Consider the following 112566-nt stretch of genomic DNA (forward strand, 5'->3'; position numbering starts at 1 on the left):
CCGAGGTGCATATGCGCATCGCCAGCCCGCCGACCACCAATGCCTGCTTCTATGGTGTCGATACGCCGCAGAAGGAAAAGCTGCTGGCGCATAATTACGACCTCGAGGGCATGGCCAAGGTGATCGGCGTTGACAGCCTCGCCTTCATCACCATCGACGGGCTGTACCGGGCGATGGGCCTGCCGGCGCGCAACGACGCCATGCCGCAATATTGCGATGCCTGCTTCACCGGCGATTATCCGATCTCGCTGACCGATTTCGACAATGGCGGCGAGTCGACGCAACTCTCCCTGCTGACCGAACAGCCGGCGGCGTAACTTTCCGTTTCTATCTGACAGGACATCATGACCCAGACCGGACGGCTTTCCGGCCGCATCGCCCTGATTACCGGCGCCAGCCGCGGCATTGGCGCCGCCATCGCCCAGCGCTACGCCGCCGAAGGGGCGCATCTGGTGCTGACCGCCCGCACCGAGGGCGCGCTGGAGGAGATTGACGATGTGGTGCGCGCCGCCGGCGGTACGGCGACGCTGGTGCCGCTGGATCTGCGGCAGCTCGACCAGATCGACCAGCTGGGCGCAGCAATTGCCGAACGCTTTGGCCGGCTGGATGTGCTGGTCGGCAATGCCGGCCTGCTGGGTGACCTGACGCCGGTGCCGCATATCGCGCAGCGCCAGTGGGACCAGGTGATGACGGTGAATGTGACGGCGAATTACCGGCTGATCCGCTCGATGGACCCGTTGCTGCGCCGCTCGGAGTCTGGGCGGGCGATCTTCGTCAGCTCCGGCGCTTCCAAGGGTAAGGCCTTCTGGGGTTTGTACGGCGCCACCAAGGCGGCGCTGAACACGCTGGTGCTGTCCTATGCCGATGAGATGGAGAACACGCCGCTGCGCGTCAATCTGGTCAATCCGGGGCCGATCCGCACCGCGATGCGTGCCCAGGCGATGCCGGGCGAGGATCCGATGACCCTGCGCACGCCGGAACAGATCACCGATTGCTTCGTCGATCTGGCCGCCGCCGATTGCACCCGCAATGGCGAGCTTGTGCAGGCCTACTGAAGCCGGAACTTACTGAAGCAGGTCCATCAGCGCCTTCGCGACGCCGATCAACCCGGTTACCAGCAGTACGCCCAGCACGATCCGGCGGAATAGGTTTGGATTCACGCGGCTGAAGGCGGTCTGTCCGAGGACCGAGCCGATCAGCATGGCCGGCGTGAGCCATAGTGCCCAGAGCATTGTGTCCCAGGTAAACAGCCCGTTCCAGGCGGCGACGCCGATGCCCATGATGTCGGTCACGGTGAAATAGGCGATCAGCGTGGCGCGGCTGACCGAATCGGCGGCGGGCGTCGCCAGGTAGAACAGCACCACCGGCGGGCCGGGGATGCCGGCTGCACCGTTCAGCGTTCCCGAAACAAGGCCGGTACCGAAGCTGGCGGCTGGCCCCGGCCGGTTGCGGAAGCGCAGGCCGCGCGCCATCAGCAGTGCGGCTGTGACCACCACCAGGCCGATGGCGAGGCGCAGCGCCTCTGGCGAGGCGATCTGCAGCACATAACCGCCGATGGGGGTGGCCAGCAGCGCGCCGGGCAGTAGCCAGCGCAACCCGCTGAAATCGACCTCGTGCCAGAGGCGCGGCAGCAGCGTGACGCTGATCACCAGCTCCAGCAGGAAGATGAAGGGGATCACCTGCGCCGGCGGCAGGATCAGCACCAGCACCGGTATTGCCAGCAGGGCGAAACCGAAGCCGGTAAAGGCGCGGATCACGGCGGCCACGACCACCACTGCGAAGATCGCGGCGAAGGCAAGCGGGCCCAGGGCGTCGGGCAGCAGGGCGGCAGGCAGGAACGCGGACATGGCGGAAACTCAGAAGGAGGAGGCGATGCCGGCGGCACCGGTGACGAACAGCAGGCCGACCGCGACGGTGCGAAACAGCGCCGGGTCGGCGCGACGGAAGCCGGCGCTGCCCAGCCAGGAACCCAGCAGCATGGCGGGGCCAAGGGCGGCCGCCCAGGCGATGGCATGCAGGTCGAACGCGCCCTTCAGCGCCAGCGTGCCGACCGCCAGGATGTTCAGGATCAGGAAGAAGCCGTTCAGCGAGGCGCGGGTCGAGGCGTGGTTGCCGGGGGCGGACAGGTAGAACAGGATCACCGGCGGACCGGGGATCGCTGCCAGCCCGCCCAGGAATCCGGCGCTGGCCCCGGCGAGGAAGCTGCCGACAGGGCCCGGCGCGCGCTTCAGGCGGAAGCCGCGCCACAGTGCCAGCGCGATCAGCATTACGATGATGCAGATCGCCAGCTTCAGCAGCGTCGGATCGACGACCGCCAGCAGCAGGGCGCCGACCGGCGTCAGCAGCACCCCGCCGGGCAGCAGCAGGCGCAGGGATCGCCAGTCCATCTCCTTCCGGGTCGAGGGCACCATCGCGGCGGCGGCGCCAAGCTGCAGCAGCATGGCGATCGGCACGGCGGCAACCGGTGGCATCAGCAGCATCAGGCCGGGTACGGCCAGCAGCGCGAAGCCGAACCCGGTGAAGGCGCGCAGGAAAGACGCTGCCAGGATCAGGACGAAGGCGAAGCCATAGGCTGCGACGGTCAGATCGTCGGGGATAGGCACGGCGGGGATCCCGATGCGGAAAGCTTATGTTTCCGCACTCTAGGCAGTGCCTTTAAGCGGCGTCGATGCTTTTCGAGGGCAGCCGGCGCATGAGGGGGTCGATCAAACCGGGGGGCAGCGCCTGCAGCAGCCACACCGCCGCCAGTATCGGCAGCGGGAAGGCGATGCGGGCCTTGTTGCGGGTCAGCCCGTCGCGGATGATCCGCGCCGCCTTGCCGGCTTCCATCAGGAACGGCATGGGGAAACCGTTGCGGTCGGTCATCGGCGTGCGGACATAGCCGGGGCAGACCACCGACACCTCGACGCCGCTGCCGGCCAGCATGCCGCGCAGCCCCTCACCATAGATTTTCACGGCGGCTTTGCTGCCACAATAGGCGGGCGCGCCGGGGAAGCCCCGGAACCCGGCCATCGACGCCATCAACGCGATCTGACCGTGCCGCCGCGCCTGCATGCGCGGGATCAGCGGCAGCACCGTGTTCATCACCCCATCGACATTCACCGCGAAGATGCGGCGCACCTGCTCCACCGGCTCGGTATCGCCGCCGGTGCCGGCCGAGATGCCGGCATTGGCGATAGCCAGGTCGAGGGGCAGCACGTCGTCGCGCGCCAGCATCCAGGCTGCCAGCGCCGCCGCGTCGGTCACGTCCAGCACCGCCGCCTCGACGGCAGCGCCGCTGGCACGGCATTGCTCCGTCACCGCCTCCAGCCGCGCCGCATCGCGCCCGGTCAGCGCCAGCGTCACGCCGGGGTCGGCATAGGTGCGGGCGAGTTCCGCGCCGAGGCCGCTGCTGGCCCCGGTGATGAGAATATGCTTCGGGTCGCGCATGTGCCTGTCCGGTTGCTGGTGCGGTATTGCGGGGATATAGTGCCGCCTCCCGCTGCTACCCTACAAGATACAGAGGCAAAACGCTGTGAAACCTGGTTCCGCGCCCCTATCCAGCATGACCGGGTTCGCCCGCGCCGAGGGCCAGCATGACGGGCTCGGCTGGGCCTGGGAGCTGAAATCCGTGAATGGGCGCGGCCTCGATATCCGCACCCGCGCGCCGCAGGGCTTCGAGAGCCTGGAGCCGCTGGCCCGGCAGAAGCTGGGCGAGGCGCTGAAGCGCGGCAATGTGAATGTCTCGCTCATCGTGGAGCGGCGCGCCGGCGAGGCCGGCATCCGCATCAACCGCGCGGTGCTGGATCAGGTGCTGGCCTTGCAGGCGGAACTGGCCGGCAGGGTCGATGCCGCGCCGCCGCGGCTGGACTCGCTGCTCGCCGTGCGCGGTGTGGTCGAGGCCGGCGAGGAGGATGCCGACGAGGAAGCCCGCGCCGTCCGCGATGCCGATGTCCTGGCCGGGCTGGAACAGGCGGTGAAGGCGCTGGTCACCTCGCGGCTGGAGGAGGGGGCAAGGTTGGCCGCCATGCTGACCGGCCATCTCGACCGTATCGAGGAACTGACCACGCAGGCCAAGGCGCTGGGGTCGGTGCAGCCGGAGGCGCTGAAGGCGCGGCTGCGCCAGCAGGTGCTGGAACTGCTGGAGGCTTCTCCGGCGCTGAACGAGGACCGGCTGGCGCAGGAGGCGGCGCTGCTTGCCACCAAGGCCGACATCCGCGAGGAGCTGGACCGGCTGGCCGCCCATATCGCCGCCGCGCGCGAGCTGATGCAGGCCGGCAGCCAGATCGGCCGGCGCTTCGACTTCTTGTGCCAGGAATTCAACCGCGAGGCCAACACGCTTTGTTCCAAGTCCGGCGATACCGAGCTGACGCGCATCGGGCTGGAGCTGAAGGCGGTGATCGATCAGCTGAAGGAACAGGTGCAGAATGTCGAGTGAGGCATCTCTCGGCGCCGGCAGCCAGGGATCGGATATCCACCGGCGCGGCCTGATGCTGGTTCTGTCCTCGCCTTCCGGTGCCGGCAAGACCAGCATTTCCCGCCGGCTGCTGCAGGAGGAAAGCCGGCTCGCCATGTCGGTTTCGGTCACGACCCGGCCGCCGCGTCCGGGCGAGGTGGACGGCAAGGATTATCACTTCATCGACCTGCCGCGCTTCGACGCGATGGTGGCGGCGGACGAGTTGCTGGAGCATGCAAGGGTGTTCGGCAATTGCTACGGCACGCCGCGCGCGGCGGTGGAAACCGCGCTGTCCGCCGGCAACGACATCCTGTTCGACGTCGATTGGCAGGGCACGCAGCAACTGAACGAGAAGGTGCCGCAGGATGTGGTCAGCGTCTTCATCCTGCCGCCCTCGCAGGAGGAGCTTGAGCGCCGGCTGCGCAGCCGCGCGCAGGATTCCGAGGAAGTGGTGACCGGCCGCATGCGCAAGGCAGCGGATGAGATCAGCCACTGGTCAGAATATGATTATGTCATCGTGAACGAGGATCTGGAGCGCAGCGTCGCCGATGTGCGCGCCATCCTGCGCGGCGAGCGGCTGAAGCGCGAGCGCCAGACTGGAATCGGCGATTTCGTGCGCCGGATCATTGCCTCCGCGCCGAACTGAGGGTCTTTCCATGCCTGTGCTTCTGCCGGTTTCCCGCCGCACCCTGCTGATCGGCTCGGCGGCCGGCGCCGCCCTGCTGGCGCGCCCGGCGATCCTGCGTGCCGCCGAGGTGCGGTTCGAGGATGATCCCTTTACGCTGGGCGTGGCCTCGGGCTGCCCGCGTCCCGACAGCGTGGTGCTGTGGACCCGCCTCGTGCCCAAGGCGGAGGAGGCGGGCGGTAGCCTGTTCGCCGCCGCGCCGCCGGCGCTGGAAGGGCCGGTCGAGGTGGACTGGGAACTGGCGCATGACGAGGGCTTTCAACGCATCGCCGCCAAAGGCACCGCGCTGGCGACCGACGACTGGGGCCATTCCGTCCATGTCGAGGTGACCGGTCTGGAGCCGGGGCGCTGGTATTTCTACCGCTTCATTGCCGGCGGGCAGCAGAGCCCGGCGGGCCGCACCCGCACCGCGCCGGCCCTGGGGGCGGCGACGGACAGGCTGCGCCTCGCCTTCGCCTCCTGCCAGCAATATGAGCATGGCTATTTCACCGCCTTCCGCCATATGGCCGCGCAGGATTTCGACCTGATCGTGCATCTTGGCGACTACATCTACGAGATGTCCTGGGGCAAGAAATATGTCCGCCAGCATGGCACCGGTATTCCCACGCAGCTCTGGGAGTTCCGTGACCGCTACGCCCTTTACAAGTCCGACCCGGACCTGATGGCAGCCCATGCGGCGGCCCCCTGGCTGGCGATCTGGGACGATCACGAGGTTGCCAATAATTACGCCGACGATCACTCGCCGAAGACGAAGCAGCCGGGCCAGTTTCTCGATATCCGCGCCGCCGCCTATCAGGCCTGGTACGAGCATATGCCGGTGCCGCCTTCGATGGCGCCCCAAGGGCCGTCCCTGCGGATTTATGACCGCTACCGCTTCGGCGATCTCCTGGATATGACGCTGCTGGACGACCGGCAGTACCGCTCGCCGCATCCCTGCGGCATCAACAAATCCGGCGGGGCCAGTTGCGATGAGCGCTTCGATCCGGCGCGCAGCCTGCTGGGGCGGGAGCAGGAAGCCTGGCTGGATGGCGCGCTGCAGGATGCGCAGGGGCGCTGGACGCTGGTCGCGCAGCAGACGCTGGTGTCGGAGCTGGACCGCGAGCCGGGGCCGGGCAGGGCCTATGCGCTGGATGGCTGGGACGGCTATGTCGCCAGCCGTGACCGGCTGCTGTCCGCCATCGAGACGCACAAGCCGGCCAATCCGCTGGTGATCGGCGGCGATGTACACGCCTTCTGGGTGTCCGACCTGAAGAAGGATTTCCAGAATCCTTCCTCGCCGACGCTGGCGACCGAGGTGGTCTGTACCTCGGTCAGCTCGCAGGGGCCGAGTGCCAAGACCATGCAGGCCGGCCGCGAGGACAATCCGCATATCCGCTACGGGCGCGGCGACAAGCGCGGCTATGCCAGCCTCGATCTCACGCCGAAACAGGCGCTGTTCGGGCTGGAGGCGGTGGATAGCGTGGAGCGACCGGACGGCACCGTCTCGCGGCTCGCCAGCTTCGCGGTCGAGGCCGGCAAGGCCGGCGCGCAGCCGGCCTAGACCATCTCCCGCACGAAGGCGGTTATCGCATCCAGCACGGCATCGCGCTGCTGGCGGTGCGGCTGGTGTGCGCAATCGGGGATCAGCAGCGGCGTCGCCGGACCGCCGGCACCGCGGCAGATGGCCTGCACCTGCGCCGGGGTGGCGTATTCGTCCTCCGCACCCTGAATGACCAGCAGCGGGCAGCTTATGCGCGGCAGACAGTCCTCGATGTTCCAGGGGCGGAATTCATCCGAGGTCCAGGTCTCCGCCCAGGCGCGATAGAGTGCTTCCGTGTTCGACCCGTGATATTTCGCCAGCTTGTCGGGCAAATCGGTGGTGCGCCACGCTGCCATCGCCTCATGCACGCCGGCCACGGTGACTTCCTCGACGAAGACATGCGCGGCCAGGGTCACGGCGGCCATTATCCGTTCCGGGAAGGCGGCGGCATGCAGCAGCGCGATGGAGCCGCCATCGCTGTGTCCGATCAGGATGGCGCGCCCGATGCCGGCCTGCTCCAGCACGGCAGGCAGCACCTGCTCGGCCTCGACATGCAGATAATCCAGCCCGCGCGGCAGGGTCAGCGGACCGGCGCCGCCATGACCCAGCCGTTCATAGACCAGCGCCGGCAGGCCGGTCATGGCAACGACGGCATCCGGGAAATCGCGCCACAGCCGGATCGAGCCCAGCGCCTCATGCAGGAAGACGAGGCAGGGGGCGTCCGCCGGCGGCACTGCGGGCGGGTCGAGCCTAAGGCCGGGCAGGCTTTTGCCCTGCCAGCGGAACCGCGTCTCGGTACGGCAGATTGTCATGGGATCGGTGTCGCTCATGCCAGGAGGACAGAGGAAAATGCGACGCGCCGCAAGCGCGGAGTACAAAGCCGCACTGCCTAATATGACGATAATATGCACGCCATGCGCTTGCCGCGTGGGTGCCATGCGCACTGCTTGACCCTGAACGGCGCATGGATTACTGCTAGTAGCACAAGAACAAAGCGCGCTGGCTAATCAGTCTGGCACAAGACCGGCAAAAAAAGCGCGCAAGACAGGGAGAAGATCAGTGCTCGGTATGCCCTTTGCCGATTACGGGATTAGTCCGCCCGCCCCGCTGAAAAACGGGAGGGCACGGTGACGGCGACGTATCCGGATGCCGCCCGTTTCGATACCTGCCCGAAATTGCTGGTCCACAACGCCCAGACCCACCCCGATGCGGTGGCGATGCGCGAGAAGGATTTCGGCATCTGGCGGGAAATGACCTGGCGCGATTACGCCGAGACCGTGAAGCTGATGGCGCTCGGCCTCGAAACGCTGGGCATCGGGCGCGGCGACGTGGTGGCGCTGATCGGCGACAACGACACCAACTGGGTGTGCGGCGAGCTGGCAACCCATTGCCTCAGGGCGATGAGCCTCGGCATCTATCGCGACGCGCTGGATGAGGAGGTCTTCTACCTTGCCGATTATGCCGGCGTGAAGGCGGTGCTCGCCGAGGATCAGGAGCAGGTGGACAAGTTCCTGAATCTGGGTGAGCGGCTGCCGGATTTGCAGCACATCGTCTATTGCGATACCCGCGGCATGAGCACGGTCACCGACCCGCGCGTGCTGTCGCTGGATGCGCTGAAGGAGCTGGGCCGCAAGGCCGAGGCGCGCGAGCCGGCACGCTTCAAGGCGCTGGTCGATGCGACGGAGGGTGACGACGTCGCCATCCTGTGCACGACCTCCGGCACCACCTCGAACCCGAAGCTGGCGATGCTGCAGTCGGGCGCCATGATCCGCCATGTGCACCGCTACCTGACGGTCGATCCGAAGGACAGCACGGACGAATATGTCTCCGTCCTGCCGCTGCCCTGGATCATGGAGCAGGTTTACTGCATCGGCTTTTCCCTGGTTGCGGGCATGAAGGTGAACTACCCGGAAAGCCAGGACACCATGATGCACGATCTGCGCGAGATCGGGCCGACCTTCTTCCTGATGGCGCCGCGCCTGTGGGAGCAGCTGGCCGCCGACATGCGCGCCCGCGTCATGGACGCCTCGGCGCTGAACCGCTGGATCTTCGACAAGGGCGTGAAGCTGGGGATCGAGGCGCTGGACCGCGGCGGCCGCTCCACGCTGGCGGATACCATGCTGTTCTCGGCGCTGCGCGACCGGCTGGGTTTCAGCCGCGTGCGCTCTGCCGCCACCGGCGGCTCGGCGCTGGGGCCGGAGACCTTCAAGCTGTTCCTCGCCATGGGCGTGCCGCTGCGCCAGCTGTACGGCCAGACCGAACTGATGGGCGCCTATACGCTGCAGGACGGCAAGGAGGTCGATTGCGACACGGTCGGGCCGCCCTTCCCGGGGACCGATGTGCGCATCGCCGATCCGGATGCCAGCGGCGTCGGCGAGATCGTCACCCGGCACGACAACATGTTCCTCGGTTACTACAAGAACGAGGAGGCGACCCGCGCCGACATGCGCGATGGCTGGATGTACACCGGCGATGCCGGCTATTTCGACGACAAGGGGCGGCTGATCGTCATCGACCGGCTGAAGGATATCGCAACGACAGCGCAGGGTCTGCGCTTCTCCCCGCAATATATTGAAAACAAACTAAAATTCTCTCCCTATATCGCCGAGGCGGTGATCCTGGGGGCGGGCCATGATTATCTGACGGCGATCATCTGCGTGCGCTATTCCATCGTCTCGAAATGGGCCGAGAAGAAGCGTATCGCCTTTTCCTCCTACACCGATCTGTCGAACCAGCAGCAGATCTACGATCTGATCGCCGGCGAGGTGGAGCAGGTGAATGCCAGCCTGCCCGAGGCCCAGCGCATCCGCAAATTCCTGCTGCTCTACAAGGAGCTGGATGCCGATGATGGCGAGCTGACCCGCACGCGCAAGGTGCGGCGCGGTGTCATCGGCGAGCGCTATGGCGGCCTGATCGACGCGCTCTACACCGATGCCACCACCGCGCATCTCGACGCCGAAGTCACCTACGAGGACGGGCGCAAGAGCAAGGTGAAGGCCGATATGCGCATCATGACGGTGGGCACGCCGCATGAGTCCGCAACGATGAAGAAGGCGAGCTGAGCGATGGCGGAAGCGGATTCGGCGATGGCAGCACCCCCGGCAGCATCCCCGGCAGCACTCAAACCGATGCCCGAGGTGGCACAGGTCGGCGAGCCGGTGCTGCGGCTGAACGATATCGAGCTTGGCTTCGGCGGCGTGAAGGCGATCAACAAGGTCAGCCTGGAAGTCCGCAAAGGCGAGATTCTGGCGATCATCGGCCCGAACGGCGCCGGCAAGTCCTCGATGCTGAATGTCATTAACGGCTTCTACAAGCCGCAGTCCGGGACCATCGAGTTCATGGGGCGCAGCCTGCGGGCGATGGACCCCAATACCGCCGCCAAGAACGGCATCGCCCGGACCTTCCAGAACATCGCCCTGTTCAAGGGCATGAGCACGCTGGACAATCTGATGACCGGGCGGATGCTGAAGATGAAGCGCGGCATGTTCTGGCAGGCGCTGTATTGGGGGCCGGCGCAGAAGGAAGAGCTGGAGCACCGCGCGGCGGTCGAGAAAATCATCGATTTCCTGGAAATCCAGGCGGTCCGCCGCACGCCGGTCGGCCGGCTGCCCTATGGCCTGCAAAAGCGCGTGGAGCTGGGCCGGGCGCTGGCGATGGAGCCGGACATCCTGCTGCTCGACGAGCCGATGGCCGGCATGAATGTCGAGGAGAAGGAGGATATGTGCCGCTTCATCCTGGAGGTGAATCAGGAGTTCGGCACCACCATCGTGCTGATCGAGCACGATATGGGCGTCGTCATGGATATTTCCGACCGTGTCGTGGTGCTGGATTACGGCGTGAAGATCGCCGACGGCACGCCGGACGAAGTCCGCGCCAACCAGCGCGTCATCGATGCCTATCTCGGCGTCAGCCACTGATCTCCAAGGGGTAACGAGGCATGTTCTTTTCCTGGCCGTTCTTCTTCGAGGTCCTGATCGGCGGCTTGCTGTCCGGCGTCATGTATTCGCTGGTGGCGCTCGGTTTCGTGCTGATCTTCAAGGCATCGGGCGTGTTCAACTTCGCGCAGGGCGCGATGGTGCTGTTCGCCGCGCTGACGCTGGTTGGCTTCATCAATATGGGCGTGCCGATCCCGCTGGCGATCATGATCGCCATCGCCGTCATGATATTGCTGGCCTATGCGGTGGAGCGCGCGGTGTTGCGGCCGCTGGTGAACCAGCCGCCGATCATTCTGTTCATGGCGACCATCGGCATCACCTTCTTCATCGACGGGTTCGGTCAGACGTTGTGGGGGTCGGACGTTCACACGCTGGATATCGGCATTCCGACCCAGCCTCTGTTCTTCGGCGATATCCTGGTGAACAGCTTCGATCTGGTCGCCGCGGTGGTGGCGGGCGCGCTGGTCGGGGTGCTGGCGGTGTTCTTCCAGAAGACCCGCATTGGCCGCGCCCTGCGCGCCGTCGCCGACGATCATCAGGCGGCGATGTCGGTCGGCATTCCGCTACGCGTCATCTGGGTCATCGTCTGGTCGGTGGCCGGGCTGGTGGCGCTGGTCGCCGGCATCATGTGGGGCTCCAAGCTGGGGGTGCAGTTCTCGCTGGCGCTGATCGCGCTGAAGGCGCTGCCGGTGCTGATCCTGGGCGGCTTCACCTCAATCCCCGGCGCCATCATCGGCGGGCTGATCATCGGCGCGGGCGAGAAGCTGGCCGAAGTGTTCGTCGGGCCGTTCCTGGCCGGCGCCATCGAGGACTGGTTCGCCTACATGCTGGCCATGCTGGTGCTGCTGTTCCGGCCGCAGGGCCTGTTCGGCGAAAAGATCATCGAAAGGGTATGACGCCGTGATTTATCGCGAGGCTGGACAATTCAAGACGTCGTACGCAGCGGATCAGGGCATCTTTCCGATCCGCCTGGACCGCATGGGGATGGTGGCCCTTCTGCTGATCGCCTATCTGGCGATTCCGTCGGTGGCCAATGATTACTGGCTGGTATCCATCCTGGTGCCGTTCCTGGTGTTCTCGATGGCGGCGATCGGGCTGAACATCCTGACCGGCTATGCCGGGCAGCTCAGCCTCGGCACCGGCGGCTTCATGGCCTGCGGCGCCTTTGCCGCCTACAAGCTGGCGACGGCCTTCCCCGATCTGCACATCGTCATCGTGCTGCTGCTCTCGGGCACCATCACGGCGGCGGTCGGTGTGCTGTTCGGCCTTCCGTCCCTGCGCATCAAGGGCTTTTATCTGGCAGTGGCGACGCTGGCCGCGCAGTTCTTCCTGATCTGGATGTTCAACAAGTTCGGCTGGTTCAACAATTACAGCCCGTCCGGCGTGATCTCGGCCCCGCCGATGCATCTGTTCGGCGACGTCTATATCACCGGGCCGCAATCCAGCCCGCTGGTGAAATACCTGTTCCTGCTGACCTTCGTGGCGGTCATGGCGCTGGCAGCGAAGAATCTGACGCGCTGCAAGATCGGCCGGTCCTGGATGGCGATCCGAGATATGGATATCGCCGCTGAGATCATCGGCATCCGGCCGCTGATGGCCAAGCTGTCGGCCTTCGCCATCTCTTCCTTCTATATCGGCATCGCCGGGGCGGCCTGGGCCTTCATCTATACCGGCTCGGTCGAGGCGCTGGCCTTTGACATCAACCGCTCCTTCCAGGTGCTGTTCATGATCATCATTGGCGGGCTGGGCAGCATCCTGGGGTCGTTCCTGGGGGCGGCCTTCATCGTGCTGCTGCCGATCCTGCTGAACAATGTGCCGGGACTGATCGGCTGGCATATCCCGGTCGATGTGATCGCGCATCTCGAATTCATGATCTTCGGGGCGCTCATCATCTTCTTCCTGATCGTCGAGCCGCACGGGCTTGCCCGGCTGTGGACACTGGCGAAGGAGAAGATGCGGCTGTGGCCGTTCCCCTACTGACCGGGTGAACCGGACGGGCGAGAGGTGAAGGGGGCTTTGGACAAGGGACCGCAGAGTCCCGGAAAACAGGGAAAACTGAACAAACAGGGAGTGAAAAGCAATGAATATGAAGAAGATGCTTTTGTCGGCGGCCGCAGCGGCGGTCGTTGCAACCCCGCTGCTGGCGATGCCGGCGGCGGCGCAGAACGAGCAGTTCATGCCGCTGCTGGTCTATCGCACCGGCCCGTATGCGCCGAGTGGGATTCCGCTGGCCAATGGGTTCGTCGATTATTTCGAACTCATCAATGCCCGCGACGGCGGCATCAACGGCGTGAAGATCACCTGGGAAGAGTGCGAGACCAACTACAATAACGACCGCGGCGTGGAGTGCTACGAGCGCTTGAAGAAGCAGGGGCCGACCGGCGCGACGGTCTTCAACCCCTACGCCACGGGCATCACCTACGCGCTGATCGAGCGCGCGACGGCGGATAAGATTCCGGTCTTCTCGATGGGCTATGGCCGCGCCGACGCCACTGTCGGCTCCGTCTTCCCTTATGTGTTCACCGCGCCGGCGACCTATTGGGCGGGGGCGGACGCCATCATCCAGTACATCCAGGCGCAGGAGAAGGGCAGCCTCAAGGGCAAGAAGATCGCCCTGGTCTACCATGACAGCGCCTATGGCAAGGAACCGATCGCCACCCTGCAGGCGTTGGCCAAGCAGGAAGGCTATACCCTGAACCTGTTCCCGGTCGCCCATCCGGGGCTGGAGCAGAAGGCGACCTGGCTGCAGATTGGCCGCCAGCTGCGGCCGGACTGGGTGATCATGTGGGGCTGGGGCGTGATGAACTCCACGGCGATCAAGGAGGCCGCGGCCGTCGGCTACCCGATGAACAAGTTCGTCGGCGTCTGGTGGTCTGGCTCCGAGGCCGATGTGCGGCCTGCCGGTGCTGCCGCGAAGGGCTATATGTCGGCCTCCTTCACCGGGGTCGGCACGGGCGCCAAGGTGCATTCGGAAATCCGCGACATCGTGTTCGCCAAGGGCAAGGGCATCGGCAAGGATACGTTCGGCGAGGCGCTGTATAATCGCGGCGTCGTCAATGCGGCGATCATGATCGAGGCGGTGCGCACCGCGCAGGGCAAGTTCGGCAACAAGCCGCTGACCGGCGAACAGGTGCAGTGGGGCTTCGAGAATCTGAACATCACCCAGGAGGTCATCGACAAGCTGGGCCTGACCGGCCTGATGTCGCCGATCAAGCTGTCCTGCAACGATCATGAGGGCGGCGGCTCCGTCGTCATCCAGCAATGGGACGGCAAGCAGTGGAACTTCGTCTCGGACTTCATCAAGCCGCGCCGCGAGATGCTGACCAAGATGTATGAGGCTTCCGCCATGCAGTACGCGAAGGAGAAGGGCATCACCCCGCGCGACTGCAAGATGTAACGATCTATGGGGCCTGCCTTTCGTGGGCGGGCCCCGTTTTTCTTTCACGGGATCACGGAAGACGCCATGACCAGCGCCGCCGCACAGAAACTGGAAGCCGAGTCGCCCGGTACCGCCTCCGGCGCCGCCGAAGCCTTGCTGAAGGTGAACAATATCGAGGTCATCTACGACCATGTGATCCTGGTGCTGAAAGGCGTGTCTCTCGATGTGCCGGATGGCGGCATCGTGGCCTTGCTGGGCGCCAACGGGGCCGGCAAGAGCACGACGCTGAAATCGATTTCCAACCTGCTGCGCGCCGAGCGCGGCGAGGTGACCAAGGGCTCGGTGCATTTCGCCGGCCAGCGCATCGACGGTATGACGCCGGACGCGCTGGTGCGCATGGGCGTCATCCAGGTGATGGAAGGGCGGCATTGCTTCGAGCATCTGACGGTCGAGGAAAACCTGCTGACCGGCGCCTATACCCGCAAGGATGGACGGCAGGCCATCGCCGACGATCTGGAGCTGGTTTATCATTATTTCCCGCGCCTGAAGGAGCGGCGGACCAGCCTTGCCGGCTATACCTCCGGCGGCGAGCAGCAGATGTGCGCCATTGGGCGCGCGCTGATGAGCCGGCCGAAGATCATCCTGCTGGACGAACCCTCGATGGGGCTGGCGCCGCAGCTGGTCGAACAGATTTTCGAGATCGTGAAGCAGCTGAACGAGAAGGAGGGCGTGTCCTTCCTGCTGGCCGAGCAGAATACCAATGTGGCGCTGCGCTACGCGCATTTCGGCTACATTCTCGAAAATGGCCGCATCGTGCTGGATGGCGCCGCCGATGCGTTGCGTAACAATGAGGATGTGAAGGAATTCTATCTCGGCCTGTCCGGCACCGGCCGCAAGAGCTTCCGCGATGTGAAGCAGTACCGCCGCCGCAAGCGCTGGCTCGGCTGAAGCCGGGCCAAGAAAGGCGAGGAAAGTGCCCTATTTCGATATTCTTGAGACCCGCGACCCGGCGGTGCGCGAGGCGCAGTTGCTGTCCCGCCTGCCGGCGCTGGTCGCGCATGCGAGGGGCCAGACCGACTATTTCGGCAAGCTGCTGGCTAAAATCGATCCGGCCGGGGTGACCAGCCGGGAGGCGCTGGCGACGCTGCCGGTTACCCGCAAGGGTGATCTGATCGAGTTACAGAAGGAAAACCCGCCCTTCGGCGGGCTGAACGCCAAGCGGCCCAGCGCGCTGGCGCGCATCTTCATGTCGCCGGGTCCGATCTACGATCCCGAAGGGCAGGGACGCGACTATTGGCGCTTCGCCCGCGCGCTCTATGCCGCCGGATTCCGACCCTGCGACATCCTGCACAACAGCTTCTCCTATCATCTGACACCGGCCGGATCGATGCTGGAAACGGCGGCGCATGCGCTGGGCTGCGCCGTGGTGCCGGCAGGGACCGGCCAGACCGAACTGCAGCTGCGCGCGATATCCGATATCCGCCCGTCCGGCTATGCCGGCACGCCCTCCTTCCTGAAGATCCTGTTCGAGAAGGCCGCGGAAACCGGCGCCGATATGTCGTGCCTGACGAAGGCGCTGGTCTCGGGCGAGGCGCTGCCACCCTCGCTGCGTACCGAACTTGCGGGCTATGGCTGCCAGGTGCTGCAATGCTATGCGACTGCCGATCTGGGGCTGATCGCCTACGAATCCTCGGCGCAGGAGGGCATGATCGTGGATGAGGGGGTGATCGTCGAGATCGTGCGCCCCGGCACCGGCGATCCGGTGCCCGACGGTGAGGTGGGGGAGGTTGTCGTCACCACCCTGACGCCGGATTACCCGCTGATCCGCTTCGGCACCGGCGACATGTCCGCCATCCTGCCGGGGCAGAGTCCCTGCGGACGCACCAACTGGCGCATCAAGGGCTGGATGGGCCGGGCCGATCAGACCACCAAGGTGAAGGGCATGTTCGTCCATCCGGGGCAGGTGGCCGATGCCGCAAAGCGCCATCCCGAAATCGCCCGCTTCCGGCTGGTGGTTGGCGGTACCGCCGGCCGCGACGAGATGGTACTACGCTGCGAGGTACAAAAGCAGGATACGGCGCTGGCCGCCCGCATCGCCGAGAGCCTGCAGGCCACGACCAAGCTGAAGGGAACGGTCGAGCTGGTGGCGCCCGGCAGCCTGCCGAATGACGGCAAGGTGATCGAGGACACCCGCAGCTACACGTAGGTGCTATGCTGCTGGTATGACAGCGCGCGCGAACAGCCGGCAGCAAGAGCAGAAGAGGCGGCAGCGCCGTGCCTATCGGCTGCTGGGGCTGTTCAGTGCCGTCTGGATCGTCGGCGTTGCCACCGTCTGGCTTTTTACCTGGCCGCCGACAACACAGGTTTATGACGCAACCTATTATGCCGGGCAGCGCGATTGCCGGGCGCGCTATGCCGGGAATTACGAGCGGGTGGAGCGCTGCATCAACCTGTTCAACCTGCAATATCTGCGCAGCCGCAACGGCCACGCCATCAGCGGGTTTCTGGTGGCGCTGTTCCCGCCCCTGCTGGGATTCTTCACGCTGCACATTCGCGACCGTATGCGGCGTTGATCGCGCCCGCGCCGGTTGCGACCCCCTGTCCGCTGGACCGCGACCGCATCAAAGACTAAGAAGAGGCATGGACGATTTCAGCGGCAACGGCCTTTCCTGCCGGCGTGGCGACAGGCTTGTCTTTACCGGCGTCGATTTTTCGCTGCCGGCTGGCGGCGCGTTGCTGCTGCGCGGACCGAATGGCAGCGGCAAGTCGAGCCTGCTGCGCATCATGGCGGGACTGTTGCCGGCGGTGGCGGGCACGCTGACGCGCGGCGGAGAACCCGTCGCGGCGGAACCGGACGCGCACCGCGCCGACCTTTGCTATGTCGGCCATCTGGATGCGGTGAAACCGACGCTGACCGTTCTGGAGAATCTCAGCTTCTGGGCCGGCCTGCACGATGAAGACAGCGGGGAGCGGGTGCGCGCCGCGCTGCACCGCTTCGGCATCGCGCATCTGGCCGACGCGCCGGGGCGCTGGCTGTCCGCCGGGCAGAAGCGGCGGCTGGCCCTGTCGCGTCTGCTGGCGGCACAGACCGGCCTGTGGCTGCTGGACGAGCCGACGGTGGCGCTGGATATCGCCTCCATCAAGGTGCTGGAAGAAATCATGGCGGAACACCGCGCCGAGGGCGGTATGGTCGTGCTGTCCACGCATGCCGAAATAGACCTGCCGGGCGCCGACGTGCTGGCCATGGACGCTTTCGCCCCGGACCGGCGGGAGGCGGCATGAGCGCGCTGGGACTCGGCGGTTTCGGCGCCGTGCTCGGCCGGGATTTACGGCTGGCCGGGCGGCAGGGTTCCGACGTGCTGCTGGTGGTCGGCTTCTTCGTGCTGGGCGCGGTGCTGTTCCCCTTCGCCGTGGGGCCGGACGCCGCGGTGCTGGCGCGGATATCCGGCGGTGTGATCTGGGTGATGGCGCTGCTGGCGGCCATGCTGTCGCTGGACCGGCTGTTCCAGGCGGATTATGAGGATGGCTCGCTGGAACTGCTGGTACTGTCGCCGCTGCCGCTGGGCTTCCTGGTGCTGGCCAAATGCCTGGCGCATTGGCTGACCACCGGCCTGCCGTTGCTGGTCGCCGCACCGGTGCTGGCGATCCTTTTGAACTTGCCGCTGGACGGGTTCGTCGCCCTGGTGCTGGCGATGGCGCTGGGCACCCCGACCTTGAGCCTGCTGGGCGCGGTCGGCGCGGCCTTGTCGCTGGGCGCGCGCCGGTCCGGCGTGCTGATGTCGCTGCTGGTCTTGCCCTTGACCGTCCCCGTGCTGATCTTCGGGGTGGCGGCGGTGGATGCGGCGGTCGGCGGCTATCCGACCGCGCCGCACCTCATGTTGCTGGCGGCGCTGTTCCTGGCGGCGTTGCCGCTGTGTCCCTGGGCGGCATCGGCGGCCCTGCGCCATGCGGTGGAATAGAGAGATGTCGAAACTGCATTTTCTTGCGAACCCGGCCCGGTTTTCCCGGCTTAGCGCCTTGCTGCTGCCGTGGCTGACGCTGGCGACCGTGCTGCTGATGGGGGCTGGCCTCTATCTTGGCCTGTTCGACTCGCCGCCCGACTATCAGCAGGGCGAGACGGTGCGCATCATGTATGTGCATGTGCCGGCCGCCTGGATGGCGATGGGCTGCTACAGTTCGATGGCCATCGCCAGCGCCATGGCGCTGATCTGGCGGCATCCGCTGGCCGATCTGATTGCGCAGGAGAGCGCGCCGATCGGCGCCTGCTTCACCGTGATCGCGCTGGTGACCGGTGCGTTGTGGGGGCAGCCGATGTGGGGCACCTGGTGGGTGTGGGATGCGCGGCTGACCTCGGTGCTGGTACTGCTGTTCCTGTATCTCGGCTATATCGCGCTGGTGAACGCCTTTGACGATCCGCAGCGCGGCGCGCGCGCCGGCGCGGTGCTGGCGCTGGTCGGATGGATCAACATCCCGATCATCAAATTCTCCGTCGATTGGTGGAACACGCTGCACCAGCCGGCCAGCGTCGCGCGGCTGGACGGGCCGGCGATCCATCCGGCGATGCTGACGCCGCTGCTGCTGATGGGGCTGGCCTTCCTGCTGCTCTATCTCGTGCTGCTGCTGCTGCGCGTGCGAGGCCGGCTGATCGAGCGCCGCATCCAGGTGCTGCGCCAGCGCCAGATGGAAGGCTGGGATACGTGACCATGACCAAGGGAGACGAGATGCCGCAGCGTTTCAGGGCGCATGCGTCTGGTTTCACCGGTAAGACTTCCTATCCTTAAGACACGAATCACGATGCCAGAGGATCGGGTGCCAATTTGACTGATCTTTCCAGCTATCTCGCCATGGGGGGCCATGGTGTCTATGTCTGGTCGTCCTATGCGGTGGCGGCCATCGGGCTGATCGTGCTGCTGGCGGCGACGCTGGCCGGCCTGCGTCGGCGCGAGGCCGAACTGCGCCGGCTGGAGAACGCCGCGGGAGAACGCCCATGAGCAAGGGGCGGATCAAGGCAGGCACGCGCAAGAAGCGCCGGCTCTACATTGTCGGCCTTGGCATGCTGGCGCTCGCCTCGGCGACGGCGCTGGTGCTGAACGCCTTCGAGGACAATCTGGTGTTCTTCTTCAGCCCCAGCGATCTGCAGGCCAAGCCGATGGAGGATGGCCGCCCGTTCCGCCTCGGCGGGCTGGTCGAGGAGGGCAGCGTGCAGCGCCCGGACGGCCTGACCATTACCTTCCGGGTGACCGATACGATGAACGCGCTGCCGGTCACCTATACCGGCGTGCTGCCCGACCTGTTCCGCGAGGGGCAGGGGGTGGTTGCCGAGGGCCAGCTGAAGCAGGGCGTGTTCGTCGCCCGCGAGGTGCTGGCGAAGCACGACGAGACCTACATGCCGCCGGAGGTGGCCGAAGCGCTGAAGCGGGCCGAGCATTGGCGCGAAGACGCATCGCAGAGCGTCCGGAAGTGAGTATCCGCCGATGATCGCCGAAATTGGCCATTTCGCCCTGGTTCTGGCGCTGCTTGTCGCGGCGGTGCAGTCGTTGCTGCCGATGCTGGGGGCGTCACGCGGATCGGCGGCACTGATGGCGACCGGCCCGGCGGCAGCGGTGGTGCAGTTCGCCTTGGTGGCGGCCGCCTTCCTGGCGCTGACCTGGGCCTTCGTGACCTCCGACTTCTCGGTCGCGAATGTGATGCAGAACTCGCATTCCGCCAAGCCGATGCTCTACAAGGTGACCGGCGTGTGGGGCAATCATGAGGGCTCCATGCTGCTGTGGTCGCTGATCCTGGCGTTGTTCGGCGCCATGGTCGGGATGTTCGGCCGCAACCTGCCGCCCAGCCTGAAGGCCCGTGTGCTGTCGGTGCAGGGCATGATCGGCGTCGGCTTCCTGCTGTTCATCCTGTTGACCTCCAACCCGTTCGAGCGGGTGTTCCCGCCGCCGCTGGACGGCAACGACCTGAACCCGTTGCTGCAGGACCCGGGCCTGGCCTTCCATCCACCCTTCCTGTATCTCGGCTATGTCGGCTTCTCGGTCGCCTTTTCCTTCGCCGTGGCGGCGCTGATCGAGGGCCGGGTCGATCCCGCCTGGGCGCGCTGGGTGCGGCCCTGGACGCTGGCCGCCTGGACCGCGCTGACGCTGGGCATCGCGCTGGGCAGCTGGTGGGCCTATTACGAGCTGGGCTGGGGCGGCTGGTGGTTCTGGGACCCGGTGGAGAATGCCTCCTTCCTGCCGTGGCTGGCCGGCACGGCGCTGCTGCATTCCGCTGTCGTGGTGGAAAAGCGCGACGCGCTGAAGAGCTGGACCATCCTGCTGGCGATCCTCACCTTCGGCCTCAGCCTGATGGGCACCTTCCTGGTGCGCTCCGGCATCCTCACCTCGGTGCATGCCTTCGCCGTCGATCCCGACCGCGGCGCCTTCATCCTGGCGCTTCTGGTGATCGCGGTGGGCGGCTCGCTGGTACTCTATGCCTTGCGCGCGCCGGCCTTGCAGCCCGGCGGGCTGTTCCAGCCGGTCAGCCGCGAGGGCGGGCTGGTGCTGAACAATCTGCTGCTGGCGACGGCGACGGCGACGGTGCTGCTCGGCACGCTCTATCCGCTGCTGCTGGATGCGATGACTGGGGAGCGTGTCTCGGTCGGTCCGCCCTTCTTCAACGCCACCTTCATTCCCCTGATGGTGCCGCTGGTCATGCTGATGGCGGTTGGGCCGATGCTGGCCTGGAAGCGCGCCGATCTGGCCGGTGTGCTGGGCCGGCTGTGGGTTGCCATCGGCATCACCGCCGTGGTCGCGCTGGCGGTGTTCTATTTTGCCACGCGCGCGCCGGTGCTGTCGGCCTTCGGCTTCGCGCTGGCGACCTGGCTGCTGATGGGCGTGCTGACCGACTGGGCGGAGCGGACGAAACTGTTCCGCGTGCCGCTGGCCGATGCGCTGCGCCGTGCACGCGGGCTGCAGCGCTCCTCCTACGGCATGTGGATCGCCCATGCCGGCATGGCGGTGGTGATCTACGGCATGACCGGCGACATCCTGTGGAAGACCGAATCCGTGACCGCCTCTCGTCCGGGCGAGACGCTGTCGATTGCCGGATACGATCTAAAATTCGATGCGGTGCGCCGCGTGCAGGGGCCGAATTATCAGGCCGATCAGGGCCAGTTCACGGTGCGCCGGAACGGCGACTTCGTTGCCGAGATGTTTCCGGAACGCCGGGTCTATCCGGTGACCCGCATGCCGACGACCGAGGCGGCGATCCGCAGCAACGGCTTTGCCGACCTCTATGTGGTGATCGGCGAGAGCAATGAGGGCGGGCTGTGGACCGTGCGGCTCTACCATAATCCGTTGGTGCCCTGGATCTGGTTCGGCGCAGTCATCATGGCGGCGGGCGGGCTGGTCTCGCTGGCCGACCGCCGGCTGCGCGTCGGCGCCCCGGCGCGGCAGTCGCGCGCTGCCGCCCTGCCGGCCGCAGCGGAATAGGCGGTTTTCATGCGTCGTCTGCTTTATCTGCTGCCGGTGCTGCTGTTCGTCGCCGTCGCCGCCTATTTCGCGGTCGGTCTGACGCGCGACCCGCAGACCCTGCCCTCGGCGATGATCGACAAGCCGGCCCCTGCCTTCGCCCTGCCGCCCGCTATCGAAGGCGTGCCTGGCCTGTCCGACGCGGACCTGAAGGGGCAGGTGGCGCTGGTCAATGTCTTTGCCTCCTGGTGCGCGCCCTGCCGCATCGAACATCCGCTGCTGACCGGCCTCGCCCGCGAGGGGCTGACGATCTTCGGCATCAACCAGAAGGACAAGCCCGAGGCGGCGGCGAAGTTCCTGGCCGAGCTCGGCAACCCCTACACCCGCATCGGCGCCGACCGGGACGGCCGCGTTTCCATCGACTGGGGCGTCTATGGCGTGCCGGAGACTTATGTGATCGACCGAGACGGCCATATCCGCTACCGCCATGTCGGCGTGCTGACGGCGAAGGATATCGAACAGACCATCCGCCCGCTGCTGCGGGAGTTGTCGCGGTGAGGGCGTTCGCCGCACTGGCGTTTCTGATTGCCCTGCTGCCGGCGGTTGCCGGCGCGGTGCAGCCGGATGAGATGCTGGCCGATCCGGCGCTGGAGGCGCGGGCGCGCGATATCGGCAAGGAGTTGCGCTGCCTGGTCTGCCAGAACGAATCGATCGAGGAATCGAACGCCGAACTGGCCCGCGACCTGCGCCTGCTGGTGCGCGAACGGCTGACGCAGGGCGAGAGTGACGATCAGGTGCGGGCCTTCGTGGTGCAGCGCTATGGCGATTTCGTGCTGCTGAAGCCGCCGGTGAAGCCGTCCACCTGGATTCTCTGGTATGGGCCGGCGGGCATCCTGCTGCTGGGCGGCATCGGCGTGCTGCTCTATCTGCGCGGGCGTCGCAAGGCGGCCGCCGCGGCGCCGCGCGAGGCGGTTCCGCTCGATGCCGAGGAGCAACGCCGGCTGGCAACGCTGATGGCCGAGGGTGACCCGAAATGATGGTCTGGCCGAAATGATGATGTGGATCGTCATAGCGCTGATGACGGCCGCGACCGTCGCGGCGCTGGCCTGGCCGCTGCTGCGTTCTTCGGGGAGTGCCGCCGACCGCCGCGATTACGGGCTGACCGTCTATCGTGCGCAGTTGAAGGAGATCGAGCGCGATCTGGCCTCCGGCGTGCTGAGCGCGGATCAGGCGGCGGCGGCGCGTGTCGAAATCCAGCGCCGCATGCTGGCCGAGGACCGGCAGCAGGGCGCCACCGGCCAGGCCGGCGTGCCGCCGCATTACCGCGCCTTCGCGCTGGCGGTCGCCGCCGGCATCGTGCCGCTGGGTGCCATCCTGATCTATCTGACGCTGGGCCGCCCCGGCGCGCCGGACATGCCGCTGGCCTCCCGCCAGGCGGAAATTCAGGCGATCGCGGAAGGCAGCGCCGCGCTGACCGGCGAGGTCGAGGCGTTGCGCGGGCGACTTGCGGATAATCCCGCCGACCGGGAATCCTGGCTGCGGCTGGGTGACGTGCTGCGCCAGATGGAACGTTTCGAGGAGAGTGCGGAGGCATACCGCCGCGCTGCCCATCTGGAGGCCGATCCGGAGAGTTTCGGCCTCTATGCAGAGATGCTGGTTCTGGCGCAGCAAGGTACCGTTCCGGTCGAGGCGCGCAGCGTGTTCGAGCATGTGCTGGCATCAAGCCCGGGCGATCCGCGGTCGCTCTATTATCTGGGGCTGGCAGCGGAGCAGGCGGGCCAGCCGCGCGCGGCCCTGGAACGGTGGGTCAGGCTGCAGGCGATTTCCCCGCCAGATGCGCCCTGGATGGGCATGCTGACAGCGCGGATGGAATCGCTGGCGGCGGAGAATGGCATCGCCCTGGCACCGCTGCGGGAGGCGGCGCGGCAGGAGATGGGCCAGGGGGCGTCCCGGGGGGCGTCCCGGGGGGCTGCTGAAGCGCCGGCACGCGGGCCTGGCCGTGCCGATATCGAGGCGGCGCAGCAGATGAGTGCCGAGGAGCGCGCGGCCTTCGTGCAAAGCATGGTGGACCGGCTGGCCGACCGGCTGAAGGAACAGCCACAGGATGAGGAAGGCTGGCTGCGGCTGGCCCGCGCCTATGGCGTGCAGGGCGAGCCGGAAAAGGCGCTGGCGGCCTATGAGGAGGCACTGCTCCATCTGCCTGACAGCGTGCCGCTGCTGACCGGCTATGCAACGACGCTGTTCCCGCCCGGTACGCCCGAGGCGGAGATGCCGGAAGCCTTCATGGCGGTGATGCGCCGGCTCCATGCGTTGGATGAGACCAACCCGCAGGCGCTGTTCTTCCTGGGCAACGAGGCCGCGCGGAAGGGCGATACCGCAACCGCACGCCGCCTGTGGGGGCAGCTGCGCGCGCTGGCACCCGAGGATTCGCCGCTGCGGGAACAGATCGACCGCCGCATCGAGGCGCTGCCGAACTGACCCTGCCGCTTGCCGCTGCTGCCGGGCTCTGCGAGACTTCCCGAAAATATAAGAAGTTCGGGAGGATTCATGAATCTGGCAGGCATGCTGATGCGCGCGGCGCATCGGCTGGGCGACCATCCGGCGCTGGCGCATGGGCCACGCACGGTGATGGGCTTCCGCGATCTGGCGCGGTCCGTTGCCTGTGTGGCCGGTGCCTTGCAGGCGATTGGGCTGAAGCCCGGCGACCGGGTCGCGCTGGCGATGAAGAACTGCCCGGACTATGTGACGCTGCTCTACGGCATCTGGCATGCCGGTCTTGCCGCCGTGCCGATCAACGGCAAGCTGCATGCCCGCGAGTTCCAGTACATCCTCGAGCATAGCGGCGCGCGGCTGTGCTTCGTGACCTCCGACCTGGAGCCGGTGATCGCCGGGCTGGCGGGCGAGCTGCCGGCGCTGGAGCGCATCGTCTGCGCCGGTACGCCTGACCACCGTCGGATGCTGCAGGCCGATCCTGCCCCGATGGCGGCGGTGGGAGACGATGACCTCGCCTGGCTGTTCTACACCAGCGGCACCACCGGCCGGCCCAAGGGCGCGATGCTGAGCCACCGCAATCTGCGCGCCATGAGCCTCAGCTATTTCGTCGATATCGATGCCATCGCGCCGGGCGATTCCATCCTGCACGCGGCCCCTCTGTCGCACGGCTCTGGCCTCTACATGCTGCCGCACATGATGATGGGGGCGACGCAGGTGATCCCCGAGTCGGGCGGTTTCGACCCGTCGGAGATGGCGGACCTCATCCCGCACCACAAGGGGCTGACCTTCTTTGCCGCACCGACCATGGTGAAGCGTTTCGTGAATCATCCGGGCATCGGCGGGGCGGACCTCGGTAATCTGAAGACCATCGTCTATGGCGGCGCGCCGATGTATGTGGCCGACCTGAAACAGGCGCTCAATGTGCTGGGCAACAAGCTGGCGCAGCTTTACGGGCAGGGCGAAAGTCCGATGACGATCACCGGCATGACCAAGGCGCAATATGCAATGCGCGATCATCCGCGCTGGGAGCAGCGCATCGCCTCGGCCGGGCAGGCGCAGAGCGTGGTCGAGGTGCGCGTGGTCGATGCGCAGGACAAGCCGCTGCCGCCGGGCGAAGTGGGGGAGATCATCTGCCGCGGCGATTCCGTCATGCTGGGCTACTGGAATAACCCGGAGGCGACAGCGAAGACGCTGGCCGGCGGCTGGCTGCATACCGGCGACATGGGCTCGTTCGACGAGGACGGCTATCTCAGCCTGCATGACCGCTCCAAGGACGTTATCATCTCTGGCGGATCCAACATCTATCCGCGCGAGGTGGAGGAGGTGCTGCTGACCCACCCACAGGTGGCCGAGGTCTCGGTGGTGGGCGCGCCGCATGCCGACTGGGGCGAGGAGGTGGTGGCCTTCGTCGTGGCGCGCGAGGGCGGCCCCGGTCACCGCGTGCCGGAGGCCGAGCTGGATGCGCTGTGCCTGGACAACATCGCCCGCTTCAAACGGCCGAAGCGCTACCGCTTCATTGCGGCGCTGCCGAAGAACAATTACGGCAAGATCCTGAAGACCGAGTTGCGCGCCCTGCTGGAAAAGGAGGGGGTGTGAGTGGGGGGCATTAGGCATTCTCCCTTGTCATGCCCGGACTTGATCCGGGCATCCAGGGGCGGTGCCCTGCCTTTGTCCTTCGGGACTGTTGCCCTGGATTGCCGGGTCAAGCCCGGCGATGACAGACCATAACAAGAACCACAAACAGGGAGGAAACCATGGCCGGCAGGCTGAAGGACAAGGTGGCCATCGTCACCGGGGCAGGCTCCATCGGGCCGGGCTGGGGCAATGGCAAGGCGGCGGCGGCGCTGTTCGCCCGCGAGGGCGCGAAAGTCTTCGCCATCGACCGCAACAGCCAGGCGGTGGAGGAAACCCGCGCTATCGTCGCGGCGGAGGGAGGCACCATCGCCGCCCATACCTGCGACGTGACCGACAGCGCGCAGGTGAAGGCGATGGTGGATGCTTGCATGGACCGGTTCGGGCACATCGACATATTGCACAACAATGTCGGCATCATGGGGCTGGGCGGCCCGGTTGAGCTGGACGAGGCGGAGTGGGACAAGGTGCTGCAGGTGAACCTCACCTCCATGTACCTGACCTGCCGGCATGTGCTTCCGGTGATGGAACGCCAGGGCGGCGGCGCCATCGTGAATATCGGCTCGATCGCCGGCAACCGCTGGCTGGGCGTGCCCTATATCGTCTATTCCACGACCAAGGGTGCCATCGTGCCGTTTACCCGGTCGGTGGCGCTGCAATATGCGGCGAAGGGCATCCGCGCCAACACCATCCTGCCCGGCCTGATGAACACGCCGATGGTGCGCGAGGGGCTGACCGGCGCCTATGGCAAGGAAGGCGACGTCGATGCGATGATCCGCGCCCGCGATGCGCAATGCCCGATGGGTCGAATGGGCGATGCCTGGGATGTGGCGCATGCCGCGCTGTTCCTGGCCTCCGACGAGGCGCGCTACATCACCGGCACGGAACTGGTGGTGGATGGCGGCCTCACCGCGACATGCGTGTGAGGCCGGCTTTTATCAATCGTCGGCCTGTCCCGGTTTGGTGAGGAGCGCCGACCGCCGGACGAACAGCCGGAACACCAGCGGCGCCAGCAGCACCACCACAATGATGCGCAATATGTGGTGGCTGGAGACGAAGGCAGTGTCGCCGCCGACGGCCAGTGCCACCAGGCTCATCTCGGCGAGGCCGCCGGGCGAGAAGGCCAGCACGATATCCAGTGTCGGCAGGTCTGTCAGCAGATGCAGGCCGACCGAGAAGATCAGCGTGACCGCCAGCAGGATCGCGGTCGAGATCATGGTGACACCGACGGTGCGGCGCACCAGCGCGACCTTTGTGCCGGCGAAGCGGCAGCCGATGGCGCTGCCGATCACCACCTGGGCGACGGTCACCAGCTCGAAGGGCGGCGCGTGCGATGTCAGCCCGGCCAGGTGAATGGCGGCGCTGCACAGCATCGGCCCGACCAGCAGCGAGGCCGGCAGCCGCGCCAGCTTGGCGAGGAAGGCGCCGATGACCGCGCACAGGCCGAGCAGCATCAGGTCATAGTACGGCATATCCAGGATCGAGATGCCGGTCACGCCGCGCGGCGGCGGCTCATAGCCCAGGAAATAGCGGAAGAACAGCGGCACGGTCAGCACCACCAGCAGGATGCGCGCGCCATGCGTCAGCGAGATGATGCGCTCGTCGCCGCCCATCGCCGTGCCCATCATGATCATTTCCGACAGGCCGCCGGGCGAGGCGGCGAAATAGGCGGTCGCCTGGTCGTAGCCGCTGAACCGCCGGTAATAGAGATAGACCAGCCAGCCGGCGAGGCTGACATAGGCGACGATGCCAACGGCGCTGACGATCCATTGTCCCAGCTGGTCGATGATGTCGGGCCGGAAGGCGCTGCCCAGCATGACGCCGAGGATGGCAAGGAAGGTGGTGCGCAGCTTCATCGCCATGCGGATCGGCACACCGGCGATGGCGGCGGCAGTGGTGAACACCATCGCCCCCATCATCCAGGCCAGCGGCAGGCGCAGCTGCAGGAAGATGTAGCCGCCGATGGCGCCGATGGTGAGCGCCAGGGCAATCTGCCACAGCTTCGCCGGTCCCTTGCCGCCTATGGCATCTTTTGGGCTGCCGCTGCCGTCCTTTGGCGCCGCCTCAGTCAAGGAAGCGCCCCAGCCGGACGGCGGTCTGGCCCTTGGTCAGCCGCCGCGACGGCATGATCAGCACGCAACGGTCGTGCGGCGTATAGACCGGCTCATCGCCGTCATGGCCGAGCAGCGAGCCCTTCTTCTCGATCACTTCCAGCCCCTTATAGTCCGCGGCGAAACGGAAGCTGTCGCTCTTCACCGTGACCGGGTCGGTGACCTGGATCACCTGCTGCGGTGGCAGGGTCTGCGTGGAGAGGTGGCTGTCCATCGTCTCCCGGTCGATCATGCCGTAATGGCCGAGGAAGCGCAGCGCATTGTCGAGGGCGACGGTCTCACTGGATTTTTCCCAGTGCTGACCGCACTCGATCAGCAGCGCATTGCGCGGATCGGCGGGATCGGCGAAGAAGCGGTAGTCGCGCAGCCGCTTGCCGGCGGCATGGCCCTTGTCAGACACCACGATTTCCGGGTGCTTCAGCGCGCGGGCCAGCGCGATCCCCTTCTCCAGCGGGCCGCACAGCATCAGCGGCGCGGTCGGGTGCTGCATCGAATGGATGTCGAGCAGATAGTCCACGCTGTCGATCAGCGGCCGCATCTGCCGGGCGCGGCGCAGCTCGACGCTGTCGCGCGGGCCGTCGAGGACTTCCTCCGACCAGAGCCGGTTGAAATCCTCCTCGACGAAGCGCGAGGCGGTGGGGTTGGCCGGATCGAAGCTGAGATAGGCCTCCACATTGGCGAAGCTGAGCGTCAGCTTGCCGTGCAGCGGGCGGATGTCGTTGCGGAACAGGTAATCGACGGCGATGGCGCCGCACAGCTCGTTGCCGTGGGTGACGGCGTTCACCATGACATGCGGGCCGGGCTTGCCGCTGTCGAAAGTGGTGGCATAGTCGATGCCGGTATTGCCGGCCCGGTAGGGGGCGATGTCGGGTGCGCTGAGATCGACCCTGTATTCTGCGGTGCTCACGATTTACGCCGTCCGTGCTGCGGAATGGGGCTGCGGAATGGGTCTGACGAAATTAGGCGCGTTCGGCGGTTTCATCCAGAGTCTTGCGCGTATGACAGGACTGCACGGAACGGGACAGCCCGGAACTGGCGCTGCGGTCAGAAGCCGTGCCAGCCCTGCAGCGACCGGCTGATCGCCGTCGCCGCCTGCTGCACGATGGGTGACAGTTTCTCGCGCGCATCATCCATCGTCCAATAGGCCGTCGAGGTGGTGATGCCCAGCGCGGCGATGGGTTTGCGGTCGCCATCGAGGATCGGCGCGGCAACGGCCAGTTCGCCGAGATCGGCTTCTTCCTCGACACCGGCGAAACCGTCCTGCCGGATGCGGTCCAGCTCCGCTTCCAGGGCTGCGCGGTCGGTGATGGTGTGTGAGGTCAGCCTGACGAAGTCGGTGCGGTCCAGGATGGCGGCGCGCTCCTCCGGCGGCAGCCAGGCCAGCATGGCCCGGCCGGTGGACACGCAGAAGGCCGGCATACGGCGGCCGATGGCGGTGTTGGAATTGATGCGCCGCTGGCTCGGCATGCGGATCGCGACCACCGCGTCGGTATCGTCCATGACCGAGACATTCACCGTCTCCTGCCACTCGTCGCGCACCGAAATGACGATGGGGATGGCGACATCGTAGAGCGGGTTCGCGCGCAGGTAGGAATAGGCGAAGTTCAGCATGCGCGGCCCCAGGCGGTAGCGCCGCGTCTTCTCATCCTTCTTCAGATAGCCAAGCTGGGTCAGCGTGTGGGTGAAGCGCTGGGCGGCGCTGGTGTTCAGGCCGGTACGCTGGGCGATCTCGCGCAGCCCCAGCGCGTCCCAGTCGCTGCCGAAAGCCTGCAGGACCGCGAGCCCCTTGCCGAGTGAGTTCACGAACAGCGGATCGTTGCGCTCTTCCTCCCGCCGTTGCGCGTCAGCGGTAAATTCTGGCGCTTCCGTATGCGTCTGCAAGGGCGTCTCCAGGGGCGTCTCCAAGGGCTTCCGGCGCATCGGCTTTACCTTTCTGGCGAGGGCCTTTCATGGCAGGCTGGAAGGCGCGTTGACAAAGCTGTAGGCTTGTCACACGATCACCGTCGTTCGTCACAATTTTATCGCATTCCGATAGCTTTGTCACTAATAGCGATTGGACCTAACGGAATGTCGAGTGGCGGACATTGGAGGCTAGTCAGGGTTCAGAACAAATAGGAGGGTCCTTAATGAGACCTTTGATGTACACAGTCGCCGGCATGTTTACGGCGCTATCGGTCTTGGCCGCGCCGTCATCGGCAGCCGAGCTGAAGATCGCTCTTTCGACGGAACCGACATCGATCGATCCGCACTATCACAATCTGTCGCCGAACAATGCGTTGGCGACGCATATCTTCGGGGCACTGATCGAGCAGGACGAGACCCAGCAGCTGAAGCCGGGTCTGGCGCTGTCCTGGAAGCCGATCAACGACACCACCTGGGAATTCAAGCTGCGTCAGGGCGTGAAGTTCCATGACGGCTCGCCCTTCACGGCCGAGGATGTCGCCTTCACCATGAAGCGTGCCGGCAATGTGCCGGACAGCCCGTCCAGCTTCGGCATCTATACGAAGCCGATCAAGGAAGTGAAGGTCGTGGACCCGCATACGGTCCATTTCATCACCGAGAAGCCCTATCCGCTGATGCCGAACGACGTCAGCACCGTGCGCATCGTCAGCAAGAAGCACGGCGAGGGTGCCACCACCTCGGACTACAACAGCGGCAAGGCCGCCATTGGCGCCGGTCCGTACAAGCTGGTCAGCTTCACGCCGGGCCAGGCCATCGAACTGGAAGCGAACCCCAATTACTGGGGCGACAAGCCGACCTTCGACAAGGTGACTTTCCGGCCGGTGACCAACGCGGCCTCGCGCGTCGCGGCGCTGCTGTCGGGTGACGTCGATCTGGTCGATGGCGTGCCGACGGCCGACATCGCGCAGCTGAAGAAGAACGAGAATGTCGTCATCTCGAACGCCGTCTCGAATCGCGTCATCTATCTGCACATCGACAGCGACCGTGACGTCACCCCGCATGTGACGGGCAAGGACGGCAAGGAGATCAAGAACCCGTTCAAGGACGTGCGCGTCCGCCGGGCGATCTCCATGGCGATCAACCGTCAGGCCATCGTCGATCGGGTGATGGAAGGCGTCGCCATTCCGGCCGGCCAGCTGCTGCCGAAGGGTTTCTTCGGTGTCAGCCCGAACATCCAGGTGCCGACCTACAACCCCCAGGGTGCCAAGAAGCTGCTGGCCGAGGCCGGCTATCCGGACGGCTTCAAGCTGACTATCCATGGCCCGAACGACCGCTACATCAATGATGCGCAGATCGTTCAGGCGGTGGCGCAGATGCTGAGCCGTATCGGCATCGATGCGGCGGTCGATACCATGCCGCGCTCGACCTTCTTCGGCCGCGCTTCCAAGCTGGAATTCAGCCTGCTGCTGGTTGGCTGGGGCTCCGGCACCGGTGAGGCCTCCTCGCCGCTGAAGTCGCTGCTGGCGACCTATAACAAGGAAACCGGCATGGGCCCGTCCAACCGTGGCCGCTACTCGAACAAGGAGTTCGACGAGACCCTCGCCAAGGCGCTGGTCACCGTCGATGATGCCGCGCGCGAGAAGCTGCTGCAGAAGGCGACCGAGATCGCAATGGCCGATGTCGGGCTGATCCCGCTGCACTATGAGGTGTCCACCTGGGCGACCCGGAAGGGCCTGACCTATGTTGGCCGTTCCGACCAGGGCACCCTCGCCACCTATGTGAAGATGGGCAACTAAAGCCCTGTACTCGCCGATGGGGGAGGGGCCTGCGGCCCTTCCCCCGCTGGCTTGATGGACGCAGGCATGAAGCCTGCACTGTTTTTACCCAGGTCACGCGCGCCGCAAGGGAGCTGCCCAAGGCATGAGCGTCTTCATTCTGCGACGGCTGATGCAGAGCGTCCTGCTGATCGCCGTCATGACGGTGATCGTCTTCGCCGGGGTCTATGCCATTGGCAACCCCATCGACATTCTGATTTCCGCCGATGCCTCCCAGGAAGAATATGACCGCGCGGTTCGCGCGCTGGGCCTCGACCGGCCCTTGTGGGAGCAGTATTTCGTCTTCCTCGGCAATCTGCTGCAGGGCGACCTCGGCAAATCCTTCGTCTTCAACGAGCCGGCGCTGAGCCTGGTGTTCGCGCGCCTTCCGGCGACGCTTGAACTGGCCTTTGCCGCGATGCTGCTGTCGATCACGGTCGGCATTCCGCTCGGCATGTGGGCCGGTCTGCGGCCCGAGAGCGTTGCCGGCCGGTCGATCATGGCCGGCTCGATCCTCGGCTTCTCCCTGCCGAATTTCTGGCAGGGGCTAATGCTGATCATGATCTTCGCGGTGTTCCTGCAATGGCTGCCCGCCGGCGGCCGTGGGGAGACCGCCAGCTTCCTCGGCATGGAATCCACGCTGTTCTCGCTGGAGGGTTGGAGCCATCTGCTGCTGCCAGCCCTCAACCTGGCGCTGTTCAAGATGTCGCTGGTGATCCGCCTGACCCGTGCGGGCATGCGCGAGACGCTGCTGCTGGACTATGTGAAATTCGCGCGTGCCAAGGGCCTGTCCACCGGGCGGGTCATCTTCGTGCATGTGCTGAAGAACATCCTGATCCCGCTGGTCACTGTCATCGGCCTGGAGCTGGGCTCGGTCATCGCCTTCGCGGTCGTCACCGAGACGATCTTCGCCTGGCCCGGCATCGGCAAGCTGATCATCGATTCGATCTTCGTGCTCGACCGGCCGGTGATCGTCTCCTACCTGATCGTCATCGTGCTGATGTTCATCACCATCAATCTGGTGGTCGATATCCTCTATTCGATCCTCGATCCCCGCGTTCGCCTGTCGGATATGAAATCATGAGCGCCGAGTCGACCGACATCATTGCCGGTGCACCCGGCCCCGAACTGGTTCCGGAGGCTGCCAAGGCCAAGGCGATCCCGCCCTGGCGCCGGCTGTTCTCCAGCTTCTGCGAGAGCAAGCTGGCGGTCGTCGGCCTGATCACGCTGGTCGCGATTATCCTTGTCGCGCTGTTCGCGCCCTGGATATCGCCGCAGGATCCGTTCGACCTGTCACAGATCGACATCATGGATTCGAAGATGCCGCCGGGCTCGGAAAGCTATACCGGTCAGGTGTACTGGCTGGGCACGGACGGGCAGGGCCGCGACATGCTGAGCGGCATCTTCTACGGCCTGCGCATCAGCCTGACCGTCGGCATTCTCAGCGGCTTCTTCGCGCTTATCATCGGCACCTCGCTGGGCCTGACGGCGGCCTATTTCGGCGGCAAGATCGAAACGCTGATCATGCGCATCGTCGATCTGCAGCTCAGCTTCCCGGCCATTCTGGTAGCGCTGATGCTGCTGGCGATCCTGGGGCGCGGCGTCGATAAGGTGATCCTGGCGCTGATCATTGTGCAGTGGGCCTATTACGCCCGCACCGCGCGCAGCGCGGCACTGGTGGAACGCCGCAAGGAATATATCGAATCGGCGCGCAGCCTGGCGCTGTCCACGCCGCGCATCATCTTCCGGCACCTGCTGCCAAACTGCCTGCCACCGGTCATCGTCATCGGCACGGTGCAGGTGGCGAACGCGATTGCGCTGGAAGCCACACTCAGCTTCCTCGGCATCGGCCTGCCGGTCACCGAGCCGTCGCTGGGCCTGCTGATCTCCAACGGCTTCAACTATCTGTTGTCGGGCCGCTACTGGATCAGCTTCTTCCCCGGCGTGGCGTTGCTTGTCACCATTGTCGCCATCAACCTGGTCGGCGACCAGCTTCGCGACATTCTCAACCCGAGGCTTCAGCGATGACCGAGTCGGTTCTGAAGGTCGAAAACCTGCAAACCCACTTCTTCACCAAGGCGGGCGTGGTCAAGTCGGTGGACGATGTGTCCTTCGAGATCGGCCGCGGCAAGGTCATGGGGCTGGTGGGTGAAAGCGGCTCCGGCAAGTCGGTCTCCGGCTTCTCGATCATGGGGCTGGTCGATCCGCCCGGCCGCGTGGTCAGCGGGCGCATCCTCTATCGCGGGCGCAACCTTGTCGGCCTGCCGGAAGCCGAGATGCGCAAGATCCGCGGGCGCCACATCGCGATGATCTTCCAGGATCCGATGATGACGCTGAACCCGGTGCTGCGCATCGACACGCAGATGATCGAGACCATCCTGGCGCATGAGGATGTGGACCGGGAGACCGCCCGGCAGCGTTCCCGCGATGCGCTGGGGCAGGTTGGCATCCCCTCGCCGGACGAGCGGCTGCAGGCCTACCCGCATCAGTTCTCCGGCGGCATGCGCCAGCGTGTGGCGATTGCCATCGCGCTGCTGAACAAGCCGGACCTGATCATCGCGGACGAGCCGACGACGGCGCTGGACGTGACGATCCAGGCGCAGATTCTCTATGAGATGCAGAAGCTGGTGCGCGAGCAGGATATGGGGCTGCTGTGGGTTACCCATGATCTGTCCGTGGTTGCCGGCCTGGCCGACGAGCTGTGCGTCATGTATGCCGGCCGTATCGTCGAGCGCGGCGCGGTGGACGATGTTATAGAGACATCGGTGCATCCCTATACCCGCGGGCTGATCGGCTCGGTGCCGTCGCGCAACCCGCGCGGCCAGCCGCTCCGACAGATTCCCGGCATGGCGCCGCCGCCCTTCGCCCTGCCGCAGGGCTGCCCGTTCCGGCCACGCTGCCCGCGCGCCGACGATGCCTGTCTCGCGGTGCCCGAGATGGTCGAACATATGCCCGGGCGTTTCGCCCGTTGCCAGCACCCGCATCTGGAGGACGCGGCATGACCGCCGAAGCCCCCATCATCGAACTGACGGATGTTAGCAAGCGCTTCACGAAGCGCCTGGACATAGCAGCCAAGATCGTGAACCGGCTGGGCGGCAGCATGCGCGAGGAGGTGGTGCATGCGGTCGATCGCGTCAACCTGTCGGTAAAGCAGGGCGAAGTGGTTGGCCTGGTCGGCGAATCCGGCTGCGGCAAGTCCACGCTGGGCCGGGTCGTGGCGGGTATCCACGATGCCACCGAGGGAAAAGTCTTCTATCGCGGGCAGGAGGTGAACGGCCTGAGCGCTGCAGAGGCGAAGAGCGTCCAGCTGAAGGTGCAGATGATCTTCCAGGACCCGATGAGCTCGCTCAATCCGCGCCTGCGGGTGGAGGAGATCGTCGGCGAGGCGCCCAGGGTGCACGGCATCGTTCCGCGCAAGGAGATGGGCGGCTTTATCGACGATCTGCTGCTGCGCGTCGGCCTCGACCCCAGCTACAAGAAGCGCTATCCGCATCAGTTCTCCGGCGGTCAGCGTCAGCGCATCGGTATCGCCCGCGCGCTGGCGGTGAACCCGGAATTCCTGGTGTGCGACGAGGCTGTGGCCGCACTCGACGTGTCGATCCAGGCGCAGGTGCTGAACCTGTTCATGAAGCTGCGCGAGGAATTCGACCTCACCTACCTGTTCATCAGCCATGATCTGGGCGTGGTCGAGCATCTGAGCGACCGCGTGGTCATCATGTATCTCGGCCGGGTGGTGGAGAGCGCGCCGACAGACGATCTGTTCAAGGCGCCAAACCATCCCTACACCCAGGCACTGCTGGCCGAGGTGCCGAGGCTGGAGCCGGGGCGCCGTATCTTCGAGCCGATCAAGGGCGAGATTCCCTCACCGCTGGATCCGCCGCCGGGCTGTCACTTCCATCCGCGCTGCCCGCATGCCCATGCGCGTTGCAAGGCGGAGGTGCCGGTGCTGAAGGAAATCGCCCCCAACCGCTTCTCCGCCTGTCATCTGAACGACCAGCAATAGAGCCGGGAGGCCCTGATGTTCCGACCCGACGCCGCGATTGCGGCCCTGCTGGAGGCGCGGCGCAGCCGCACGCGGCTGACGGCGCTGCCGGAGGGGGCACGACCCGGCTCGGTGGCCGATTCCTATGCGGTTCAGGACGGTGTGACGCAGGCGCTGGGGCCGGTGGGTGCATGGAAGATCGGCGCGAAATCGCCGGCCGATAATCCGCTGTCAGCCCCGATCCAGCAGGGCGATGTGATCGATAGTGGGGCGAGCCTGCCGCGCGACCGGTTCAACATCGTCATCATCGAGGCGGAGGTCGCTTTCCGCTTCGGCCGTGACCTGCCGGCATCTGGCGCACCCTATGACGATGCGGCGATCCTGGCAGCCATCGAGAGCGCGCATCCGGCCATCGAGATCGTCGATAGCCGCTTCGCCGACATCGAGAATCTCGACCCGCTCAGCAAGCTGGCCGACTTCCAGCTCAATGGCGGGCTGGTTGTGGGGGTGGCGCTGCGCGACTGGCAGGGGCTGGACCTGAAGGGCATCACCGCCAGCGTCACCATCGACGGCAAGACCGTGATCGAGAAGACCGGCGGCAACCCGGCGGGCGATCCGCGCTGGCTGGCGCTCTGGGCGGCCAACAATTTGATTGCGCGCGGCCATACGATCCGCGCCGGGCAGGTGGTCACCACCGGCTCCTATGTCGGCATGCTGCCGGCACCGCAGGGCGGCGAGATTGTCGCCACCCTGTCAGGCGTCGGCAGCGTTTCCGTCAAGATCAGCTAGTTATTCGGCGGCCTCATTCCGCCGCCTGGCGGGTACTGGCCAGAAGCGCGCCGCGGAGCGCCTCGCCCAGCCGCTTCGCGGAAGCCGGGTTCTGACCGGTGATGAGGTTGCCGTCGCGCACCACATGCGTCTCGAACAGTCCGGCATTCTCGAATTCCGCGCCCAGTTCCCTGAGCTTTGTTTCCAGCAGGAACGGGACGACGTCCTCCAGCTCCACCTTGCGCTCCTCGGCATCGGTGAAGGCGTTCACGCGGCGGCCTTTCACCACCGGCGTACCGTCCGGACGCTTGGCCTCGACGAGGCCCGCCGGGCCATGGCAGACGGCGGCAACCGGCTTGCCGGCGGCATCAAGCTCACCGACCAGCTTGGCCAGCGCCGTATCCTTCGGCAGATCCCACATGGTGCCGTGGCCGCCCGGCAGATAGATGCCGGAAACCTCGTCCGCCTTGATCGAATCCGTGCGGGCGGTGCTCTTCAGCGCCTGCATGGCCTTCTCGTCATCCAGGAAGCGGTCGACGGAATTGACGTTTTCGCCGTGCGGCTTCAGCGAACCGGGATCGGCTTTCACCTCGCCGCCGGCGGGCGAGGCAAAGATCACCTCAAAGCCCGCATCGCGCAGGATGTAGTAGGGGGTGCTCAGCTCCTCGAAATGGAAGCCGGTCTGCCGCCCGGTATCGCCGAGTTCGGTATGGCCGGTGACGACGAACAGGAAGGGATTGGTCATGGGAAACCTCCTTGGGGTTCCGGAAACATGACTCCCAGATAAGAGGCTTCGCCGCGATTGTAAGGGGTGGGCGTCAGCTTGTCGCGGTGGCGATTGCCGCACCGCTGGCCAGCATGGCGGCGATTTCCGCGTCGCTGTAGCCGGCCTCGCGCAGCACTTCGGCGGTGTGTTCGCCATAGACCGGGGCACCCGATTGCGGTCCGCCCGGCGTTCCGGAAAAGGCGATGGGCAGGCCGATGGTCTTTACCGGACCCAGTGTCGAATGTTCGACCTCGGTGATGACGCCGCGCGCCAGCGCCTGCGGGTCGCGGTGCATTTCCGGAATGGTCAGGACCGGGCCGGCGGGCAGGCCGACAGCTTCCAGCCGGGCGAGCCAGTCGGATGTGGTGCGGGTCTGGAAGATCGGGTTCAGGATCTCGACCAGTGCCGGCAGGTTGGTCATCCGGCTGGCATTGCTGGAAAACCGCGGATCGTTGTTCAGCTGCGGCGCCTCAATGGCCTTCAGCAGGCGCTCCCAGTTAGCCTGGTTGGCGGCGCCGATATTGATCCAGCCATCCTGCGTCGGGAAGGCCTGGTAGGGCGCGTTCAGCGGATGGGCGGAGCCGATCGGTTGCGGCGTCTCGCCCGTGGCGAAGCAGATCGCCGATTGCCAGTAGGTGTGCACGATGCCGGCCTCGAACAGCGAGGTATCGACCTTCTGGCCTTCGCCGGTCTTCAGCCGGCTGGTATAGGCGGCCAGCACGCCCATCGCGGCGATGATGCCCGCCGTGATGTCGGTGACCGGCGCGCCGACCTTCACCGGCGGGCGGCCCTCGCCCTCCCCGGTGATGCTCATCAGGCCGCTCATGCCCTGGGCGATCAGGTCGAAGCCGCCACGATCCGCATAGGGGCCGGTGCGGCCGAAGCCGGAAATCTCGCAATAGATCAGGCCGGGATTGATCTTGCGCAGCTCCTCATAACCGAGGCCCAGCTTCTCCATCGTGCCCATGCGGTAATTCTCGATCACCACATCGGCGCCCTCCAGCAGCCGGCGCACCGCCTGCTTGCCGGCCTCGGTCTTCAGGTCGAGGGCGATGCCCCGCTTGTTGCGGTTCATCATCATATAGGCGGCGGGCTGATCCTCGATCAGCGGGGGCACGAAGCGGCGCGCATCGTCGCCGCCCGGCACCTTCTCCACCTTCACCACATCGGCGCCCATATCGGCCAGCATCAGGCCGCAGACCGGCCCGGCCATGATGTGCGCCAGTTCGATGACTTTCAGGCCGGAAAGCGGCCCCTTTTGCCGTGCGGGCATGATTTCCTAATCACTCACTCTCAACGGTAGAACAGTTCGACCAGCGCCATCGGCACGGCCGGCACATAGGTTACAAGCATCAGCACGGCGAACAGAACCCCGATGAAGGGCAGGTTGACCCGCGTCACCGCCCACATATCCGCTTTGGCGATGGAGCAGGAGGTCATCAGCACACTGGCGACCGGCGGGGTCTGCTGGCCGATGCCGAGATTCAGCGTGACCACCAGGCCGAAATGCACCGGGTCGATGCCGACCGCATTCACCAGCGGCATGACGATGGGCACCACCAGGATGATCGCCGCAGCCGAGTGCAGGAACAGGCCGATCACCAGGAAGAACACGTTCAGGATCGCCAGCACCGCGTATTTGTCGCTGGTGATGGAGGACAGCCAGAGTGCCAGCTTCTGCGGAATCTGCTGTTCGGTCAGATAGACGCCGAGCAGGGCGGAGGTCGCCACCAGCAGCATGACCACGGCGGTCTGGATCGCGCCTTCCATCATCGAGTTGTAGAGATGGGTCAGGTCCAGTTCGCGATAGATCACGCCGCCGATGAACAGCGCGGCCACCACGGCGAGGCCGGCGCCCTCGGTTGCCGTGACCCAGCCGCCGAAGATGCCGCCCAGGATGATCAGCGGCAACAGGAAGGCCCAGGCGGCTTCCTTGAAGGTCTCCTTCAGGCGGGCCAGGCTGAACACTTCCTCGACCGGATAGTTGTAGCGGCGGGCATACCAGTAGGCCAAACCCATCATGCCGCCGCCGCCCAGGATGCCGGGCACGATGCCGGCGACGAAGATCTGCACCACCGAGGCATCCGCCATGACGGCGTAGAGGATCATCGGGATCGAGGGCGGGATGATGACCGCCAGCGTCGCCGAGGAGGAGGTGATGGCGGCCGCGAATTCCTTCGGGTAGCCCTTCTTCTTCATCGCCGGGATCAGGATCGAGCCCATCGCCGCGACATCCGCCACGGCGGAGCCGGAGATTTCCGCGAAGAACATTGAGGTGCCGATATTCACCATCGCCAGGCCGCCCTTCACGAAGCCGAACAGCGCCGAGGCGAAGGCGATCAGCCGGCGTGACAGGCTGGAGGAATTCATGATGGCGCCGGCCAGGATGAACAGCGGGATTGCCAGCAGCGGGAAGCTGGTGGCGCCGTTGAACAGCACCAGCGCCGCGTTCAGCATCGATTCCATGCCCGACGAGTAGATCATCGCCGCCATGGCGACGATGCCGAGCGAGATTGCAATGGGAACGTTCAGCAGGATGAGGGCGACCAGCGCCACGAACATGACCGCGACGATCATCGCAGCGCCTCCTCAAGCTGCTTTTGCTCGTGATCGAGAATGCCCCCGCCGCGCGCCTGCGCCAGCACTTCGGGCAGGCTGAACAGCTGCGCCAGGATGAACAGCACACTGCCGATCGGGATGACCGACTGGGTGAGGGTGGTGGTGACGTTCGGCAGGCTAACCAGCGTGTCGCCCTGCAGGATCTGCAGCACCTCCCAGCCGAACCAGCCGAGGATGGCGAAGAAGCCGATGACGCAGGCCTCGGCGAACAGCACTGCAGCCACACGCATCTGCGGCGCCATTGCATTCACCAGACCGGGAAAGCCGATATGGGCGCGCTTCAGGGCGGCCAGCGAGGCGCCGTAATAGGTCAGCCAGGCCAGCATGATCGAGGCGACCTCGTCGTACCAGACCAGCGACCAGCCCATTTTCCGGTAGGTGACGCCCATGATGATGATCACCGTCAGGCTGGCGAGCAGGAAGATGACGAAAGCCGTCAGGGTCTTTTCGAAAACGGTCCTCAAGGCGGCGAACACTGTGGGCGATCCTTGGCTAGCGGAAACGAGGCTTGGGGTGGGCAAAAAAAAGCCCTGCCGGCGGCAGCCGACAGGGCGTCATGGCAGTGTGGTTACATTCCGGTGCCGAGGGCGATGGCCTGATCGACCAGCTTGCCGCCGGCCGGCACATCCTTGCCGAACTCCGCATAGACTTCCTTGCTGGCGGCGATGAAGGCGTCCTTGTCGGCCTCGTTCACCGCGACGCCGGCAGCCTTGATCTTGGCCAGCAGATCGTCCTCCAGCTTCACCGCCTGCTCATAGACGTAGGGCTGGGTTTCCCTGGCGGCTTCGCTCAGCGCCTTGCGGACATCCTCCGGCAGAGAGTCCCACTTGCGCGCACCCGCCACGATATAGGCCGGGGTATAGACATGGCCGGTCATCGACAGGTACTTCTGCACTTCCTGGAACTTGGTGGAGTAGATCTGCGTCAGCGGGTTCTCCTGCCCGTCCATCACGCCGGTCTGCAGCGCCACGAACACTTCCGACAGGGCCATCGGCGACGGGTTGGCGCCATAGCTCTGGAACATCTTCACGCGCCATTTGCCCTTCGGCGTGCGCAGCTTGATGCCCTTCAGGTCTTCCGGCTTCACGATGGGGCGGACATTGTTGGTGATGTGGCGGAAGCCGTTTTCCCACACCGCCAGAACCTTGTAGCCCTTGGCCTCGGCCATCGGCGCGAGGGAGGGCCACACCACCTCCTTCTCGATCTTCTTCATATGCTCGCGGTTCTTCACGAGATACGGCATCTCGAACATGCCGAAGGCATCGACCTCGGATGACATGACGGTCGAGGGCAGGGCGAACTCGACGGTACCGAGCCGCAGCTTCTGCAGCAGCTCCTTGTCGCCGCCAAGCTGGCTGGAGCCGAAGGTGACGACCTTGGCCTTGCCGCCCAGCTTCTCGTTGGCGCGGCGCGCGAACTCGTTGGCCGACAGTTCGAACAGTGAGCCCGGGCCGCCGACATGGCCGAATTTCAGCTCCATCTGCGCCTGGGCCGGCATGGCCAGCCCGCCGGCCAGCAGCACGGCGCTTGCGATAAACAGTTTCCTCATGACGTTTCCTCCATCTCCTGTTGATGTATGGGGCCGGTCTTGGTGCCGGCTCTTCCATCGGATTATGCTTGTATTTCGGTGTGCCTCGCCATCATTAGTTGTCGCGCATTTTATCTAGTCCAGTGGCCTCAGGCGGCGGCGCTTTTCGCCCCGGTGTTGGCCTCGCCCAGATAGGCCAGCGCTTCCGCCACGCCGCTTGCCTTGATCGGCACGCCGGCCAGCTTCAGCCCCATCTCGACGCCGGACAGCGTGCCGGCCAGCGCCAGATCGTTGAAATCGCCCAGATGGCCGATGCGGAATACCTTGCCGGCAACCTTGCCGAGGCCGGCGCCCAGCGACATGTCGAACTTGTCCAGGATGATCTTGCGCAGCGCATCGGCATTGTGGCCGTCCGGCATCAGCACGGCGGTCAGCGCGCTGGAATATTCCTCCGGGTTCTTCGCCAGGATTTCCAGACCCCAGCCGCGCACCGCGCGCCGGGTCGCCTCGGCATGCCGGTCATGACGGGCGAACACATTGTCCAGCCCTTCCTCCAGCAGCATGTCGAGGGCTTCCTTCAGCCCGTAGAGCAGGTTGGTCGCCGGGGTGTAGGGGAAATAGCCCTTCTCGTTGGCCGCCAGCATCGGCGCCCAGTCCCAGTAGGATTTCTGCAGGCCGGCTTTCTTCGACGCGGCAATCGCCTTGTCGCTGATTGCGTTGAAGGACAGGCCCGGCGGCAGCATCAGCCCCTTCTGCGAGCCGGCGACGGTGACATCCACGCCCCACTCGTCATGGCGGTAGTCGATGGAGCCGAGCGACGAAATCGTATCGACCAGGAACAGCGCGGGATGGCCGGCGGCGTCGATCGCCTTGCGGATCAGCCCGATGCGGCTGGTCACGCCGGTCGAGGTCTCGTTATGCACGGCGCACACCGCCTTGATGGTGTGGGTCTTGTCTTCGGTCAGTTTGGCCTCGATCAGCGCCGGATCGACGCCACCGCGCCAGTCGCCGGGCACAAAATAGACGGTCAGGCCCAGCCGGCCCGCCATCTCCTGCCACAGGCTGGCGAAGTGGCCGGTCTCGACCATCAGCACCTTGTCACCGGGCGACAATGTGTTGACCAGCGCGGCTTCCCACGCGCCGGTACCCGAGGCCGGGAAGATGATGACCGGATTCTTCGTCTTGAATACCGGCTTCAGTCCGTCCAGCACATATTTGCCCAGCACGCCGAATTCCGGCCCGCGATGATCCATGGTCGGCGCGTCGATGGCGCGCAACACCCGGTCGGGAACGTTGGTCGGACCAGGAATCTGCAGGAAATGGCGGCCGGCACGGTAGGTCATGATCGATATCTTCTTTGTCTGAGTTGGCGCCCAGAGGGGGTGTCCAAGGGCAGCCCGATTGCGGTTGATTTGCATAGTGCATGCAATTTGCCGGGGTATGTCAAGCTGCCATTACCGGCGCGTCACTGTTCTGCAATGCAGCATTTTCAACGAAATCGCCGATATTGCAGGATTCGCATCAGGTGGTTCAGGGCGTGCGTTGAATTTTGCATGCAAAATGCTAGGCTTTCCTGCAATCGCTTGCGTTCGCCCGTGAAGCGCGCAACTCTCGCATCCTCCGCCTGTAACTGGCCCCTATAACTGGAAAGCCCGATCCCGTGTCCGCCATCCAGCCAGCCGCCAAGCCGGTATCCAAGCCTGCCTCTTCTTCCCGCAAGGCCCGCATCGCGCCGGGCGATAGCGGCCTCGCCGCGCGCCTGCGCCGGGAGATGGAAGGCGATGTGCTGTTCGACGGTTTCAGCCGCGGGCGCTATTCCACCGACGCCTCGATCTACCAGATCGAACCGCTGGGCGTCGTCGTGCCGCGGAGTGAGGCGGATGTCCTGCGCGCGCTGGACATTGCGCGCGATGAGGGCGTGCCCGTGCTGCCGCGCGGCGGCGGCACCTCGCAATGCGGGCAGACGGTGAACGAGGCGCTGGTCATCGACCACAGCCGGTTCCTGAATGACGTGATCTCGGTCGATCCGGAGGCGCGGACGGCCTGGGTGCATCCCGGCATCACGCTGGACAAGCTGAACAAGCAGCTGAAGGGCACCGGCCTGTTCTTCCCGGTCGATATCTCGACCGGCAGCCGGGCCACCATCGGCGGCATGGCCGGCAATAATTCCTGCGGCTCGCGGTCCCTGCGCTACGGCAACATGGTGCATAATGTCCGCGCCATCGAGGCGATTCTGGCGGATGGTACCGAGGCGTTTTTCGGTCCGGTGCCGGGCAATCTGGATGGGCTGGAGGGCAATCCGCGCTATCTGGAAATCGTGCAGAAGATGCGCGCGCTCGGCCTGCGCGAGGCCGACGAGATCAGGGCCCGTATCCCCGATATCCTGCGCAAGATCGGCGGTTACAACATCGAGACGATCAGGCCGGAGGGGCATAACATGTCCCATCTGCTGGTCGGCTCCGAGGGCACGCTGGGCTGGTTCCAGCGCATCCAGCTGGATTTGCAGCCGATCCCGCCGCACAAGGCGCTGGGCGTGTGCCACTTCCCGACCTTCCGCAAGGCGATGGAAGCCACCCAGCACATCGTGAAGCTGGGGCCGACGGCGGTGGAGCTGGTGGACCGCACCATGATCGATCTGGCGCGCGACATCCCGGCCTTCCGTGAGACCGTCGATAAGTTCGTCGTCGGCGAGCCGGAGGCGCTGCTGCTGGTCGAATTCGCCGGCGAGGACAAGGCGGAACAGCTGCGCGGCCTGGCCAGTCTGGTCGAGCTGATGGGCGATCTGGGGTTCCCAGGCGCCGTGGTCGAGGCGACCGACCCGAAATTCCAGAGCGAGATCTGGGAAATCCGCAAGCAGGGGCTGAACATCATGATGTCGATGAAGGGCGACGGCAAACCCGTCTCCTTCATCGAGGATTGCGCGGTGCCGCTGGCAGACCTTGCCGACTACACCGAGCGGCTGACCGACATCTTCACCAAATACGGCACCAAGGGCACCTGGTACGCCCACGCCTCGGTCGGCACGCTGCATGTGCGCCCGATCCTGAACATGAAGACCGAGGAGGGCGCGAAGAACATGCGCGCCATCGCCGAGGAAGCCTTCGCCATGGTGCGCGAATACAAGGGCTGCCATTCCGGCGAGCATGGCGACGGCATCGTGCGCTCGGAATTCCACGAGCCGATGTATGGCAGCCGCATCGTGCGCGCCTTCGAGGAAGTGAAGGACAGTTTCGACCCCGAGGGCATGATGAACCCGGGCAAGATCGTCCGCGCGCCGAAGATGGACGACCGCAGCCTGTTCCGCTTCAAGCCCGGCTATGCCATCCAGCCGCTGGAGACGGCGCTGGACTGGAGCGAGTGGGGCGGCCTCTCGGGTGCGGTCGAGATGTGCAACAACAATGGCGCCTGCCGCAAGGCCGATCCCGGCGTCATGTGTCCCAGCTACCGTGCCACCGGCGAGGAGAAGGACGTGACGCGCGGCCGAGCCAATTCCCTGCGGCTCGCCTTGTCCGGCCAGCTTGGCCCCGATGCGCTGCTGTCCGACGACATGTACCAGACCATGGATCTCTGCGTCGGCTGCAAGGGCTGCAAGCGCGAATGCCCGACCGGCGTCGATATGGCGAAGATGAAGATCGAATTCCTGCATCATTACCGCAAGAAGCACGGGCTGCGGCTGAAGGACCGGCTGGTTGCCTTCCTGCCGCGCTATGCCGGCCTCGCTTCGAAGCTGGCGCCGCTGCTCAATCTGCGCGACCGGATTCCGGGCCTGCCGCTGCTCACCGAAAAGCTGCTGGGCCTCAGCGCCAGGCGCAGCCTGCCGCAATGGCGCACGGACGCCTTCCGCGCGCCGGGCATTTCCACAGGGCCGGCGGATGGCGAGGCGGTCGTGCTGTTCGTCGATACCTTCAACCGCTATTTCGATGCGGAAAATGCCCGCGCCGCCGTGGCGGTGCTGACCGCCGCCGGCTACCGGGTGCATTTCGCCACCCCGCCGGAGGACCGGCCGCTGTGCTGCGGGCGCACCTTCCTGGCGGCCGGGCTGGTCGATGAGGCGAAAGCCGAATCGCGCCGCATGCTGGAGGCGCTGAAACCCTATATCGAGGCCGGCGTGCCGGTGCTGGGGCTGGAGCCGTCCTGCCTGTTCACCCTGCGCGACGAGTTCCGCTCGATGCATCCGGGGGCGGAGGCTGACGCGCTGGCGGCCAAGGCCATGCTGCTGGAGGAATTCCTGGCCGCCGAGGCGCGCGAGGGCCGGCTGAAGCTCGCCCTGAAGCCGATCGCCGCCAGCAAGGCGCTGCTGCATGGCCATTGCCACCAGAAGGCCTTTGCCGTGATGCCCGCCGTCCAGCAGGTGTTGAAGCTGGTGCCGGGCCTGAACGTCGAAACCATCGACAGCTCCTGCTGCGGTATGGCCGGCGCCTTCGGCTATGAGGCGGAGCATTACGAGGTCTCGATGAAGATGGCGGAGGCCGCGCTGCTGCCGGCCATCCGCAAGGCCGACGCAAACGCGATCCTGGTCGCCGACGGCACGTCGTGCCGGCATCAGATTCACGATGGCGCGGCACGGGAAGCCGTGCATGTGGTCCGGGTGCTCGAAATGGCGCTGGCGACGGAGTAGGATACGCCATGGCCCTGCTGACATCCGATACGGTTACCGAACAGCGCATCGCCCGCCGCTCGCTGCATGACGAGGTGGTGGAGCGGCTGCGCGACCTGATCGTCGAGGGCGAGCTGGAGCCCGGCAAGCGCGTGCCCGAGCGTATCCTGTGCGAGCGTTTCGGCATCTCCCGCACGCCGCTGCGCGAGGCCTTGAAGGTGCTGGCTTCGGAAGGACTGGTCGAGTTGCTGCCCAATCGCGGCGCGGTCGTCGCGCCGCTGACCGTGGTGGAGCTGGACGAGATCGTCGAGGTGATGGTGGCGCTGGAAGGGCTGGCGGGATCGCTGGCGGCCAGCCGCATGACCGATGCGGCCATCGCCGAGGTGAAGGCGCTGCATTACGAGATGCTGGCCTGCCATGCCCGCGCCGACCTGCATCTCTATTTCAAGCTGAACCAGGCAATCCACCTGGCGATCATCGAAGGCGCGGGTAACGCCACGCTGGCGCAGACCTATGGCGCGTTGAACGGGCGCATCCGGCGGTTCCGCTACATGGCGAACCTGTCCGGCGAGCGCTGGGACCATGCGGTCGCCGAGCATAACGACATCCTGGGCGCGCTGGTGAAGCGCGATGCCGATTTGCTATCGCGGCTGCTGGCCGATCATCTCAGGAACAAATACCAGCATCTGAAGCAGGCCTATGAGGCTGCTTCGGATTCCACTCAGGCGGCCGAGTAACCGGGCTTCCTACTTTTCGTGCTGGCGCACGAAGGCGGCGATGCGCGGCATGATCTGCTCGCGCCAGCGCCTTCCGTTGAAGATGCCGTAATGGCCGACGCCCTTCTGCAGATAATGCTCCTGCATGGATTTCGGCAGTTTCGTCACCAGATCATGCGCCGCCAGCGTCTGGCCGGGGGCGGAGATGTCGTCCAACTCGCCCTCGATGGTCATCAGCGCGGTCTTGGTGATGGCGGCGGGATCGACCCGCTGGCCACGCCAGCGCAGCGTGCCCTTTGGCAGCAGGTGCAGCTTGAACACCCGCTCTACCGTGTCGAGGTAGAAGTCGGCCGAGATATCCTGCACCGTCAGATATTCATCGTAGAAGCGGCGGTGTCCGTCCGCCGATTCGCCATCGCCGCGGACCAGATGCTTGAACTGGTCGATATGGGCATGGAGATGCCGGCTCGGATTCATCGAAATGAAAGCGCCGACCTGCATGAAGCCCGGATAGACCCGCCGGCCAGCGCCCGGATAATGCAGCGGCACGGTGGTCACCACGTGATTTTCGAACCAGTCGAGCGGCCGGTTTTCGGCAAAGCGGGTGACGATGGTGGGGTTGGCGCGCGTATCGACCGGGCCGCCCATCAGCACCATGCTGCGGGGCTGCGCCGTGTCGCCGGCGGCGGCCATCAGCGAGACGGCGGCCAGCACCATGGGGGCCGGCTGGCAGACCGCGATCAGGTGAATGTCGCGGCCCAGATGCCGCATGAACTGCATCAGGTAGTCGATATAGGAGTCGAGGTCGAAACTGCCTTCCGAGGCGGGGATTCCCCGCGCATCGTGCCAGTCGGTCACATAGACGTCGTGCCCCGGCAGTAATGCCTGGACCGTGCCGCGCAGCAATGTCGCGAAATGGCCGGACATCGGCGCGACCACCAATACCTGCGGATCGTTCAGCGCCTTGGCATCGCGCTTGAAATGCAGCAGGTCGCAGAAGGGCAGGCTGAGGACGACTTCCTGGGTCACGGGCACGGGTTTGCCGTCGATCTGCGTCGTATGCAGGCGCCATTCCGGCTTGTGGCGCTGCTTGATGACGCCCTCCAGCACTTCCGCGCCGGCGGCCAGCGACTGGCCCCACTGCGTGTAGCTGAGCGGCATCCAGGGGTTGCGCATCAGCGCCTGGGTCGCGTCGGTCATGATACGCACAGGGGCGAGCGCCGCCTGCTGCATCTCATAGAGATGGTAGAGCATATTCATTTGTGCCTTTCCGCCTGGTGACCCTAGCCTTGCCGGTATCGGCGGCCGGGTATCCTGAACCGGTGGTGCGTTCCTCGTTTTTGATTATGGGCTCCAATCCCTTCGGATTGGTTAAGGCCGATTCCAGGTTCGAATCGATATGTTTGCCTATAATATCTAATACTCGTGGCAAATACAGTGACCGCAACCAAATCTTGCGTCAAGCCGGCACGCGTTCGCGCTGCCGCTCCTTAGCTGGCATTTTATATTGTTGCTTTATGCGCAACGGCCATGGACTGGCGGCGCGGATGTCCTATGTGCAAGGGGCATGACGCCTCGCCGCGAAGATGCCCGTCCCGGATAAGCCGGCCCCGAAACAGCCGGCATTGGCTTTGCGCTTGGGGGAGGGTAGGGTTCGTGCCGTTTCCGTGTTTCTGTCCAGAATTTCTTAGCCCGTCAGGTTTTCCATGATCGCAATCAGCAGCGCCTTCGATGGCGGCAACATCGAGGTTGTCTCCCTGCAGGACGCCACCGCCCGCCTGCGCATCCGCAAGGATAATGCGGCGGACTTCTCGCAATGGTTCTATTTCCGCGTCACCGGGACACGAGGGCGGGCGCTGACCCTGGTCATCGAGAATGCCGGCGATGTGTCCTATCCGGGCGGCTTCGAGAATTATCACGCCGTCGCCTCCTATGACCGGCAGGACTGGTTCCGCGTGCCGACCCGGTTCGACGGCAAGATCATGACCATCGAGCATGTGCCGACCTCGGATGCGGTCTATTACGCCTATTTCGCACCCTATTCGATGGAACGGCACGCCGATCTGGTGGCCGATGCGCTGACCTCGCCGCTGGTCGCGCTGGAGGTGCCGGGCAGGACGCTGGACGGGCAGGATATCGACATCCTGGAGATTGGCGAGCCGGGCGAGGGCAAGCCGGCCCTTTGGGTGATCGCGCGCCAGCATCCCGGCGAGACCATGGCCGAATGGTGGGTCGAGGGCTTCCTCGACCGGCTGCTCGACCCGGCGGATGCGGCGTCCCGCGCGCTGCTGGAACGCGCCGTGCTTTATGTCGTTCCCAACATGAACCCGGACGGTAGCCGGCGCGGCAATTTGCGGACCAACGCAACGGGCGCCAATCTGAACCGGGAATGGAAGGATCCCAGCCTGGAGCGCAGCCCGGAAGTGTTCCATGTCCGCCAGCGCATGATCGAGACCGGCATCAAACTCTGCCTCGACGTGCATGGCGACGAGGTGCTGCCGTATAATTTCATTGCCGGTTTCGAGGGCGTGCCCTCGGTAACGCCGGAGCGGCTTGCGCTGCTGGAGGAATTCAAGGATCGCTATGCTGCGCTCAACCCGGACTTCCAGACCGCCCATGGCTATCCGCCATCGGCGCCGGGCAAGGGTAACCTCACCACCTCCACCGGCTATTTGGCGGAATTCCAGGGCGTGCTGGCGATGACGCTGGAGCAGCCCTTCAAGGATACCGCCGACACGCCGCGCCCGGAGGAGGGCTGGTCGCCGGAGCGCGCCATGCGGCTGGGCGCGTCGGTCATCGACGTGCTGCTGCCGATGGCGTCGAAGCTGTAGGGGCGGCGGCGCTGTAGGATCAAGAGAGGGAAGAGAAGATGATTACGCTCTATGGCATTCCGAACTGCGGCACGGTGAAGAAGGCGCGTGTCTGGCTGGAGGAAAAGGGCGTGGACTATCAGTTCCACGACTTCAAGAAGCAGGGGCTGGACGCCGGAACCGCCGAGGCCTGGGTGAAGGAACTGGGCACCGACAAGCTTGTGAACCGCAAGGGCACCACCTGGCGCAAGCTCGACGACGCCACCCAGGCGCTGCTGCAGGGCCAGAATCCGGTACCGTCAATCCTGGAAAACCTGTCGGTCATCAAGCGCCCGGTCATCGATCTGGGCGACCGCCGGCTGGTCGGCTTCGGGCCGGAGCAGGTATCCGCCCTGGAAAGCCGGCTCTGAGATGGCGATCCGCCGGCTTGGCCTGATCGGCTATGGCGCCATCGGCAAGGCGGTCTGCACCGCCTTCGCCGGCGACGATCTGGTGAAGATTCCGGCTGTTCTGGCGCGCCGTGTACGCGATCTGGGGCCGGACGGGCCGATCATCCTGACCGAGCCGGAGCAGTTCTTTCAGCAGCAGTTCGACGCCGTGCTGGAAGTGGCCGGCCATCAGGCGCTGCGCGACTATGGCGAGCGCGTGCTGCTGAGCGGCGCCGATCTGGTCGTCACCTCCATCGGTGCCTTCGCCACCGACCCCGAGCTGCTGGAGCGGCTGACCGACGCGGCGGCGCGGTTCGGCCGCCGCCTGATCATTGCTTCGGCCGGTATCGGTGCGCTGGACATCTTGTCCGCCGCCGCCGTCGGCGGGCTGGACAGCGTACGGATGGTGGTGCGCAAGGATCCCACCGCCTGGGTCGGGACCATCGCGGAGGAAAAGTTCGACCTCGACGCGATGACGGAGCCGACCGTGCTGTTCGAAGGCTCGGCGCGCGAAGGGGCAAGGCTCTTCCCGCAGAATGTGAACATCTCGGCGGCGGTGGCGCTGGCCGGGCTTGGCCTCGACAAGACGCACCTCACCATCATCGCTGACACCACGATCACCACCCATATCATCGAGGTGGAGGCGCACGGCGTATTCGGCAGCTTCCGCTTCGTCGAGGATGTCGTCCCGACCGAGGACAATCCGAAGACCGGGAAGATTGTCGCCATGGCGGTTGTGAAGACCGTCCGTCAGCTTGCCTCACCCATGGTCGTCGGCCTCTGACAAGACCTTGCGAATCGCTCGCAAGCGCTTGTGACGCTTGAATTCTTCTTGACCGGTGCTAATTATATCGTACTAATCCGGTCCAGTTTTATGAATGACCGGTTTTGGCGCCGCAAGAAGGCAGAAACATGATTCGGCTCAACCGATTGACGGATTACGCGATTGTCGTGCTCGGGCAGCTCGCCCAGCTGCGGGAACCTTCCGAGTCTTCCGGCGCGAAGGCGGGCGACCCGACCGGTTCCAGGACGGCGGCGCAGCTCGCCCAGGATACCGGCGTTCCGCTGCCGACTGTCTCCAAGGTGCTGAAGATGCTGGCGCACGGCAAGATCATCGCCTCGCAGCGCGGCGTGGCCGGCGGATACACGCTGAGCCGCGATCCCAGGGCGATTACCGTGGCCGATATCATCACCGCGATGGAAGGGCCGATTGCGCTGACGGCCTGTGTCGATGGCGCTGTCGGCAGCTGCGATGTGGAGGCGTTGTGCGCCATGCGCGGCAACTGGGACAAGGTGAACCGGGCGATCCGCGCGGCGCTGTCGGCGGTGACGCTGCAGGAAATGTTGTCGACACCGTCGGCTTTCGAGATGTTCCCGCCTCTGGCGGCGCGGCGCGACGACGTCCGCGCGCAGTGAGGCATAGGAGATAGGCAAGAAATCATGGTTGGCACGGCTGAAACTCTCGAGCACGTCAAGGCGGTAGAAGACCAGAAGTACAAGTATGGCTTCATCACCGATATTGAGATGGAGCGCGCGCCGCGTGGGCTGAGCGAGGACATCGTTCGCTTCATCTCGGCCAAGAAGGGCGAGCCGGAGTGGATGCTGGAATGGCGCCTGAAGGCCTATCGCCACTGGCTGACCATGGAGGAGCCGGACTGGGCGAAGGTCGGCTATCCGCCGATCGACTATCAGGACGCCTATTATTACGCCGCGCCGAAGTCGAAGGATGACAAGCCGAAGAGCCTGGACGAGGTCGATCCCGAACTTCTGGCAACCTACGAGAAGCTGGGCATTCCGCTGCAGGAGCAGAAATGGCTGGCCGGCGTGGCTGTCGATGCCGTGTTCGACAGCGTGTCGGTGGCCACCACCTACAAGAAGAAGCTGGAGGAGAAGGGCATCATCTTCTGCTCGATCTCCGAGGCGCTGCGCGACCATGGCGAACTGGTGCGCCAGTATATCGGCTCGGTCGTGCCCTACAGCGACAATTTCTTCGCCACGCTGAATTCGGCAGTCTTCACCGACGGCTCCTTCGTCTATATCCCGAAGGGCGTGCGCTGCCCGATGGAGCTGTCCACCTATTTCCGCATCAACGCGTCGGAAACCGGCCAGTTCGAGCGTACCCTGATCATCGCCGACGAAGGCTCCCACGTCTCCTATCTGGAGGGCTGCACGGCACCGCAGCGCGACGAGAACCAGCTGCATGCCGCGGTGGTCGAACTGGTCGCGCTGGACGATGCCGAGATCAAATACTCGACGGTGCAGAACTGGTATCCGGGCGATGAGAACGGCAAGGGCGGCATCTATAATTTCGTGACCAAGCGCGCCGCCTGCCGGGGCCGCAACTCCAAGGTCTCCTGGACCCAGGTCGAGACCGGTTCGGCGATCACCTGGAAATATCCCAGCTGCATCCTGCAGGGCGAGAATTCGGTCGGCGAGTTCTATTCCGTCGCCATCACCAACAACATGCAGCAGGCCGATACCGGCACCAAGATGATCCATATCGGCAAGAACACGCGCTCGACGATCATCTCCAAGGGCATCTCGGCCGGCCGCGCCAACAACACCTATCGCGGGCTGGTGAAGATCCTGCCGAAGGCGGAGAACGCGCGGAACTACACCCAGTGCGACAGTCTGCTGATCGGCGACAAATGCGGCGCACACACCGTGCCCTATATCGAGCAGCGCAACCCGACCGCCAAGATCGAGCATGAGGCGACCACCGCGAAGATCAGCGAGGACCAGCTGTTCTATTGCAAGCAGCGCGGGTTGTCGGAGGAGGATGCCGTCTCGATCATCGTGAACGGCTTCTGCAAGGAAGTGATGAAGGAACTGCCGATGGAGTTCGCCGTCGAGGCGCAGAAGCTCATCGGTATCAGCCTGGAAGGCAGCGTCGGCTAAGGTGCCGCCGCAACTGAACGGATAAAGCCATGTCTTTGATTGAAATTAAGAATTTGCACGCCACCGTTGACGGGAAGCCGATCCTGAAGGGGATCGACCTCACCATCGGGGCGGGCGAGGTACACGCCATCATGGGGCCGAATGGCTCCGGCAAATCGACGCTGTCCTATGTCATCGCCGGCCGTGAGGGCTATGAGGTGACCGAGGGCGATGTGCTGTTCGATGGCCAGAGCATCCTGGAGATGGAGACGGACGAGCGCGCCGTCGCCGGCATCTTCCTGGCCTTCCAGTATCCGGTTGAAATTCCGGGCGTCGCCAACACCACCTTCCTGAAGGCCGCCGTGAACGCGCGCCGCAAGGCCGCCGGCGAGCCGGAAGTCGATGCGATGCAGTTCCTGAAGATGCTGCGCGAGAAGACCAAGCTGCTGGGCGTCACCGACGAGATGCTGAAGCGCGCGGTCAATGTTGGCTTTTCCGGCGGTGAGAAAAAGCGCAACGAGATCCTGCAGATGGCGGTTCTGGAGCCGCGCTTCGCGGTGCTGGACGAGACCGATTCCGGCCTCGATATTGATGCGCTGCGCATCGTCGCCGATGGGGTGAATGCCCTGCGCGGGCCGGAACGCTCGATGCTCGTCATCACCCATTACCAGCGCCTGCTGGACTATATCGTGCCGGACAAGGTGCATGTGCTGTCCGCTGGCCGCATCGTGGCGTCGGGCGGCAAGGAGCTGGCGCAGGAGCTGGAAGCCACCGGCTATGCCGGCTATGTCGATACCGAAGCGGCCTGAGGCGATCATGGCGGTTGTCCCCTCTTTCCCGGCCCCCTTCGCCGACCGCCATGCCGATCTGGCGCCGTCGCTGTCCGGCGCGGGCATCGGCTGGCTGGCGGCGCTGCGTGCCGACAGTGCCGCGCGCTGCCGGCAGAACGGCCTGCCGACCACCAAAACCGAGGCCTGGCGCTTCACCAATCTGAAGGATCTTGCCGCGGCCGATTTCGCGCCAGCGCAAGGTGCGGCGCCGGTGGCGCTGGACAGCCTGCCGCGCTCCGGCCTGCTGGCAGTGAACGGCCATGTGCTGGCCTTCGTGAATGGCCGCTTCCGCGCCGATCTCTCCACCCTCGAGGCGCTGCCGGCGGGGGTGACCCTGCTGCCGCTGTCCGAGGCGATCCGCGAAGACGAACAGTCGCTTTCCGTGCATCTCGGCCGGCTGGCGGAGGAGGAGGAGAACGCCTTCGCCGATCTGAACACGGCTTTCCTTGACGATGGGCTGGTGCTGCGGCTGGAGCCGGGCGCCGTGCTCGACCGCCCGGTGCATCTGGTGTCGGTCGGTGCGGTGGCGGATCGCCCGCTGGCCTTCTTCCCGCGCCTGCTGGTGGTTCTGGGCAAGGGCGCGAAAGCGACGCTGTTCGAGAGCCATGCCGGCCTCGGCGGCACCTACTTCTCCAATTCTGTCATGGAGGCGATGTTGGGCGAGGGCGCGCATCTGGAGCATTACAAGCTGCAGAACGAGTCGCATGAGGCCTTCCACATCGCCAACACCCGCGTCAGCGTTGCGGCTGGCGGCTTCTATGACGGCTTCGTGCTGCAGACCGGTAGCCGGCTGGCCCGCAACGAGGTTCAGGTGACGCTGAATGGCGAGAATGCCCGCTGCCATCTGAATGGCGCCTATCTGGGCGCCGGGCGGCAGCATCTGGACAGCACCACCTTCATCGACCATGCGGTGCCGGATTGCGCCTCGCGCGAGGTCTATAAGGGTGTGCTCGACGAGCGCGCGCATGGCGTGTTCCAGGGCAAGATCCTGGTGCGGCGCGATGCGCAGCGCACCGACGGCCACCAGCTGAACCGGGCGCTGCTGCTTTCCCGCGAGGCCGAGGTGAACGCCAAGCCGGAACTGGAAATCTACGCCGACGACGTGAAGTGCAGCCATGGCGCCACCGTGGGCGAGCTGGCGGAAGAGCAGCTGTTCTATCTGCAGGCCCGTGGCATCGACCGCGCTGCGGCGCGTGCCCTGCTGATCGAGGCCTATGTGCAGGAAACGCTGGACGAGATGGGCAATGCCGAGGCGCGGCTGCCGTTTCAGCGCGTGGTCGGGGCCTGGCTGAAGGCAAGGAAGGAACGGTCATGACGGCGATGACACAGAATGTCCTGGCCGACGCGCCCTATGATGTGGAGGCGGCGCGCCGCGACTTCCCGGTTTTCCGGACCGATATTCGCGGCAAGCCGCTTGCCTTCCTCGACAGCGGCGCCTCGGCGCAGAAGCCGCAGGCGGTGCTGGACGCGATGAACGCGGTCTATACCTCCGGCTACGCCAATGTGCATCGTGGCGCCTATCTGTTGAGCGAGCGGGCGACCGCCGCCTATGAAGGCTCGCGCGAGATCGTGCGGCGCTTCCTGAATGCCCGCTCGGTGAAGGAGATCGTCTATACCCGCAATGCCACCGAGGGCATTAACCTGGTCGCCTCCAGCTATGGTCGGAAGTTCCTGAAGGCGGGCGACGCGGTGCTGATCTCCGAGATGGAGCATCACGCCAATATCGTGCCCTGGCAGATGCTGCGCGACGAGATCGGCATCGAGCTGCGCATCGTGCCCATCGCCGATGACGGTTCCTGGCTGATGGCGGAGTACGAGAAGCGGCTGGACGGCGTAAAGCTGGTGGCGCTGACCCATACCTCCAACGTGCTGGGCACGGTGACGCCGGCGAAGGAGATCACGGCGCTAGCCCATGCGGCGGGCGCCAAGGTGCTGCTGGATGGCAGCCAGGCGGTCGTGCACCGCAAGGTGGATGTGCAGGATATCGGTTGCGACTTCTATGTCTTCACCGGCCACAAGCTCTATGGCCCGACCGGCATCGGCGTGCTGTACGGGCGCGAGGAGCTGCTGACCGCCATGCCGCCCTATCAGGGCGGCGGCGACATGATCCGCACCGTCACTTTCGCGAAATCGACCTGGGCCGATGTGCCGCAGAAGTTCGAGGCCGGTACGCCGGCCATCGTCGAGGCGGTTGGGCTGGGCGCCGCGATCCAGTATGTCGAAGGGCTGGGGATCGAGCGCATCGCTCGCCACGAGACGCAGCTGCTGAACTACGCCACCCAGCGCCTGTCGGCGGTGAAGGGGCTGAATATCCAGGGTACGGCGGCTGGCAAGGCGGGGGTGATCTCCTTCACCATCGATTGCGCGCACCCGCACGATATCAGCACCATCGTGGACCGCGCCGGCGTGGCGATCCGCGCCGGGCATCATTGTGCGCAGCCGCTGATGGAACGGCTGGGCGTGCCGGCGACGGCGCGTGCCTCGCTCGGCCTCTACAGCACCAAGGCCGAGGTGGACCAGCTCGCAGAGGCGCTGGATCTGGTAGTGGAGATGTTCGACTGATGTCCGACGATTTGCGCGACCTTTACCAGGAAGTGATCCTGGACCACGGCAAGCGGCCGCGGAATTTCCGGCAGATCGACAATGCCAGCCACCATGCGCATGGCCATAACCCGCTGTGCGGCGACCAGCTTGTCGTCTATCTGGCAATGGACGAGAAGGGCATCGTGCAGGATGTCAGCTTCATCGGCAAAGGTTGTGCGATTTCAACGGCTTCTGCGTCTCTGATGACGGAAGTTATGAAGGGTAAGACCGAGGCGCAGGCGAAGCAGCTGTTCGAGCATTTCCATGCCATGTGCACCGGCGAGGCGGTCCAGCCGGCGCCGGGCCTTGAAGATGACCTCGAACGGCTGGAAGTGCTGTCGGGCGTGCGCGAATTCCCCAGCCGGGTGAAATGCGCGACGCTGGCCTGGCACACCATGACCGCCGCCATCGAGGGCAAGGACCAGATATCCACGGAGGATTGACGATGAACCCCTATGCTGTCGATCTGGAACCGTTCTTCGGCAAGCCGGTCGATGAGGGCACCACCGCCTATGCGGGTGCACCGCTGGCGCCCGGCGTCGCCGCTGCCTCGGAAGAAGCCATCATCGAGGCGCTGCGCACCGTGCATGATCCGGAAATTCCGGTGAACATCTACGAGCTTGGCCTGATTTACGCCATCAACCGGCAAGAGGATGGCAACGTCCATATCATGATGACGCTGACCGCGCCGGCCTGCCCCGTCGCTGGCGAGATGCCGGTGCAGGTCGCCAACGCAGTGGCGGCAGTCGAAGGGGTGGGCGAAGTCGAGGTGGAACTGACCTGGGAGCCGCCCTGGACCACCGACCGCATGTCCGAGGATGCCAAGCTGGCCCTGGATATCGGTTAATCCTGGATATCGGCTGATTGCTGCTTATCTGTCAGTTGGTGTTATACTGTTACCCGAGTTTAGAGTTTCGGAGGTCGCGACCATGGCCCATCAAGTGATTACCCTGACCGATGCCGCCGCCGAGCGCGCGCGCGCCCTGATGTCGCGCAGCGAGCAGCCGGTCGCGGCCCTGCGCGTCGGCGTGAAGGCGCGCGGCTGTTCCGGCATGTCCTATGTCATCGAATATGCCGACGAGAAGAAGAAGTTCGAGGAAGTGGTCGAGGATAAGGGTGTCAGGATCTTTATCGATCCTGCCGCCGTCATGTTCCTGATCGGCAGCGAGATGGATTATCAGGAAGACAGGTTCACCTCCGGCTTCACCTTCACCAATCCGAACGAGAAGGGCCGCTGCGGCTGCGGCGAGAGCTTCCACGTCTGATCGTTTGACGTCTGACGCTTTCCCGTCTGATCGGCCTCGCGTAACCTGATCCTGCCGCCTCACTGAGGTTCCATGGCAGGACAGGCAATGCAACCCATTGAATCCCCAATTGAAACTGTTGAAATGCATACGGCGGGTGAGCCGGTCCGGATCATCGTATCCGGCTGGCCGGTCCTAACCGGCGCCACGCTGCTCGACAAGCGCCGCGAGGCGCGGGAGAAGCACGACTCCCTTCGCCGGATGCTGATGGAGGAGCCGCGCGGCCACCCCGACATGTATGGCGCGCTGCTGGTCAAACCGGACCACCCCGAAGCGCATCTCGCCGTGCTGTTCATGCACAATGAAGGCTATTCCACCATGTGCGGCCATGCGGTCATCGCGCTGGGCCGTTACGCCGTCGATAACGGGCTGGTGCCGGCGGCCGAGCCGGAGGTGCTGGTGAATATCCAGTGCCCCTGCGGCCTGGTGCGCGCCCATGTCGCGGTGACGGACGGCAGGCCGGGCGCGGTGCGGTTCGACAGCGTGCCGGCCTTCGCCTTCGCCCGCGACCGCATGGTGGAGACGCGCGACTGGGGGCCGGTCATGGTCGATATCGGCTATGGCGGCGCCTTCTATGCCGTGCTGCCGGCGGACAGCATCGGGCTGGATGTCGAGCGCTCCTCCGTACGCGATCTCACCGATGCCGGCGAGGCCATTACCGAGGCCGCCGCCGCGCAGATCGCGCTCGAACACCCGGATTCGCCCGATCTCTCCTTTCTCTATGGCACCATCCTGACCGATGGCCGCGATGCCTGGGAGGAGGCGCCCACCCGCAATGTCTGCATCTTCGCCGGGCGGCAGGTGGACCGCAGCCCGACCGGCTCCGGCGTCACCGCACGGCTGGCCCTGCAGCACGCGCGCGGGTTGATCCGCCCCGGCCAGCAGCGCTTGTTCCGCAGCGTCACCGGGCAGGATTTCACCGGCGCGGTGATGGAGACGACACAAGCAGGCCGGCACAGGGCGATTATCGCCCGCGTTGGCGGGCAGGCCTTCTATACCGGTCGCGCGCAATTCGACGCGGAACCGGATGACCCCTTGCGGGAAGGCTTCCTGCTGCGCTAGCGTCTTTACACAAGAGTCAGTTTCATGAGGGGGAAGAAGCCATGCAGGTCAACTGGCGGGGTGTGTTTCCGGCGGTCACGACGCAGTTCAACGCCGATGAGAGCCTGAATGTCGAATCGACGCAGCGCACCATGCAGCGGCTGATCGACGATGGCGTGAACGGTTTCATCATGCTGGGCACGGTGGGCGAGAACTGCTCGCTGCGGCCCGAGGAGAAGCTGACCATGCTGCGCGCCGCCAAGGAAGTGGCGGGCGGCAAGGTGCCGATCCTCTCCGGTGTTGCCGAATTCACCACGGCGCAGGCGGCGGAGTATGCGAAAGCGGCAGAGAAAATCGGGATAGATGGCCTGATGGTGCTGCCGGGCATGGTCTATAATTCCGATGCGCGCGAGACCGTGCAGCATTTCCGCACCGTGGCGCGGGCTAGCGGCCTGCCGATCATGATCTACAACAACCCGATGGTGTACCGGGTTGACCTGAAGACCGAGAGCCTGGCGCAGCTGGCCGACGAGAAAACCATCGTCGCGCTGAAGGATTCCTCGGAGGATGTGCGCCGGCTGAACGACGTGCACAACATCCTGGGCGACCGTTTCGTGCTGTTCGCCGGGGTGGACGATCTGGTGATCGAGAGCGTGCTGCTGGGCGCGGTCGGCTGGGTCTCCGGCCTGACCAATGCCTTCCCGCGCGAGAGCGTGCGGATGATGGAGCTGGCACTGGCCGGCCGCTATGAGGAGGCGCTGCCGATCTATCGTTGGCTGATGCCGAGCCTGCATCTCGATACCTTCCCGAAGCTGGTGCAGTACATCAAGCTGGCCGAGCAGATCGTCGGCCGCGGCAGCGAGATGGTGCGCAGCCCCCGCCTGGTGCTGGAGGGTGAGGAGCGCGCCCGTGTGACGAAGATCATCGAGGAGGCGGTGAAGACCCGCCCCGACCTCGACAAGCTGCCCTCCGTCGCCTGACCCGGCGCGCCATGACCAGCCACAGTTTCTTCTGCGTCGATGCCCATACCTGCGGCAACCCGGTCCGGGTTGTCGTGGGCGGCGGCCCGACCCTCAAGGGCGCGTCGATGAGCGACTACCGGCAGGATTTCCTGCAGCGCTTCGACTGGGTGCGTCACGCCCTGATGTTTGAGCCGCGCGGCCACGACATGATGTCGGGTTCGATCCTCTACAAGCCGCTGCGCGAGGATTGCGACATCGGCTGGCTGTTCATCGAGACCTCCGGCTGCCTGCCGATGTGCGGGCACGGCACCATCGGCACGGTGACGGTGGCACTGGAGCAGGGGCTGGTGACGCCGCGCGTCGAGGGCAAGCTGTCGCTCGACGTGCCGGCCGGCAAGGTCGATGTCGAGTACGAGATGGATGGCCGCTTCGTGGAGAAGGTGCGGCTGTTCAACGTCGCCTCCTTCCTGGAGGCATCGGATATCACCATTGATGTGCCGGAACTGGGCGAGCTGGTGGTCGATGTATCCTATGGCGGCAATTACTACGCCATTGTCGAGCCGCAGAAGAATTATGCCGGGCTGGAAAGCCTGTCGGCGGGTGAGGTGCTGCACTATTCGCCCATCGTGCGCCGGCTGATGCAGGAGAAGCTGCAGCCGGTGCATCCGGAGAACCCGACGATCAGCGGCGTCTCGCATGTCATGTGGACCGGCAAGCCGCGCGATCCAAAGGCGCAGGGCCGCAACGCCGTGTTCTATGGCGACAGGGCCATCGACCGCTCGCCCTGCGGCACCGGCACCTCGGCCCGCATGGCGCATCTGGCGGCGAAGGGAAAGCTTCGTCCCGGCGACGAATTCGTGCACGAAAGCATCATCGGCAGTCTCTTTGAGGGAAGGGTTGAGTCCGCGACCAGCCTCGCCGGCCATGACGCCATCCTGCCCTCGGTCGCCGGCTGGGCGCGGGTGACCGGCCTCAACACCATCTTCGTCGATGACCGGGATCCCTACGCCCACGGTTTCCAGGTGGTGTAGTTTCGCGAAAGCGTCATTCCCGCAAAAAGCCCCCATGGGTGCTGGGAGCGATTCCAGAAGTTGAATTATCAATGACCGTCATTCCCGGCCTTGTGCCGGGAATCCAGGGTTCAGCCTGCTCGGCAGATATCCAGCAAGCCGAGGCGTGGACCCCCGCAACAAGTGCGGGGGTGACGGTGAGAGTAGAAGGAGGGGCTGTGGAACTGCCCCCTAAACCCCCAGCAGGGGCCGCAGACTGACGATCAGCTTCTCCGCCTCGCCCGCAGCATAGGGGCGGGGCGGCACCTTGCCCCAGACCGGTCCCGGCCAGGCCGGGTCGGTGGCGAAGCGGGCGATCACATGCACATGTAGCTGCGGCACCATGTTGCCCAGTGCTGCGACATTCAGCTTGGTCGGGCTGAAGCGCGCCTGCAGCGCTTCCGTGGTGCGCACGATCTCCTCCATCAGCACCGCCCGGTCCTCCGGCGGCAGCTCGTGGATTTCTCGGATATCCCGGCGCTCCGGCACCAGCACCAGCCAGGGATAGGTCGCATCCATCATCAGCAGCACGCGGCACAGCGTATAGCGCCCGACCGTCAGCGTGTCGGCGGCGAGCTGCGGATGCAGGGTGAAATCCGTCATGATGCTGTCATTCTTTCCTGTCATTCATGGCACAGGTGACGGGATGGCCTCTTGGAGACGCCGCCCGCTGCCTCTACCTTGGGGCCAGAATACCCATTCGTCCGTCCAAGGAAAGGACCGCGACATGATCGATCTCTACACCTGGCCCACACCGAACGGTTTCAAGGTCTCCATCCTGCTGGAGGAACTGGGCCTGCCCTACAACGTCATTCCGGTCGATATCGGCAAGGGCGCGCAGTTCGAGCCTGAGTATCTGAAGCTGAATCCGAACAACAAGATGCCGACCATCGTCGATAATGAAGGGCCGGACGGCAGGCCCTATGCGGTGATGGAGAGCGGCGCCATCCTGATCTACCTCGCCGACAAGCATGGCAAGTTCCTGCCCAAGGGCGGGGAGGCGCGTTACGACGTGCTGCAATGGCTGATGTGGCAGATGGGCGGCCTCGGGCCGATGCTGGGCCAGGCGCACCATTTCCTGCAATACGCGCCGGAGAAGATCGAATACGCCATGAACCGCTATTCGAACGAGGCGAACCGGCTCTATGGCGTGCTGAACAAGCGCCTTCAGGGCCGCGACTATGTGGCTGGCGACTATTCCATCGCCGACATGGCGATCATGCCCTGGCTGCGCTATCCCGACCGGCAGGGCGTGGATATCGAACAGTACCCGGAGGTAAAGCGCTGGCGCGAGAGCCTGGAAGCCCGGCCCGCCGTGCAGAAGGGCCTCGGCGTGCTGGCCGAACACCGCCGCACCGGCCCGATCACCGACGAACAGCGCGAGATCATGTTCGGCGCGAAACAGTACGAGAAAAGGTGAGGGGAGGGGGCGAAAGCCCCCTTTTTCTTGCGATGGACGTTATCCTCATCGTCGATATGCAGGCCGGGATGCTGGATGGTGCGCCGAATCATGATCTGGCCGGCGTGGTCGCGCGCATCAACGCGCTGACGGCGATGGTGCGCGGCAGCGGCGGCCGGGCGGTGTGGATACGCCATTGCGGCCGGCCGGGCGACGGGTTCGAGGCGAGGTCGCCGGGCTGGGAATTCCTGCCGGCGCTGGTACGCGCGCCCGAGGATATCGAGGTCGGGAAGACCCTGAACGATGCCTATGCCGGCACCGGCCTCGCGGCGATATTGCGGGACCTGACTCCGTTGCGCGTGCTGGTCTGCGGCTGGGCCACCGATTTCTGCGTCGATTCGACGGTGCGCTCCACCGTCTCGCACGGTTTCCCCGCTGTGGTGGCGGCGGACGCCCATACGCTCAGCGACCGGCCGCATCTGGAAGCGCCTGCGGTCATCCGCCACCATAACTGGCTGTGGAGTGAACTGATCGCCGATCCGCCGGTGCGTGTGCTGCCAACCGCCGATCTGCTGGCGGAGGCGTCACCCCCGCACCAAGTGCGGGGGTGAGGTCAGGGGAGCACCTCAGCCGAGGCGGCCGGCCTTGATGTAGTCCACCATCTGGGTGGCCACGGTGCCCCAGCCATCGTGGAAGCCCATCTCTTCGTGATTCTTGCGGGTTTCCTCGTCGCCATGGATGGCGATGGCCTTGTAGCGCGTGCCGCTGCTGATGCGCGACAGTTCCAGCACGCCGGTGAAGAAGGGCTTCGGTGCGGGGCGGTAGCCGGGCAGCAGCGTGTCGGTGAAGACCAGCCGTTCCAGCGGCGTCACCTCCAGATAGCAGCCGAGATTGGGGAATTCCTCTCCCTCCGGCGAACGCATGGTGGTGCTGAAGATTCCCCCGGGGCGCAGGTCCAGCTCGCAGGCGGTGATGCTCCAGGGGAACCATTCCTTCAGATGCTCCGGCGTTGTCCAGGCCTTCCAGACGAGTTCCACAGGCACGTCGATCTCGCGTTCCAGCACGAGGTCCAGTGTCGGGTCAATCTTGATGATGGACGATGTCATTCGGAATTTTCCTCTTTCATTTTCATGAGATAGCTGTCCAGCCGGTCAAGTCTGCGCTCCCACATGCTGCGCTGCCGTTCCAGCCAATCCTCCGCGAGCTTCATCCGTTCCGGCGCGATGCTGTAGGTCCTCACCCGGCCAGCCTTCCGCGAGCGCACCAGCCCGCTCTTCTCCAGCACTTTCAGGTGCTGCAGGAAGGAAGGCAGGGCCATGTCGTAAGGGGCGGCCAGTTCACTGACGGAGGCCGGACGGGCGCTTAGCCGTTCCAGCACCTGGCGGCGCGTCGGGTCGGACAGGGCACGGAAGATGCCATCCACGATGGCTGCTTCCGCCAATTTTCCACCGGCGTTTTCTGTAGCGGCTCCGGGTGTCGCCATGCAGCCTCCGTTGCTGTCGGTGCAGCAGCCATAGCCCGGCAAGAAACTTAGGTCAATACCTAACTGTTGATATCAACAATATGCCGGGTGGAGCCCTGTGACACTCCCGTGTATAAGCGGGACGAGGGGGCGCCCGCCGAGGGGCGGGGTGCCCGGGCTGTCTTTGGGGCTTTCTTTCAGGCTTTCTTTTGGGGGAACACACGGAATGCTCGAGCAGTATTTCAAGCTCAGCGCGCATGGCACGACCGTGCGCACGGAGATTCTGGCGGGAATCACCACCTTTCTGACCATGGCCTACATCATCTTCGTCAATCCGGCGATCTTGTCGGACGCGGGGATGGATTTCGGCGCGGTCTTCGTCGCCACCTGCCTCGCCGCCGCCATCGGCACGGCGATCATGGGGCTGTACGCCAACTATCCCATCGCGCTGGCGCCGGGCATGGGGCTGAACGCCTATTTCACCTATGGCGTGGTGCTGGGCATGGGGCATACATGGCAGGTCGCGCTGGGCGCCGTCTTCCTGTCCGGCGTGCTGTTCATCATCCTCACCATCCTGCCGGTGCGCGAATGGGTCATCAACGCCATCCCGCGCAGCCTGAAGATGGCGATCTCGGCCGGCATCGGCCTGTTCCTCGGCATCATCGCGCTGAAGAATGCCGGCATCGTGGTCGCCCATCCGGCGACGCTGGTAACGCTGGGCGCGCTGACCGCGCCGTCGGTCATCCTGGCGGTATGCGGCTTCATCGTCATGGTGGCGCTGGACGCCAAGCGCGTGCCTGGCGCCATCATCATCGCCATCCTGGCGACCACAATGGCCGGCATCCTGCTGGGCGTCAGCGAGTTCAAGGGCATCGCCAGCCTGCCGCCCGACCCCAGCCCGACCTTCCTGCAGCTCGACATTGCGGGCGCCCTGCAGGTGGGATTGCTGGCGGTGGTGTTCGCCTTCTTCTTCGTCGATCTGTTTGATACCGCCGGCACGCTGGTGGGCGTGGCGCACCGCGCCGGCCTGCTGGACGCCGAGGGCCGCCTGCCACGGCTGAAGCGGGCGCTGATGGCCGACAGCGTGGCGACGGTGGCAGGCTCGGCGCTCGGCACCTCGACCACCACCTCCTATATCGAGAGTGCCGCCGGCATCAAGGCGGGCGGGCGCACCGGCCTGACCGCCGTGGTGGTGGCCGTGCTGTTCCTCGCCTGCCTGTTCCTGTCGCCGCTGGCCGGCACGGTGCCGGCCTATGCGACGGCGCCGGCGCTGCTGTTCGTCGCCTGCCTGATGACACGCGGCCTGGCCGAACTCGACTGGGAGGATGTGACGGAATATGTGCCGGGCGTGGTGGCCGCACTCAGCATGCCGCTGACCTTCTCCATCGCCCACGGCATCGCCTTCGGCTTCATCACCTATGCCGCGATCAAGCTGCTGTCCGGCCGCGCCGGCGAGGCCAGCCCCGTGGTCTATGTGCTGGCGGTGCTGTTCGTGGTGAAGTTCATCGTGATCTGAGGCGCGCCCTTCCTCTTGCTGTCATTCCCGGGCTTGTCCCGGGAATCCAGGGTTCAGCTTCCTCGGGCGATATCCAGCAAGCTGAGGCCTGGACCCCCGCAACAAGTGCGGGGGTGACGGACGGAGTGTGGGGAGACGGTTGGAGTAGGGGGGCGCTACTCAGTTGTCGCCCATCTTCAGGGCGGCGATGAAGGCCGATTGCGGGATTTCGACGGAGCCGAACTGCCGCATCCGCTTCTTGCCTTCCTTCTGCTTGTCGAGAAGCTTGCGCTTGCGGCTAACGTCACCGCCATAGCACTTCGCGGTCACGTCCTTGCGCATCGCGGCGACCGTCTCGCGGGCGATGACCCGGCCGCCGATGGCAGCCTGGATGGCGATCTTGAACAGCTGGCGCGGGATCAGATCCTTCAGCCGTTCGCAGATCGAGCGGCCGCGATATTCCGCCTGGCTGCGATGGACCAGCATGGACAGCGCATCGACCGGCTCCTGGTTCACCAGGATGGAGACCTTCACCAGCTCGCCCTCGATATAGGAATCGAGCTGATAGTCGAAGCTGGCATAGCCGCGGCTGATCGATTTCAGGCGGTCGTAGAAATCGAACACCACCTCGTTCAGCGGCAGGCGATAGACCACCATGGCGCGGTTGCCGACATAGGTCAGCTCGATCTGCTCGCCGCGCCGTTCGGTGCACAGCGTCAGGATCGGGCCGAGATACTCGTCGGGCACGAAGATGGTCGCCTTGATCCACGGCTCCTCGATATGATCGATCTTCACCACATCCGGGAAATCGGCCGGGTTGTGCAGCTCGATCATCGAGCCGTCGGTCATGTGAATCTTGTAGACCACGCTGGGCGCGGTGGTGATGAGGTCGAGGTCGAATTCGCGCTCCAGCCGCTCCTGGATGATCTCCAGATGCAGCAGCCCCAGGAATCCGCAGCGGAAGCCGAAGCCCAGCGCCGCCGAGCTTTCGGCCTCGTAATGGAAGCTGGAATCGTTCAGCGCCAGCTTGCCCAGGCTGTCGCGCAGATGCTCGTAATCGGCGGCATCGACCGGGAACAAGCCACAGAACACGACCGGGATGGACGGCTTGAAGCCGGGCAGCATCTTGGTCGCCGGGCGGCGTTCCTCGGTCAGCGTGTCGCCGACGCGGCAGTCCGCCACGGTCTTGATGCCGGCCGTGATATAGCCCAGCTCACCCGGCCCGAGGGAGGCAACCTCGATGCGCTTCGGGTTGAACACGCCGACACGGTCCACCGGATGCGCGGCGCCGGTCGCCATCATGCGGATCTTGGTGCCATGCTTCAGCGTGCCATCGACGACGCGCACCAGGATGATGACGCCGAGATAGGCGTCGTACCAGCTGTCCAGCAGCAGGGCGCGCAAGGGGGCGGCGGGGTCGGCCTCGACCGGGGGCGGCAGGCGGTGGACGATGGCTTCCAGCACGTCGTCGATTCCGACACCGGTCTTGGCGGAAATCGGGATGGCGTCCGAGGCGTCCAGCCCGATCACATCCTCGATCTGCTGCTTCACGCGGTCGACATCGGCGGCCGGCAGATCGACCTTGTTCAGCACCGGCACGATCTCGTGATTGGCGTCCAGCGCCAGATAGACATTGGCCAGCGTCTGCGCCTCGACACCCTGGCTGGCATCGACCAGCAGCAGCGAGCCCTCGCAGGCCGCCAGCGAACGGCTGACCTCATAGGTGAAATCAACATGGCCCGGCGTATCGATCAGGTTCAGCAGATATTCCTGCCCGTCCTTGGCGATATAGGGCAGGCGTACGGTCTGCGCCTTGATGGTGATGCCGCGCTCGCGCTCGATATCCATCGAGTCGAGCAACTGCTCCTTCATCTCGCGCGACTGCATCGCGCTGCAGCGCTCGATCAGCCGGTCGGCAAGGGTGGATTTGCCGTGGTCGATATGCGCCACGATGGCGAAGTTGCGGATGTTTTTCTGCGGGATCGACATGTTTATCGAAACGCTTTCCTGATCCAGAATTCCTGTCACCGACCTGTTTGCCTAAAGGCGGGGCCGGCGGCTAGGAAAATATGTGGTTTCACTCTCGCGTCCACCGTCATTCCCGGGCCCAAGCTCCATGGGGTCCCGGAAATCCAAGCTTCAGCTCACTCTACAAGCATCCAGTAAGCAGAAGCCCGGACCACCGCAACAAGTGCGGGGGTGACGGCCGGAGAGAAACTTACCGCCGGAGACTGCCGCCGGTGGCCTTCTCGACCTGGGCGACGATCTTCTGGCTGACCGCCTCGATATCCTCCTCGGTCAGCGTGCGTTCGGTCGGCTGCAATGTAACGCTGATCGCCACCGACTTCTTGCCCTCGCCGAGGTTCGTTCCTTCATAGACGTCGAACACGCCAACCTCGCTGACCAGCGCCTTGTCGGCGCCCTTGGCGGCCCGCAGGATTTGTTCGGCGGCGATCTCCGTCCCCACCACGAAGGCGAAGTCACGCTCCACCGGCTGGAAGGGCGAGAGCTTCAGGAACGGCTTGGTCGAGCCCTTCTTTGCCTTCGGCATCGGCACCCGGTCGAGGAACAGCTCGAACCCGGCCACCGGTCCCTTAAGGTCGTAGGCCTGCAGCAGGCGCGGATGCAGCTCGCCAAAGCAGCCCAGCACGTTGGGGCCGAGGCGCAGGCAGCCGGAGCGACCGGGATGATACCAGTCCGGCGCGTCGGTGGAGACCTGCGCATTGGCCGCCGGCGCGCCCAGAACCTCCAGCAGGGCCAGGAGGTCGGCCTTGGCGTCGAAGGCATCCACCGGGCGCTGCTGCCGGGTCCAGTCGCGCGGCGCGGTCGCACCGGCGCGGATGCCGGTCGCCATCTGGGACTGGCCCTTCGGCGTCGGGTCGGCATATTGCGGGCCGACCTCGAACAGCGCCAGATCGGGGTAGCCCTGATTGGCGTTGCGCTGCGCGGCGGCCAGCAGATTGCCCAGAATCGACGGGCGCATGGCGTCCAGATCGGCGGAGATCGGGTTGGCCAGCATCATCTCCGGCTTCACCGGCCCGCCGAACAGGGCAGCCTGGCTCGACGGCATGAAGGAGAAGGTGACCGCCTCCACCATGCCACGCGATGCCAGCGCGCGCTTGGCCAGCGGCACGCGGCGCTGCGCCGGGGTCAGGGCCGGCTGCGGCATGGTGGTTTCGCGCGGCAGCGGCTCGACTGGGATGTTGTCATAGCCGTGGATGCGCAGCACCTCTTCCACCAGATCGGCCTCGCCGATGATGTCGCCGCGCCAGGGCGGCGGGGTGACGGAGAACACGCCATCTGCCTTCGGCTCCGCCTCGAAGCCAAGGATGTCGAGGATGCGCAGCGCCTCGCCCTGCTTCACGGCGACGCCGCCCAGCTCGGCGATGCGGCCGATGCGCAGATCGTAGCTGCGGCGCCATTCCGGCTCCGTGCCCTCGACAACGATATCGCTGCATTCGCCGCCGCAGAGTTCGAGGATCAGCCGGGTGGCGACGTCGGTGCCCCAGAACGGCGAGGTCTGGTCCAGCCCGCGCTCGAAGCGATAGCGCGCGTCCGACAGCAGGTTCAGCTTGCGGCCGGCCATGGCGACGCGGATCGGGTCGAAGATCGCGGTTTCCAGGAACACGCTCGTGGTCTCGTCCGACACGCCGGTGCGCTCGCCGCCCATCACGCCGGCAAGGTCGTCCACGCCGTGATCGTCGCCGATCGCGACGATCTCGCTGTCCAGCGTGTATTCCTTGCCGTTCAGGGCCTGGAACTTCTCGCCGTCCTTCGCAAAGCGGATGGTGAGGTGGCCGCCCTCGATCTTGTCGGCATCATAGACATGCAGCGGGCGGCCAAGGTCCATCATCACATAGTTGGTGATGTCCACCAGCGCCGAGATCGGGCGCAGTCCAACCGCCTTCAGCCGGTCCTGCAGCCAGCGCGGGGAGGTGGTGTTCTTCACATTGCGGAAATGCCGGCCGACCACGATGGGGCAGGCATCCATGGCATCCGCCGGGAAGTCGCGGCGCCAGACGACCGGGCTCGGATAGCTGCCGTTGCGCTTGGAGGTGTCCAGCTTGCGCAACGTGCCGAGGCCGGCCGCCGCCAGGTCACGGGCCACGCCGCGCACACCCAGGCAATCGGCACGGTTCGGCGTGATGGCAATGTCGATCAGCGGATCGTCGAGCCCGGCATATTTCGCGAAGGCGAGACCCAGCGGCGCATCTTCGGGAAGCTCAATGATGCCGTCATGCTCGTCCGAAAGGCCAAGCTCGCGCTCGGAGACCAGCATGCCATTGGAGTCCTGGCCGCGGATCGTGCCCTTCTTCAGGTCGATGCCGGTGCCGGGAACATGGCTGCCCACCGGCGCGAACACGCCCTTCATGCCGGTGCGCGCGTTCGGCGCGCCGCACACCACCTGCACCACTTCGGTGCCGGTATCGACCTTGCAGACGCGCAGCCGGTCGGCGTCGGGGTGCTGCTCGGCGGAGATGACATGAGCGACGGTGAAGGGGGCGAGGGCGGCGGCGCGATCCTCCACGCCTTCGACCTCAAGGCCGATCATGGAGAGGGTGCGGACGATCTCCTCCAGCGGCGCATCGGTGTCGAGATGCTCCTTCAGCCAGGACAGGGTGAATTTCATCGGGCCAGCCCCCCGGTCAGCGTCGGTACGTCCAGCGGCACGAAGCCGTAATGTTTCAGCCAGCGCAGATCGCTGTCATAGAAGGTGCGCAGGTCGGGAATGCCGTATTTCAGCATGGCGATGCGCTCGATCCCCATGCCGAAGGCGAAGCCCTGGTACTTGGTGGAATCGATGCCGCAATTCTCCAGCACGCGCGGATGCACCATGCCGGAGCCGAGGATTTCCAGCCAGTCGTCGCCGGCGCCGATGGTCAGCTCGCCACCCTTGCGGGTACAGCCGATATCGACCTCCGCCGAGGGTTCGGTGAAGGGGAAATAGCTCGGGCGGAAGCGCACCGGCAGATCGTCCACGCCGAAGAAGGCGCGGCAGAACTCGATCAGGCAGCCCTTCAGATGGCCCATATGGGTCTTCTCGTCGATCACCAGCCCCTCGACCTGATGGAACATCGGCGAATGGGTGGCGTCGTGGTCGCTGCGGTAGGTGCGGCCGGGGGCGATGATGCGGATCGGCGGCGTGGTCTTCTGCATGGTGCGGATCTGCACCGGCGAGGTGTGGGTGCGCAGCACCATCTTCGCCCCGTCTGCGCGGTCCGGCAGATAGAAGGTGTCGTGCTCCTGCCGGGCGGGATGTTCCGGCGGAATGTTCAGCGCCCCGAAATTATGGAAATCATCCTCGATGTCCGGGCCTTCGGCGACGGCGAAACCCATTTCGCCAAAGATCGCCGTCAGCTCGTCCATCACCTGGCTGATCGGGTGGATGAAGCCGCGCTGCTCCGGCCGGGGCGGCAGCGACACGTCGATGCGCTCAGCGGCGAGGCGGGCGTTCAGCGCGGAATCGGCGAGCCCGGTCTTGCGCTGCTCGATGGCTTCGGCCACCGCATCCTTCACCTGGTTCAGGTCCTGGCCGGCCTGGCGGCGGGCATCGGGGTCGAGGCCGCCCAGCTGTTTCATCAGCTCGGTGATGCGGCCCTTCTTGCCAAGGGCGGCGACGCGGGCGCGGTCCAGCGCCTCCAGATCGGTGGCCTGGCCCACTTCGGCCAGCAATTCGTCGCGCAGTCGGTTGAGGTCTTCCATCGTTCGTCCCGTCTTCCCGATACGAAAAGAGGGCCGGCCCCGCAGGACCGCCCCTCTTATCACTTTAATCGCCGGCACGGCCCCTGATGGGACCGCAGGCGACACAACGGTTGGTCAGCCGTTGCTGGCGAGGGCGGCCTGGGCCTGCTCGACCAGCGACTTAAAGACGTCCGGCTCGCGCGTGGCGATGTCCGACAGGACCTTGCGGTCGATGTCGATGCCGGCCTTCTTGATGCCGTCCATGAACTGCGAATAGGGCAGGCCGTGCATACGCGCGGCTGCGTTAATGCGCTGAATCCACAGGCCGCGGAAGTCGCGCTTCTTGTTGCGACGGTCGCGATAGGCATATTGCAGCCCCTTCTCGACCTTCTCCAGCGCGATGCGGAAGCTGCTGTTGCCCCGGCCGCGATAGCCCTTGGCGAGATCCAGAACCTTCTTGTGACGGGCGTGGGAAGTGACGCCCCGCTTGACGCGTGCCATCTAGCTTCTCCTTACCCGTTCGGAAGAAAGAATTTTTTGACGCGTGCAGCATCCTGCGCGCTCATGATCTTGGTGCCGGTGTGCTGACGCAGCATCTTGGTCGGACGCTTGCGCATACCGTGGCGCTTGAAAGCCACGGCCATCTTCACCTTGCCGCTGCCGGTCAGGCGGAAGCGCTTCTTGGCTCCGCTCCGGGTCTTCATCTTGGGCATTTCAACCTCACAATATTACGGGTTCACATTGGCCAGCCAGGCATGCCCTACAAGCCATGGCGCGGCCTTTCCCCATCAGGCCGGAGCCTGAGGGAAGGCGGTTTATACAGAGTGCTTGGCCGGAAAGCAAGGCCGTGCGGTGCGGTTTTCGGCGCGCCTCAGCGCGGCGCGATCACCATCACCATCTGGCGGCCTTCCAGCTTCGGATACTGTTCGACCTTGGCCAGTTCCTCGACATCGTCCTTCACCCGCATCAGCACATTCATGCCGATATCCTGGTGGGCCATCTCGCGGCCGCGAAAGCGCATGGTGACCTTCACCTTGTCGCCATCGGTCAGGAACTTGTTCACGCTGCGCATTTTGACGTCGTAATCATGATCGTCGATATTCGGACGCATCTTGATTTCCTTGACCTCAATGATCTTCTGGTTTTTGCGCGCTTCGTTGCGCTTTTTCTGCGCCTCGTACTTGAACTTGCCGTAATCGAGAATCTTCACGACCGGCGGTGCGGCGCCGGGCGAAATCTCGACCAGATCGAGACCCACATCTTCGGCGGCGCGCAATGCGTCCCGCCGGGACATCACCCCGAGATTCTCCCCATTCTCGCCAATCACGCGCAGCGTGTCGGAAGAAATATCTTCATTGACCCGCGGACCATCCTTGCTGGGCGCGGCGTCTGGTTGGAAACGAGCTATTTAACACCTCCGTCTGATCGGGAAGGCAAAACGAACCACGTTGCCGCCTTCCCATACGGCAACGGGCAATCGCAACCATGACCGGCCATCATGCCGGCGGCTGCGTTTCCTCTTTAAGTCTATGAAGTGCGTCCTCAAGCGCAAGCACTTCTTGCTTGTCGCCGCCAAGACGCCGCATCGCGACCTTGCGTTCTTCCGCCTCGCGGCGGCCGACCACCAGCAAAATCGGCACCTTAGCCAGGCTGTGTTCGCGCACCTTATAGTTGATCTTCTCGTTACGCAAATCGGTCTCGACGCGCAGGCCGGCCGCTTTCAGCGTGGCGGCGACCTCCTCGGCGTAGGGATCGGCCTCGTTGGTGATGGTCGCGACCACCGCCTGCACCGGGGCGAGCCAGAGCGGGAATTTGCCGGCATATTGCTCGATCAGGATGCCGAGGAAGCGCTCGAAGGAACCCAGAATCGCCCGGTGCAGCATGACCGGCCGGTGCTTCTGGCTGTCTTCGGCGATATAGGAGGCGTCGAGGCGCTGCGGCAGCACGAAATCGACCTGCAGCGTGCCGCACTGCCAGTCGCGGCCGATGGCGTCGCGCAGCACGAATTCCAGCTTCGGGCCATAGAAGGCGCCTTCGCCGGGGTTCAGCGTGTAGGGCAGGCCGGCGGCTTCCACCGCATCCTTCAGCGCGCCTTCGGCGCGGTCCCAGGTGGCATCCTCGCCGGCGCGGACTTCCGGCCGGTCGGAAAATTTCACCTTCACATCGGTGAAGCCGAAATCCTTGTAGACGCTCTGCAGCAGGGCGCAGAACCGGATCGTCTCGTCGGTGATCTGGTCTTCCGTGCAGAAGATGTGCGCATCGTCCTGGGTGAAGGACCGCACCCGCATGATGCCATGCAGCGCCCCCGACGGCTCGTAGCGGTGGCAGGCGCCGAATTCCGCCATGCGGATCGGCAGCTGGCGATAGCTGGTCAGTCCCTGGCGGAAGATCTGCACATGGCCGGGGCAGTTCATCGGCTTCAGCGCCAGGATGCGGTCATCCTCGGTCTCCACCGTGAACATGTTCTCGCGGAACTTCTCCCAATGGCCGGAGGCTTCCCACAGCGCGCGGTCAATCAGCTGCGGCGTCTTCACCTCGACATAGCCGGCGGCGTCCAGCTTGCGGCGCATATAGGCTTCGACGGCGCGGTACAGCGTCCAGCCCTTGGGGTGCCAGAACACGCTGCCAACGGCCTCTTCCTGAATATGGAACAAATCCATCTCGCGGCCGATGCGGCGATGGTCGCGCTTCTCCGCTTCTTCGACCTGCAGCAGATAGGCCTCCAGCTCCTCCTTCGTTGCGAAGGCGGTGCCATAGACGCGCTGTAGCTGGTCGTTATTGGCGTCACCGCGCCAATAGGCGCCAGACACTTTCAGCAGCTTGAAGGCCTTGCCCAGCTTGCCGGTGGAGGGCAGATGCGGGCCGGTACACAGATCGGTGAACGCACCTTGCGTATAGACTGAGATGTCCTCGTCCGCCGGGATGTTGCCGATATGCTCGGCCTTGTACTTCTCGCCGATGGACTCGAAATAGGCGACCGCCTGGTCGCGGCTCCAGACATCGCGGGTGATCGTCTCGTTGCGCTCGACGATCTCGCGCATCTTCGCTTCCAGCGTCTCAAGGTCTTCCGGCGTGAACGGCTCGGCGCGCGCGAAATCGTAATAGAAGCCGGTCTCTGTCGCCGGTCCGAACGTCACCTGCACATCCGGATACAGCTCCTTCGCCGCTTCGGCCAGCACATGGGCGGCGTCATGGCGCAGCAGTTCCAGCGCGTCGGGATGCTTGGTGGTGACGATCTCGATCCGGGAATCGGTGGTGATAGTGCTCGCCAGGTCCTTCACGTCGCCGTTGATCTTGATGGCGAGCGCGGCCTTTGCGAGGCCGGCACCGATTGACGCAGCGACGTCCGCGCCCGTGACCGGGCCCTCGAACTGCTTGACGCTGCCGTCGGGGAGCGTGATGGAAACCATGATCTGTCGCGTTCCGATTGGGTTGCGGTGAACACACTATATGGGGCTTCTGCCGCAGCGCGGCAAAAGGGCTGCAACTCTAATGCGCCGCCTTGGCGTGTCAAGCGGGCGTGGCGTCGCGCCTGGCAGCATCGCGATTTGGCGCCGCGATTTGCCCTCTTGCGGGTCGCCGGGCGGCGCGGCACTATCCGCCGCGGTCGCAATATCTTGCGCAACCTCCACTTTGAGAAACCCCTAGGCAATAGAGGCTGCGGGCCATGCCCGTTCCGTTTCTCTCTCCCGAATTGGTCGAACTGGTCGGCGGCATCGCCGCCGTGCTGACCACGATCTCCTTCCTGCCGCAGGTGCTGAAGGCCTGGCGCAGCCGCTCGGCGCGCGACGTGTCGCTGGCGATGCTGCTGCTGTTCCTGGCCGGCGTGCTGCTGTGGCTGTGCTATGGGCTGGCGCTGGAGTCGCTGCCACTGATCCTGGCCAACGCGGTGACGGCGGTGCTGATCCTGGCGATCCTGGCAGCGAAGCTGCGCTTCCGCACGCCGGGTCCGGTGTAACCCGGCCTATTTCACGCCGGGTTCCGAATCGTCCTTGCCCATCGGCATGCGCGGATCGAGCTTCATCGCCTGCGGGCTGCTGGCCGGCACATTCACGAATTTCCCGCGCAGATCGGCCGGCTTCGAGGCGCGGCGGGTCATGCGGTAGGCAACGAAGCCCCCGGTCGCGGCGGAAATGACGGCGGCGTAGAAGAACAGGCCGGCCGGGCCGATCAGTTCCATGACCAGCGTGGCGAGCAGCGGGCCAATGGTCGAGCCGATGGCCCAGGACAGCAGCAGTGTGCTGGTCAGCGGCACCATCTGGCCGGGTTCGGCGAAGTCGCTGGCATGCGCGATGCACAGCGCATAGATCGACAGGCCGGTCGCGCCCCAGATGCCGAACAGCGCATAGAGCATCCACACCGGCAGGATGGGGCCGAGAAGGGCAATCGCCAGCGACACCGCGAGGACGACCGCCAGCCCGCCGACGATTACCCGGCGGCGGTCGATGCGGTCGGACAGCCAGCCCATCGGCCATTGCGCGAACAGGCTGCCGATCTGCATGACCGAGACCAGCGCCGCGATGGGGCCGGCGGCCAGCCCGATCTGCAGGCCATAGAGCGGCGTGATGCCGATCACCGCCGCGTTCATCAGGCCGGTCGCCACACAGCCGATCAGCGCCGCCGGCGCGATGGCATACAACTCCTTCAGCGACATGGTGGCGACGGTCGGCGGCGGCGGGGTGACGGCGCGGGTCAGCGCCACCGGGATCAGCGACAGCGAGGCGCAGGCGCTGATCAGCAGGAAGAACCCCGTGCCCATCGGATCGCCGATGGCCAGCAGCATCTGCCCGCCGGCCAGCGTCAGCTTGTTGGAGATCATGTACAGTGACAGCACGCGGCCGCGGATCGGCTGCGGCGCCTGTGCCACGATCCAGCTTTCTGCCACGCTGAACAGACCGGCCATGCAGATGCCCATCAGGAAGCGCAGGCAGCCCCATAGCATCCAGTCGATGCCGAGCGTCAGGCCCAGCGTCGAGGCGGAGACGGCGGCGGCGAACACGGCGAAGGTGCGGATATGGCCGATGCCGCGTACCAGCCTGGGCATCAGCAGGCAGCCGATCAGGAAGCCGAAGGAATAGAAGGTGGCGACGACGCCGATCATCGTCGGCGACAGGCCTTCCAGGCCCATGCGCAACGGCACCAGGACGCCGATCAGGCCGTTACCGAGCTGCAGGATCATCACGCCCAGAACGATGGCCAGGATCGCCGGGATGGCGTCACGCATGAGGGGCTCCGGCCTTGTTAGCGGTTCTTGCTTGGCGGTTATTCTGGGATAGATGCCAGAAGGTTACAAGAAGGTGTCTGGGCGGATGTTTGGGCTATTCGACGATGCGCATCCCGTCATTCTCCGCCTCGGCGAACAGCCAGTCGCGGAAGGCGGTGATCTTCGGCCGCTCGGCTGATGCCTCGGGGCAGACGAAGAAATAGGAGTGATAGGCGTTCAGCGCGAATTTGAAGGGCTGCACCAGCGTGCCGTCGGCAATTGCGTCGCGCACCAGGGGGCTGCGCCCCAGCGCCAGCCCCTGGCCGTTGATCGCGGCCTGGAACACCATGCTGGAATGGCTGAAGGAGGGACCGCGCGTCGGGTCCACATCGTCGATGCCGGCGGCCAGCAGCCACATCCGCCAATCCTCGTGCATATGGTCGTGCAGCAGCGTGTGGTGCTTCAGATCCTCCGGCGTGCGCAGCGGGTGCGGCCCGTCCAGCAGTTTCGGGCTGCATACCGGGAACACGCTCTCGGTCATGAAGCGCACCGCCTTGACACCCGGCCAGCCGCCGGTGCCGTAGCGGATCGCGCAATCCACGTCTTCCTGGTTGAAGTCCACGATCTTGTCGTTGGCGGCGACCCAGACATCGATCTCCGGATGCTGCGCGCGGAACCGGCCGAGGCGCGGCACCAGCCAAGTCGCGGCGAAAGACTGGAAGGTGGAGACGGTCAGCCGGCCGGCGCGGTCGCGCGCCAGCAGCCGCCCGGTGCCCTCGGCCAGCCGGTCCAGAGAGTCGCGCGCCACGGCAAGGTAGCTCTGCCCCTCCTCGGTCAGGAACAGCGCACGGCTGCCGCGCCGGAACAGCGGCAGGCCCAGCCAGGTTTCCAGCGACTTCACCTGATGGCTGATCGCCGCCTGCGTCACATGCAGCTCGTCGGCGGCCTTGGTAAAGCTCAGATGCCGGGCGGCGGCCTCGAAGGCGCGGACGGCGGTCAGCGGCGGCAGGCGGCGGGACATGATCTCGATATCCATTCAGCATTAGAAAATCTTATCACCATGATAAAAAACTATCCTTTGTCAGCTTCAAAGAAAAGGCAGATATAAGCATCATCTCAATAATTTGACGGTCTGGGATTGTCATTAGGACAATTTGGCCGTTCGAGGAGAGTGCCATGTCTGCTGTCAATACCGGCCTTCCGTTATCCGCCACCGCTGTCTCCGGGGGCGTCTCCCAGCGTGGTTTCGGCATCCCTACCGTCCGCGTCCTGCTGATCGGCTTGGTCGATCTGCTGATTGCCTGGCAGGAGCGCGCGATACAGCGCCACCGTCTGGCGGGCCTCGACGAGCGCGGGCTGAAGGATGTTGCGCTGAGCCGCGCCGATATCGCCCCGGAGGTCGCCAAGCCGTTCTGGCGGGCCTGAAGCACCCGTCAGATGCCTTGGCCGCGTGGCTTGCCCGCGGCCGGCTCCTCTGCTTCACCAACCCCGCCTTGCGCCTCCGGTTTCGACCGGAGGCGTTTTTTTGCGGGCTTGTTTCAACATCAATTTAACTAATCCGATGATGAAAAAGCGTCGTTTGTGATCTCGCTCTAAGTAAATGAATATACAGGAAACAGGGAAGGCGAACGTCTCCATATTGTCATGAAGACAATTCAGCCTTAGCGATGGAGGGTCGAATGGCCACTGTTATGATGAAAACTCAGCCGGCTTCCGCCCGTATGCCGGCCCGGATGCCTCGGATCGGTGTGCGCAGCCTGATTTTCGGCCTGCTGTCCTGGCTGGCCGATGCCCAGTCGCGTGCGTCATCCCGGTACGAATTGCAGGAACTCGATGCCCGGCAATTGCGCGATGTCGGGCTGACACGCGCGGAACTTGACCGTGCCTTCGGTCCCACTTTCTGGATGATCCGCTAGAGTGCGATCGCTTTAAATGCGATCACCTAAGTGATCGATTTAAAGCGTGAATCGCCCTCTATGGTATTGATTAGAGGCGGATTCACGTTTCAGCCTGAATCAGATATCCGATTCAGGCTGAAACGATCCGGCTCTAGAGTCTATGGTGCGGGCTTTCGTAAACCGGATGGTGTTGCGCGCTGCATGACGCCGTCCGGTTTTTCCCGTTGCTGTGAGGATCCCGTTCATGACGGTGAAGCCGCTGGCTGACGCCGCTGCCCCGGAAACTGCCGCCGCCCGGCGTGAAAGCCTGATCGGCGTCGGTTACGGGCTGGCCGCCTTCCTGTTCTGGGGCGTGGCACCGGTGTATTTCAAGCTGGTGGCGCATGTCGCAGCGATTGAGATTCTGGCGCACCGCATCGCATGGTCGGCGGTTTTCCTGGTGCTGCTGGTCGGGCTGCTGCGCCGCTGGCACGGCGTCGTCGCGGCCCTCACATCCTGGCGGTTGTTCCTGCCGCTGCTGCTGTCGGCGGCGATCCTGTCGGCGAACTGGTTCACCTACATCGTCGCGGTGAACAGCGGGCAGGTGCTACAGGCCAGCCTCGGTTATTACATCAACCCGCTGGTCAATGTGCTGCTGGGTATGGTGTTCCTGAAGGAAAGGCTGCGCCCGGCGCAGATCGCGGCGGTGGCGCTGGCCGCCATCGGCGTTGCGGTCATGGTCGGCGCGGCCGGACAGATTCCCTGGATCGCCCTGTTCCTCGGCTTTTCCTTCGGTTTCTACGGGCTGATCCGCAAGATGGTGCCGGTCGATGCGATCAGCGGCTTGTCCGTCGAGGCCGTGGCGCTGACGCCTTTCGCGCTCGGCTATATCTTCTGGCTGGGCAATGCCGGCAGTTTCGGCGCTGTCGGCCTTGCCACCGACCTGCTGCTGGTGGCGGCGGGCCTTGTCACGCTGCTGCCGCTGCTGTGGTTCAATGCGTCGGCCAAGCGGCTGAAACTGTCCACGGTCGGTATCCTGCAATATGTGGCACCCACCGGGCAATTCCTGCTGGCGGTGCTGCTGTTCGGTGAGAATTTCACGCCGGTTCACATGGTGACATTCGCCTGTATCTGGGCCGGGCTCGCGCTCTACACGGCGGACGCGCTGCGCGGCAGCAAGGGGAGGGAGAGATGACCGACAAGACCTATTTTGCCACGCTGGCGGCCTATAATCGCTGGGCCAACGGGAGACTCTACGCCGCCGCCGAGGCGCTGGGCGAGGCGGCCCGAACCGCCGACCGGCAGGGCTTCTTCGGTTCCATCCACAACACGCTGAACCACATCATGGTCGGCGACCGGCTGTGGCTGTCACGCTTTCCCGGCCAGCCGGCCTATCGCTACAAGCTGGACGATGTACCCTATCCGGACTTCGACGCGCTGAAGGCGGCGCGAGTGGCGCAGGATCAGGTCTTTATCGATTTCCTGGCGGCGATGACTCCGGAGTATCTGGCCGGCGACCTCAGCTACACCAACACGCGCGGCGAAACCTTCACCATGCCGGTGCGGCTGGTGCTGGGCCATGTGTTCAACCACCAGACCCACCATCGCGGGCAGGTGCACCATATGATCGGGATGGCGGGAACAGAACCGCCTTCGATCGACCTGATCTATTACCTGCGCGAAGTGGGCATCTAGAGGCTAAGGTCCGGGGCCGGACGGATCACGCCGCAGCCATAGCCTTCCCAGTTGGTGACCGGAACGGTCAGCTGGCTGGCCAGCGCCTCCCGGTCGGCCTGCTTCAGCACGCCAAGCTGGGTGAGGATCCAGCCCAGCGCCACGGTAGAGGCGCGGCCATGGCCGTCATCGACCTTCAGCGCGATGCCGAGGCCCAGTTCGGGGATCGCGGCGGTATAGACGCCCTCCGCCCCGGTCTTCAGTAGGATGCGCTCGCCCAGCTGCTGCAGCACCAGGCTGCCGAAGCGGCCGGTGCCGGCAATCATCAGCGGCTCGGCCGCCACCGCCTTGCGGATGCGCAGGATCGCCTCGCGGCGTTTGGCAGATAGTTCCGCCGGGTCGGCCATGCGCGCCATCGCCACCGCCATCGCCTTCAGCGACATGCCGAAGACCGGGATGCCGCAACCATCGATACCGCGCGGCGTGGCTGACAGATCCTCGCCGCCCAGCTCCTCGCAGAGTTTGATGAGGCGCTTCTGCACCGGATGGTCGGCGCGGATATAGCCCTTGGTCGGCTCGCCCAGATGCTTCGCCGTGCTGAGGAAGCCGCAATGCTTGCCCGAACAGTTATTATGGATGCGGCAAGCGCTTTCGCCCTTGCGGATCATCGCATGCGCCGTCGGCTCATGGCTCGGCAGCTGGTTGCCGCATTCCAGATCGTCATTGCCGAGGCCGAGCTGCGACAGCCAGGCATCCACCGTTTCGGTGTGCATCGTCTCGCCGCTGTGCGAGGCACAGGCCAGCGAGATGTGGCGGTCGGCCAGCCCATAGGCGTCGGCGGCGCCGCTTTCCACGAAGGGGATCGCCTGCAGCGGCTTGATCGCGGAGCGGCCATAGACCAGCCTGTCAGCGTCGCCCCAGGCATGGCGCAGGCTGCCCGAGGCGTCCGCCACGGCGGCGATGACCCGGTGGAAGCTCTCGACCATGCCGCCGCGCGTCACCTCGACGGCGATGGGGGCGGCGCTGCCGGCTCCGGCAGTGTTGGTCTGGACGCGGAGAATTTCTTCTGTCATTGGGGGCATCCGCAAAAAAAAGCTGGTGGGAACTCCGATGCCGGCAACCTTGCCTTGCCGCTCCGGCGCTGGCAAGCAGGAGGGAAGGAGAAGGAGAGGTCATGAAGGGCTATTTCGCCATCGGCGTTCAGGGGCTGAGCAAGGCGCAGAACGCGGGGACGCTGTTCCGCACCGCGCACGCCTTTGGCGCCAACTTTGTGTTCACCATCGGCGAATCCTACGACCGGAAGAAGCTGAACCAGAGCGACACCTCCAATACGCTGCGCAATCTTCCCTATTACCGGTTCGACGGTGCGCGCGATTTCCGCCTACCGGAGGGTTGCGCGCTGGTCGGGGTGGAGCTCGTCGAGGATGCAGTGGCATTGCCCAGCTTCCGGCATCCGCGCCAGGCCGCCTATATATTGGGGCCGGAACGCAACAGCCTAGACCCGGAAATCGTCGGGCTGTGCGACCATGTGGTGCAGATACCGATGAAATTCTGCGTCAATGTCGGCATTGCCGGCGCCATCGTGATGTATGACCGGCTCATCAGCCTGGGACGTGCCGCGCCGCGCCCGACCATGCCGGGCGGACCTGTCGAGCCGCTGCCGGAACCGGTCTTCGGCGCGCCGCTGTGGGCCAAGAAGCAGCGCCGGCGCGAACGCCTCGCCGCGGAGGAGAATGTTGGCCGCACGGATTAGGCCGGGTAGCGGCTGTATCTGTTACAGGCTGATTTTTGGACTGGGCGTACCTATCTGTTGATCATTCAAGATTGAACCGGGACCAGATAATGTCGGGCGATGAGACGCGGGACGAATTTCCCTATGACGAATATTCCGCCCCGCGCAGGCGGGTGACACAGTGGCTGCGCCGCATCCCGCTGGTGCGCAGCCTAGGTGTGCTGGTTCTGCTCGTCCTGCTCTATTACGGTGCCGGCGCCGCGATCATCAACAAGATCGACGCCGATCCGGATTTCGCGCCGCCGACAGTGGCCGAGGGCAGCAGCAACGCGATTGCGGCGGCGGCGGCGATGGTCAGCCGCGAGGTGGACCAGAATGGCTGGACCGCCAACGACCCGTTCTTCATGCCCTCCGTCATTCTGGACAATATGCCGAACTACCAGCAGGGCATCCTGAAGGCGGTTTCGCGTTTCAGCGTCGAGATGATGGACCATATCGGCCGCATACGGGGCACCAGCCAGATCGACAAGGATCTGGAGCGCGCCGCCGGCCTGCTGAAATATCCAGGCAATGTCTGGGTCTGGGACCCCTCGGTCTCGCTGGCGCCGACGGCGACCTCCGAATCGCAGTACCGCGCGGCTGCGCGGGCGCTGATCTCCTATAATGACAGGCTCTCGACCGGGCAGGCGGTGTTCGACCGGCGCGGGGACAATCTGATGTCGATGCTGGAACGGATCGCTTCCGATCTCGGCTCCGCCTCGGCGCAGATCGACTCCCATATCCTGAGCGCACCGTTCTGGCTGATCGACACCAGGGTCGATGATCTGTTCTATTCGACCAAGGGGCAGCTTTACGGGCATTACATCATGCTGCGCGAGCTGGGCCGGGATTTCGCGCCGATCCTGCGCGAGCGGCAGCTCGATGGCGTCTGGCAGCAGATGCTGGACAGCCTGCGCGAAGGGTCCCAGCTGGAACCGCTGGTTGTCATCGGCGGTTCGCCGGATGCGCTGATCCTGCCGAACCATCTCACCGCCCAGGGCTTCTATCTGCTGCGCGCCCGCACGCAGCTCTATGAGGTGGTCAACATCCTGTTGAAATAGAACGAAGAGTCTGGTCAGGATTAAGCGGCGCCGGTACGGTACTGGGCTGCATGCGCTAATGCATCATCGTTACAATCTGGGATGGGGCTGACTGGGGCGATGACGGCTGAACACACAGCTGAACAGAGTGAGACGGATGTCGCTGACAGCGAGGCGTTGCTGGAGAGTCTGCTGTCGTCGCATCGCGCTGTCATGCAGATGGAGATGGGCGTCGAACGTTTCCGGGCGATGAACACCCTGTTCGACGAAACGCGCCAGACCCTTCGGACGATCGATTCGCGGATGTCGAGGCTCAGCCAGGAGCGTAACGGCTTTCGTGACGAGATTGCCTTCATCCGCCGCCATCGTTCCCGCCTGGCGACCCTGCGCGGATATCTGTCGGCGACCTATCGCAGCGCCGACCGGGCGATCGCCAATCTGGACGGTTTCACCCTCAATCACGATCCGGCGAAGCTGAAGATCATGCTGAAGGATCCCGACCGGCTGGGGATCGTCCGCGGTACAAGCTTCCTGGGCCTCATCAAGAATGGCGAACGCAAGGAAGCGGTCGATAACTACAACAAGAACGTCCTGAAGGCGCTTGACGGGCTGCTCGCCGATCATCGCGCCTTTCTGCACAGCATCGCCACCGACTGGCAGGCGAAGCAGGATGAAACCAGCCATGTGCTGGACCGGATTTCCGAGATCAAGAAGACCATCGGCTTCTTCATGAAGGAATTGCAGGTCGAGCACGTCCGCATCGGCAAGAACCTCCTGCCCGAGCATATCGATCAGTTGCAGGTAGCGGAAAAGAAGCTGGTTGACTGGCTGCAAGGCCAGAAGGAAAGCATCGCAGTGCCAAAGGTGGAGGAGTAGCGGCTTTCTACTCCTGGTCTTTGTTCTGCTTTGCGGCGGCGGCCTTCATCGCCTCCGTCTGCATGCGGACCATCGCCTCGATCTGATGCTGCAGATTGTCGATCTGCTCCTTCATCGCGCTCACCATGGGGTCACCGGCGGGCGGCGTTTCGGATTTCGGCGTGCTGGACGAAGCGTTGGTGTCCCGGTTGGCCGCGCCTTCCGCGCCGAAGGGCGAGAACATGCGCATGGCGCTGTCCAGCATGGCCATGTTCTGCTTGCCCATCTCCTCCAGATTGGAGCCGAAAGGGAAGATTCCGCCGAACGTGTTGTCCATATAGGAGCGCATGCTGTCCTGATTCCGCGAGAAGGAGGACATGCTGTGTTCAAGATATTTCGGCAGCACCCATTGCAGGCTGTCGCCATAGAAGCTGATGAGCATCCGCAGGAAGCCGATCGGTAGCAGATTCTGCCCCTTCGATTCCTCCTCGACGATGATCTGGGTCAGCACGGCGTGGGTGATATCGTCGCCGGTCTTGGCGTCATAGACCTGAAACTCGACGCCGTCCTTCACCATCTGGCACAGATGGTCGAGGGTCACATAGCTGCTGGTCGCGGTGTTGTAGAGCCGTCGGTTCGCGTATTTCTTGATAGTGACGGGCTCGCCTTCCCCTTGCTTCTTCTTATCGGCCATTAGGGACCTTTCCGGTTGTCTCCCCCTGGCGTCAGACTCGCTCTTCGGCGTGTCTTTCCGCCCAAAATCGCCTTTAAGGTCAGGCTTCTGTTTTTGCTTTGCAACAGAAATCTTGCTGCGCAGCATAATCCGCAGCATTGTCGCCAGTCGGGCAGGCAAACCGGCGTCTGGCGATCCGGTGAGAGGGCTTTTATAGTGTGGCCATGGCAGACGATACCGACGCAAAAGAAATCGACGCGAAAGAACTGGCCGAGCAGTTTCTCGACCTCTGGCAACAGCAACTCGGCGCGCTGTCCCGCGACCCGGAATTTGCCCGCGCGGCGGGGCAGGGGATGCAGCTCTGGTCCCGCATGCTGGCCGGGATGGCCGCTGGATCGGCCGCTGGGGCAACCGGCACTCCGGGTACCGTTCCGGCGCCGTTCGACGCCTTTTTCAACGCGATGAGGTCTGCTGGTGATGCCGGAAAAGCACAGTCCGCCACCGCAGATGCAGGCGGAAACCAGGCTGGGGCCAAGACCGCTGCCGCTGCATCTGGCGATTGCGGCGATGACCCTGCTGACCTCGCGCGGCGCCTTGCCGCTCTTGAGGAAAGGCTCGCTCGACTGGAGGCCGGAACTGGCGGAGACGGCGGAAAGACTCCGCCAAAGCGCCGCAGCGCTCGACGAAAAGCAGGTTGAGCGGGCGCTAGACGCAGCTGCAGCAAAACGCTGGGGCGCGTTCCTGGACGGCGTCCTGCGTTACCGTCGGCACCCCTACCGGCGCGCCCTGCCGGCCGCGCGGCTGGCCTGGCAGGATGGCACCACCCGCTTGCTGGCCTATGCGCCGAAACGTCGCCGCACCGGCCGCCCGGTGCTGGTCGTCCCATCGCTGATCAACCGCGCCTACATACTGGACCTCACGGAGCAGCGCAGCTTCATGCGCGATCTGGCGGCGCGCGGCTTCCGGCCCTATCTGGTCGATTGGGGCCAGCCGGGCGATGCCGAGCGCGGGTTCACGCTGACCGACTACATTACCGGTCGGCTGGATGCGGCGCTGGAGGCCGTTCTGGATGATGCCGGCGCGAAACCGGCGCTGGTCGGCTATTGCATGGGGGGCACCATGTCGGTGGCGCTGACGCAGTGCCGCCAGGCCGACCTATCGGGCCTTGCCCTGCTGGCGGCTCCCTGGGATTTCCTGGCCGATCCGACGCCGATGACGGCGGCGCTGCCGGGTATCCTGCCGAGCCTGAACGCTGCAATCGGGACGCTGGGTGAACTGCCGACCGATATGATCCAGGCGCTGTTCCTGGGGCTCGATGCCCATCTGGGATACCGCAAGTTCCGGGCGTTCGCCGCACTCGACCCGGCATCGGAAAAGGCCCATGCCTTCGTGGCGCTGGAGGATTGGCTGAACGACGGCGTGGCGCTGGCCGGCCCGGTCGCCCGCGAATGCATGGAGGGCTGGTACATCCGCAATGACCCGGCCCTGGGTGCGTGGCGGGTGGCCGGAGAGGCCGTCGATCCTGCCGCTATCCGCCTGCCGGCGCTGGCCATGGTCCCGGCGGGCGACCGGATTGTTCCGCCGGCCTCGTCGCTGGCCCTGGCTGCGGCGCTGCCGAACGCCACAACGCTGCGCCCGGCGCAGGGCCATATCGGCATGATGGCCGGCGGTGCGGCGGCGAAACAGGTGTGGGGCCCCCTGGCCGATTGGCTGAAAAATCTGGACTGACAACCGCTTAATCGGACCGTTTGCGCCTTCGCTGCACTGCAACTATGGTAGCCGAAAAGCAATCGTTCCGGCGGACCACCAGCCGCCCTGTTCCAGGAGGAGTAAGCCATGACCGATGTCGTGATCGTCAGCGCCGCCCGTACCGCAATCGGCGCCTTCAACGGCGCGCTGAGTTCGCTGCCCGCCCATACGCTGGGCGAGATCGCCATCCGCGAGGCGCTGTCGCGCGGCAAGGTCGATGCCGCCGAGGTGTCGGAGCTGATCTTCGGTCAGGTGCTGACCGCCGGCACCGGCCAGAACCCGGCCCGCCAGGCTGCCATCGCTGCCGGCATTCCGAAAGAGGCCACCGCCTATGTCATCAACCAGGTCTGCGGCTCCGGGCTGCGCACCGTGGCGCTCGGCTATCAGGCGATCCGCAATGGCGATTCGGCCATCGTCGTCGCCGGCGGCCAGGAGAGCATGAGCCAGTCCACCCACTGCGCGCATCTGCGCAACGGCACCAAGATGGGCGACCTGAAGATGGTCGATACCATGATCAAGGACGGGCTGTGGGATGCCTTCAACGGCTATCACATGGGCAACACGGCGGAGAATGTCGCCAAGCAGTGGCAGATCAGCCGCGAGCAGCAGGATGAATTCGCCGCTGCTTCGCAGCAGAAGGCGGAGGCGGCGCAGAAATCCGGCCGCTTCAAGGATGAGATCGTGCCGGTCACGATTTCCGGCCGCAAGGGTGACACCATCGTCGATGCCGATGAGTATCCGCGCCACGGCACCACGATGGACACGCTGGCGAAGCTGAAGCCGGCCTTCGAGAAGGAAGGCAGCGTCACCGCCGGCAATGCGTCGGGCATCAATGACGGTGCGGCCGCGCTGGTGCTGATGAGTGCCGAGGAGGCGGCGAAGCGTGGCCTGACGCCGCTGGCGCGCATCGCCTCCTGGGCCACGCGCGGTGTCGATCCGGCGATCATGGGCACCGGGCCGATCCCGGCCAGCCGCGCAGCGCTGGAGAAGGCCGGCTGGAAGGCCGGGGATCTCGACCTGATCGAGGCCAACGAGGCCTTCGCCGCGCAGGCCTGCGCGGTGAACAAGGATCTGGGCTGGGACACCGACAAGGTGAATGTGAATGGCGGCGCCATCGCGCTCGGCCATCCGATTGGCGCGTCGGGGGCCCGCGTGCTGGTCACGCTGCTGCACGAAATGCAGAAGCGCGATGCGAAGAAGGGCCTGACCACGCTGTGCATCGGCGGCGGCATGGGCATCGCCATGTGCCTCGAGCGCTAAGCCGGCAGCACTATTTTCAAACAGCCGCCCCGGACATCCGGGGCGGCTTTTTTGTGGCTTTTGACCTCCGTCAATTGAAAGCTGCCGAACTCGTGTCATGATTAATGGGTAAATACCGACAGGGCGAAATCAAACCGTCGGACAACACAGGGAGGATGGCATGGCGCGTGTGGCAATCGTGACGGGTGGAACGCGGGGCATCGGCAAGGCGATCTGCCTGGCGCTGAAGGACAAGGGCTACAAGGTCGCGGCCAATTATGGCGGCAATGACGAGCGGGCGAAGCAGTTCACCGACGAGACCGGCATCGCCGCCTACAAATTCGACGTGTCGGACTTCAAGGCCTGCCAGGAAGGTGTGGCGAAGGTCACGGCCGATCTGGGGCCGGTCGATATTCTGGTGAACAATGCCGGCATCACCCGCGACGGCACCATGCACAAGATGTCCCACGAGATGTGGCAGGATGTCATCGACACCAATCTCGGCTCCTGCTTCAACATGTGCCGCGCCGTCATCGACAGCATGCGCGAGCGCAATTTCGGCCGCATCGTAAATATCGGCTCGATCAACGGCCAGGCCGGCCAGTACGGTCAGGTGAACTACGCCGCCGCCAAGTCGGGCATCCACGGCTTCACCAAGGCGCTGGCGCAGGAAGGGGCGGGCAAGGGCATCACCGTGAACGCCATCGCCCCCGGCTATATCGACACCGACATGGTCGCCGCCGTGCCGGCCAATGTGCTGGAGAAGATCGTCGCCCGGGTGCCGGTCGGCCGTCTCGGCAAGGCCTCGGAGATCGCGCGTGGCGTGGTGTTCCTGGTCGATGACGAGGGCGGTTTCATCACCGGCTCGACGCTATCGATCAATGGCGGCCAGCATATGTACTAAGGCGGCCTAGCCGTCCAGCATTTCCCCCACCGTCCGGCGCAGCAGGGCGATATCCTGTTCGCGCGAGAGGCGGTGGTCGCCATCCTTCACCAGCGCGATGCGCACATCGTCCGTCTCCAGCGCTTCCGCCAGCCGGATAGAGACCTGCCAGGGCACGTCCGGGTCGCGCATGCCGTGCAGCAGCCTGACCGGGCAGGACAGCCGGATCGGGTCGCGCAGCAGCAGATGGTCGCGGCCATCTTCGATCAGCCTGCGGGTGATGATGTAGGGATCGTCGCTGTAGGAAGAGGGTTCGGCATAGGACCCCTCGCGCAGGATTGTCTCGCGGACCTCATGCGAGAACTTCTCCCACATCAGATCTTCCGTGAAATCCGGTGCGGCAGCGATGCCGACCAGGCCGGCGACGCGCTGCGGCCGCGCCAGGGCAGTCAGCAGCATCAGCCAGCCGCCCATCGAGGAGCCGACCAGGATCTGCGGCCCCTCGGTCAGCGCGTCCAGCGCCGCGATGGCATCCGCCGCCCAGGTGCCGATGCAGCCCTCCGTGAATTTGCCGTCCGACGCGCCATGGCCGGAATAGTCGAACCGCAGGAAAGCCTGGCCGCGCGCCTTTGCGAATTCCTCCAGCGCCAGCGCCTTGGAGCCGGTCATATCCGACTTGAAACCGCCCAGAAACACGATGCCCGGAGTCTTGCCAGCCGTGCGATGATACGCGAGGCATTCCCCGGCGGGGCGGACTAGGGTATCGAAGGGTGTTTCGGTCATGACTTGGACCATCCTTACGGGGACCATTGTTGCGGAAGGGACGGCAGAAGGCCGTGACGGGAGAGAATGACGGACAGCGACCATAACATTGATGGCCCCAGCGCGGGAAACCCGGAAGGCAGCCCGGCGGAAGCCGCGCCCGAACCCCGCCGCCCGACCGTGCTGCAGGTTCTGCCCGGGCTGGTGACCGGCGGGGTGGAGCGCGGCACCGTCGATATGGCGGATGCGCTGGTGCGTGCCGGCTGGCGCGCGATGGTCGCCTCCAGCGGCGGGCCGATGGTGCGCGAGCTGGAGCGCGTGGGTGGCGAGCATGTCACCCTGCCGCTGGCCAGCAAGAACCCGATCCGTATGCGCAAGAACGCCAAGGCGCTGGAAGAACTGATCGCGATGGAGGGCGTGGACATCGTGCATGCCCGCAGCCGCGCCCCGGCCTGGAGCGCCTGGTGGGCGACACGGCGCACCGGCACGCCCTTCGTCACCTCCTTCCATGCGCCCTACAGCCTCGGCGGGCCCCTGGGCGGGCCGCTGAAGCGGCTCTATAATTCGGTGATGACGAAGGGCGACCGCGTTATCGCCATCTCGGAATTCATCAGCCGCCACATCCTCGACAATTACCCCGTCGATCCCGAAAAGCTGCGCGTCATTCCGCGCGGCGCCGATGTGGCCATCTTCGATCCCGAGCGGGTGAGCGCCGAGCGCATGATCCAGCTGAGCGAGGCCTGGCGGCTGGAGGATGGCGTGCCGGTGGTCATGCTGCCGGGCCGGCTGACGCGCTGGAAGGGGCAGGGCGTGCTGATCGAGGCGATGGCGCACCTGCGCGACCTGCCCGTACTGTGCGTGCTGGTGGGCTCCGACCAGGGCCGGGTGCGCTACCGCGAGGAGCTGGAAGCGCTGACCGAGCGGCTGAATCTGAAAAGCGTGGTGCGTTTCGCCGGCGAGTGCCGCGACATGGCGGCGGGCTACATGCTGGCCGATGTGGTGGTCTCCGCCAGCATCGAGCCGGAAGGGTTCGGCCGCGTCTCCGTCGAGGCGCAGGCGATGGGCAAGCCGGTGGTGGGATCCAACCATGGTGGCGTGGCCGAGACCGTGCTGCCCGGCCAGACCGGCTGGCTGGTGCCGGCCGAGGACCCGGCGGCGCTGGCCGCTGCCCTGCGCGCGGCACTGACGCTCGACAATGGCCAGCGCGAGCAATGGGCCGCCCGCGCCATCGCCCATGTGCGCGACAACTACACCAAGGATTTGATGTGCGACCGCACGCTCGCCGTCTATGCGGAGCTGCTGGGGTAGGGGGGCGTCGCGCTAACCATTTCAGTCTTCATTTCTTGTCTCTCACGCCTTGATGATATATGTATATCCAATAGGCATATCCCATAGTCGGGAGGGAGGCATGACCAGTTCGACCGTCTTTACCAGCAACCGCAGCCAGGCCGTTCGGTTGCCGAAGGCCGTGGCGTTCCCTGAGGGCGTTCATCAGGTCGATATCCTGAAGATTGGATCCAGTCGTGTAATTGTGCCCCGGGGCAGGCGCTGGGACGATTTGTTCCTGCATGGGCCACGGGTCAGCGACGACTTCATGAGTGAGCGCGAACAGCCCGCCTTGGAAGACCGCGAGCCCTTCTGATGCTCGCCTATATGCTCGATACCAATATCTGCATCTATGTGATGAAGACCTACCCGCCGGCCCTGTTGGAAAAGTTCAACGCGCTGGCCGAGCAGCTCTGCATATCGAGCATCACGCTGGGTGAATTCTGTTATGGCGCGGAGAAATCGATGCGCCGGGCGGAGAACCTGTTGGCCATAGAACATTTCGTGGCGCGGCTGGAGGTTCTGCCTTTCGCCGACAAGGCAGCCGCCCATTATGGACAGGTTCGAGCGGAACTTGAGCGCGCCGGAACGCCCTGTGGCCCGCATGACATGCAGATCGGCGCCCATGCCCGCAGCGAGGGGCTGATCATCGTGACGAACAACATGAGGGAGTTTATCCGGATGCCCGGCCTTCGGGTCGAAAACTGGATTTGAATGGCCGGATTGCCATCCGTTACCGCCCTTGACACAAAACCATCATAAGAATATTCTGATAATTACCGTTTCCTGCGGTATTTAAGTAAGAATATTTCGGAAAATGGCCGTGAACGCAGCAGGGAGGGTGTCGAAACGGACATGAATCCGCCTGACTAGCAAAACCACATCACTGGATAGTTTTCCAAAGCACAGACCCGGATTTAGCACCGGGTGCCGGGATCAATCCCGAGCCATATGAAGCCCCGCCCTTTGCCGGCGGGGCTTCTTGTTAGGTGTCCCCCGCCCTATCTGTCGGACGGTTCCGCCGCGTCCAGGATGGCGTCGAGCAGGCCGGGGAAGCGGGCGTCGAGATCGTCCAGGCGCAGGCAGTTGGCATATTGCGTGCCCTCGCGCCGGCTGCACAGGATACCGGCCTCGCGCAAGATGCGGAAATGGTTGGAGAGCGTGGATTTCGCCATGTCCGGGCAGGGCATCGCCTTGTTGCAGGACAGGTCCGGCGATTGCCGCAGCGCACGCACGATGGCCAGCCGTGACGGGTCGCTCAACGCGTGCAGCAGGCCCTGCAGGGTGATGGCGTCTCTGTCGGGGTGAACCAGCGGGCGCATGCCGACCCATATGGCAGCTTAATCGCCTTAATTCAATTGTTCAATAATCTTGAACTATTGAACCTGATCGCCATCTTTTCCGCATCGACACATGTTTCGCTCAGGAGGATAAGATGAGCAGCAAGATACTTGAGGGCAAGACCGCCCTCGTCACCGGCGCCAGCCGCGGGCTGGGCCGCGCCATTGCCGAACGGCTGGGGGGTGACGGCGCCCTCGTCGCGGTGCATTACGGCAAGAACCGCGAGGCGGCGGATACCGTCGTCGGGCAGATCAAGGCGGCGGGCGGCGACGCTTTCGCCGTGCAGGCCGAGATCGGCTCGGTCAAGAGCATCGAGGACCTGTTCGCCACCCTTGATAAGGAACTGACCACGCGCACCGGCGCCGCGCATCTCGACATTCTGGTGAATAATGCCGGCATCGCGCCGAACATCCCGATGGAGCAGACCGACGAGGACACCTTCGACCGTCTGTTCGACGTGAATGTGAAGGGCGTGTTCTTCGTCACCAAACATGCCATCGGCCGGCTGCGCGATGGCGGGCGGATCATCAACATCTCGTCGGGCCTGTCGCGGGCCGTCGGCGGCATGGACATCCCGGCCTATTCAGCCACGAAGGGGGCGGTGGATGTGCTGACCCGGCAATGGGCGGTGGCCTATGGCGGGCGCGGCATCACGGTGAATGCGTTGGCGCCGGGCGCCATCGACACCGACATGAATGCCGGTTGGCTGCGCGACAATGCCGAATCGGAGGCAATGATCAAGTCGGTTCAGGCGCTGAAGCGAATCGGCAAGGCCGAGGATATCGGCGATGCGGTTGCCTTCCTCGCCGGGCCGGACAGCCGCTGGGTCACCGGCCAGTATATCGAGGCGAGCGGCGGCTGGCTGATCTAGCCTGCTGAAGCAAGGCTCCCGGACAGGCGGCGGCGCGCCCGCATCGCCGCCTGTTCCAACACCTCGCGATCCTGCTTCAGGGGGAGCGCGTCTTCGGCATAGCCGATGGTGAGGTTCAGCATATCCATCAGGATGGGCTGGATTTGTGCCGTGTCGGCGGCCATGGCAATACGCTCCAGTGCCGCGATCTGGCGCAGCACCACCTCGATATCGGTCGCGCCATCGCGCGCAATGGAATGCATCGCCCGGTCCAGCATGGTCTGGAAGGTCAGTGCCGGCAGGGACAGCCGGTCGTGGCGCGGCACATCTTCCTGTTGGGGCGGTTGCGCCGCCTGCGACAGCAGCGCCTCCAGCCGGTCCAGGCAGATGATCGCGGTCTTCGGGTCGTTGATGCCGGGCGACAAAGCGCGGCTGGCGACCTCGCCCAGTATCTGTAATCCCAGCAGCGGATCCTGATGGTAGGAGCGCTCTTCTCCCAGCAGGAAGTAGCCGAGCAGCTTCTCCCGCAACCCGTCGTCCAGCCGTTCCTCACCGATATGGATGGCCATGGCCGGCCGGTCGCGGTGCAGGAAATCGCCGGGCCGGCACATCAGCTCGATGGTCAGGCCGTTGCGTGCGGCGATCTCCTGCAGGCCGTCCGTATCGATGCCGCACAGATAGGCGCTGCGCGTTGTGGCCAGCGTCGCCGTGCCATTTTCCGCTTCCCGCTTTCCCTCGACCGGGTGGGCGCCCAGATACGGATCGGCCAGGAACCGCGCCAGACTGTCCTGGGTGTCGGTATGCACCCGCGCGACGATGTTGCCCAGCCGTAGCGTGCTGGCGATATGGTGCATCCACTGCACCAGATAGCGCAGCGCCTGGACGGTCAATAACAGGCCGCAGCCGAATAGTAGGCTGAGGCCGCTCTTGTCATAGGCCTCCAGCGCCAGCCCCAGCATGCCGGCCATGGCAAAGACGAAGGTGGCGATGAAGGTGCTGAGCGCGTTCTGCGTCACCTCGTCCGCCATCAGGCCGGGCAGGGCGCGCGGTGAGGCCTGGCTGGCGGCCATGTTGAACACCAGCAGCAACGCCGACAGCGTCACCGTGGTCACGGTCAGCATGGCGCTGGCCAACAGCTTCAGCAGCTCCTTCACGCTGCCGTCATCGACCTCCGGTATGGCGATGAATTCCGGCAGCAGCCGGTCGGTGCCGGCCAGGATCAGGGCCAGTGCGGCGGCACCGATGGAGGCGATTGTCGGCCGGAACCACAGGGCGGAGCGCAGGCGGATGACGAAATTATGCAGCCTGGTGATCATCCGCTCGCCTGTTCCGTCTCATGGGTCAATGAAGCCGCACCGTATCGGCGCGCTGTCGCGCTTCGGCTGCCTGCGCGGTGTCGCCGGCCATGTACAGCACATCGCCATAGCGCTGCCAGCTATACAGGCTGTTCGGCTTGGTCTGGCTGCGTTCGGCCAGCAGCAGCCGGGCCAGCGGAATGCGTCCGGCGCCGATGGCGGCCTCAATGACGATCTGCTGGAACAGGTCGCGCTGGGCATGGCTGGCGCCGAGTTGCTGCCAGTCGTAGCGCAGCGGCAGCAGGATATCGAGCGCCCGGTCATGGCGCTTCTCGGCAAAGGCCAGGATCGCCTCGGAGATTGGCGCGGTCAGCGGCAGCGCCACCTTCGCCGCGCTGTTGTCGCCGGGATTGGCACCGAACGACCGCAGCGAGCCGATCAGCCTGTTCGCCTCCTCGCTGCGCCCGCCCTTGGCCAGCGCCAGGGCGAAATGCGTGTCGGTGAAGGCCAGCACATGATCGTCCAGCCGCTTGCCGGAGACGCTGGCCAGCAATTCCCAGCGCTTGCCGACATCGACGCCGCAGAATTCCAGGCGCAGCAACATGGAGGCGGCGTTCTGCACATCGAGATAGAAGCCGTTCTCATCCACCTCTATCTCGGCATCGTAAAGTTCAAGCACGCGGTCGAAATCGCCGCCCTCCAGCGAATAGAGCGCGCGGTGCCACCACACATGATCCTTGAACGGGTTGCGGTCGGACCAGGTGCCGGCGGGCTGGTTCAGCCAGGCGATGCCGTCCTTCAGCCGCCCCTGCATTTCCAGCACATGGGCGACGGCGTGGATCGCCCACAGATCCTCGCCATTGTGATCGACGGCCGCGCGGCCGGCCTTCTCCGCCTCGGCATAGGCGCCGCATTCCTCCAGCCCGAAGGCCAGCATGCCCAGCACATTGCCATAGCCCGGCATGTCCGCGCTCCAGGCCGGCAGCACGCCGGCCGGCAGGTCGCGTAGCGCGGCGGAGCGGCCGAGCCAGAAGCTGGCGAAATGCTGTAGCCGCAACGCCAGCATGTCGGTCGGATACTCGGCCAGAAGCTGTTCCCACACCGCGCAGGCCTTGATGGTGTCGCCGGCGGCCCAGGCTTCCAGCGCCGCCAGATGCAGCGCCTCACGCGGGGTGATCCCGGCGGCGAGGGCCTTCGCCTGCACCAGCGCCTTCTGTGCCGCCGGCAGAGTGGCGTTGGAGCCGATCAGCAGCATGAAATAGCCGCGCAGGATGTGCCCCATCGCGAAATCGGGGTCGGCGGCCAGCACCTGCTTCACCTTCTCGCCGGCCGACAGCCGGTATTCCAGATAATCGGCAATGGCGGCGTTGAAGGCGGCGGCTGCCTCGGCGCTGTCGGTCGAAAGGGCAAGGCCGCGAACATCGTGCTGCATGGGTTCCTCCGGTTATTCTTTGGCGGCAGGGTGCCGGGCGGAGGATGGGCCTGTCCAGTGGATTGTTCGGCAGTGGCTATGCGCGCCGGCGCAATCCGTGGCCCCTGATCTTGCGCAGGATCATGATGATCTCCCCGCCGCCGCTTTTGCGGATATCCGCCAGCCAGCCACCATGCGTGGCGCAGAAGACGATGCCGAGCGTCAGAAAGGAGACCGGGCTGAAAGTGAAATAATGGATGTCGTAGATGCGGTTGATCGCCGCGATGTGGGCCGCGAACAGTTCCCCGCCATTCCGTGCTGCCTGCAACCGGGTGCCGAGATCGTCAATGCGACCCTTGGTGAAATTTTCCTGTTCGGCGGGGTCGCCCGGCGGCAGGTGGTTGTCTCGGCGGATATTCGCATCGCTGATGGTGATGAACTCGCGCAGCCTGCGGGACGTCTCGGCGATCATGGCGTCCCGGTCCATCCGGACGAAGTTGCGGTGGGCGCGCCGTATCTCGCGCAGGCTGGATATCGGCCGCCCCCGGTCGAAACATTTATCGGCGGCCGGCACGGTGACGTAGAGCACGCCGCCCTGTCGCAGCTTTGCCCACCATGTCTCCAGCGTTCCCCACGGATCGGGCGAATGCTCAAGCGCATGGTTGGCGATCACGAAGTCCTGGCTTTCTCTAGCGATGAAATCCAGCGAAAAGCCGTCGCCGACATGATGCGTCTCGACAATCGTCTCGCCGGCCAGTTCGGGGTAGGTCTTCTCGTTCTCGGCCCTGGTCTTGTAATCGACATAGGCGACTGACGCGCCCTCGGGCAACGGTGTCGGCTTGTGCAGGGCGCCGATCTCCAGCCCGTTGCCTTTCAGCCAGCGCATCGCCATCGCCGGACGATGATCGAGATGATGACGCGGCATCCAAGGGCGATTGAGGATCATTGAGTCTTACAAGATATGAATTTCAGTATTCCTTATATTGAATTTTGCTTTCGTCTGTCTCCTGGCGAAAGCGGCGCCATCTTGGCTGTTGGAATATTTTCCGCAATTCTATCCGCATACAGGGAGGCGGATCATGTTCCACGGCTTCGGGGAAGGCACGGCGCGTCTGGGCGAGGCGGAGATCTATTATCGCAGCGGCGGCAGCGGACCGCCGCTGCTGTTGCTGCACGGTTATCCGCAGACCCATCATGCCTGGCACAAGGTGGCCCCGGCGCTGGCCGAACGCTTCACGCTGGTGCTGCCGGATCTGCGCGGCTATGGCCGCAGCCGGGGACCGGCGCCGGATGTAGTGCGCGACCCCGATCATCTGGCCTATTCCAAACGCGTCATGGCCGCCGACATGGTGGCGCTGATGGAAAGCCTCGGCCATTCGCGCTTTGCGCTGGCGGGTCATGATCGCGGCGGGCGCGTCGGCTACCGGCTGTGCCTCGACCATCCCGAACGGGTGATGAAATTCGCGGCGCTCGACATCATCCCGACCCTGGAGAACTGGGAACGGATGAACGCCGACAATGCCATCGCCACCTATCATTGGCCGTTCCTGGCGGTGCCAGCCCCGGTGCCGGAGAAGCTGATCGGCGGCGATCCGGATTTCTATTTCAGCCATCTGCTGGAGCGCTGGGCGGTCTATCGCGACCGGCTGGACCCGGCGGCGGTGAAGGAATATCTGGGGCAGTTCCACGATCCCTACGTTATCGCCGCCACTTGCGAGGATTACCGCGCCGGTGCCGGTATCGACCGCCGCCAGGATGCCGAGGACCGCGCCGCCGGGCGGAAGATCGTGTGCCCGGTTTTGGTGCTGTGGGCGCGCGGCTATCTCGGGCCGAAAGCGTCCTCGCCGGCGGATATCTGGCGCGGCTGGGCCAAGGATGTCTCCGAGGTGGCGCTGGAGTGCGGCCATTTCGTTGTCGAGGAGGCGCCGGAGCAGGCGGCATCCGCGCTGCTGGATTTCTTCAGCTGATCCGACCAATCGACCGCATGGTCCGGATGGGCGGGCAGGGCGGTTTCGGCTATGCTCCCGCCGGTTTCGCGGAAGGGGAAAATGTCATGCCGATCATCGCTACCGTCGAGGAATTGCACGCGCTGTATGGCGAGGCGTCCGAAGCCTCGCTGGTGAAGGAGGTGGACCGGATCACCCCGGACTATCGCCGCTTCATCGAGGCCTCGCCCTTCGTCGCACTGGCCACATCCGGACCGGAGGGGCTGGACTGCTCGCCGCGCGGCGACAGGGCGGGCTTCGTGCGCATCGCCGATGAGCAGACGCTGCTGATGCCGGACCGGCGCGGCAACAACCGCGTCGATTCGCTGGTCAATATCGTGCGCGATCCGCGCGTGGCGCTGCTGTTCCTGATCCCCGGTTCCGGCACCACGCTGCGGGTGAACGGAACGGCGCAGCTCTCGACCGATCCGGAACTACTGGACAGCTTCGCGGTGGAGGAGAAGGCACCGCGCAGCGTCATCGTCATGAAAGTGGGGCGCGTCTATTTCCAATGCGCCCGCGCCATCGTGCGATCCGAGCTGTGGAACCCGGAGCGCCATGTCGATCCGAAGAGCCTGCCGACGCCGGGCCGCATCCTCGCCAATCTGTCGGAGGAGACGGTGGGCGGCGACGCCTATGACAGGGACTGGCCGGAGCGTGCCCGCAGGAGCATGTGGTAGTCGGCTAGCAGGCGGGGCGGGCTATTGCGTCAGGTTCGGCACGAACATGCAGCGCACATGCCCTTTCCAGAAGCACAGCCAGAAGCGCTCGTCGATCGAGGTGTAGATGCCGCGGTTGCGGTCCGGCCGCACCACCTGCCCGGTCGAGGTGATGACATAGCCGCTCTCGAAGGCGACGACCTCGCCCTTGCGCGCTGGCCGGCAATCATCCACGCCGCAGCAATGCAGGCCATCCGTGCCCATGTAGCGCGGGTCGCTCTGTATCCAGTAGGCATCGCCATGCACCAGCGTCAACAGTCCCATGCCGGCGGCGAGGGACGGCGTCAGGCCTGCGAGGGCGGACAGCGGACCGATCATGTTCAGTTCCAGCCGGTTTTTCTAATGAACCATGGCATGGAAAGGCGTGGCGCGCCAACTTTGCACGTGCCCTGGGCCACCAACCAAGCAGTTGGCTTTGTCGCCAAGAAATCGAAGTAAATTACCTGATATTTTAACTAACTATCGGCATAACCTTTTGTTAATTACTTGGGAATAAGAAGAGGCGGTAATCATAATCCATAAGGATATCGCCATGTTCGCCAAGGGCATTCGCATTGCCAACCTGCTGACCGGCCTGTTCGCCGTGCTGCTGGTCTTCCTGCTTACTTTCTGTATCCGTGAAATGATCACGGCCGTCTCCGACCAGCGTCAGGCTGGCGAGGTCCTGATCCAGGCCAATGCGGCCCGTGACGTGTTCAATGCGCTGCAGAACACGCGGCTCGAGCGCGGTCCGGTAACCAGTGCGCTGAAGGCGGACGCGTTGGCGGGTAACGGGTTGCTGGAAACGATCACAAAGGTGCGCGGCCTGTCCGGCCCGGCAACCGACGCGGTCATCAAGGCCTGTGGCGAGATCGATTGCGGCGCCGATGTCTCTGTGCAGAAGCTGACGGCGGCGCTCGACAAGCTGAAGGCGCTGCGCACCGAGGTCGATCCTGGCCTGCGCGGCCCGCTCGCCAATCGCCGTGCCGGTCTGGCCGATGAGTGGCAGAAGAGTGCTACCGTCATGGTGAAGCTGCTTGAATCCATCAACGATCATCTGGGCACCGAAATGCGCCTTGCCGGCTCGATCAGCGCCGAGCTGATCGCCATCAAGGATGCCGCCTATCTGACCCGCGATGCGGTCGGGCTGGAGCGTGTCGTGGTCGGCGACGCCATCGACGCCGGCAGCGTGAAACCGGCTCAACAGGCGCGCATGCTGGTCTGGCGTGGTCAGGCCAAGGCGGGCTGGAGCCAGCTGGCGATGCTGGTGTCGCGCGATGGGGTTGATCCCCAGGTCGCGGCGGCCTTCGCCAAGGCGAAGACGATCTACATCGATACGCTGATCCCGGCCCGCGACAAGATTGATGCGGCCCTTGCGGCGGGCACTGCCTCGCCGGTCTCCAAGGCGGAATGGGGCAAGATCAGCGTCGCGGCGCTGGACGATATGGTCGGCGTTTCCACCACCGCGCTCTCCTCGCTGGCGGATTACGCGGCGGACCGCAATGCCGACGCCCAGATGAAGCTGGCGATGAATGCCGGCCTGCTGCTGCTGGCCCTGGCCATCGGTGTTGCCGGTCTGCTGATCGTGCGCGGCCGGGTGACCCGGCCGATGGCCGGAATCACCGAGGCCATGCTGCGTGTTGCCGAGGGCGACCTCGACGGCGAGATTCCCTACAAGGACCGCAAGGACGAGATTGGCGATCTGGCTGGCACGCTGGTGGTGTTCCGCGACAATGCGGAGGCCCGGCGCCGGATGGAAGCCGCGACTGCCGAAGAGCAGCGCAAGCGCACTGAGCGTCAGCAGGTGATCGAAAACCTGCTGGTCAATTTCGACAACAGCGTGTCGGGCGTGCTGGGCGCCGTCGCTGCCGCCGCGACGGAGCTGGAACGCACGGCCACCAGCATGACCGACGTTGCTCAGGTCACCAGCGACCAGGCACTGGCGACATCGGAGGCGGCGCAGCAGACCTCGGCCAATGTGCAGACCGTGGCGGCCGCGACCGACGAGATGTCCAGCTCGACCGCCGAAATCGCCCGTCAGGTCGAGGAAAGCACCAAGGTTGCCCGTCAGGCTTCGCAGGAAGCCGAGCAGACCGGCACGATTGTCGAGGAGCTGTCCAATTCGGCCAAGCGCATCGGCGAGGTTATTGGCCTGATCAACGACATTGCCGAACAGACCAACCTGCTGGCGCTGAACGCGACCATCGAAGCGGCTCGCGCCGGTGAGGCCGGCAAGGGCTTCGCGGTCGTTGCCTCGGAGGTGAAGAATCTGGCCAGCCAGACCGCCAAGGCGACCGAGGATATCGTCGCGCAGGTCAATGCCATGCAGTCGGCGACCGGCTCCACGGTGCAGGCCATCGCCTCCATCGCGGCGGTTATCGCCCAGGTGAACGAAATCTCCGCCACCATCTCCGCCGCCGTCGAGGAGCAGAATGCGACCACGGCGGAAATCGCCCGGAATGTGCAGCAGGCGGCCTCCGCGACCGAGGGCGTGACCGGGAATATCGGCAAGGTGAGCGAGGCGGCCGAGCAGACCGGTGCCGCCGGGGCCGAGGTGCTGGGTGCGGCCCAGGAGCTGTCGGAAAAGTCGGAGCAGATGCGCCGCGAGATCGAGACCTTCCTGACCGATATCCGCGCCGCCTGATCCGGGCAGCAGTGACTACAGGAGACGCCGGGCCTCGTGCCCGGCGTTTTCTTTTGCGCGCCCTCTTTCCCCGGTGGCGGGCCATGCTATCGTCCGGTTACGTCCTGTGACCGTTCCGGATTCTCATGCCGACACCGCCTGACGCCGCATCGCCGACGCCGCTCCGCTGGCTTGTCCTGTTCGGCGTGTGGATCGTCTATTGCTGCTTCGGCCTGACCATCGCCGGGCTGGCCCCGCTGATCGGGCCGATCACCCGTGACCTGTCGATCAGCAACACGGCGATGGGCGGCGTGCTGGGCATCTGGCAGCTGGTCTATATTGGCGCCGCCATTCCCTGCGGTGCGCTGCTCGACCGTATCGGCGCGCGCTGGGCGCTGCTGCTGGGGGCGGGCATCATCGCCTTGTCGGGTTATCTGCGCGGCATGGCGGAGGGTGCTGCGCTGCTCTATCTGGCCGTGGCCCTGTTCGGCATCGGCGGTCCCATCGTCTCCGCCGGTGCGCCGAAGGTGATCGCACGCTGGTTCACGGGGTCGGAGCGCGGCTTTGCCATGGGCATCTACATTACCGGGCCGAATATCGGCGGCATCATTGCCTTCTCGCTGACCAATTCCGTTCTGATGCCGGCCTTTGGCGGCGACTGGCGCGCCGTGTTGTGGCTGTGGGCGACGGTATCGGTGGCGGGCGGGCTGCTGTGGCTGGCGATTGCCAGCCTGCCGGCGGTGCGCGCACGGGACGATGCGGCGGAAGCCGAGGCGCGCCGCGACGGGCAGGGCGGCGGCGTGGCCGAACTGCTGCGTATCCCGGCGGTGCCCATCATCCTGATCATGAGTGTCGGCATCTTCACCTATAATCACGGCCTGAATAACTGGCTGCCGGAATTGCTGCGCGTGTCGGGCATGACACCGGCCGAGGCCGGCTACTGGGCGGCGGTGCCGACGCTGGTCGGCATCCTGGGGTCGCTGGTCATCCCACGCCTTGCGACACCGGCGCGGCGGCTGCCGATCCTGGCCGTGCTGTTCGTCCTTGCCTTCCTGTCCTGCCTGCTGATCGGTACGGTGTGGCAGCCGGGCCTGATGACCGGCCTGGTGCTGCAGGGCATCGCGCGCTCCTCCCTCATGACCATTGCCATCCTGATCCTGGTGGAAACGCCGGGCATCGGCACAAGGCGGGCCGGGGCGGCCAGCGGGCTGTTCTTCGCCGCCGCCGAGGTGGGCGGGGCGGGCGGCCCCTTCGCGCTGGGGTTGCTCTACGATGCGACGGGCGGCTTTCAGGCCGGCCTCACCCTGCTGGCGGCGCTGTCCGCTGCGATGCTGCTGTGCGTCGCGCTGCTGTACCGTCTGGCCCGGCGACAGGCCGCCTAGCCGGCGCTGAACAGCGGGAAAGTGACTCCCAGCGACCAGGCGAGACAGAGACCGAGGCCGATTCCCGCGGACACCGGCCCGCTGCGCTGTCCGATCCATCTTCCCATCAGGCCGTGCATGAGCAGGAACAGGAGCAGCACCGGCAGGATGATAAACAGGAACATCAATCTCTCCGGGTCCAGAAGGGCCGCTCCGGCCAGCGACAGGAGCAGGGCGGTCCGTGCGGCGATGCGCTGCCACCAGCGCCCGCTGCCGGCACCGGTCAGCACACTGTCCGCCACCATGAACGGAATGGTGCCAATACACAGGATGGCGATGATCGTCAGCCGTTCGGCATTCGGCACGAAGCTCGCCGCATAGCGGTCCATCGCGAATCCGAAGACGGCGATACCCCAGATTGCGAGCAGCAGGATGGCGGGGATCGACAGCGCCCGTCCGGCGATCCGCCAGACCAGTATGAGTTGCAGCCCGCCATAGACCGCCAGATGGGCCATCAGATAGTCGGCCACCAGCACCGGCATGAACGGCACATAGACCGCCGTGCCAACCAGCGGCACCAGAAAGGCGGGAAGCAGAAGTGCCATCCAGAATCGCCGCGCCGGGATGGCGATGGCGGGCTGCGGCCGGCGCGGCAGCAGACGCGAGAGCGGGTGCAGCAGGGCGACGATTCCGCCCAGCAACAGCACGATCCACAGGCCAGGCTGGACAATGGGGCCGTCGCTCTTCCGTCCGAACGCATCATCCAGCCAGGCGCGCGCCTCGCGCAGTGCGGTGGCGCTGAACAGCACACCGACATGTTCGACGGCGGGGGCGACGACGGCCCGGCGCACGATGCCGCCGGCGCTGACACTCTCGCCTTCGCCGGCATCCGGCCGGAGCTGCCGCAGATTGTCGAGTGCGACGCTGCGCAGGGCGCCTTCCCACTGGCCACTGATCATGAGCAGCCGGTTGGGTTCGGTCGCAGTTACTGCACCGGAGAACATGGAGATTGCAACAATGGCGGCGATGGGCGTTCCGGCGGCGCGCTCGGCGATCGCGGCGCGCACGATGATGTCGGTCGCCATCGAATGGCCAAGCAGGGCGACGGCGCCGGTAACGTTAGGCAGGGTGCGCCCGGCGGCGATCACACGGCGCGTCTCGGCGACAAGAAGCGCGGTCGTGCCGTCGATCGAGGTCACGTCCCCGGACATCGGCACCGGATTGCGCCCATGCCCCTCGAAATCAAACGCCAGGACGGTATAGCCCGATTGCGCCAGCGTCAGCGAATAAGCCTGCATCAGCTGGCGGGAACCGGCGAAGCCGTGCGCCACCACGACCAGCGGGCTGCTGGCCTCCCCGGTATTGCCGGCCTTGCGGTACAGGGTGGCGGGCGTGGTGCCGATGCGCATCTCGGATATATCGAGACCCGACCGTCCCTGCTCCAGCTGGACAATGGAAACACAGATAGCAACCAGCGCGACGAGCGCGAGCAGCCAGTGTCCCGCAATTCTTCCGGTTTTCGGCGGCTGGCCGGCTTTTGGGGGAGTGTCGTGGCTCAATCCGGTGGCTTTCCTGCCCTATGGCTTCCCTGCGACGAGTCGATATCGCTGCGCGTTCCGGTTACTCTCTGCGACACAGGCGTCCAAATCAACGTGCCGGTTGCTCATGGTCCCGACATCGCCGACTGTTCCATCCGCGCAAACGCGATCCCCGCGGCCGCGCCGCGTGTTCGTGCTGGGCGCGACCGGAACCATTGGACGGGCCACGGTGCGCGCGCTCGTTGACCGGGGGCATGAGGTGGTCTGTTTCGTGCGCCCGCGTGCCGGGCCGGGTGGCGCGCTGGGCCCCGGCGACATCGCGGAACTTCTGCCGGGCGCCAGCCTGCGTTATGGCGATGTGACGGATGCCGGCTCAATCGCGCGCGACGGCTTCCGCGGCGAGGCGTTCGATGTGCTGGTCTCCTGCCTCGCCTCGCGCACCGGCAGGGCCCGCGATGCCTGGAAGATCGATCATCAGGCCCATGTCGATGCCCTGGCTGCCGCGAAACAGGTGGGCGTTGCGCACATGGTGCTGCTGTCGGCGATCTGCGTGCAGAAACCGCTTCTGGCCTTTCAGCACGCCAAGCTCGCCTTCGAGCAGGAACTGATCCACTCCGGACTGACCTATTCCATCGTGCGGCCCACCGCCTTCTTCAAATCGCTGTCCGGGCAGGTCGAACGCGTAAAGCAGGGCAAGCCGTTCCTTGTCTTCGGCGATGGCCGCCTGACCGCGTGCAAGCCGATCAGCGATGGCGACCTCGGCCGCTATCTTGCCGACTGCCTGGACGATGAAGAGCGCTGGAACCGTATTCTGCCGATCGGTGGGCCAGGCGATGCGATCACGCCCCGGCAGCAGGGCGAGATGCTATTCGCCCAGCTGGGCCGCGAACCCCGGTTCCGGCAGGTGCCGCTGGCGCTGCTCGGGGGCATCCGCTGGGTGCTGGCCACACTCGGCAGGGTAAGTCCGAAAATGGCGGACAAGGCGGAACTCGCCGGCATCGGCCTCTACTATGCCAGCGAATCGATGCTGGTCCTGAATCCAAAGACCGGGGCGTATGACGCGGACGCGACGCCCTCCACCGGAACGGAGACGCTGGCCGGGCACTATGTGCGCCTGATCCGCGGCGAGACCGGGGACGATCGGGGCGATCACGCGGTGTTCTGATCCGATCTCAGATCGCCGTGTCCCGCCGGGATCCGGCCTGACCCGCTTCATATAATCGCACTGAAGGCTTGCGCTTCACGCCGTCTGTCTTTACAGAGAAATGATAATTAGTCGCATTATTAGTTGGGTCGGATACATCTCCGGCGCGGCTAAGGCCATTGTTTTTCAAGTCTTCACGGAGCGTAGCGATGATCGAGGGCAAGGGGGTTGTCTGCAGCGGCTATGGCCGCGCGGCGATGCTGGGGATGCTGCTGGCGACGACGGCCTTGGTGGCGGGCGCTGTTCCGGCTCAGGCGCAGCAGTCCGGGTCGGGCGGTGCTGTACAGCTGTCGCCGGTCGTGGTCGAAGGCAAGGGCGGCGATGCGAAATCCAGCGTCGGCGCACCGCCGCCAGCCTATGCCGGCGGCCAGGTCTCGCGCGGCGCGCGGGTCGGCGCGCTGGGCAACCGCGACATCATGGATGTGCCGTTCAGTGTGACCTCCTACACCGAGGAACTGATCCAGAATCAGCAGGCCGAGACGCTGGCCGATGTGCTGGAGAACGATCCGGGCGTTCGCAGCACCTACGGTTTCGGCAATTTCGCGGAGCTGTTCGTGATCCGTGGCTTCCCGATAAGCGGCGAGGACATCACCGTGGACGGGCTGGCCGGCATGGCGCCGCGCCAGGTCAGCTCCGCCGAGACGCTGGGCCGGGTCGAGGTGCTGCGCGGTTCCAACGCCTTCCTGAACGGTATCGGGCTCAGCAGCTCCGGCATCGGCGGCGGCATCAACTTGGTGCCGAAGCGCGCCGGGGACGAACCGCTGACGCGCCTGACCCTGGGCTGGGAACAGGAGAGCCGCATCGGCGCCCATCTCGATGTCGGCCGCCGCTATGGCGAGAACAAGGAATTCGGCGTGCGCGCCAATGTCGCGCTACGCGACGGTGAGACCGCCATCGAGAACGAACAGCGCGAGACGATGCTGGGCGCGCTGGCGCTGGATTATCGTGGCGAGCGGTTCCGCGCCTCGCTGGATCTGTCCAACCAGCGCCTGCGGGTCGATCAGGGCCGCCCCACGGTGCAGCTGAACGGCACGTCGGTGCCCGGTGCGCCGGATTCGGACATCAATTACGGCCAGCCCTATTCCTATACGGAATTGCGGGAAACCACGGCGCAGACCCGCATCGAGTACGATTTCGCCGATAATCTGATGGGCTATGCCGCCTTCGGCGTCCGCGACACGCGCGAGGATGGCGAATACGCATCGCCGACCGTGGATGGCAATGGCAACGGCACAATCGGCCGCATGTACGTCCCGCGCGAGGATATCACGACCAGCGGCATCGCCGGCCTGCGTGGCGAGGCGGTGACCGGTATGGTCGCCCATCGCCTGGATGGCGGTGTCTCCGGCGCGCGCACGGAGAACCGCAATTCCTACGATCTCAGCTCCTCCAACCCGACCAGCATCTATAATCCGGTCGATCACCCGATGCCCGGGTCGCTGTTCGCGGGCGGGTCGCAGACCGACCTGCCGAAGGTCAGCCAGACCGAACTGCGCAGCGTCTTCCTGTCTGACACGCTGTCGGTGTACGAGGACCGCGTGCAGCTGACGCTGGGCGCCCGGCACCAGTGGCTGCAGGTCGAGAATTTCGACCGTACCAGCGGCGCCCGCACCAGCAATTACGACGAATCGGAAACCAGCCCGGTCGTCGGCCTGGTGGTGAAGCCGCTGGATTACCTGTCACTCTACGCCAACCGCATCGAAGGCCTGTCGCAGGGTGACAGTGCGCCGTCCACGGCGATCAATGTCGGCGAGGTGCTGCCGCCCTATGTCTCGACCCAGTATGAGGTCGGCGCGAAGCTCGATTTTGGCCGTGTCGGCGCGTCGGTGGCGGTGTTCCAGATCGAGAAGCCGAACGCGGTGCTCGATCCGACGACGCAGTATTATGGCGTTTCCGGCGAGCAGGAGAATCGCGGCATCGAGCTGATGCTGTTCGGCGAGCCGATGAAGGGGCTGCGCCTGCTGGGCGGCGTCACCTTCATCGAGGCGGAGCTGAACGGCACCGCCGGCGGCGCCAATGACGGCAACACCGCCGTCGGCGTGCCGGAATTCCTGGCCAATGCCGGCGTGGAATGGGATGCGCCCTTCCTGCGCGGCCTCACCCTGTCCGGCCGGGTGATCCATACCGGCTCGCAATATGTGAACGACGCCAACACGCTGGAAATCCCTGACTGGACGCGCCTCGACATCGGCGCGCGCTACGCCACCATGATCCACGCGCAGCCTGTGGTGTTCCGCGCCAATATCGAGAATGTGACGGACGAGGCCTACTGGTCTTCCGCGCAGGGCGGCTATCTGGTGCAGGGCCGGCCGCTGACGGCGAAACTCTCGGTCGCCATCGACTTCTGACGGCAGGCGTACGGCGGGATTCACTGACGGCCAGAGACGGCATGCGCGAGGTCTAAAGGCCAGGCGCGTGCCGTTTCTCTGTGCGCCGATGATAAGACGAACAGCCGTTTGCTTGTTGCCGTTGCACGGAATAGCCGGTGTTAGGCTTGCGGACCGGCCTGCCGTCATGGTTGTTTCTGGGTGGACCGGTTTTGCTCTTCCCGCAGACGGACATGTCGATGCCCGCTATTGCCCGCTATTTGCCGCTTGCGACAAAGATCGCGCTGCTCGTCTGCCTGGCGGTTCTGCCGGGCGAGGCGGCGGCCGAATCCGTGCTCGACCGGGCGGAACGCACCGGCGTGCTGAACGCCGGAACGCGCGACCATATCCGGCCTTTCGCCTTCCGGCAGGAGGATGGCAGCTTCATCGGCTTCTCGGTCGATATCATCCGCCATATCCATGCCGCGCTGGAGGCGAAGCTTGGCCGCAAGATCGAACTGCGGCTGGAGGAGGTCGATTCGCAAACCCGGATCGACCGGGTCGCCGACGGCACGCTCGACTTCACCTGCGATATTGCCAGCAAGACCTGGGTGCGCGACCGGCTGATCGATTACAGCCTGACGATATTTTTCAACGGCACGCGCATCCTGACCGAACGACAGATCGGGCTGGAGGGGCTCGGCGGGCTGGAAGGCAAGAAGATCGGCGTGATCGCCAACAGCGCCACCATTTCCGTGCTGCGCCGTGGCCTGCCGGCATCGGAACTGGCCGAGTTTCCCTCGATGAATGCGGCGATGGCGGCGCTGGAGGCGGGCGAGGTCTCCGGCATCTCCAACATCTCCATCGTGCTGCGCGATCTGCAACGCCAGGCGGCGCAGCCGGGGCGCTACATCATCCTGCCGCGTGCCGGCTATCTGAACGCGGAGCCGATGGCCTGCATCCTGCCGCAGGACGATTCGCGCTGGCGCGATTTCGTCAATCACACGCTGGTGCGCCTGCTGAAAGGCATCGAGGAATATCGCGGCCCCTATTTCGAGACCTACCAGAAATGGTTCGGCCCGAACGGCGATCTGCACTATCCGCTGAACCGCGACGCCATCAATCACTTCAACCAGATTCGAGGCTGGATCGATGATTGATCCGGTCGGCGGGAAGTTCGGCCGCCTGTTTTCCTGCCTGCTGGCGCTTGTCGCCCTGATCTCGGCCCTCACCTCGGCCATGACCGGGCCGGCGCTGGCTGCCGACGACATCGACGAGCTGCGCGCCAAGGGCCATGTCGTGATTGCCGTGAAGGCGGATTATCCGCCCTGGGGTTTCCGCGACCCGCAGGGGCAACTGATCGGCATGGAGATCGACCTGGCCGAGGACATTGCCCGGCGCATCGGCGTGCCGGCGCGTATCGTCGCCGTGCAGTCCGCCAACCGGCTGGAGGTGCTGCGTCAGCACCAGGCCGATATCGTGATCGCCACCATGGGCGACAATACGAGCCGGCGGCGGATCATCGGCATGGTGGAGCCGCACTACTACGCGTCCGGCGTCAATCTGCTGTCGCGCAAGGAGCTGCGGATCGAGCGTTGGGAGGACCTGCGCGGCATGCCGGTCTGCGCCAAGCAGGGTGCCTATTTCAACAAGTCGGTGGCGCGCCGCTACAATCTCGACCTGCGCATCTTCAAGGAAACCCGCGAGGCGAAACTGGCGCTGCGTGACCGGCGTTGCGTCGGTTTCCTGTTCGACGATTCCGCCATCGCCGCCGATCTGCTGCAGCCGGAATGGCGGGGCTACACCATGCCGCTGCCGACGCTGGACGAGGCCGGCTGGGCCATCGGGCTGCGCCAGCAGGCGATGGGCGGCGATCTGGACCGGCTGCTGTCCGATGCCGTGGCGGATTGGCATCGAAGCGGGCTGTTGCTGGAGCTGGAGGAGAAGTGGGGCATCAAGCGGACCGGCTTCTTGGTCGGAATGAACCGGCTGTGGAGTGCGCGCGACAGCGCTGGCGACTTCCTGTGCCGGCGCGGGCCGGACGATAAATTCCCCGATGAGTGCCGGCCAACCCGGGTCGAGGCGCAGCAGGCCGCGCCGCGTCAGCCGGGCGCGCTGGAGGTCTGGTTGAAATCGGCGGGGATCAATCTCTCGATTCTCTATGATCCCTATGACCGCGCCCAGTTCCTGCGCGGCCTCGTCAACACCATCCTGCTGGCGCTCGGCTGTATCGTGCTCAGCGTCGTCATCGGCATCACCGGCGCCTGGCTGCTGGGTGTCGGCTTCGCGCCGGTGCGCTGGCTGGCGACCGGCTATGTCGAGTTCTTCCGCTACACGCCGCCGCTGGTGCAGCTCTATTTCTTCTTCTTCGGGATCGGCGCCATGTTGCCGCTGGTCACCGCGGCGAACGGCGTGGAAACGCCGCTGATGGGCGGCTTTGCCTGGGCGGTGATCGCGCTCGGTGTCTATGCCGGTGCCTCCAACACGGTGATTTTCCGCACCGGCATCGACGCGGTGCCGATGGATATCCGCGATTCCGCCGCCGCTTTGGGCTATGGCCCCTTGCAGGCCTATGTGCGGATCATCCTGCCGCTGGCGCTGCGCAACTGCCTGGCGGCACTGAACGCCAATCTGGTGAATATCGTGAAGGCAACCGGCTTGGCCTCGGCCATCGCCGTGCCGGAATTGCTGTACGTCACCAATCAAATCTGGCCGGAGGAGGGCAACACGGTCGAGATGATGAACGTGCTGCTGGTGATCTTCTTCCTGCTGGTCTCGGTGCTGGTCTATGGCATGCACCGGCTGGAGAAGCGATTGCGGATTCCGGGGCAGGGGGCCTGAGCGCGGCATGGGCACGATTCTGGAAACCCTGATCGTCTGGACGCCGGCGCTGGCCGAAGGCTTCCTGATGAACATCATCATCAGCATCGGTGCGATGAGTATCGGCACCGTGCTGGGCATGCTGGTCGGGCTGGGCCGCAACTCGACGCGGCAATGGCTGCGCCGCTCCTGCTGGGGTGTGACGCAATTCCTGCGCAACACGCCGTCGCTGGTGCTGCTGTTCTATCTCGCCTACATGCTGCCCTATGAGATTCATGTGGCCGGCATGACGATCCCGCTGCCGGGCTGGCTGAAGGCGGTGGTCGGGCTGTCGATGCCGGTGATCGGCTTCATGTCGGACAATGTCTATGGCGCCGTGCGCAACATCCACGCCGATCAATGGGACGCGGCGGCGGCGCTGCCGCTCAGCCGCTACCAGACGATGAGTTCGGTGATCCTGCCGCAGGCGACGCCGATGCTGCTGCCACCCTGGATGAGCTATTTCGCGGTCATCGTCATGGCCTCCTCCACGGCCTCCATGGTGGGGGTGAAGGAGATATTGTCGAGCGCCACCGTGGCGATGGAATCGGTCAGCGATCCGGCGCTGATCATCCCGATGTATTTCTACGTGCTGTGCTGGTTCTTCGTATTCTGCTACCCGTTCTCGCACATCACGCGCTGGCTCGAGAAACGGCAGTGGCGTTAGGGCGCGTTACGGCGTCACGTCGAGGCGGGTGAGGTAGGCCAGCACCCAGCCCAGGGAATGTTCCGCCTCGAAGCGCACGGGCACCCACAGATCGGTCCCCTCGGGCTTGGCGAACCAGACATGCGAGGGGGGCATCGGCTCGCTGCTGGTGCGCCAGCGGGTGCCGGTATAGCGGCCGGCGATGCTGTCGTAATGCACCCGGCACTTGATGGCGGGGCCGGCATAGACGCCATGCCGCCCGGCGGGCAGGTTTTCTTCGGCAAGCCGTTCGAAGCGCAGATTGTAGCGCCGCCGCCCGTCGAACACCGGCACTGTCCAGTCGCAGGCTCCGGCCTGTGCATAGGCCGGCTGGTTGACGAACAGGATGGCGCTCAGGGGATCGACCGTGCCGCGCCACAGCGGTTCGGGCACTGGCTCGCGGTCCGACGGGTCCTCGACCGGCTCGACCGTCACATCGACCGGGCCCTGTGCGCCATAGCGCATTTCGATGCGCCGGGTATCGCCGCGCCAGATGCCCCTGTTCAGATGGGTGGTTGGCTGCAACTCCCCGTCGGCGATGCGTCCCTCGGACAGGGTATGCTGGGAGAAGCCCGAAACCCAGCCGACGAAGCCGCGGCTGTCGAGCTGGGTCTCAAGATTATAACCATCCGGTTTCAGGCTGGTCCGGCTGTCGATGGTCAGTACGTGGAAACCGCCGGCAAAAACATCGACGCCGATAGAAATCTCGCGGGGCTGTTCCAGCGGCGCGGCGAGGGCGGGCGCGGCCAGCAGGAAGGCGGCGAAGCCAGGGATAAGCGGGCGCATGGGGCAAATCTCCGTTCCCGCTAGATATCGGGCGGTCCGGCGCGACTTCAAGCGGCAGGTTTTGCCTGCCCGTGCTTCTGCTATTCCGCCGGCTGTCGCCGCTTGATGCAGGTCAGCCGGTTTTCCCCCTCCCGCCGTTCGTAGACGACCTCGTCCATCATGGCTTCCACCAGATGCAGGCCGAGACCGCCAATCGGCCGATCCTCGACATCGCCCTCCAGCGTTGGCGCGGGCGCTTGCGCGAGCGGATCGAAGGCGATGCCATCGTCACGCACGATCAGCATGACGCGGTCGCTGTCGATGGAGACCTCCACCGTCACTTTCCCGCTGCCGCCATCCGGATAGCCGTAGGAGATCGCGTTGGTCACCAGCTCGTCGATGGCGAGTTCCAGCGCATAGGCGATTTCGGGGGCGAGGCCGTTCTCTTCGATAAGTCCGGTGACCGCGGCGACGATCTCCGGGATGGCCTCCCGGTCGTTCGCGACGGAGATTTCCAACCGGGCCGCCACGGCGCGTTACGGTCCCGTCGCCGGAGGAGGCTGCAACGGTGCGAGCCGGCCCCGGTCCAGCTGCGCCAGCAGATCGGCGCACAGGGTGGCGAAACGCATGTCATGGCTCGATGCCAGGATGGTCATGCCCGCCGCCGCCATCTGACGGATCAGCTCCGCCACCTTGTCCACCATGCGCGGATCGAGGGCGGCCGTCACCTCGTCCAGCAGCAGGATTTTCGGATTCATGGTCAGGGCACGCACCAGCGCCACCCGTTGTTGCTGGCCGGCCGACAATTCGCCGGGATAGCGGTCGCGCAACTCCGCCACTTCCAGCCGGGCGAGCAGGTCGATGGCCTGCTCCTCGGCCTCCGCGCGCGGCCGGCGGAGCACCTGGCGCGGCCCCATAGTCAGGTTTTCCAGCACGCTCTTGTGCGGAAACAGGCTGTAGCGCTGGAACACCATGCCGACATACCGGCGCAGCGCCTGCAGGTCGGTGCCGGGCTGCGTCACCGTGAACGGGCCGACCTGGATATGCCCCTGATCGGCGGGGGTGAGCGCATTGACCAGACGCAGCAGCGTGGTCTTGCCGGTGCCCGACGGGCCGGCGATGCACACCACCTGGCCCGGTAACACGGTGAAGGAGACCGCATCCAGCACGGGCGTCTCGTCGAACCGCTTGCTGACAGACTCGAAGCGGAGTGCAGCTGCCGTCACAGGTTCCGTTGCCAAGACTGCTTCCCTCATCACCCTGTTCCTGCCGTCGCCAGAATGCCATAGCCGAGGCCCGCCGGGGTTACCGGCCGTATCAGCCTGTCGAGCGCGGCCAGCGTGCCGGAGCGGGTAACGCCGGATTCCGGCCAGACGCTCTCCGCCTGCAGCCTGATGCCCTTGAAGCCGGCATCGCGCAATTCGCCGGTCAGCATCTCCGGGCTGTACAGATGATAGAACAGCTCGATCTGCTCGCCCCCATGCTGGCGGCTGTAGAGAATATCGCCTTCCTCGCGGGCGGGCGGGCGCGGCGTGCCGGCTGCCAGGGCCGCCCGATGCTCCTGCTGTTCCGCCCGGAACCGCCGCGCGGCGTTGGGCACGCTGACCACCAGATGTCCGGCGCCGTCCCGCGTCAACAACTGGTGAATGCGGCGCAGCGTCGCCACCCGGTTGGCCCGGCCCGGAATATGCCCCAGCACACCGAACATGATGAGCGCCAGATCGACCGGCGCGCCGCCGGTATAATCCTCGCGCGGCCCGAGGATCGCCTGCACCCGGTCGCGCCCTGGCTCGCCGGCGATGCGGCGTTCCAGGCTGGTGAGTGCCACCGGGCAGATGTCGTAGGCAAATATCCGCGCCGCGGTGGTGTGTAGCAGAGGCAGGACATAGCGCCCGTCGCCGCAGCCGAAATCCAGGATGGCGCGGGCATCCCTGCCAACCTTCAGGATGGTCGCCAGGCTCTGCGCATTGTGGCGGGGATAGCGCTGGTCGTAGAAGCCGCTGGCGAAATAGCGCTCATAGGCCCGCGCGATGGTCGCCACCTCACTGTCGGTCGGGTTTTGTATGGCCGCAAGGTCACTCATACGGTCAGTCTTTTCTCGTCTGCGGGGTCAATCATGTCAGCCCGTTTCCCCCATGCCCGGCATAACGCAGCGCCAGGCATGTCAGGTCGTCGGATTGCGGCGCGGTGTCGCTGAAGCTGTCCACACTGTCCACCACGCGCTGTGCGAGCGCCTCGATGGCAAGGGAATGGCTGCCCTGCAGGGCAGCTTCCAGCCGGGTCTCGCCATATTCCTGGTTGGCAGGGTCGAAGGCCTCGGTCACGCCATCGGTGAACAGGAACAGCGAATC

At 65.1% G+C, this 112566-nt stretch carries 114 protein-coding genes (2 of these 114 only partly in view); 74 read left to right on the top strand and 40 right to left on the bottom strand.

The window, feature by feature from the left end:
- Together purF and BKM74_RS07735 are read left to right on the top strand one after the other, a co-directional pair.
- A protein-coding gene (purF, locus tag BKM74_RS07730) for an amidophosphoribosyltransferase (protein ID WP_086465135.1) crosses the window boundary here: on the top strand, nt 1-317 show its 3' portion. The gene continues 1171 nt to the left of window position 1, outside the view; 317 of the gene's 1488 nt are visible here — the last part of the coding sequence; its start codon lies off the left edge, out of view; it ends in the stop codon at nt 315-317.
- Nucleotides 318-344: 27 nt separating this feature from the next.
- Nucleotides 345-1055 (top strand): SDR family NAD(P)-dependent oxidoreductase, encoded by a 711-nt coding sequence (locus tag BKM74_RS07735; protein WP_086465136.1) that lies wholly within the window; start codon nt 345-347, stop codon nt 1053-1055.
- 9 nt (nt 1056-1064) lie between these two features.
- Here the strand turns inward: BKM74_RS07735 and BKM74_RS07740 are convergent, their stop codons facing one another.
- The 3 genes from BKM74_RS07740 to BKM74_RS07750 are packed head-to-tail and all read right to left on the bottom strand — an operon-like array spanning nt 1065 to nt 3429.
- Entirely contained in the window at nt 1065-1847 is a 783-nt protein-coding gene (locus BKM74_RS07740; RefSeq protein WP_086465137.1) for a sulfite exporter TauE/SafE family protein, read from the bottom strand.
- A gap of 9 nt (nt 1848-1856) precedes the next feature.
- Entirely contained in the window at nt 1857-2603 is a 747-nt protein-coding gene (locus BKM74_RS07745) for a sulfite exporter TauE/SafE family protein (protein WP_176342448.1), read from the bottom strand.
- 52 nt (nt 2604-2655) lie between these two features.
- Nucleotides 2656-3429 carry an SDR family NAD(P)-dependent oxidoreductase gene (locus BKM74_RS07750; protein WP_086465139.1) on the bottom strand — a complete coding sequence of 258 codons (774 nt, stop codon included), beginning with the start codon at nt 3427-3429 and terminating at the stop codon, nt 2656-2658.
- Between the two features lie 115 nt (nt 3430-3544).
- On the opposite strand from BKM74_RS07750, the gene BKM74_RS07755 reads away from it, so the two are divergent.
- From BKM74_RS07755 to BKM74_RS07765, 3 genes are read left to right on the top strand one after another with little or no spacing between them, the layout of a single operon-like run.
- On the top strand, nt 3545-4417 hold the full coding sequence (locus BKM74_RS07755; protein WP_086465140.1) for a YicC/YloC family endoribonuclease: 873 nt from the start codon (nt 3545-3547) through the stop codon (nt 4415-4417).
- Nucleotides 4407-5081 (top strand): guanylate kinase, encoded by a 675-nt coding sequence (gene gmk / locus BKM74_RS07760; RefSeq protein WP_086465141.1) that lies wholly within the window; start codon nt 4407-4409, stop codon nt 5079-5081. Before BKM74_RS07755 ends, gmk begins: the two co-directional genes overlap by 11 nt.
- A 10-nt stretch (nt 5082-5091) precedes the next feature.
- Nucleotides 5092-6660 carry an alkaline phosphatase D family protein gene (locus tag BKM74_RS07765; RefSeq protein WP_086465142.1) on the top strand — a complete coding sequence of 523 codons (1569 nt, stop codon included), beginning with the start codon at nt 5092-5094 and terminating at the stop codon, nt 6658-6660.
- Here the strand turns inward: BKM74_RS07765 and BKM74_RS07770 are convergent.
- Nucleotides 6657-7469 carry an alpha/beta fold hydrolase gene (locus BKM74_RS07770; protein WP_245825866.1) on the bottom strand — a complete coding sequence of 271 codons (813 nt, stop codon included), beginning with the start codon at nt 7467-7469 and terminating at the stop codon, nt 6657-6659. The genes BKM74_RS07765 and BKM74_RS07770 overlap by 4 nt on opposite strands.
- Before the next feature lie 297 nt (nt 7470-7766).
- Here BKM74_RS07770 and BKM74_RS07775 point away from each other — a divergent pair, with 297 nt between their 5' ends.
- From BKM74_RS07775 to BKM74_RS07865, 19 genes are all read left to right on the top strand, one after another.
- On the top strand, nt 7767-9701 hold the full coding sequence (locus BKM74_RS07775) for an AMP-binding protein (protein WP_086465143.1): 1935 nt from the start codon (nt 7767-7769) through the stop codon (nt 9699-9701).
- Nucleotides 9702-9704: 3 nt separating this feature from the next.
- The gene (locus tag BKM74_RS07780; RefSeq protein ID WP_217895454.1) at nt 9705-10556 is read left to right on the top strand and encodes an ABC transporter ATP-binding protein; all 852 of its coding nucleotides are present in this window, start codon (nt 9705-9707) and stop codon (nt 10554-10556) included.
- Nucleotides 10557-10576: 20 nt separating this feature from the next.
- The gene (locus BKM74_RS07785; RefSeq protein ID WP_086465145.1) at nt 10577-11470 is read left to right on the top strand and encodes a branched-chain amino acid ABC transporter permease; all 894 of its coding nucleotides are present in this window, start codon (nt 10577-10579) and stop codon (nt 11468-11470) included.
- Between the two features lie 88 nt (nt 11471-11558).
- The gene (locus tag BKM74_RS07790) at nt 11559-12554 is read left to right on the top strand and encodes a branched-chain amino acid ABC transporter permease (RefSeq protein ID WP_245825868.1); all 996 of its coding nucleotides are present in this window, start codon (nt 11559-11561) and stop codon (nt 12552-12554) included.
- 100 nt (nt 12555-12654) lie between these two features.
- On the top strand, nt 12655-13971 hold the full coding sequence (locus tag BKM74_RS07795; protein ID WP_086465147.1) for an ABC transporter substrate-binding protein: 1317 nt from the start codon (nt 12655-12657) through the stop codon (nt 13969-13971).
- Nucleotides 13972-14037: 66 nt separating this feature from the next.
- Nucleotides 14038-14901 carry an ABC transporter ATP-binding protein gene (locus BKM74_RS07800; protein WP_176342449.1) on the top strand — a complete coding sequence of 288 codons (864 nt, stop codon included), beginning with the start codon at nt 14038-14040 and terminating at the stop codon, nt 14899-14901.
- 25 nt (nt 14902-14926) lie between these two features.
- On the top strand, nt 14927-16159 hold the full coding sequence (locus BKM74_RS07805; protein ID WP_086465148.1) for a phenylacetate--CoA ligase family protein: 1233 nt from the start codon (nt 14927-14929) through the stop codon (nt 16157-16159).
- Between the two features lie 16 nt (nt 16160-16175).
- Nucleotides 16176-16526 (top strand): hypothetical protein, encoded by a 351-nt coding sequence (locus BKM74_RS07810; protein ID WP_086465149.1) that lies wholly within the window; start codon nt 16176-16178, stop codon nt 16524-16526.
- A gap of 67 nt (nt 16527-16593) precedes the next feature.
- On the top strand, nt 16594-17235 hold the full coding sequence (gene ccmA, locus BKM74_RS07815; protein ID WP_086465150.1) for a heme ABC exporter ATP-binding protein CcmA: 642 nt from the start codon (nt 16594-16596) through the stop codon (nt 17233-17235).
- Nucleotides 17232-17912: a heme exporter protein CcmB gene (ccmB, locus tag BKM74_RS07820; protein ID WP_086465151.1), complete on the top strand. Its 681-nt coding sequence runs from the start codon at nt 17232-17234 to the stop codon at nt 17910-17912. Before ccmA ends, ccmB begins: the two co-directional genes overlap by 4 nt.
- A gap of 4 nt (nt 17913-17916) precedes the next feature.
- Nucleotides 17917-18654, top strand: coding sequence for a heme ABC transporter permease (locus BKM74_RS07825; RefSeq protein ID WP_086465152.1), 738 nt, complete (start codon nt 17917-17919; stop codon nt 18652-18654).
- Nucleotides 18655-18770: 116 nt separating this feature from the next.
- Nucleotides 18771-18944 carry a heme exporter protein CcmD gene (gene ccmD / locus BKM74_RS07830; protein WP_086465153.1) on the top strand — a complete coding sequence of 58 codons (174 nt, stop codon included), beginning with the start codon at nt 18771-18773 and terminating at the stop codon, nt 18942-18944.
- The gene (gene ccmE, locus BKM74_RS07835; RefSeq protein WP_086465154.1) at nt 18941-19417 is read left to right on the top strand and encodes a cytochrome c maturation protein CcmE; all 477 of its coding nucleotides are present in this window, start codon (nt 18941-18943) and stop codon (nt 19415-19417) included. Before ccmD ends, ccmE begins: the two co-directional genes overlap by 4 nt.
- A gap of 10 nt (nt 19418-19427) precedes the next feature.
- Complete coding sequence (locus BKM74_RS07840) at nt 19428-21413, top strand: heme lyase CcmF/NrfE family subunit (protein WP_086465155.1); 1986 nt, start codon at nt 19428-19430, stop codon at nt 21411-21413.
- Between the two features lie 9 nt (nt 21414-21422).
- Nucleotides 21423-21950 (top strand): DsbE family thiol:disulfide interchange protein, encoded by a 528-nt coding sequence (locus BKM74_RS07845; RefSeq protein ID WP_086465156.1) that lies wholly within the window; start codon nt 21423-21425, stop codon nt 21948-21950.
- Nucleotides 21947-22429 (top strand): cytochrome c-type biogenesis protein, encoded by a 483-nt coding sequence (locus tag BKM74_RS07850; protein ID WP_086465157.1) that lies wholly within the window; start codon nt 21947-21949, stop codon nt 22427-22429. The genes BKM74_RS07845 and BKM74_RS07850 overlap by 4 nt, the downstream gene beginning before the upstream one ends.
- Nucleotides 22416-23870: a c-type cytochrome biogenesis protein CcmI gene (ccmI, locus tag BKM74_RS07855; protein WP_140056044.1), complete on the top strand. Its 1455-nt coding sequence runs from the start codon at nt 22416-22418 to the stop codon at nt 23868-23870. The genes BKM74_RS07850 and ccmI overlap by 14 nt, the downstream gene beginning before the upstream one ends.
- Nucleotides 23871-23939: 69 nt before the next feature.
- A complete protein-coding gene (locus BKM74_RS07860; protein WP_086465159.1) occupies nt 23940-25481 on the top strand; it encodes an acyl-CoA synthetase in 1542 nt (513 codons plus the stop codon).
- A gap of 158 nt (nt 25482-25639) precedes the next feature.
- A complete protein-coding gene (locus BKM74_RS07865; protein ID WP_086465160.1) occupies nt 25640-26443 on the top strand; it encodes an SDR family NAD(P)-dependent oxidoreductase in 804 nt (267 codons plus the stop codon).
- Nucleotides 26444-26455: 12 nt separating this feature from the next.
- Here the strand turns inward: BKM74_RS07865 and BKM74_RS07870 are convergent, their stop codons facing one another.
- The 3 genes from BKM74_RS07870 to BKM74_RS07880 form a co-directional block, all read right to left on the bottom strand.
- Nucleotides 26456-27589: an AbrB family transcriptional regulator gene (locus BKM74_RS07870; protein ID WP_086465161.1), complete on the bottom strand. Its 1134-nt coding sequence runs from the start codon at nt 27587-27589 to the stop codon at nt 26456-26458.
- Nucleotides 27582-28535 (bottom strand): M14 family metallopeptidase, encoded by a 954-nt coding sequence (locus BKM74_RS07875; RefSeq protein WP_086465162.1) that lies wholly within the window; start codon nt 28533-28535, stop codon nt 27582-27584. Before BKM74_RS07875 ends, BKM74_RS07870 begins: the two co-directional genes overlap by 8 nt.
- 137 nt (nt 28536-28672) lie before the next feature.
- Nucleotides 28673-29509 (bottom strand): IclR family transcriptional regulator, encoded by an 837-nt coding sequence (locus BKM74_RS07880; RefSeq protein ID WP_176342450.1) that lies wholly within the window; start codon nt 29507-29509, stop codon nt 28673-28675.
- A gap of 257 nt (nt 29510-29766) precedes the next feature.
- Between BKM74_RS07880 and BKM74_RS07885 the strand changes: the two genes are divergently transcribed.
- The 6 genes from BKM74_RS07885 to BKM74_RS07910 all read left to right on the top strand — a co-directional run bounded on the left by BKM74_RS07885 (nt 29767) and on the right by BKM74_RS07910 (nt 36115).
- Entirely contained in the window at nt 29767-31326 is a 1560-nt protein-coding gene (locus BKM74_RS07885) for an ABC transporter substrate-binding protein (RefSeq protein WP_086465164.1), read from the top strand.
- A 124-nt stretch (nt 31327-31450) separates the two neighbouring features.
- Entirely contained in the window at nt 31451-32428 is a 978-nt protein-coding gene (locus BKM74_RS07890; RefSeq protein ID WP_086465165.1) for an ABC transporter permease, read from the top strand.
- Complete coding sequence (locus tag BKM74_RS07895) at nt 32425-33372, top strand: ABC transporter permease (RefSeq protein WP_086465166.1); 948 nt, start codon at nt 32425-32427, stop codon at nt 33370-33372. Before BKM74_RS07890 ends, BKM74_RS07895 begins: the two co-directional genes overlap by 4 nt.
- A complete protein-coding gene (locus BKM74_RS07900; protein WP_086465167.1) occupies nt 33369-34346 on the top strand; it encodes an ABC transporter ATP-binding protein in 978 nt (325 codons plus the stop codon). The genes BKM74_RS07895 and BKM74_RS07900 overlap by 4 nt, the downstream gene beginning before the upstream one ends.
- On the top strand, nt 34343-35347 hold the full coding sequence (locus BKM74_RS07905; RefSeq protein ID WP_086465168.1) for an ABC transporter ATP-binding protein: 1005 nt from the start codon (nt 34343-34345) through the stop codon (nt 35345-35347). Before BKM74_RS07900 ends, BKM74_RS07905 begins: the two co-directional genes overlap by 4 nt.
- A 15-nt stretch (nt 35348-35362) precedes the next feature.
- Nucleotides 35363-36115: a 2-keto-4-pentenoate hydratase gene (locus BKM74_RS07910; RefSeq protein ID WP_086465169.1), complete on the top strand. Its 753-nt coding sequence runs from the start codon at nt 35363-35365 to the stop codon at nt 36113-36115.
- A 13-nt stretch (nt 36116-36128) separates the two neighbouring features.
- Here BKM74_RS07910 and BKM74_RS07915 read toward each other — a convergent pair whose 3' ends face one another.
- The 6 genes from BKM74_RS07915 to BKM74_RS07940 form a co-directional block, all read right to left on the bottom strand.
- On the bottom strand, nt 36129-36839 hold the full coding sequence (locus BKM74_RS07915; RefSeq protein WP_086465170.1) for a type 1 glutamine amidotransferase domain-containing protein: 711 nt from the start codon (nt 36837-36839) through the stop codon (nt 36129-36131).
- A gap of 73 nt (nt 36840-36912) precedes the next feature.
- The gene (locus BKM74_RS07920; protein ID WP_086465171.1) at nt 36913-38133 is read right to left on the bottom strand and encodes a CaiB/BaiF CoA transferase family protein; all 1221 of its coding nucleotides are present in this window, start codon (nt 38131-38133) and stop codon (nt 36913-36915) included.
- A 20-nt stretch (nt 38134-38153) separates the two neighbouring features.
- The gene (locus BKM74_RS07925; protein WP_086465172.1) at nt 38154-39437 is read right to left on the bottom strand and encodes a TRAP transporter large permease; all 1284 of its coding nucleotides are present in this window, start codon (nt 39435-39437) and stop codon (nt 38154-38156) included.
- Nucleotides 39434-39955, bottom strand: coding sequence for a TRAP transporter small permease (locus BKM74_RS07930; protein ID WP_086465173.1), 522 nt, complete (start codon nt 39953-39955; stop codon nt 39434-39436). Before BKM74_RS07930 ends, BKM74_RS07925 begins: the two co-directional genes overlap by 4 nt.
- Before the next feature lie 92 nt (nt 39956-40047).
- Entirely contained in the window at nt 40048-41028 is a 981-nt protein-coding gene (locus BKM74_RS07935) for a TRAP transporter substrate-binding protein (RefSeq protein WP_086465174.1), read from the bottom strand.
- 128 nt (nt 41029-41156) lie between these two features.
- Nucleotides 41157-42350, bottom strand: a complete 1194-nt coding sequence (locus tag BKM74_RS07940) for a pyridoxal-phosphate-dependent aminotransferase family protein (RefSeq protein WP_086465175.1) — start codon at nt 42348-42350, stop codon at nt 41157-41159.
- 317 nt (nt 42351-42667) lie between these two features.
- Between BKM74_RS07940 and BKM74_RS07945 the strand changes: the two genes are divergently transcribed.
- Nucleotides 42668-45625 (top strand): FAD-binding and (Fe-S)-binding domain-containing protein, encoded by a 2958-nt coding sequence (locus BKM74_RS07945; protein WP_176342451.1) that lies wholly within the window; start codon nt 42668-42670, stop codon nt 45623-45625.
- 8 nt (nt 45626-45633) lie between these two features.
- On the top strand, nt 45634-46341 hold the full coding sequence (locus tag BKM74_RS07950) for a GntR family transcriptional regulator (RefSeq protein WP_086465176.1): 708 nt from the start codon (nt 45634-45636) through the stop codon (nt 46339-46341).
- Nucleotides 46342-46350: 9 nt separating this feature from the next.
- Here BKM74_RS07950 and BKM74_RS07955 read toward each other — a convergent pair whose 3' ends face one another.
- The gene (locus BKM74_RS07955) at nt 46351-47574 is read right to left on the bottom strand and encodes a polyhydroxyalkanoate depolymerase (RefSeq protein WP_086465497.1); all 1224 of its coding nucleotides are present in this window, start codon (nt 47572-47574) and stop codon (nt 46351-46353) included.
- 452 nt (nt 47575-48026) lie between these two features.
- On the opposite strand from BKM74_RS07955, the gene BKM74_RS07960 reads away from it, so the two are divergent.
- The 14 genes from BKM74_RS07960 to BKM74_RS08025 all read left to right on the top strand — a co-directional run bounded on the left by BKM74_RS07960 (nt 48027) and on the right by BKM74_RS08025 (nt 60186).
- Nucleotides 48027-49151 (top strand): M14 family metallopeptidase, encoded by a 1125-nt coding sequence (locus tag BKM74_RS07960; RefSeq protein WP_086465177.1) that lies wholly within the window; start codon nt 48027-48029, stop codon nt 49149-49151.
- A gap of 38 nt (nt 49152-49189) precedes the next feature.
- Complete coding sequence (locus BKM74_RS07965) at nt 49190-49540, top strand: arsenate reductase (RefSeq protein ID WP_086465178.1); 351 nt, start codon at nt 49190-49192, stop codon at nt 49538-49540.
- 1 nt (nt 49541) lies between these two features.
- Nucleotides 49542-50342, top strand: coding sequence for an aspartate dehydrogenase (locus tag BKM74_RS07970; RefSeq protein WP_086465179.1), 801 nt, complete (start codon nt 49542-49544; stop codon nt 50340-50342).
- Nucleotides 50343-50470: 128 nt separating this feature from the next.
- Nucleotides 50471-50974, top strand: coding sequence for an SUF system Fe-S cluster assembly regulator (locus tag BKM74_RS07975; RefSeq protein WP_086465180.1), 504 nt, complete (start codon nt 50471-50473; stop codon nt 50972-50974).
- Nucleotides 50975-50998: 24 nt separating this feature from the next.
- On the top strand, nt 50999-52456 hold the full coding sequence (gene sufB, locus BKM74_RS07980) for a Fe-S cluster assembly protein SufB (RefSeq protein WP_086465181.1): 1458 nt from the start codon (nt 50999-51001) through the stop codon (nt 52454-52456).
- Nucleotides 52457-52491: 35 nt separating this feature from the next.
- Entirely contained in the window at nt 52492-53244 is a 753-nt protein-coding gene (gene sufC / locus BKM74_RS07985) for a Fe-S cluster assembly ATPase SufC (RefSeq protein ID WP_086465498.1), read from the top strand.
- A 7-nt stretch (nt 53245-53251) separates the two neighbouring features.
- On the top strand, nt 53252-54580 hold the full coding sequence (gene sufD, locus BKM74_RS07990) for a Fe-S cluster assembly protein SufD (RefSeq protein WP_176342453.1): 1329 nt from the start codon (nt 53252-53254) through the stop codon (nt 54578-54580).
- Nucleotides 54577-55827 carry an aminotransferase class V-fold PLP-dependent enzyme gene (locus tag BKM74_RS07995; RefSeq protein ID WP_086465183.1) on the top strand — a complete coding sequence of 417 codons (1251 nt, stop codon included), beginning with the start codon at nt 54577-54579 and terminating at the stop codon, nt 55825-55827. Before sufD ends, BKM74_RS07995 begins: the two co-directional genes overlap by 4 nt.
- Nucleotides 55827-56291 (top strand): Fe-S cluster assembly sulfur transfer protein SufU, encoded by a 465-nt coding sequence (sufU, locus tag BKM74_RS08000; protein ID WP_086465184.1) that lies wholly within the window; start codon nt 55827-55829, stop codon nt 56289-56291. The genes BKM74_RS07995 and sufU overlap by 1 nt, the downstream gene beginning before the upstream one ends.
- Nucleotides 56292-56293: 2 nt before the next feature.
- Nucleotides 56294-56695, top strand: coding sequence for an SUF system Fe-S cluster assembly protein (locus BKM74_RS08005; RefSeq protein WP_086465185.1), 402 nt, complete (start codon nt 56294-56296; stop codon nt 56693-56695).
- An 82-nt stretch (nt 56696-56777) separates the two neighbouring features.
- Entirely contained in the window at nt 56778-57113 is a 336-nt protein-coding gene (locus BKM74_RS08010; protein WP_086465186.1) for a HesB/IscA family protein, read from the top strand.
- A gap of 123 nt (nt 57114-57236) precedes the next feature.
- Nucleotides 57237-58214 (top strand): proline racemase family protein, encoded by a 978-nt coding sequence (locus tag BKM74_RS08015; RefSeq protein WP_086465187.1) that lies wholly within the window; start codon nt 57237-57239, stop codon nt 58212-58214.
- A 41-nt stretch (nt 58215-58255) separates the two neighbouring features.
- Nucleotides 58256-59173 (top strand): dihydrodipicolinate synthase family protein, encoded by a 918-nt coding sequence (locus BKM74_RS08020; RefSeq protein ID WP_086465188.1) that lies wholly within the window; start codon nt 58256-58258, stop codon nt 59171-59173.
- Between the two features lie 11 nt (nt 59174-59184).
- The gene (locus tag BKM74_RS08025; protein ID WP_086465189.1) at nt 59185-60186 is read left to right on the top strand and encodes a 4-hydroxyproline epimerase; all 1002 of its coding nucleotides are present in this window, start codon (nt 59185-59187) and stop codon (nt 60184-60186) included.
- Nucleotides 60187-60396: 210 nt separating this feature from the next.
- Here BKM74_RS08025 and BKM74_RS08030 read toward each other — a convergent pair whose 3' ends face one another.
- Entirely contained in the window at nt 60397-60807 is a 411-nt protein-coding gene (locus BKM74_RS08030; RefSeq protein WP_086465190.1) for an HIT domain-containing protein, read from the bottom strand.
- A 124-nt stretch (nt 60808-60931) separates the two neighbouring features.
- Between BKM74_RS08030 and BKM74_RS08035 the strand changes: the two genes are divergently transcribed.
- The gene (locus tag BKM74_RS08035) at nt 60932-61624 is read left to right on the top strand and encodes a glutathione S-transferase family protein (RefSeq protein ID WP_086465191.1); all 693 of its coding nucleotides are present in this window, start codon (nt 60932-60934) and stop codon (nt 61622-61624) included.
- Nucleotides 61625-61656: 32 nt separating this feature from the next.
- Nucleotides 61657-62214 (top strand): isochorismatase family protein, encoded by a 558-nt coding sequence (locus BKM74_RS08040; RefSeq protein WP_086465192.1) that lies wholly within the window; start codon nt 61657-61659, stop codon nt 62212-62214.
- Between the two features lie 15 nt (nt 62215-62229).
- Here BKM74_RS08040 and BKM74_RS08045 read toward each other — a convergent pair whose 3' ends face one another.
- Both BKM74_RS08045 and BKM74_RS08050 read right to left on the bottom strand, forming a co-directional pair.
- Nucleotides 62230-62709 carry an SRPBCC family protein gene (locus tag BKM74_RS08045; protein ID WP_086465193.1) on the bottom strand — a complete coding sequence of 160 codons (480 nt, stop codon included), beginning with the start codon at nt 62707-62709 and terminating at the stop codon, nt 62230-62232.
- On the bottom strand, nt 62706-63044 hold the full coding sequence (locus BKM74_RS08050; RefSeq protein ID WP_086465194.1) for an ArsR/SmtB family transcription factor: 339 nt from the start codon (nt 63042-63044) through the stop codon (nt 62706-62708). Before BKM74_RS08050 ends, BKM74_RS08045 begins: the two co-directional genes overlap by 4 nt.
- A gap of 247 nt (nt 63045-63291) precedes the next feature.
- Between BKM74_RS08050 and BKM74_RS08055 the strand changes: the two genes are divergently transcribed.
- On the top strand, nt 63292-64581 hold the full coding sequence (locus BKM74_RS08055) for an NCS2 family permease (RefSeq protein ID WP_086465195.1): 1290 nt from the start codon (nt 63292-63294) through the stop codon (nt 64579-64581).
- 159 nt (nt 64582-64740) lie between these two features.
- Here the strand turns inward: BKM74_RS08055 and lepA are convergent, their stop codons facing one another.
- The 7 genes from lepA to thrS form a co-directional block, all read right to left on the bottom strand.
- Entirely contained in the window at nt 64741-66549 is a 1809-nt protein-coding gene (gene lepA, locus BKM74_RS08060; protein ID WP_086465196.1) for a translation elongation factor 4, read from the bottom strand.
- Between the two features lie 229 nt (nt 66550-66778).
- Nucleotides 66779-69190: a phenylalanine--tRNA ligase subunit beta gene (gene pheT / locus BKM74_RS08065; RefSeq protein ID WP_086465197.1), complete on the bottom strand. Its 2412-nt coding sequence runs from the start codon at nt 69188-69190 to the stop codon at nt 66779-66781.
- A complete protein-coding gene (pheS, locus tag BKM74_RS08070) occupies nt 69187-70263 on the bottom strand; it encodes a phenylalanine--tRNA ligase subunit alpha (RefSeq protein WP_086465198.1) in 1077 nt (358 codons plus the stop codon). The genes pheT and pheS overlap by 4 nt, the downstream gene beginning before the upstream one ends.
- 114 nt (nt 70264-70377) lie before the next feature.
- The gene (rplT, locus tag BKM74_RS08075; protein ID WP_086465199.1) at nt 70378-70743 is read right to left on the bottom strand and encodes a 50S ribosomal protein L20; all 366 of its coding nucleotides are present in this window, start codon (nt 70741-70743) and stop codon (nt 70378-70380) included.
- 11 nt (nt 70744-70754) lie between these two features.
- Nucleotides 70755-70955, bottom strand: coding sequence for a 50S ribosomal protein L35 (rpmI, locus tag BKM74_RS08080; protein ID WP_086465200.1), 201 nt, complete (start codon nt 70953-70955; stop codon nt 70755-70757).
- A 158-nt stretch (nt 70956-71113) separates the two neighbouring features.
- Nucleotides 71114-71650: a translation initiation factor IF-3 gene (gene infC / locus BKM74_RS08085; RefSeq protein ID WP_086465201.1), complete on the bottom strand. Its 537-nt coding sequence runs from the start codon at nt 71648-71650 to the stop codon at nt 71114-71116.
- 88 nt (nt 71651-71738) lie between these two features.
- Nucleotides 71739-73652 (bottom strand): threonine--tRNA ligase, encoded by a 1914-nt coding sequence (thrS, locus tag BKM74_RS08090; protein WP_086465202.1) that lies wholly within the window; start codon nt 73650-73652, stop codon nt 71739-71741.
- 257 nt (nt 73653-73909) lie between these two features.
- On the opposite strand from thrS, the gene BKM74_RS08095 reads away from it, so the two are divergent.
- Nucleotides 73910-74200: a SemiSWEET family sugar transporter gene (locus BKM74_RS08095; RefSeq protein ID WP_086465203.1), complete on the top strand. Its 291-nt coding sequence runs from the start codon at nt 73910-73912 to the stop codon at nt 74198-74200.
- A 6-nt stretch (nt 74201-74206) separates the two neighbouring features.
- On the opposite strand, the gene BKM74_RS08100 is transcribed toward BKM74_RS08095, so the two are convergent.
- Both BKM74_RS08100 and BKM74_RS08105 read right to left on the bottom strand, forming a co-directional pair.
- Nucleotides 74207-75466, bottom strand: coding sequence for an MFS transporter (locus BKM74_RS08100; protein ID WP_086465204.1), 1260 nt, complete (start codon nt 75464-75466; stop codon nt 74207-74209).
- 94 nt (nt 75467-75560) lie between these two features.
- A complete protein-coding gene (locus BKM74_RS08105; protein ID WP_086465499.1) occupies nt 75561-76466 on the bottom strand; it encodes a transcriptional regulator GcvA in 906 nt (301 codons plus the stop codon).
- Nucleotides 76467-76621: 155 nt separating this feature from the next.
- Between BKM74_RS08105 and BKM74_RS08110 the strand changes: the two genes are divergently transcribed.
- The 4 genes from BKM74_RS08110 (at nt 76622) to BKM74_RS08125 (ending at nt 79017) form a co-directional block, all read left to right on the top strand.
- Nucleotides 76622-76870, top strand: coding sequence for a DUF1127 domain-containing protein (locus tag BKM74_RS08110; protein WP_086465205.1), 249 nt, complete (start codon nt 76622-76624; stop codon nt 76868-76870).
- A 254-nt stretch (nt 76871-77124) separates the two neighbouring features.
- Nucleotides 77125-77361 carry a DUF1127 domain-containing protein gene (locus tag BKM74_RS08115; protein WP_176342455.1) on the top strand — a complete coding sequence of 79 codons (237 nt, stop codon included), beginning with the start codon at nt 77125-77127 and terminating at the stop codon, nt 77359-77361.
- Nucleotides 77362-77587: 226 nt separating this feature from the next.
- Nucleotides 77588-78517: an EamA family transporter RarD gene (rarD, locus tag BKM74_RS08120; RefSeq protein WP_086465207.1), complete on the top strand. Its 930-nt coding sequence runs from the start codon at nt 77588-77590 to the stop codon at nt 78515-78517.
- Entirely contained in the window at nt 78514-79017 is a 504-nt protein-coding gene (locus BKM74_RS08125; protein ID WP_086465208.1) for a DinB family protein, read from the top strand. The genes rarD and BKM74_RS08125 overlap by 4 nt, the downstream gene beginning before the upstream one ends.
- Here BKM74_RS08125 and BKM74_RS08130 read toward each other — a convergent pair.
- The gene (locus BKM74_RS08130; RefSeq protein WP_086465209.1) at nt 79014-80069 is read right to left on the bottom strand and encodes an asparaginase; all 1056 of its coding nucleotides are present in this window, start codon (nt 80067-80069) and stop codon (nt 79014-79016) included. The two genes, BKM74_RS08125 and BKM74_RS08130, sit on opposite strands and share 4 nt — an antisense overlap.
- 101 nt (nt 80070-80170) lie before the next feature.
- Between BKM74_RS08130 and BKM74_RS08135 the strand changes: the two genes are divergently transcribed.
- The 3 genes from BKM74_RS08135 to BKM74_RS08145 all read left to right on the top strand — a co-directional run bounded on the left by BKM74_RS08135 (nt 80171) and on the right by BKM74_RS08145 (nt 82683).
- The gene (locus tag BKM74_RS08135) at nt 80171-80749 is read left to right on the top strand and encodes an RNA methyltransferase (RefSeq protein ID WP_086465210.1); all 579 of its coding nucleotides are present in this window, start codon (nt 80171-80173) and stop codon (nt 80747-80749) included.
- Nucleotides 80750-80838: 89 nt separating this feature from the next.
- Entirely contained in the window at nt 80839-81828 is a 990-nt protein-coding gene (locus tag BKM74_RS08140) for a DUF2333 family protein (protein WP_086465211.1), read from the top strand.
- 99 nt (nt 81829-81927) lie between these two features.
- Nucleotides 81928-82683, top strand: coding sequence for a hypothetical protein (locus BKM74_RS08145; RefSeq protein ID WP_140056045.1), 756 nt, complete (start codon nt 81928-81930; stop codon nt 82681-82683).
- A gap of 7 nt (nt 82684-82690) precedes the next feature.
- Here BKM74_RS08145 and phaR read toward each other — a convergent pair whose 3' ends face one another.
- Nucleotides 82691-83356, bottom strand: coding sequence for a polyhydroxyalkanoate synthesis repressor PhaR (gene phaR, locus BKM74_RS08150; protein WP_086465213.1), 666 nt, complete (start codon nt 83354-83356; stop codon nt 82691-82693).
- 203 nt (nt 83357-83559) lie between these two features.
- Here phaR and BKM74_RS18945 point away from each other — a divergent pair, with 203 nt between their 5' ends.
- The 4 genes from BKM74_RS18945 to phbB all read left to right on the top strand — a co-directional run bounded on the left by BKM74_RS18945 (nt 83560) and on the right by phbB (nt 87227).
- Nucleotides 83560-84033 carry a hypothetical protein gene (locus tag BKM74_RS18945; protein ID WP_245825869.1) on the top strand — a complete coding sequence of 158 codons (474 nt, stop codon included), beginning with the start codon at nt 83560-83562 and terminating at the stop codon, nt 84031-84033.
- Entirely contained in the window at nt 83939-85063 is a 1125-nt protein-coding gene (locus tag BKM74_RS08155; protein WP_245825885.1) for an alpha/beta fold hydrolase, read from the top strand. Before BKM74_RS18945 ends, BKM74_RS08155 begins: the two co-directional genes overlap by 95 nt.
- Before the next feature lie 108 nt (nt 85064-85171).
- A complete protein-coding gene (locus tag BKM74_RS08160; protein ID WP_086465214.1) occupies nt 85172-86344 on the top strand; it encodes an acetyl-CoA C-acetyltransferase in 1173 nt (390 codons plus the stop codon).
- Between the two features lie 160 nt (nt 86345-86504).
- Nucleotides 86505-87227: an acetoacetyl-CoA reductase gene (gene phbB / locus BKM74_RS08165; protein ID WP_086465215.1), complete on the top strand. Its 723-nt coding sequence runs from the start codon at nt 86505-86507 to the stop codon at nt 87225-87227.
- Nucleotides 87228-87233: 6 nt separating this feature from the next.
- Here the strand turns inward: phbB and BKM74_RS08170 are convergent, their stop codons facing one another.
- The gene (locus BKM74_RS08170) at nt 87234-87989 is read right to left on the bottom strand and encodes an alpha/beta hydrolase (protein ID WP_245825870.1); all 756 of its coding nucleotides are present in this window, start codon (nt 87987-87989) and stop codon (nt 87234-87236) included.
- A 66-nt stretch (nt 87990-88055) separates the two neighbouring features.
- Between BKM74_RS08170 and BKM74_RS08175 the strand changes: the two genes are divergently transcribed.
- The 3 genes from BKM74_RS08175 (at nt 88056) to vapC (ending at nt 90008) form a co-directional block, all read left to right on the top strand.
- Nucleotides 88056-89276, top strand: coding sequence for a glycosyltransferase family 4 protein (locus BKM74_RS08175; RefSeq protein ID WP_086465216.1), 1221 nt, complete (start codon nt 88056-88058; stop codon nt 89274-89276).
- A 100-nt stretch (nt 89277-89376) separates the two neighbouring features.
- Entirely contained in the window at nt 89377-89610 is a 234-nt protein-coding gene (gene vapB / locus BKM74_RS08180) for a type II toxin-antitoxin system VapB family antitoxin (protein WP_086465217.1), read from the top strand.
- On the top strand, nt 89610-90008 hold the full coding sequence (gene vapC, locus BKM74_RS08185; RefSeq protein ID WP_086465218.1) for a type II toxin-antitoxin system tRNA(fMet)-specific endonuclease VapC: 399 nt from the start codon (nt 89610-89612) through the stop codon (nt 90006-90008). Before vapB ends, vapC begins: the two co-directional genes overlap by 1 nt.
- Nucleotides 90009-90295: 287 nt before the next feature.
- Here the strand turns inward: vapC and BKM74_RS08190 are convergent, their stop codons facing one another.
- On the bottom strand, nt 90296-90616 hold the full coding sequence (locus tag BKM74_RS08190) for an ArsR/SmtB family transcription factor (protein ID WP_086465219.1): 321 nt from the start codon (nt 90614-90616) through the stop codon (nt 90296-90298).
- Between the two features lie 113 nt (nt 90617-90729).
- Between BKM74_RS08190 and BKM74_RS08195 the strand changes: the two genes are divergently transcribed.
- On the top strand, nt 90730-91506 hold the full coding sequence (locus BKM74_RS08195) for an SDR family oxidoreductase (RefSeq protein WP_086465220.1): 777 nt from the start codon (nt 90730-90732) through the stop codon (nt 91504-91506).
- On the opposite strand, the gene BKM74_RS08200 is transcribed toward BKM74_RS08195, so the two are convergent.
- The 3 genes from BKM74_RS08200 to BKM74_RS08210 form a co-directional block, all read right to left on the bottom strand.
- Nucleotides 91503-92801: a DUF2254 domain-containing protein gene (locus BKM74_RS08200; RefSeq protein WP_086465221.1), complete on the bottom strand. Its 1299-nt coding sequence runs from the start codon at nt 92799-92801 to the stop codon at nt 91503-91505. The genes BKM74_RS08195 and BKM74_RS08200 overlap by 4 nt on opposite strands.
- A 25-nt stretch (nt 92802-92826) precedes the next feature.
- Nucleotides 92827-94212, bottom strand: coding sequence for a tetratricopeptide repeat protein (locus tag BKM74_RS08205; RefSeq protein WP_086465222.1), 1386 nt, complete (start codon nt 94210-94212; stop codon nt 92827-92829).
- Between the two features lie 76 nt (nt 94213-94288).
- Nucleotides 94289-95137, bottom strand: a complete 849-nt coding sequence (locus BKM74_RS08210; protein WP_086465223.1) for a class I SAM-dependent methyltransferase — start codon at nt 95135-95137, stop codon at nt 94289-94291.
- A gap of 133 nt (nt 95138-95270) precedes the next feature.
- On the opposite strand from BKM74_RS08210, the gene BKM74_RS08215 reads away from it, so the two are divergent.
- Both BKM74_RS08215 and BKM74_RS08220 read left to right on the top strand, forming a co-directional pair.
- Nucleotides 95271-96158: an alpha/beta fold hydrolase gene (locus BKM74_RS08215; RefSeq protein WP_086465224.1), complete on the top strand. Its 888-nt coding sequence runs from the start codon at nt 95271-95273 to the stop codon at nt 96156-96158.
- A gap of 86 nt (nt 96159-96244) precedes the next feature.
- Entirely contained in the window at nt 96245-96856 is a 612-nt protein-coding gene (locus BKM74_RS08220; RefSeq protein WP_086465502.1) for a pyridoxamine 5'-phosphate oxidase family protein, read from the top strand.
- Nucleotides 96857-96877: 21 nt separating this feature from the next.
- Here the strand turns inward: BKM74_RS08220 and BKM74_RS08225 are convergent, their stop codons facing one another.
- Entirely contained in the window at nt 96878-97213 is a 336-nt protein-coding gene (locus tag BKM74_RS08225; RefSeq protein WP_086465225.1) for a hypothetical protein, read from the bottom strand.
- A gap of 214 nt (nt 97214-97427) precedes the next feature.
- Between BKM74_RS08225 and BKM74_RS08230 the strand changes: the two genes are divergently transcribed.
- Together BKM74_RS08230 and BKM74_RS08235 are read left to right on the top strand one after the other, a co-directional pair.
- Nucleotides 97428-99518, top strand: a complete 2091-nt coding sequence (locus BKM74_RS08230; RefSeq protein WP_086465226.1) for a methyl-accepting chemotaxis protein — start codon at nt 97428-97430, stop codon at nt 99516-99518.
- A 125-nt stretch (nt 99519-99643) separates the two neighbouring features.
- Entirely contained in the window at nt 99644-100879 is a 1236-nt protein-coding gene (locus BKM74_RS08235) for an MFS transporter (RefSeq protein WP_086465227.1), read from the top strand.
- Here BKM74_RS08235 and BKM74_RS08240 read toward each other — a convergent pair.
- Entirely contained in the window at nt 100876-102417 is a 1542-nt protein-coding gene (locus BKM74_RS08240; protein WP_217895455.1) for an alpha/beta fold hydrolase, read from the bottom strand. The genes BKM74_RS08235 and BKM74_RS08240 overlap by 4 nt on opposite strands.
- A gap of 106 nt (nt 102418-102523) precedes the next feature.
- Here BKM74_RS08240 and BKM74_RS08245 point away from each other — a divergent pair, with 106 nt between their 5' ends.
- The 5 genes from BKM74_RS08245 to BKM74_RS08265 all read left to right on the top strand — a co-directional run bounded on the left by BKM74_RS08245 (nt 102524) and on the right by BKM74_RS08265 (nt 109432).
- A complete protein-coding gene (locus tag BKM74_RS08245; RefSeq protein ID WP_176342457.1) occupies nt 102524-103561 on the top strand; it encodes an NAD(P)H-binding protein in 1038 nt (345 codons plus the stop codon).
- A 188-nt stretch (nt 103562-103749) separates the two neighbouring features.
- Nucleotides 103750-105948 carry a TonB-dependent receptor gene (locus BKM74_RS08250; RefSeq protein ID WP_086465229.1) on the top strand — a complete coding sequence of 733 codons (2199 nt, stop codon included), beginning with the start codon at nt 103750-103752 and terminating at the stop codon, nt 105946-105948.
- A gap of 212 nt (nt 105949-106160) precedes the next feature.
- On the top strand, nt 106161-107066 hold the full coding sequence (locus tag BKM74_RS08255; protein ID WP_086465230.1) for a transporter substrate-binding domain-containing protein: 906 nt from the start codon (nt 106161-106163) through the stop codon (nt 107064-107066).
- Nucleotides 107059-108747: an ABC transporter substrate-binding protein/permease gene (locus tag BKM74_RS08260; protein WP_086465231.1), complete on the top strand. Its 1689-nt coding sequence runs from the start codon at nt 107059-107061 to the stop codon at nt 108745-108747. Before BKM74_RS08255 ends, BKM74_RS08260 begins: the two co-directional genes overlap by 8 nt.
- Nucleotides 108748-108754: 7 nt before the next feature.
- Nucleotides 108755-109432, top strand: a complete 678-nt coding sequence (locus BKM74_RS08265; RefSeq protein WP_176342458.1) for an amino acid ABC transporter permease — start codon at nt 108755-108757, stop codon at nt 109430-109432.
- Nucleotides 109433-109438: 6 nt separating this feature from the next.
- On the opposite strand, the gene BKM74_RS08270 is transcribed toward BKM74_RS08265, so the two are convergent.
- The 5 genes from BKM74_RS08270 to BKM74_RS08290 all read right to left on the bottom strand — a co-directional run.
- Nucleotides 109439-110236, bottom strand: a complete 798-nt coding sequence (locus BKM74_RS08270) for a DUF3108 domain-containing protein (RefSeq protein WP_086465233.1) — start codon at nt 110234-110236, stop codon at nt 109439-109441.
- 80 nt (nt 110237-110316) lie between these two features.
- Entirely contained in the window at nt 110317-110745 is a 429-nt protein-coding gene (locus tag BKM74_RS08275) for an ATP-binding protein (protein WP_086465234.1), read from the bottom strand.
- A 6-nt stretch (nt 110746-110751) separates the two neighbouring features.
- On the bottom strand, nt 110752-111456 hold the full coding sequence (locus BKM74_RS08280; RefSeq protein ID WP_176342459.1) for an amino acid ABC transporter ATP-binding protein: 705 nt from the start codon (nt 111454-111456) through the stop codon (nt 110752-110754).
- A gap of 14 nt (nt 111457-111470) precedes the next feature.
- On the bottom strand, nt 111471-112298 hold the full coding sequence (locus tag BKM74_RS08285; RefSeq protein ID WP_086465236.1) for a class I SAM-dependent methyltransferase: 828 nt from the start codon (nt 112296-112298) through the stop codon (nt 111471-111473).
- A 31-nt stretch (nt 112299-112329) separates the two neighbouring features.
- Nucleotides 112330-112566, bottom strand: partial view of a PP2C family protein-serine/threonine phosphatase gene (locus BKM74_RS08290; protein WP_086465237.1) — the final stretch only. 1731 nt of this gene lie beyond the right edge of the window; 237 of the gene's 1968 nt are visible here — the last part of the coding sequence; its start codon lies beyond the right edge, outside the window; its stop codon occupies nt 112330-112332.

Origin of the sequence: Oceanibaculum nanhaiense (assembly GCF_002148795.1) — a bacterium.
GTDB lineage: Bacteria > Pseudomonadota > Alphaproteobacteria > Oceanibaculales > Oceanibaculaceae > Oceanibaculum > Oceanibaculum nanhaiense.

Coding starts and splice junctions, on each gene's coding strand:
- BKM74_RS07955 (WP_086465497.1), bottom strand. CDS start 47,574: ATGCTCTACCATCTCTATGAGATGCAGCAGGCGGCGCTCGCCCCTGTG.
- BKM74_RS08030 (WP_086465190.1), bottom strand. CDS start 60,807: ATGACGGATTTCACCCTGCATCCGCAGCTCGCCGCCGACACGCTGACG.
- BKM74_RS08110 (WP_086465205.1), top strand. CDS start 76,622: ATGTCTGCTGTCAATACCGGCCTTCCGTTATCCGCCACCGCTGTCTCC.
- BKM74_RS07785 (WP_086465145.1), top strand. CDS start 10,577: ATGTTCTTTTCCTGGCCGTTCTTCTTCGAGGTCCTGATCGGCGGCTTG.
- BKM74_RS08255 (WP_086465230.1), top strand. CDS start 106,161: ATGTCGATGCCCGCTATTGCCCGCTATTTGCCGCTTGCGACAAAGATC.
- BKM74_RS08235 (WP_086465227.1), top strand. CDS start 99,644: ATGCCGACACCGCCTGACGCCGCATCGCCGACGCCGCTCCGCTGGCTT.
- pheT (WP_086465197.1), bottom strand. CDS start 69,190: ATGAAATTCACCCTGTCCTGGCTGAAGGAGCATCTCGACACCGATGCG.
- BKM74_RS07740 (WP_086465137.1), bottom strand. CDS start 1,847: ATGTCCGCGTTCCTGCCTGCCGCCCTGCTGCCCGACGCCCTGGGCCCG.
- BKM74_RS08115 (WP_176342455.1), top strand. CDS start 77,125: ATGGCCACTGTTATGATGAAAACTCAGCCGGCTTCCGCCCGTATGCCG.
- ccmB (WP_086465151.1), top strand. CDS start 17,232: ATGAGCGCGCTGGGACTCGGCGGTTTCGGCGCCGTGCTCGGCCGGGAT.
- BKM74_RS07790 (WP_245825868.1), top strand. CDS start 11,559: ATGGTGGCCCTTCTGCTGATCGCCTATCTGGCGATTCCGTCGGTGGCC.
- BKM74_RS07810 (WP_086465149.1), top strand. CDS start 16,176: ATGACAGCGCGCGCGAACAGCCGGCAGCAAGAGCAGAAGAGGCGGCAG.
- BKM74_RS07800 (WP_176342449.1), top strand. CDS start 14,038: ATGACCAGCGCCGCCGCACAGAAACTGGAAGCCGAGTCGCCCGGTACC.
- BKM74_RS07900 (WP_086465167.1), top strand. CDS start 33,369: ATGACCGAGTCGGTTCTGAAGGTCGAAAACCTGCAAACCCACTTCTTC.
- BKM74_RS08005 (WP_086465185.1), top strand. CDS start 56,294: ATGAACCCCTATGCTGTCGATCTGGAACCGTTCTTCGGCAAGCCGGTC.
- rarD (WP_086465207.1), top strand. CDS start 77,588: ATGACGGTGAAGCCGCTGGCTGACGCCGCTGCCCCGGAAACTGCCGCC.
- BKM74_RS07765 (WP_086465142.1), top strand. CDS start 5,092: ATGCCTGTGCTTCTGCCGGTTTCCCGCCGCACCCTGCTGATCGGCTCG.
- BKM74_RS08055 (WP_086465195.1), top strand. CDS start 63,292: ATGCTCGAGCAGTATTTCAAGCTCAGCGCGCATGGCACGACCGTGCGC.
- BKM74_RS07895 (WP_086465166.1), top strand. CDS start 32,425: ATGAGCGCCGAGTCGACCGACATCATTGCCGGTGCACCCGGCCCCGAA.
- BKM74_RS07755 (WP_086465140.1), top strand. CDS start 3,545: ATGACCGGGTTCGCCCGCGCCGAGGGCCAGCATGACGGGCTCGGCTGG.
- BKM74_RS08210 (WP_086465223.1), bottom strand. CDS start 95,137: ATGATCCTCAATCGCCCTTGGATGCCGCGTCATCATCTCGATCATCGT.
- BKM74_RS07935 (WP_086465174.1), bottom strand. CDS start 41,028: ATGAGGAAACTGTTTATCGCAAGCGCCGTGCTGCTGGCCGGCGGGCTG.
- BKM74_RS07845 (WP_086465156.1), top strand. CDS start 21,423: ATGCGTCGTCTGCTTTATCTGCTGCCGGTGCTGCTGTTCGTCGCCGTC.
- phbB (WP_086465215.1), top strand. CDS start 86,505: ATGGCGCGTGTGGCAATCGTGACGGGTGGAACGCGGGGCATCGGCAAG.
- BKM74_RS07795 (WP_086465147.1), top strand. CDS start 12,655: ATGAATATGAAGAAGATGCTTTTGTCGGCGGCCGCAGCGGCGGTCGTT.
- BKM74_RS07840 (WP_086465155.1), top strand. CDS start 19,428: ATGATCGCCGAAATTGGCCATTTCGCCCTGGTTCTGGCGCTGCTTGTC.
- BKM74_RS08010 (WP_086465186.1), top strand. CDS start 56,778: ATGGCCCATCAAGTGATTACCCTGACCGATGCCGCCGCCGAGCGCGCG.
- BKM74_RS07995 (WP_086465183.1), top strand. CDS start 54,577: ATGACGGCGATGACACAGAATGTCCTGGCCGACGCGCCCTATGATGTG.
- BKM74_RS07860 (WP_086465159.1), top strand. CDS start 23,940: ATGAATCTGGCAGGCATGCTGATGCGCGCGGCGCATCGGCTGGGCGAC.
- thrS (WP_086465202.1), bottom strand. CDS start 73,652: ATGGTTTCCATCACGCTCCCCGACGGCAGCGTCAAGCAGTTCGAGGGC.
- BKM74_RS08145 (WP_140056045.1), top strand. CDS start 81,928: ATGACGGCTGAACACACAGCTGAACAGAGTGAGACGGATGTCGCTGAC.
- BKM74_RS08245 (WP_176342457.1), top strand. CDS start 102,524: ATGGTCCCGACATCGCCGACTGTTCCATCCGCGCAAACGCGATCCCCG.
- BKM74_RS08140 (WP_086465211.1), top strand. CDS start 80,839: ATGTCGGGCGATGAGACGCGGGACGAATTTCCCTATGACGAATATTCC.
- BKM74_RS07910 (WP_086465169.1), top strand. CDS start 35,363: ATGTTCCGACCCGACGCCGCGATTGCGGCCCTGCTGGAGGCGCGGCGC.
- BKM74_RS08200 (WP_086465221.1), bottom strand. CDS start 92,801: ATGATCACCAGGCTGCATAATTTCGTCATCCGCCTGCGCTCCGCCCTG.
- BKM74_RS08230 (WP_086465226.1), top strand. CDS start 97,428: ATGTTCGCCAAGGGCATTCGCATTGCCAACCTGCTGACCGGCCTGTTC.
- BKM74_RS08190 (WP_086465219.1), bottom strand. CDS start 90,616: ATGCGCCCGCTGGTTCACCCCGACAGAGACGCCATCACCCTGCAGGGC.
- BKM74_RS08095 (WP_086465203.1), top strand. CDS start 73,910: ATGCCCGTTCCGTTTCTCTCTCCCGAATTGGTCGAACTGGTCGGCGGC.
- gmk (WP_086465141.1), top strand. CDS start 4,407: ATGTCGAGTGAGGCATCTCTCGGCGCCGGCAGCCAGGGATCGGATATC.
- rplT (WP_086465199.1), bottom strand. CDS start 70,743: ATGGCACGCGTCAAGCGGGGCGTCACTTCCCACGCCCGTCACAAGAAG.
- BKM74_RS08020 (WP_086465188.1), top strand. CDS start 58,256: ATGCAGGTCAACTGGCGGGGTGTGTTTCCGGCGGTCACGACGCAGTTC.
- BKM74_RS07885 (WP_086465164.1), top strand. CDS start 29,767: ATGTACACAGTCGCCGGCATGTTTACGGCGCTATCGGTCTTGGCCGCG.
- pheS (WP_086465198.1), bottom strand. CDS start 70,263: ATGGAAGACCTCAACCGACTGCGCGACGAATTGCTGGCCGAAGTGGGC.
- BKM74_RS07965 (WP_086465178.1), top strand. CDS start 49,190: ATGATTACGCTCTATGGCATTCCGAACTGCGGCACGGTGAAGAAGGCG.
- rpmI (WP_086465200.1), bottom strand. CDS start 70,955: ATGCCCAAGATGAAGACCCGGAGCGGAGCCAAGAAGCGCTTCCGCCTG.
- BKM74_RS08125 (WP_086465208.1), top strand. CDS start 78,514: ATGACCGACAAGACCTATTTTGCCACGCTGGCGGCCTATAATCGCTGG.
- BKM74_RS08250 (WP_086465229.1), top strand. CDS start 103,750: ATGATCGAGGGCAAGGGGGTTGTCTGCAGCGGCTATGGCCGCGCGGCG.
- BKM74_RS08170 (WP_245825870.1), bottom strand. CDS start 87,989: ATGACCGAAACACCCTTCGATACCCTAGTCCGCCCCGCCGGGGAATGC.
- BKM74_RS08025 (WP_086465189.1), top strand. CDS start 59,185: ATGACCAGCCACAGTTTCTTCTGCGTCGATGCCCATACCTGCGGCAAC.
- BKM74_RS08285 (WP_086465236.1), bottom strand. CDS start 112,298: ATGAGTGACCTTGCGGCCATACAAAACCCGACCGACAGTGAGGTGGCG.
- BKM74_RS07950 (WP_086465176.1), top strand. CDS start 45,634: ATGGCCCTGCTGACATCCGATACGGTTACCGAACAGCGCATCGCCCGC.
- BKM74_RS08135 (WP_086465210.1), top strand. CDS start 80,171: ATGAAGGGCTATTTCGCCATCGGCGTTCAGGGGCTGAGCAAGGCGCAG.
- phaR (WP_086465213.1), bottom strand. CDS start 83,356: ATGGCCGATAAGAAGAAGCAAGGGGAAGGCGAGCCCGTCACTATCAAG.
- BKM74_RS07865 (WP_086465160.1), top strand. CDS start 25,640: ATGGCCGGCAGGCTGAAGGACAAGGTGGCCATCGTCACCGGGGCAGGC.
- BKM74_RS08220 (WP_086465502.1), top strand. CDS start 96,245: ATGCCGATCATCGCTACCGTCGAGGAATTGCACGCGCTGTATGGCGAG.
- BKM74_RS07750 (WP_086465139.1), bottom strand. CDS start 3,429: ATGCGCGACCCGAAGCATATTCTCATCACCGGGGCCAGCAGCGGCCTC.
- BKM74_RS08225 (WP_086465225.1), bottom strand. CDS start 97,213: ATGATCGGTCCGCTGTCCGCCCTCGCAGGCCTGACGCCGTCCCTCGCC.
- BKM74_RS08215 (WP_086465224.1), top strand. CDS start 95,271: ATGTTCCACGGCTTCGGGGAAGGCACGGCGCGTCTGGGCGAGGCGGAG.
- BKM74_RS07905 (WP_086465168.1), top strand. CDS start 34,343: ATGACCGCCGAAGCCCCCATCATCGAACTGACGGATGTTAGCAAGCGC.
- BKM74_RS08045 (WP_086465193.1), bottom strand. CDS start 62,709: ATGACATCGTCCATCATCAAGATTGACCCGACACTGGACCTCGTGCTG.
- vapC (WP_086465218.1), top strand. CDS start 89,610: ATGCTCGCCTATATGCTCGATACCAATATCTGCATCTATGTGATGAAG.
- sufD (WP_176342453.1), top strand. CDS start 53,252: ATGGCGGTTGTCCCCTCTTTCCCGGCCCCCTTCGCCGACCGCCATGCC.
- BKM74_RS07970 (WP_086465179.1), top strand. CDS start 49,542: ATGGCGATCCGCCGGCTTGGCCTGATCGGCTATGGCGCCATCGGCAAG.
- BKM74_RS08265 (WP_176342458.1), top strand. CDS start 108,755: ATGGGCACGATTCTGGAAACCCTGATCGTCTGGACGCCGGCGCTGGCC.
- BKM74_RS07960 (WP_086465177.1), top strand. CDS start 48,027: ATGATCGCAATCAGCAGCGCCTTCGATGGCGGCAACATCGAGGTTGTC.
- sufU (WP_086465184.1), top strand. CDS start 55,827: ATGTCCGACGATTTGCGCGACCTTTACCAGGAAGTGATCCTGGACCAC.
- BKM74_RS07735 (WP_086465136.1), top strand. CDS start 345: ATGACCCAGACCGGACGGCTTTCCGGCCGCATCGCCCTGATTACCGGC.
- BKM74_RS07890 (WP_086465165.1), top strand. CDS start 31,451: ATGAGCGTCTTCATTCTGCGACGGCTGATGCAGAGCGTCCTGCTGATC.
- sufB (WP_086465181.1), top strand. CDS start 50,999: ATGGTTGGCACGGCTGAAACTCTCGAGCACGTCAAGGCGGTAGAAGAC.
- BKM74_RS08130 (WP_086465209.1), bottom strand. CDS start 80,069: ATGACAGAAGAAATTCTCCGCGTCCAGACCAACACTGCCGGAGCCGGC.
- ccmE (WP_086465154.1), top strand. CDS start 18,941: ATGAGCAAGGGGCGGATCAAGGCAGGCACGCGCAAGAAGCGCCGGCTC.
- BKM74_RS07915 (WP_086465170.1), bottom strand. CDS start 36,839: ATGACCAATCCCTTCCTGTTCGTCGTCACCGGCCATACCGAACTCGGC.
- BKM74_RS08105 (WP_086465499.1), bottom strand. CDS start 76,466: ATGTCCCGCCGCCTGCCGCCGCTGACCGCCGTCCGCGCCTTCGAGGCC.
- BKM74_RS07925 (WP_086465172.1), bottom strand. CDS start 39,437: ATGATCGTCGCGGTCATGTTCGTGGCGCTGGTCGCCCTCATCCTGCTG.
- BKM74_RS08260 (WP_086465231.1), top strand. CDS start 107,059: ATGATTGATCCGGTCGGCGGGAAGTTCGGCCGCCTGTTTTCCTGCCTG.
- lepA (WP_086465196.1), bottom strand. CDS start 66,549: ATGTCGATCCCGCAGAAAAACATCCGCAACTTCGCCATCGTGGCGCAT.
- BKM74_RS08040 (WP_086465192.1), top strand. CDS start 61,657: ATGGACGTTATCCTCATCGTCGATATGCAGGCCGGGATGCTGGATGGT.
- ccmA (WP_086465150.1), top strand. CDS start 16,594: ATGGACGATTTCAGCGGCAACGGCCTTTCCTGCCGGCGTGGCGACAGG.
- BKM74_RS08160 (WP_086465214.1), top strand. CDS start 85,172: ATGACCGATGTCGTGATCGTCAGCGCCGCCCGTACCGCAATCGGCGCC.
- BKM74_RS07940 (WP_086465175.1), bottom strand. CDS start 42,350: ATGACCTACCGTGCCGGCCGCCATTTCCTGCAGATTCCTGGTCCGACC.
- vapB (WP_086465217.1), top strand. CDS start 89,377: ATGACCAGTTCGACCGTCTTTACCAGCAACCGCAGCCAGGCCGTTCGG.
- BKM74_RS08035 (WP_086465191.1), top strand. CDS start 60,932: ATGATCGATCTCTACACCTGGCCCACACCGAACGGTTTCAAGGTCTCC.
- BKM74_RS07825 (WP_086465152.1), top strand. CDS start 17,917: ATGTCGAAACTGCATTTTCTTGCGAACCCGGCCCGGTTTTCCCGGCTT.
- BKM74_RS08195 (WP_086465220.1), top strand. CDS start 90,730: ATGAGCAGCAAGATACTTGAGGGCAAGACCGCCCTCGTCACCGGCGCC.
- BKM74_RS07770 (WP_245825866.1), bottom strand. CDS start 7,469: ATGAGCGACACCGATCCCATGACAATCTGCCGTACCGAGACGCGGTTC.
- BKM74_RS18945 (WP_245825869.1), top strand. CDS start 83,560: ATGGCAGACGATACCGACGCAAAAGAAATCGACGCGAAAGAACTGGCC.
- BKM74_RS07975 (WP_086465180.1), top strand. CDS start 50,471: ATGATTCGGCTCAACCGATTGACGGATTACGCGATTGTCGTGCTCGGG.
- BKM74_RS08205 (WP_086465222.1), bottom strand. CDS start 94,212: ATGCAGCACGATGTTCGCGGCCTTGCCCTTTCGACCGACAGCGCCGAG.
- BKM74_RS08015 (WP_086465187.1), top strand. CDS start 57,237: ATGCATACGGCGGGTGAGCCGGTCCGGATCATCGTATCCGGCTGGCCG.
- BKM74_RS08100 (WP_086465204.1), bottom strand. CDS start 75,466: ATGCGTGACGCCATCCCGGCGATCCTGGCCATCGTTCTGGGCGTGATG.
- BKM74_RS08175 (WP_086465216.1), top strand. CDS start 88,056: ATGACGGACAGCGACCATAACATTGATGGCCCCAGCGCGGGAAACCCG.
- BKM74_RS07920 (WP_086465171.1), bottom strand. CDS start 38,133: ATGCCCGCACGGCAAAAGGGGCCGCTTTCCGGCCTGAAAGTCATCGAA.
- BKM74_RS08270 (WP_086465233.1), bottom strand. CDS start 110,236: ATGCGCCCGCTTATCCCTGGCTTCGCCGCCTTCCTGCTGGCCGCGCCC.
- BKM74_RS07780 (WP_217895454.1), top strand. CDS start 9,705: ATGGCGGAAGCGGATTCGGCGATGGCAGCACCCCCGGCAGCATCCCCG.